Source organism: Paenibacillus sp. JJ-100, assembly GCF_948329825.1.
Classification (GTDB): domain Bacteria; phylum Bacillota; class Bacilli; order Paenibacillales; family Paenibacillaceae; genus Paenibacillus.
The window spans coordinates 57,672-173,014 of sequence record NZ_CAOJCM010000004.1; the positions used below are offsets into that span (position 1 = coordinate 57,672).

The window sequence follows — 115,343 nt, forward strand, 5'->3', positions numbered from 1 at the left end:
TCAGCAAGCAGATGCCGGCGGGCAGGCCGTACAGCTTACGGTGAAACAAATGGCGGCTATTGAAGCTTCCGTCAGTGCAACAGATGAGATGATTCATATGTTGGAGGAGAAGTCCGCTCAGATCGGTCAGATGGTAACTGCCATTCATGAGATTGCTGGGCAAACGAACCTGCTTGCGCTTAATGCTTCCATTGAGGCTGCAAGAGCAGGAGAGCACGGGCGGGGGTTTGCTGTGGTATCTACCGAAGTGCGGAAACTTGCTGAACAAGCTGGGCAATCATCGAACCAGATCGAGGTGCTTGTTCGTGCGATGGAACAGGACATGCTGCATTCTTTGGAAGCGATGACCCAAGTTAAGGATGAAGTGCATGAAGGATTACGACTTACACGTGAAACAGAACAGAGCTTTACCCAGATTCGAGATACGAATCTGCGCATCGCAACGGAGATCGAAGATATGGCGGCTACCAGTGAGGAGATGTCCGCCGGTGTAGAGCAGGTTGTTGCATCGGTGAACGAGATTGCACGTCATGCACAGACAGCAAGCGCTAATTCTCAGCAAGCGGCCGGGTCTGCACAAGAACAATTGAAGTCTGTGGAGCAGATTAAAGAATCCGCTGCAGTGTTGTCAGATGTTTCGGCAGAACTGCAAGCATCTCTTAAGCCTTTTAAAATATAAACGTTGCCTTACATTGTGTTACATACAAAATTAGAAAAGGCCCTGTACCGTTCAAGCGCGGTTCAGGGCTTTCTGCTTTTGCCATTTCACAGTGGCTTTCTTTAATAATGAACACTATTGAACTATTCGTTGATAATCCAACGTATCAAGCGATATTAACCATTGATCATGCAATCCTTAATTTATAATAATAGACATGAGTTGATTAAACGAACGATTTTGCTTATCTGCAAAGCGTCTGATTTAATGACTAGATTATTGCGATAAAGAGGGGAGAAAGAGGTATGTCTTTGATTGTTGAAATCATTATAGCAGTTTGTCTTTTGACTGGATTATATATGGCTTTAAGTCGTTTGTTGGATTCTCAGCGGATTCATGATTATTCAAGACATCTATATGAACAATTTGTAAAGAATCTTGATGGTGATCCATGCAAAGAGAAGAGTCGGTTATGAGAAGTCCTTGGATCAAAGAAGTAACGTAAGCCTTCAAACGTCAATATCAGTACGAAGTTACGTCAATCTGTTTTTTCATACAGGACTTTAGATGTGTTTGTAACCTATTCACTTCAATTAACTACCAGAGTATCCGATATACACCTATGGAAAACAGTAGTTAGATTTTTGAAGAAAGGGTGATAAAATATACAAACCTTAGATAAGAGAACAATCATTCGGGGAACCATATTCTCATTCCTGTTGGCAACCCTATTGTGTGGAACCATGCTTGTGATCGGGTTAATCAACAATAAGGAGGATACAGAAGGATTTGACAATCTGAAGGACCTAGAACCAGCAACGATATCTGCTGGGGATCACGTTGAGGTGGAGTTTGAGCGAATCCATCCCGCTTTTGCAGAGTTCTATATGCAAAGAGAGGGAGATACAACCCAGATGGACAAGCATTATTTTTATATGTATCCGTACAAAGGAAAAGGGCTTGTTGTTAAAGTGCCGTTTTATGATTCAAATAGATACGATACATTAGCACAGATTTCGAATCATGGTGAATCCGTTGTGAGTTCCCCACTGGTCATTAATGGGAAAATTGAGCGTATGGAACCTGAGTTGATTAAATATGCGAATGAATTTATGGATGAATATGTTAGTCCGTCTGATGCGAAAGATCCCATGGGGAAAGAGATTTGGCCATACATGGTTAATCTTAATATACCATCAGGGCTCACTGAAGATCATTCAGAGCTAATCTATACGATTGTTGGTGGAATATACGTAATAATTTTGGCGCTAATTAGCCTGGTTATGGTTGGGCGATTGTTACAGTTGAAGCATCAGCAACGCAAGCTCTAGTCTACGTATTATAGAGAATATTGATATTATAATAGTAAAATAACTACATATAATCGTCCAATGTTTCTGCTGTGCTTACATATAGCATTCTTTTGTACGAAGCACATAACATACTATCATCACAGCATCGTCCCATTAAAAGGACAAGGTTGATATCCAGAAATCACCTACGCATATATAGTTGATGAGAGTGCATAGATAGCTTTTAGTAATGCCTGATCTTGAGTTTGAATAGTTATTTATCATATGATGAGAGAAGAAATGTAACAATTATTAGGAATGCGTGATACTTGTAAACGATGTGACTTTATTCCTTTCATTTGAGCTGTCGCACTCCATATGGAGTGCGTAAATTCAAATCACTAAGTGTATATGGCTGTGAAGTTAGGAGGTACCGTCTTGTTAGAAATCGAGAAAGTAAAGGCACGCCTGAGCCAATTAAACGAATCGGAAGCAAAAAGCCTATTGTTGATCATTTACGGAAGGCTTGACATAGCTATAAATGGAACGGGCGGGGATGAAACCTTCAAGGAAACCGTAGAGGATATTTTTGATATGTTCAACAAGATTCCTTAGGTGGAGATTCATAACGCTTATGTATGATACATGCACAATTAGAATAGGCCCTGTACCGTTTAAGCGGTTCAGGGCCTTCTGCTTTTGTCGGTTAGGTTGTTGTAATTGTGTGCTAACGTTCGGCCTTGCGATCCGTTGGTTTGGGTGGATCTACTGGCTGTGCACGGCGGGTGTGAGCTTCGTTACTTTCTGTGCTCGTTTGTTGGGGTGAGTAGAAATTAATGATGTCGTCAACCGTGGAAAATACAACATGTTCACTAGATTTATAATGGTCTGTTGGAATAATAACCTCTTTTCTATGATGGATATAACTTAAAGGGAGCTGGTATAAACCAATCTCCAAACTTAACTGGGTAGATGTAAAACAAAGAACAAAATAGCTGTCCATTGGCATAAATAAAGGGCTGCCGAAGGCAGCCCTCGTATCAATTTACAGTTTAGTAACGTTCTCCGCTTGTGGTCCACGGTTACCTTGAGTTACTTCAAACTCGACACGTTGTCCTTCGTCCAACGTTTTGTAACCATCACCTTGAATGGCGCTGAAGTGAACGAATACGTCTGTTCCTTCTTCAGTTTCGATGAAGCCAAATCCTTTGTCCGCGTTGAACCATTTTACTGTACCTGTTTGCATGTGATTCCTCCAAAAATAATAAGTTTTGTACGACCATTGGTATGAGCTACATTCAATCCTGATCTATGCTCATTTCGGTGGTTAGACCGCAGACGTAAAGTCCACTAATGTATCGACCTATATGATCATAACACGCGTGCCAATATAAGTCAATTTTTAAATATATTTTCTAAAAAAGCTATAAAGAAAGCGATTACATCAGTCCGGATTTATTGTATATTATGTGGGATATCTATCGGTTATAAAGTGGACTGCCTGTCGAACGAGAAAAAGGGAGGAATCAGAACATGTACCGTGTTCTACTTGTGGACGATGAGGAAGATGTACGTGAGGGATTGGTTGTCGAAGTAGACTGGGAGGCACTGGATCTGCGCATCGTAGGTCTGGCCGAGAATGGCCGTGAGGCACTGGAGATGGCAGAGCGGGTAGAGCCGGATATCGTGATTACGGATATTAGCATGCCGTTTATGGATGGTTTGGAGCTGGCACGAAGATTAAGAGAGCGAAATCCGCTGGTGAAGTTGGTTATTTTAACGGGATATGATGAATTCGATTACGCTCGGCAGGCTGTGTCACTTAGTGTGGATGAATATCTGTTGAAACCTTTCTCGGCAGCGCATCTTACCGAACTGCTTACCCGATTGCGAGCCCAGATGGAGGCAGAAATTACAGAACGTGAGGACGTACAGCAGTTACGTGAACACTATCGTACGAGCCTGCCTTTATTACAGGCTGATCTCATCGCAACGCTGTTGCATCGCCAGAAATCTTCAGCATATATATTAAGCCGGGCAAGCCAGTGTGGACTGGAACTGACCGGTAGACGTTATGGTGTATCGATCCTTACACTGCATGCGTCCGAAGACCCTGAATTAAAGCTATTTGCGGCGCTTAATATTGCAGCAGAAGTCTGGGCGGAGCATAAGGCAGGGCATGCTTTCTTGCATCAGGAAACGGTTGTATTGCTCTATGTGGAACCCTTGGAATCGCTGGAAGGAACACAAGTGGAAGCAGAAAATCTACAGCAGCAGGCACTGGAAAATGTGATTCGTAGCATCCGTCATTACTTGCGTGTGCCGGTAACGATAGGATCGAGTCGTCTTGTTGGGAGCCTTCCCGAGGTGAAGCATGCCTATGAGGATGCTCTACTGGCACTGGATTACCGACTTGTACCGGGAACAGATTCCCTGATCTACATTGCGGATGTGGAGCGACAGGCTGCAGGCAAGCTGCGATTCGATGAGTTGAAACAACAGACGTTAACCCGCTGCTTGAAAGCGGGAACGCAGACAGAGCTGGAGCAGGGGCTACAGATCATTTTCCGGGAAATTACGGTGGAGCATGGGCGAAGTGATATTCAGCTCTACTTGATCGAAGTGTTAACCACGGTGTGGAAAGCGGCACAGGCTTCAGGGGAAGATATGGAGGATATATTCGGTGCAGGATTCCAGCTGTATACGGATCTGTTCCGATTGCCGGGGTTGTCTGAGGCACAGCAGAAGGTGCGTGAAGTCTGCTTGCTTGTACAGCAACGGATATCCAGCGGACGGCAGCATGTATACAAAGATATTGTGGAGCAGGCACTTGCGTTTACGAAGAAACATTATGCCGATCCAGATCTGTCCATTCAGAAAGTATGCGCACATCTACATATCAGCTCCGGTTATTTTTGCAGCATTTTCAAAAAAGAAGTCCAGCTCACCTTCCTGCAGTATCTGATGCAGATTCGAATGGACGAGGCAAGGGAACTGCTTCGCTCCACGGAGTTGAAGTCATTTGAGATTGCTGAGAAGGTGGGCTTTGCCGAGCCGAATTATTTTAGCTTTTGTTTTAAAAAGAATATTGGCGTTTCGCCTAAAGAGTATCGCAAACAGGCCGCTGCGGCTCGGAAAGGTTCCCTACCATGAGCTGGAGAACATTAACCGCACGCATGAAGTCCATCGCAGTTCAACTTGGTTTGTATGTACGTTCGTCCAAGGTCAGCAGCATTCGTTCTATTATTACTTGGTCTTTCTCCATCTTCATTGTGCTGGTACTCACCATTATGGCGGTACTGCTGCATGACAAATTCACCCAGGCTGCTGAGCGCAGTGCGGAACTGTCCACCAGACAGATCGTAGATCAGGTCAGTTATAACCTGGAGGATTACGTACGGAGCATGTCCCATCTGTATCGTGCTATCGAGGAACATATGCTTCGGGACGGCACGTGGGAAGGAGAGCAGGTGGACAAACAGCTGGACACGCTACTCAGCAGCCGGGACGACATTGTCTCTATTACGTTGCTCGACGCGAATGGACAGCTGCTCAAAAACAGGCCGGCTGCCGAATTGAAGCGAAGTGCTCATGTGACCCAGCAAGGGTGGTTTCAATCGGCTTTGCGTGTGCCCAATCATCTGAGCTTCTCCTTGCCTCATATTCAGAACATGTATGCAGGTCCTTATCAATGGGTTGTTTCAATGAGCAAAGGGATCACCATTATACAGCAGGGTCAGGAGAAACAGGCTATTTTGCTGGTCGATATCAATTTCAAGCAAATGGATGAACTCAGCAGGCGGGTTAGCCTGGGGCAGCGAGGTTACGTTTATATTATTGATGAGAGCGCTGGCAATATTGTGTACCATCCGCAGCAGCAGCTCATGTATATGGGGTTGAAAAAGGAAAATATCGAGCAGGCGCTGGTGGCCACAGGCAGTTATGAAGATGAGGCAGATGGGCAGAAAAGGCTGAATACCGTGAAGTCGGTGGCGAATATCGGCTGGAAAATTGTCGGGGTAGCTTATCTGGATGAGATCATGACAACGCGTCAGGAAGTCAATGGATATCTAATCCGTGTGCTTGTCATTGTACTGGTACTGGTTATTGTTGTATCGTTGGTTCTCTCTTCAAGTCTGACACGTCCAATACGGTTAATGGAACGGAAGATGAAGGCGGTAGAACGAGGGGATTTTAACGTGGAGCTGCCGACAAAAGGACCGCTAGAGGTCGAGCGCCTGGCGCGCAGATTTAACCTGATGGTGAACAAAATTCGTAACCTCATGGATGAGATTATTTACGAACAGGAGCAGAAACGCCGTCTTGAGCTGGAGGCACTGCAAGCTCAAATTAATCCCCATTTTCTCTACAATACACTTAATTCGGTTGTACGCATGGTGGGGATGAGCCGCAATGAGGAAGTGATCACGATGATCACCTCGCTCTCCCGATTATTCCGCATCAGCCTCAGTCAGGGCAAAACGATCATTACCGTCCGTGAAGAATTGGAGCATGCTAGGCACTATATGACGATTCAGCAGATGCGATTCAAACACAAATTCACCTTCACCATTCATGCGGATGAGCAGGTACTGGACTGTCTGACACTGAAGCTGATTCTACAGCCACTCATCGAAAATGCCATCGTGCATGGCATCGAGTATCACATGGACGAGGGGAGCATCGAGGTGGATGTGAGGCGTGAAGAACATGTCATTTTGTTCCGCATTACGGATAACGGTGTAGGGATGTCAGAGGAACAGATGGCAGGTTTGCTTAGCGGCCGTCCAGTGGTGAAGAGCGGAGCAGGGTCAGGTGTGGCAGTACGCAACGTACATGATCGCATCCGTCACTATTATGGTGAGGGGTATGGGCTCGAGTTTGCCAGCGAGCTGGAGGAAGGCACAACCGTATGGATTCGGATTCCTGTTCAGGAAGAACAGAAGGAGGACGGGATGAATGAGAGCCAGAAGTGGAATGAGTAGTGAGATGAATAGTGAAATGAATAGTAAAATGAGTAGTTTACGGCCACACAGAGCCTTCTTCCATGCAGCATTAGCCTGTTGCCTGTTAATCTGTTCCGCTTGCGGTATGGCAGGCGCGGATCAACAGGCGTCGCCGCAGCGCATTGCACTCATTACGCCTGCGGGCACTGGAGAGCTCGCCGAAGCGATTCGTCTGGGGGCCGAGGCCGCTGCCAAAGAACGCGGCGCACAGCTCATCACCGTGGAAGCATATCCAGTGGACTCCGCTTCACAACATACTTCTTCTAATGCGGACTATGCGATCAGTCCACCTAGAAACATAGCAGCCCCTGCCGCAAGCCGCGATTTTACTCGCAGCGAGCGTGAGCAAGCCCAAGTTCGGGCAGCAACACTCGCGATGAAACAAGGGGCAACGGCAGTGCTGGTTGATCCGCTAAGTGAGGACGCTCTTAACGGTATCCTTCGAGAGGCGGAGATATCACGAACAGATGGAGGTATCGTGCCGGTTATTGTGCTGAACGATGAGTTCCCGGTTAAAGGCATCACCAGTGTCATCTCGATGGACAATCTAGAGGCAGGACGTCAAGCAGGTCAGGCGATGGCAGAGTTACTACAGGGACGTGGCCAGATAGCCTTGGTGGGTCCCGATCCGCTGAACGCAGGTGTGATGCTCAGGGAACAGGGAATCAGGGATGTACTGCTGAACTATTCGGGCATCGACATTATACCCAAAGCGGTATGCAACAGCAGGGACGCATGCTGGCAGGTGGTCAAGCAATTGCTGGATCAGCATGAGCTGGCCGGGTTAATCGCTCTGCAAGAGTCAGCTTCGCTTGGAGCCGCAGATGAGCTACATCGTCGCAAGGATGGAACGCAGATCAGGATTGTAGGGTTTGGTAGTGAGCAGCAGCAGTTAGAGCAACTGCAGGAAGGTGTTTTTCAACGACTGATTGTACAAAATGGGTATAGCGCGGGATACCTGGGGGTGAATCAGGCACTTGCCAAACTGGAGCGCGAGCATGTTCAAGTCCGAGTCACATTAGAGACCAAGGTGGTTAGTACAGATAATATGTTCTGGATGGATAATCAGAAGCTGCTGTTTCCGTTTGTGCAATAAAAAATAGAATCCTTAAGCTGCATCGTAGTGATCCGCGTAGGCTCAGGCAGTTCAGTTAGATTGACCGAGAATTGATGAGGATTTCGATATAACAGATGAAGATATTGTATTCGAAAACATTGTAAACCCTTTCATAATAAAGACATCGGTAAAGCCGAATGAACTTGGGGGAGGTCATTAAGAATGAAGAAGAAAACATGGATGACTCTGTTGCTTACGGTATGCATGGCTATTGCGGCAGGGTGCAGCAATGGTGGAGACAGTGCTGGTGGGAACGGAAATGCGGGAACAGACAGTGGCACTACGGCAGAAGCGGAAACGAAAACCGATAATCCTAAGATCGGGGTTGCCATCTATAAGTTTGATGATACGTTTATGACCGGAGTGCGGAATGCGATGACCGCAGCAGCTGAGGGTGTGGCAACCATTGATATTGTAGACAGTCAGAATGCACAGCCGACCCAGAATGAGAAGGTGGACCTGTTTGTATCCAAGAAATACAACGCTATGGCGGTGAATCCGGTAGACCGGACTGCGGCTGGTGTCATTATTGATAAGGCCAAAGCAGCCAACATTCCGGTCGTTTTTCTGAACCGTGAGCCTGTAGCCGAGGACATGAATAAGTGGGATAAAGTGTATTATGTCGGTGCCAAAGCGGAAGAATCCGGCACGATCTCAGGTCAACTGATTGTAGACTACTGGAAAGCCCATCCGGAAGCAGATAAAAACGGCGACGGCAAGCTGCAATATGTCATGCTGAAAGGAGAACCAGGTCATCAGGATGCCGAGCTGCGCACCAAATATTCCGTCCAAGCGATCCAAGATGCTGGCATTGAAGTCGAAGCGCTGGCTGAAGATACGGCGATGTGGGATCGAGTGAAGGGACAAGAGAAAATGCAAGCATTCCTTGCTTCTCATGGCGATAAGATCGAAGCAGTGCTGGCGAACAATGATGACATGGCACTCGGTGCAATTGAGGCATTGAAGGCGGCCGGTTACTTCAAGGATGGCAAAACGATGCCTGTCGTAGGTGTCGATGCTACAGCCCCAGCGATTCAGGCGTTGCAGGATGGTACCATGCTGGGCACCGTGCTGAATGATGCCAAGAATCAGGGAGCAGCAACGGTGGCACTGGCTGCGGTTCTGGCTAAAGGTGAGACACCTACCAAAGAAAACACCAAATTTGATATTACGGACGGGAAATATGTCTGGATCGCCTATAAAAAAATTACGAAAGACAACATTGCCGACGCCCAATAAAGAGCTGCAGAGAGGGACGTTTGTCATTAAGGCAACGTCCTTTTTTACTGGTCAGATGAAAGGGGAAGATACAAGATGCAGTCACCGCAGTCACCATATCTGCTGGAGATGAACGGAATTTCCAAGGCATTCCCCGGTGTGCAGGCACTCAGCGAAGTTACACTGAAGGTGAAGCCTGGAACTGTGCATGCGTTGATGGGCGAGAATGGGGCGGGGAAATCAACCTTGATGAAATGTTTGTTCGGGATGTACCGTCCGGATGCAGGTACAATTCGGATCGAGGGAAAGGACGTAGAGATTCCGAATTCCAAGGCCGCACTACAACATGGTATATCGATGATTCACCAGGAATTGAATCCGGTTCCGCATCGTCCGGTAATGGAGAACATATGGCTGGGACGATTCCCGATGAAAGGTCTGTTGGTGGACGAGAAACGGATGTACGCGGATACGCTGGCCCTGTTCCAGGATCTGAATCTGGATATTGATCCCAAAGCACAAGCCAGAACATTGTCCGTATCCAAAATTCAATCGATGGAGATTGCCAAGGCAGTATCCTTCCACTCCAAAGTCATTGTGATGGATGAACCCACCTCATCCTTGACAGGCAAAGAAGTAGAGCAACTGTTTACGATCATTAATGAGCTGCGAAACCGCGGTGTGTCCATCATCTACATCTCTCACAAGATGGAAGAAATTTTGACGATATCGGATGAAGTGACGATTATGCGAGATGGATTTGTGGTAGGCACCTGGGATGCAGCAGATCTGACGACAGATCTGATTATTACGCGTATGGTGGGCCGTGACTTGAGTGAGAGATTCCCCGAGCGGCTGAACGTGCCTGGCGAAGTGATTCTTCAGGCAGAAGGGCTGACGTCGAATCAGCCGAATTCGTTTCGCGATGTTTCATTTCATTTACGCAAAGGCGAAGTACTCGGCATTGGTGGTTTAGTTGGTGCCCAACGAACAGAGCTGATGGAGTCCTTATTCGGTTTACGCGGACTTGCTTCAGGTACGATCTCTATTCATGGGCGCAAAGTGAAGATTAACTCGCCATCTGCAGCCAAACGTCATAATATAGCGCTGCTGACCGAAGAACGACGTGTGACGGGTATATTCCCCGTGTTATCCGTCTATGAGAATACAATTATTGCAAGCCTGGGGCGTTACCGAAATCGTATGGGTCTGCTGGACGAGAAGAAGGGGCGCGAAGAGGCACGGGAGCAGGCTCAGAAGTTCAGAACCAAAACGCCTTCAGTTAACACCTTGATTCGCAACCTTTCTGGGGGGAATCAGCAGAAAGTGTTGCTGTCCCGCTGGCTCTTGACCGATCCGGAAATTCTGCTGTTAGACGAACCGACACGTGGAATTGACGTTGGGGCCAAGTTCGAAATCTATACGATCATCACTGAACTGGCCCGACAAGGCAAAAGCATCATCATGATTAGTTCGGAGATGCCTGAATTGCTTGGCATGTCAGATCGCATTATGGTCATGAGCGAAGGACGTCTCACGGGCATTGTGGACGGGGCCGAGGCTACAGAGCAGCATATTATGAGGCTGGCCGCGCAGCAGCGGATGGCTAGTCCTGGTCAGGAGGAACACCAATGAATACAACCCTTGTTCATCAAGTGAAGCAATATGTAACTCAGCGCGCGATTTTTATCGTATTGATCCTGCTTATTATCGGTATTGCAATTGCTGACCCGAACTTTCTCGCATTTTCCACCCTGCGGGATATTTTGCAACAGTCCTCTACAAGGGCCATTATCGCACTAGGTGCAGCTTTCATTCTGGTAACAGGAGGCGTCGATCTCTCTGCTGGACGCGTTGTGGGTCTGACAGCCGTTGTATCGGCATCAATGTTACAGATTGATACGTATGCGAATCGTTTTTTTCCTGATCTACCTCAGTTGTGGGTAGGACTGCCGATCATCATTGGCATCGTTGCAGGTTTACTCGTGGGCCTAGTGAATGGCATCATTGTCGCCAAGCTACATGTACCCCCTTTTATTGCTACACTGGGTACGATGGTTGCCGTTTATGGATTGAACTCGATCTATTTCGATACCGAACCAAACCAATCACAGCCCATCGGCGGGTTAAGACCCGATTTCACCACGATTGGCTCGGGTTATATTGATCTGGGCGGAGGGTATTCCATCCCCTACATCGTGCTAATTGCTATTGGAGTTGCCCTGATCTGTTGGGTTATTTTCAACAAAACCCGTCTGGGTAAAAATATGTATGCTATCGGCGGAAACATTCAGGCCGCCCATGTATCTGGCATTCACGTCGCACGCAATCTGATTGCGCTGTATGCGATTGCTGGAGCACTCTATGGACTCGGCGGTGTACTGGAAGCCGCTCGTACTGGCGGAGCAACGAACAATTATGGAAACATGTACGAACTGGATGCGATTGCTGCATGTGTCGTTGGCGGTGTATCTACGGCTGGCGGGATCGGAACGGTACCGGGTGTTATGGCGGGCGTACTGATCTTTGGCGTTATCAACTATGGTCTCACCTTTATCGGAGTAAGCCCGTATTGGCAGCTGATTATCAAAGGACTCATCATCGTAGCTGCTGTAGCATTTGATATCCGCAAGTATATGGCTAAAAAATAATAGTATATCTGGATTCCAGAGAACGAAGCCAGCCCTCATCATCCGAGAGCTGGCTTTATTTGATGTTGGAATGAAGATTTATGCACCACCTACAATGATTACAATGACATCATATGTCCTATGGTTTATGAAAATTATACATTCTTGCGAATTTGATAAGCTTCCAATAATCGACAACATCAGCTAATCATAATCGATATAATATTTATGGATATTTGTTCGTGTGATTTTGTCTAAGGGGGCGAGGCTATTTGCTAAGTTACACAATGAAAATGGTAATATTCCCAATCGGTTGTCTGCTTGTCATTGTATCCTCACAAATACTGGGACAAACATCACACCTCATATGGATGATCATTACAGGTGCTTTGCTAATCATCAGCATCTGGGGAGAACGCCGTTATCCATATTTACGACTGATACAGTGGCTTTTCCTTGGTTTATTTCATTATTTTAGTGAATTGAACTGGTGTAACATGCTCTATTATATGCTTATCTTTTCCATGATTCATAACAAACAGAAAATCACTCAGACCTTACCGATTTCAATGCTACTCGTGTTCCAATATACATTGATTCGACTGACCTATGTTTCGATAGATACATACAGTTTGCTGGTATCTCTCTTTGACATGCTTACCGCGATTGTCATTATTTTTCTCTATCATACCTTAATGAGCAGCGAGTCTGAAAAACGGAAACTACGGGAAAAAAATCAGTTTCTTACTCTTCATGATCCACTTACGGGGTTGTTAAATTACGAGGGATATATGGAAGTACTTCACAAGACGGTGGAGGCAGAACAATCTTTCCTTTTAGTTCTGTTGAATGTGAATAATTACAGCGGGTATGAGAAAGGATCGGATGATCCTTGGTGTTCTGTCATCACGGGGACCGGGAAAAGGATCATATCTCAATTTCCCGAGGCGCATGGTGTATCGCGTTATGCCGGTGACCGATTTGCAATTGTGCTACCGCAAATACCAGATATTGATGATCGGATCTCTTCCTTGCTGTCGAATCATCTGCAGGGATTGCAAGTCAGTTACAGTGTATCGTGTTACCCGGGACGATCACAGACCTTACAGCAATTCATGACCACTGCGGAAGATCAGTTGCTTCAGCAGCAACGCAGCCAGTGGATTAAAAATGAAGAGGAAGTATTTCGGTCCGAGAGGCTGCGTGCTGTAGGCGAACTGGCCGCAGGCATGGCGCATGAGATTCGTAATCCACTCACCGCAATTCGAGGTTTTTTGCAGTTGTCCCGTGGACAGGCTTTTAATATAGCACCTTGGTACGAAGTGATCATGAGTGAGGTGACAAGGGTCACTGAACTAACGGGGGAGTTTTTGCAATTTTCCAAACCGCAAGTCAATCATATGAGGCCCGAGAAACTGGCAAAGTGCCTGGATCGAGTCATGTCTTTGACCGAGTCGGATGCTGCTTCACGAGGACATTGGATTACACTTCATATGAGAGATGAGTCTGTTTGTGTGAATATGGACCGAGATAAAATTGTACAAGTCCTAATTAATCTGATTCGGAATGCATTTGAAGCGATGTCAGACCCCGGAGAGGTACATATCGATATGATGCAGGAAGGAAATAACGTATTCGTTTGCATATCAGATACAGGAAGCGGTATTCCTGAGAGTTCGTTATCAACGATTTTTAATCCGTTCTATACTACTAAGGAAGAGGGAACAGGACTTGGTCTTGCACTGTGTCAAAAAATTGTCCAGGACCATAACGGTAAAATAACTGTAGAAAGTGAAGTGGGCACCGGTTCCACCTTTACGATATGTCTGCCAGTGGTGCCAGACGAATCGTAAGTCGTTTACATGCTGGACCCGCTCAAAAGGGGGGATGGATATTGTATGATTTTTTAACCATATGGAATATAAAAGGGCTGCCCCGTTCTCATCGATCATTGATTAAGGTCAATCATCGATGGAATTACGGGCAGCCCTTGTTGCGTCGGTAGTGCTCATTGCCACTTACTTATATGGAAGTATCTTGTGACGTTCTTCTGGATGCTGGAGAGATCGAAAGTTTACGCCATAACCATTCCACTGGACCTAATGGGTATTTGCGCAGCCAGAAGTGGGAGAAAAGCATCAACAACAAACAGATACCAAGCCAAGAGAGCAGAATAAAAAGAGAAGAAGGGTGCCCACCCACGCCAAGTCCCCATCCATAGAATAGAACCGAAGCCATGATATTCTGTAAAATGTAACAGCTTAGCGCCATCTCGCCGATTTCACCAAAACGCTTGAACAACCGGGAGAATCGTCCTATTTCCAATCCATAGGCAATGATTCCGAGGTAACCCAGTGTTAGTACAGGTGCACTGATGTATCGCACCCAAATGTCCATAATCCCGCCAGGAATGAGCAGGAGCAGGTTCAGAGGAATGCCTGCCGCGAGACCGGCAATCATTAATTTTTTGCGTTTGAGGCGTCCAGACTCATCGTTAGAGAACAGACCTGTGCGCATGAGCAGTGCCCCCAGTAGAAAAAGAAAGATGTTAAGCGGAATGATTGCAATGGATTCGGCACGGAAAAAAACGAAGTTGTTCAACCGGAATATAACTTGCTCCCACCATGTACTGCTAGCGTATAGCTGTGTAATGGTATCCATACCGTTCAAAGTTGAACCCGATTCGAATGCGAGCAGGGCTGTAATTCCTGTAACGCCAATCACGTGTATACTCCCGGCAATTCCCATCATGATCAAGATAAAACGCCGGGAACGATGAATAATCATGGAAACAATCATGCCTGTAATGGCATAGCTCATGAGAACATCATATTCCATAACAAAGATGTAATGCAGTAGACCATCCAGCAGCAGGAGTGCGCATGACCAGATATATACACCAGGCCAGCGATAACCATCACGAACTGCTTTTTGATGTTTCAATTCCATGCCAGCTCCAAACAGCAAGGTGAGCATACCGAGGAATTTTCCGTTGACTAATAGAAGCATAACCGTCTGTAGCAAACGATCCCCTGAACTCCACCAAGGCTCCAGAGTATTGCCAAACACCAAATTAAGGTCACCAAGATAGGCGAAAATCCAAATGTTAGTCCCTAAGGTGCCGATAATGGCGAAACCCCGAAGAATGTCGAGCAAAACAATGCGTTTCATGAAACCCTCCTTTTTGATACAAGTGAATTAAAAACAATATAACACAGATGTATTAAAAAGAATAACATTAATTTTATGTCATTCCTTGTTTCGCTATTTGAAGGATATGGTATTATCTAGGTGGTGCAGTTTATTCTCAGAGGCCCCTGATCAACGAATCTATCTTTAGCAGAGGTTACAAAGGAGGCACTTCTATGATCAATAATCAATCATCGAATCTTACGAAAATGAAATGGAAGACGATAATAGCTACGATGCTCGCATTCCTCTTAGTGATGATGTCTGTAACTCCAGCTCTGGCAGCTTCTCCAGGCAAAACGGTGAATGCATCAGCTAAACTGGCTTATAATCTCAAAGGACTCAAGTTTAATCGAGCGGTTCAAAAGGCATATATTGCAGACAAATATGTATATGTGACCCAGCGAGAGGGTTCGACATGCCACCTGTCCAGACTGCTGATTAAAGGCAACAATGCAGAATATGTGGATCATATGACCGTTAAAAACAGCGGTCATTGCCAGACGCTAGATATGTATACGTACAATGGGGCTAACTATTTCTATTTCAGCTCCAAATCAGATCCTTCAACGAAGCAATATTGGTCTCTCCAAGTGGCCCGGCTGCAATACAAGGCTGGAAAAACAGTAGATTATACGGATCTGAATCGGTTCACGTATATGAACTATGCGAACAAAAAAGGCTCCAGACAGGGAACAACATATCGTGTTGATGGCGGTGGTAACAGTAAATACACCTTCTTCCGTATCCAAACAAGGGAAGGGAATACATCCAGCACCGATAAAGTCGTGTGGGCTGTTTATGATACAGCTGCGCTGAACAGACTGCTGGACAACAATAAACAGGTCCGGATGGATAGTCCTGCAGCGATCAAAGCCGCTGTATCCAGTTTCACGCAATCGGGTAGCGGCATTATTAGACCTAATGGATCTTTCCAAGGGGGAGACTTATTGGGTAAAACTGAGTTATTTACATCTGGAGGAGCGGAAGGGCAGACACCGCAGATTGCCAAAATATCTGCCTCTGGTAAATATCAGTCTCTTGTGAAAATAACTAATGTTGGAAAGCACGAAATCGAAGGTGTGCAAACGAAGAATGGAAATGTATATTTTACGATCGTAACGGACCCGGGAAATAAAAAGAATGGGCAGAAAATTTACTACGTTTCAGATCGCTTGTTTTAAAAAAAGTCTGTTGGTCTGTTGGCCTCTAAAAACTGCACTGTGATGTGAATCATACCAATAATCAGATATTGCTGTCGTTCTTGCTCTGAATATTAGAGAGCCGGACGGCAGCATTTTTTTATCCAATATAAAATGGAAGATTTGACCTGATCACAAATGTTATGTTACATTGTTATTAACTATTTGTTAATAACAAAATGTTAATAACAGAATGGAGGCAGCATCATGTCTCATGAAAACAAAGAATACGGTGCTTCACTGCACGTAGAACATCAAGCTGAGCAACCCGCTACGAATGAATATTCTTCAGATACAGAGAGGGAGAACATCCATAGCAGTGAAGAAGAATTTCTAAAAACATATGATGCAGGAGATTATGAGCGTCCTTCTGTCACCGTCGATATGCTGATATTCACAATCCGTAATGAAGAACAGGAAAATTACCGTAAGCTGGCCGAACCGGAGCTGGGACTGTTGCTGATTCGCCGGGGCGGTCATCCTTATCTGGGGCAATGGGCATTACCGGGAGGATTTGTATCCATGCAGGAATCGCTGGATGAAGCTGCAAGGCGAGAACTGCGGACGGAGACAGGACTGGATAACATTTATCTTGAACAGCTCTACACGTGGGGAGATGTAGGACGTGACCCGCGCACACGGGTAATCAGCTGCTCTTATATGGCACTCGTGGACAGCAGTGAGCTGGAGCTTCAAGCAGGCGATGATGCGAGTGAGGCTAGCTGGTTTCGGGTGGAACAGAAACTGATTGAAGAGAAACGTCATATCCACGAACATGGGCGAATCACGGAGCGAAGATTACAGATCCTGCTGAGGAACGAAACCGAACAGTTGTCGGCTATCGTGGAGACCAAAGAGCAGGTGGAAGGGCGAGTGCGGAGCAGCAAGTTAAGTCTAGTGGACGTTCAAGGGATCGCATTTGACCATGCTCAAATTATTCATTACGCACTGGAGCGGCTGCGATCCAAGATTGAATATACGGATATTGCGTTTAATCTCATGCCTGAGAAGTTCACGTTAACCGCCTTACAGAAGGTGTACGAGATTATTAGCGGCAAAAAATTTCTGGCAGCTGCTTTTCGTCGCAAAATGGCAGACTGGGTCATTGAGACCGGTGAATATGCAAGCAGTGCGGGCCATCGGCCTTCCCGATTGTACCGCTTGAATCCGGAGAGGGAGAGTATGTAGTTTGAATAAGTAACAAGTAAGGGGTGATCTGAATGGAAAAGTTTACGTTTTTCTGGCGCACAGCTTCACCGTTTTCTCAGTGGCATCCTGCTGATTTTACGGTGAACGGAATTCAATATACGAGTGCTGAGCAGTACATGATGCATCAGAAAGCGCTGCTCTTTGGCGATCAGAAGATTGCGGACAAAATCATGAATACGAATTCGGCTTCAGTGCAAAAAAGGCTGGGCAGAACCGTCGCAGATTTTGATCAAACGAAATGGGAAACCGAGTGCAAACAGATTGTGTATGAGGGAAATCGGGCCAAATTTACGCAAAACGAGGATCTGATGGCTGCTCTTCTTGCCACTCGGGGCACAACCCTCGTGGAAGCAAGCCCGGATGATCGAATCTGGGGTGTGGGGCTAGCGGAGGAAGATCCGCGCATTCGCAGCCGAAAAACATGGCGAGGAACGAACTGGCTTGGCGAAATTCTTACTCGTCTGAGAGAAGAGATAGGAAGTGATACTAATGAGTCATTTGGAAAAACAAAACAAACTTAACAGCTTGAATAGGAAGAACAATGGGTTCTCTAAGTCCAATGCATCAACAGATCAAGCGGGCGTTAACTCGCGTTCTGGACGTTCGCGTATTGCGCATCAGACGCTCGAGATTTTGGAAGAGGGCGTGTATGTGAATGGATACGACCGTGCCGTTCATATCAAGGAAAATCTGGAGCGGGCAATTCAGAACTCTGTTCTATATCGACCTTCAGAGCTCGCAGGACTAGGGGATAGACTGCGTCATGGAGAGAAGGTCAGCTCGGCGAGGGATCGGCATGCCAGCTCGTCCACTGCTTCTGATGAGAAAACAATGCGGATGGAGGTCACCAGCGAAACGACGCTTGCGGCTGCCGCTCGTCTGACGACAGAGGAAGGAAGAACGGATGTCGTTTGTCTGAACTTTGCATCAGCGAAAAATCCGGGCGGTGGTTTCCTTGGTGGAAGCCAGGCACAGGAAGAAAGCTTGGCACGGGCAACCGGTCTGTACCCATGTATTGTGCAGATGCAAGAGATGTATGAGTACAATCGCAAACAGCGTTCTTGCCTATATTCAGACTATATGATCTATTCACCTGATGTACCCGTCATCCGGGACGACCATGACCGATTGCTTGATCAGTGCTACACAACCTCTTTTATCACTGCATCAGCGGTAAATGCAGGTGTAGTCAAAGAGCGTAACGAAGCGACAGATGAAGAGATCAAGTCCGTCATGAAGCAGCGTATTCGATATGTATTGGAGGTTGCGGCTGCTCATGGTCACCGAACGGTTGTGCTAGGGGCTTTTGGCTGTGGTGTATTCCGGAATGATCCAGCACAGGTGGCATCGTATTTTGCTGATGTATTGGTTGGAGAAGGGTACAGGGACTATTTTGACTGCATCGTCTTTGCCATATATGACCGCAGTGCAGGTCAGCGAACGTTGGAGGTATTCAAGCGAAAGCTCACAGAAGTTTAAATCTGGCATCACATTGAATGGTAGCGAGGGAAAGGAAGAGGTAATATGCAGTTTCACGAACGACAACAGGATTTGTTTGAACTGGAGGATCACTATGTATTGGCACACTGCATATCGGCTGATGCCAGAATGGGCAAAGGGATTGCTGTTCAGTTTAGAGAGCGATTTGATCTACAGGTCCTTCAGGAACAAGCTCAGCAAGAGCCTCTTGAGATTGGGAAGTGTTATCCGGTTGGTCGCACGCTTAACCTTGTAACCAAAGCTAAATTTTCAAATAAACCGACGTATTCGTCTCTCACTAAGGCGGTAGAATCCATGCGTGACGTCTGTAAAGAGAAAGAGATCACCCACCTGGCAATGCCTCGAATCGGTTGTGGGTTAGACAGATTGAAGTGGGAGAAGGTTCGTCTCATTATTCAGAACACGTTTGCAGATATGGACATAGAGATTGTTGTATGCACAGTATGACGGATATATTCAAAATAAAAAAACCTCATCTTGGTACCGGAGACCGCGAGGTATAGGGTTCAATCATACTTTTGATTATTGATCCCTATATCCAGTAAGCTGGAGCATGGTTTATATGCTCGTGCTCTTATAAATGCAGTTCCGATGCCGAAACGAGGTTTTTTGTTGTTTTGGTTGTTTTGTGGCTTTACTGGCTTTTAATTGAGCGCCAAGCTGGATTTATTTTTTGGAGAACATTTCTTTGGCTTCATCCATAGCCATCTTGTTACCGATGGAAGAGTAATCAAGCCAAGGTTGAGCTCCGATCGGGTATACTTGTTCGGCCTTCACGGCTTTCAGTCCTTGCCAGATGGGGTTACTCTGCAACTCCTTGAACATCGTCTGAGCTTCATCATCCGAATTGACCACGACAAAGATTGCATCGGCATCATAGTCTGGCAGTACTTCACGGGATACAACTTGATACGGTTTAGAGGTATCCATCTCTTGAATGCCTTTGGCTGGAGTCAGACCCAGATCATCGTACAAAATGGGGCCCATGGGACGGCGTGTGCTGAATACACGTAATTCCTTGGCTGTCACACGAATCGCCATCACGGTGCCGTCACCGATCTGATCATGAATCAGCGCTTGAACTTCCTTCGTTTCTGCTTCATAGTCCTGAATGTATTGCTCCGCTTCCTGCTCGCGGTTAACCAGCTTACCAATCTCTTTCAGGTGATCCCGCCAAGTGCCATCATCCAGATTAAACACATGTACAGGTGCGATTTTCTCAAATTTGGCAACATCGTCTCCGGAGAATTCTTCATCCAGATAGATGACATCCGGTTTAAGCGCAAGCAGTGCTTCCATATCCGGGTCTTTGACGGGGCCAAGCGGTGTGGTGTCTTTCAGGCGGTCTGCCACATGAGATAAGAACGCTTTTGCTTCACCGCCAATAACCGAGCCAACAGGTGTGATCCCGAGAGAAAGCAAATCATTGGTTAGATGAATGGACATAGACGCAATACGCGGTTCATCTGAAGTAGAATTACTATTCGAATTGTCTGCTGATGTGCTTGTATTTGAATTGTTGTTCGAATCACCTGAGCCCGATGTGGATGTTTGAGCTGTTCCGCAGGCTGCAAGTATAAGAACTAAACTGATGGTTAGCAAAAGCATAAGATTTTTCTTCAACATATCTGTATTCTCCTTGTACATCTCTTTGGATGTCATTCATATTTTCGATGTCATTAGGTATTGCCCAATGAAGCTAGTGAATCATCATTTCGTTCGGACCAGCAGGTATAAAAAATAAGGGGCGCCAATCGCGGCCACAACAACACCTGCTGGAATGGCGTTTGGTGCAAAGATCGTTCGGCCTACCGTATCGGCTATCACCAGAATCACCATGCCGATCAGTCCGGCAGCTGGGATCAAGTGCCGGTGCATCGGCCCGACCAGTCTGCGGGCTAGATGCGGTGCGGCGAGTCCGATGAAGCCGATGCCTCCAGCCACAGATACGCTGACCGCTGACAGCGCGACCGAACAGAGAAGCAGCAGGATACGCCGGGATCGGACAGGTGTACCGATGCTGGTGGCAGCGGCATCACCCAGATGGAAGGCATCCAGCGTTTTGGAACGGCTCCAGATATATGCGATACAGAGCACGACCCAGGGCAGCAAAGCCTGAACATGAATCCAGTCACGTCCCCACACACTGCCCGCGAGCCAGCGTGCAGCGAAGGAGTACGTATCTTCGTCCAAACGGAGTGATAGATAAAGCGTGAGCGCATGGAACCCGGCGGCAATCGCAATGCCGACCAGAATAAGTTTAATGGGTGATACACCGCTGTTTCTGTCATAGGACAGTAGCATGATAATTAGTGCAGCAGCTACACTACCCGCAAAAGCGAACAGTGGAATGAGCAGTGCCACTGAGGAATCCATGCTCAATGACAAGCTGACAAACACGATTAGGCCAAAAGCTGCACCGGCATGCAAGCCCAGAATTCCTGGATCAGCGAGGGCATTGCGTGTAATGCCTTGCAGCGCAGCGCCTGCGATTCCTAATCCAGCCCCGGCAAGAACCGTGACGAGTATACGGGGCAGGCGATAGTCGAACAGAATGATCTGGTCCTGCTCACTTCCTTGTCCCAGTAAGGTCTGCACGACGGCCAGAGGGGATACTCGAACCGTCCCCGTGTTCAAGCTGATCATAATCACCAGCAATGCTACACAGAGCAGTACAATGCTGACGGTAAGTGCCCTCTGTGCACGGGAAGCTGGATTGCTTGGAGAAGGTAATTTCAGGATCGATTTGAACCCCCGTTTCATCACCTACAGAGCCCTCCTTTCCTTACGGGCTAGATAGAGGAAGAATGGTACACCGACAAAAGCAACCATGATACCTACCGCAAGTTCCTGAGGTGGATTCACAATCCGTGCACCCAGATCGGCGAGGATTAGCAGAATCGCGCCAAGCAAGGAAGACATGGGAATGATCAGTCGATAGTCCACACCTACCAGTTTACGGGAGATGTGTGGGATAACGAGCCCGACAAATCCGATTGAACCTACGGCGGAGACTGATATACCAGCGAGTACAACCACAGCGGCGAGGGCGAGGAAACGAGTCCAGCGAAGGTTCATCCCGAGATTGATAGCCACTTCTTCCCCTAGAGACATGAGTGAGACACGCCGGGCGAGCGGCATGGTTAACAGCAGTGTGAGCAACAACAATGGCAGAATCATTCTCAGGTGGCGCCATTCGATACCTCCAAAACCACCTGCATACCAGAAGGCCAGATCTTGGCTAAGATCAAAATAAATGGCGACCCCGGTGCTCAGGGAACCAAGCATGGCGGCAATGACAGCACTCGCAACGGTCAACCTGATCGAACTCAATCCTCCAGGCGCAGCCATACCTAGCAAGAAGATAAGCAATGTGCCGAGCACAGCTCCGATGAAGGACAAAAGCATAATCCAGCCGTAGGATAATCCCGGCCAGAAGGCGAAGCTTAATGCTACGACAAACGTTGCCCCAGCGTTAATGCCCAGAACTCCGGTATCTGCCAGCGGATTCCGGGTAATGCCCTGCATCAACGCACCGGCTACGGCAAAAGCAGCTCCAACGACAGCAGCCGCCAGTACGCGTGGCAGTCTTAATTCATGAATAATCTGATGAGATGTCAGGGAAGGGTTATATTGAAACACGGCAGTCCAGACCGTTTCCAGTGTTAATCCTTTGGCACCTAATGAGATAGCAACAAATATGCAGATCAGCAGGATGGCAATAGCGCATAGAAACATTAGGCCAACCGTTACCGCAGACCTGTGAGTATTGGACGGGCGATGAGGCAATCCCGAATGTTGGATACGGGTCACTCCTTTATAGTCAATAACATGTTTTATTGTTATTGATTATCATTATCAATTAGAGATTATTATAAAATCTTAATCTAAGCCCGTACATGGCATAAATTAAGATTTGGGACATGGACATTTTTTAGATTACAAAAGTGCAGGTTGGTTCGTCAACAGCGAGAGTGCTTCATCAAGCTGGATGTTGATGGAATACGGGGCGTAGACGACCCAACTATTCCAATCGACAAGATGCAAGCGCCCATGACGAACAGCAGGGTGGCTGTTCCATTGTGGATCGTTCATTAATTTTTGGAGCAATGCCGTTCGATTATGCATGTTGTCGATCGCAAGCACCAAGACATCCGCTTCCAGGCCGTCCCACTCTCCGGGTGTAAAAGGCATCCAATTGAAGCCAACGCCAGGAGTTTTCCCTTGCAATTCGGCCTGAATGCGCTGAGGAGCAGCGAGTTGTAACGTGCGATAAAATACATGACCGAAGTTACGATGACTGTACATTCTTGTGCCTTTGGCAGTCAATGTACCGACAGCTACAGTAAGGCCCCCGGCTGCTTCTTTAATTTTCTTGCGCGCTCGCTCAGCCTTACGCTCATGGCGTTCCAACCATTCATTGGCTGCTTTTGTACGATCAACAATGGAAGCAATGCGCTTCAGATGGCCGAACACGTCAGTCTGGTTCCACGGAATGGTAATGATGGGGGCAATATCCCCAATATGTTCCATCGCTTTAACTGCGGCATTATCTTTCGTCAGAATCAGCTCGGGACTCACATCCAGAAAAGCCTGCCGCCCTTGTTCCCAAGGCTCGTACGCATGAAAAGGCAGCTTAAGCGACTGGGGGAGATGGGGCAGTTGGCCCTGTATCTGGGCTGCACATGGTGTGATACCAAGGGTCATCAGATGATCGGTATACGGATACGAAAGGGATACGATGTTACGATGAACCTGCTTGGGATAGGCGGTTGGCGCATATCCCGCATGATTGCGGAAGCGTCTGCTAAAATAGAACTCGTCTCGATACCCAACCTCACGGGCGATATCACGAATGCGCAGATCGGAGGTCAGCAACATTTCTTTAGCCCGGTTCATGCGAAGATGGGTAATATATTCAGTCGGATTTTTCTGCATCCGACTCTTAAACAGCTGTGAGTAATAGGACGGATGCATGCCTGCCAGTTCGGCAAGTGTGTCCAGCTTGATCTCGTGCATATAATGCTGCTGTATATATTGAAGTGTTGATTTCAGCCAGAACTCGGGATCATTCTGTGCTTTTTCTTCGGCAGGCCATGGATTGTCTTCAGGCCATAACATATGTAGCAGGTCGGTTAACAGCAACTGTGCTTTGATTGCACGAGAAGCTGCTTCGTACCCCTGATCAGCCAGCTCAGTCAGCTGGGAGGCGATGCGCTGAATGCCATAAAAAGGTCCCTGAATCCATCCGGTAACAGGTGACCCCAGCTCACGCTCATAGATGCGCCGTAATGCAGTTTTCTCCGTTACTCGAAACAGATCAAATTCCAGGATGTACAGCTCCGTATCTTGATCGGCATCGGACACAAGCTCAAGCTGCGTGCCGGGTGGGTACAGGCAGGCTGCTTTACGCGCGATGCGTGCTTGCTCCCCATCCACCATCTGTGTGCCAGAGAAGCGGTGCATGTAGATGAAGGTATGATGTAAGAGTTCATCGGACTTCCACTGGAATGGACGGTCTGTATTTATAATGTTTATATACTCTGCCTGTCGTAGTTCAATCAAAGTATCGGTTAGAAACTGGTGAAGTTCATCCCGAACCATTAAACGTTCAGAGACAGGCCCTTCATTGGGATTAGAGGCCGGCTGAGCATGTTCGCTCATAAGACTAGGGTTACTTTTTTCTGAAATCGTCTCGATGGGTTGTGATTTATTAAAATCGCCATAAGGGCGCTCAGGTAACTTGTCATCTGAAGGTATGCGGCTAAGGCCTATGTTGCGCTTGGTGATCATGGCGTACCTTCCTTTCATTGGGTCATATCGTTTCTCTAATTCATGTCTTTGTCTCCAAATCATCTTAGCAAATCTAATACGGAAATGAAATCGAATGCACGGTTTCATCCTTTTCTGACGAGAATGCATCTTTTTGGTAAAATAAGAGAGCTAGTATATTGAACTGAACTTGAATCATGGATTAGTCATCATAGCCAAATGCTGAAATAGGGAGGATGTACTTATGGCACAGGTTGTTGGAAGAGACATGGTACGATGGGGCATTATGGGCACAGGATGGATCGCATCGCAGTTTGCGAAAGACTTGGGACATGCTGGGAATGCAGTGAAGGAAGCCGTAGGTTCACGAAGCGCTGAGAGTGCGCAGAAGTTCGCTGCCGATTATGATTTTGAACGCGCTTACGCTTCTTATGATGAATTGTTGCGTGATCCTGAGATTGATATTATCTACGTCGCAACGCCACACACGGTGCATAAGGAAAATGTAATGGCCTGCCTTGAAGCAGGCAAAGCGGTACTCTGCGAAAAACCGTTTACGATGAATACACGTCAATTGGAGCAATTGGTGGAAACGGCACGAGAGCGGAAGCTTTTTATGATGGAAGGGATGTGGACACGTTTCCTGCCACCAATCATTCAGGCACGGGCGTGGATCGAGGAAGGGCGCATTGGTGAAGTGCGGATGGTTCAGGCTGATTTTGGATTTCGAACGGGCTGGGAGCCGGAAGGGCGGCTGCTTAATCCGGATCTGGGCGGTGGTGCATTACTGGATGCCGGGGTGTACCCGATCTCCTTCGCCTCGATGATCTTTGGCGAACAGCCACAGCATGTATGGAGCACCGCTCATATTGGGGAAACGGGTGTGGACGAGCAATTCTCCGTACTGTTGTCCTACTCTGAGGGACGCTCTGCTTCGCTGAATGGTGCAATTCGTTTGAACTTGAACAATGAGGCTGTAATTTACGGTACGGAAGGTCGAATACGACTGCCTTTTTTCCTTGCAGGCAAAGAAGCATACTTACATGTGAACGGACAAGACGAACCGGAGAAAGTTGTGGATGATCGGGAATGTATCGGGTATGCGTTTGAAGCAGAAGAGGCTGGACGTTGCATCCTGCAAGGGCGCACGGAGAGCAGCACCATGAAGCTGGACGAATCCTTGGAGATTATGAAGCTAATGGACACCGTTCGCCGTCAATGGGGCCTACGCTACCGATCCGAGTAAGAGGGAATGACGTGAGAGGAACCGTATTGTTTATGTATGAAAAAAGGAAACATATTCATTCATCTGGGACATCTGGGATGTTCATTTGTAATTTTGAATTTTAGCTGAAGTCAGATGCCTAGAAGATAATCGAACTCTTGTAAAGCCAAGTGTAAATGAATAAATGGAATGAAACGAGTAAATCAAGTAAAAACAACCGGTTGATTGTCACGAAAAAGAAGCAGCTTCATGTCGTCACATAAGGTGGCGGGAGGAGCTGCCTTTTTCATATTCCATAAAGCCAATAAACCTCGATAAACCTCAATAAAGCATAAACTTACAAACCCTGCAAACCTGCAAGCCGTAAACCGTAAACCGTAAACCGTAAACCGTAAACCGTAAACCGTAAACCCGTAAACCAAACAAGACGTTAACCCAATCATATCTGGGGCAGTTACGTTAAAGTTAGATCTTCAACAGGTTCAAGTCGAACTCGGGAACTAATTTTTCACTCATCGCGCGACCAAGCAGTGCAGTAATGGCTGCATAGCCATCTTCACCCAGATTTGCACTGAACTCGTTAACGTATAGATCGATATGTTGAGCAGCTACTTGAGGGTCCATTTCCTGTGCGTGCTGCATTACATATGTTTGCGATTCTTCCGGATGAGCCCATGCATATTCAACGGAGGCGCGTGCCCAGCCGGCCAGAGCGTGAGCGTCCAGATCACGGCGTGCAATGATAGCGCCGAGCGGGATAGGGAGACCTGTGTCACTTTCCCACCAGTTGCCGAGGTCCGTCATCAGTTGCAAGTTATAGTTCTGGTACGTAAAACGTGCTTCATGAATGACCAGCCCAGCATCGATCTGACCATCGCGAACAGCAGGCATAATTTTGTCGAAGGGCATAACTACAATTTCACCGACACCGCCAGGCACATTTTGTGCGGCCCATAGACGGAATAATAGATAGGCTGTAGAGCGTTCGCTAGGTACGGCAACCCGCCGTCCAGACAGGTATGCTGGGTCAGTAGTGCCATTAGCTGTCAAGACTAACGGACCGCAGCCTCTGCCCAAGGCACCTCCAGCAGGTAATAAAGCGTAATTTTCCAGCACATAAGGTAGCGCTGCATAAGAGATTTTCATCACTTCCGGGATGTCGGGTCCAAGTGGGCCCGCAGCGAGACCGTTGGTGATATCGATATCCGCATAGCGGACCTCCAGCTTAGGCGCACCAGGAATTAGTCCATGCACCCAAGCGTGGAAGATAAATGTATCGTTAGGACAAGGGGAAAAAGCAATATTCATGATGTGATAACCTCCCGTAAAATAGAACTTGCAGCCTGGAGCGCATCCAGGGCATCCTTGATGCGCCAAGCGTCGCGGTCGCGTGGACCGACCGCGTTAGATATGCCGCGCAGTTCGAGCACAGGCAAGCCGAACTGCTGCGCAGCTGTTGCCACGCCGAAGCCCTCCATGCCTTCGGCGGCGGCATCCGGCACGCGGCGTAGTAGCTCCGCGGCCGTCTGTGCTGTTCCGGTCGCCGTGGACACGGTGACCGCAGTGCCCCCGCTGACAGCGAGCCCTGCTCGCTGCAGCTCATGGCGAAGGCGCGCGGCTAGCACCGCGTCCGCAGCCACACGGGACGAGCCGAATCCGAGCTCGTCCACAGACAGGAAGCCGTCTGGCGTCTGCGAGCCCAGATCGGCTGCAACCATAGCGTCGGCTACCACGAGGGAGCCGACGTCTGCCCGGCCGGGGAACCCTCCGCCGATGCCGGCACTGATCACCAGCCTGTAGGCTGATGATCCATTGCCGGTCCCGCGAGCGGGCCCCGGCCCTGATGATGCGGCAGATCCCTGTGCCGCATCAAGTTCCTCTGGCGCAGCTGTGCCTTGCGCCAGATCACGTGCACTTGCCGCTACAATAGCAAAAGCAATGGCAGCGGCAGTTCCGGCAGCGGCCGAGGCAGGGCCAACGCCCGCAGCAATAACATCAAAGCATTCTGCGGCTTGGTCACCCAAGCCCCGTATAATGGCATCTTTTTCCGCGTCCACTGCGGTTACGATCAGGACACGTGAGGTGCCACGGAATTCAAGTGGAGATATGTTTTGGGCTGACACTGTGTCATTCCTTGTAGTCATTAGCCATGTACCTCCACGTTAATATTCGGAAGAATGTTACTGCCAACCGATGAGTTCATGGGGTTGATATGATTCATATGGTATATATCATTGCTGTGCTGAGCGAGATGCTTGAATTCAGTCATTTTCCCAATGCTCCTTATTTATATAGATCATCTTAAACAGTATGACCATAGTTGAAATAGTAAAAAAAGTAGTCCAAGTGCTGGCATGAATTAATGTCCATTGTATGAAAACAAAAGCGTCATTTTTGTCTTTCAAAGAGTGGACACGGTTCTCAGAAAGAGCATGTCCCTCCGCTAATCATTGTAACACTATATATAGACAAAAACCCCTTGAGTTATAATTTTAATCAATATGTAGAATGGGGGGTGAAGTGTGTTAGTTTCCAAGACGTGTCCACCTTTTGATAAACAAATATCCAAAATGTACGCGAAAGGTGGACATGGAAGTAGATTATGTACAATGGCAACATGTCAGTTACTCACCGTAGCTGATATCTCAACATACCTCACTGTACCCCACCATAGCTCACTGTACCTCACCATACTCACCTGAGCTCAACATACCTCAGCATATGTCCCACTTTTATGTTCCATATCATACCTCATCCTAACTAATCCTATCTCATCGTAACAATGATAAGAGTAAAACAATCTTTTGCGTATATTTCATATAAAGGGTTTGATGAGCCACATAAATCGATATTCGATTATTTTCTTCGCAAATCACACAAAGCACAGTACCAAACACAAGCGAAGGTTATCGATACCCGCTCAGCAAGCCTTCATCTCCAATCCCATTCGCATGCCTTCACTCAACTTTCGTTAAACAACATTTCGTCCCATCCGGTCTCTAAACCTCAAAGCTTGGTATTTGCTTTCACCTATAAAGTCATATGTCAATTATACCATATTACATCGTAGGGTCGAAATTGTGGCGGCTAATATCTAAGCTAATTTCATAAATCAATTCTAACTTACAAGTTGACAATGTGTATTAACTGTATTAATAATAGTAATACAGATGGTACAGTGTCATACACACACTCACATATTCGCGGTCAATTTATTTCGCCATGCGATCTTCCCGGTATATAGAGTGCAATTGATGCATCGGAGAGGTTTTATCGGGTATAACATCTTCGGATAATGGTATCTGATGTGCGACTGTGTCTCCGGGACATTGCGTCACACATTTCTAACGATGCACCTTTAAGAGATGGATGCACGTTTGGCGCAAAGGTGTAAAATCACTATAGCATTCTGGCAGACTTCAAACACCCTTAGAAAAATAGATGGGTGCATTTTGAATGCTGTGCCATGCATCATGTCTGTCTGCTATGTATGTACGTATGTATGTGTATGTGATGTGTATGTATGCTCTCGTATGGCCTCATGTCGGTCTCCAGACACGTAAGACATCGAGGCCTGAGAGGCTACATGACGCGTATGCATAACAAAACTGCATGACAAAACAACATCACAAAGCAGCATCACAAAACCATATGATACCAACGCATAACACAGCCCAATGATAAGACTTGTTGAGCAGCAGAGAAGAGAAAACTAAGCTCAAGGTATATGTTTGACTTAAACGACCAAGAGCTGAATAAATACTCCAAAAGCTGAAACAAGCACGGCAGACAAAACGATGTAGGTCAATCATGTTAGAGAGGAGGTGCGGGATGTTCGAATTGGATGTACGCAGCCGTAAGGCGATCTATGAGCAGCTGGTGGAAAAAGTCAAGGAAATGATCGTGTATGGTATTCTGAAACCCGATGAGCAGCTTCCTTCCGTTCGGTCATTGTCAACGCAGCTTACGGTGAATCCGAATACGATCCAGAAGGCATACCGCGAGCTTGAGCGCGAAGGTTACATCTATTCCGTGCAGGGTAAAGGGAGTTTCGTATCACCATCTGTGGAACATCCGAAGGACGCTATGAAAGATGAGATCAGAGAATCCTTGGTGAAACTGATTGCCGAAGCTTCGTATTCAGGTTTAACCAAGGCAGAGATGACTCTTTTATTTGAAGAAGCGATGGCCCGTATAGAGAAGGAGGTGCCTCATGATTGAGTTGAATCAAGTCATGAAAACTTTTGAGAGTGAGAAGGCCGTCGATGGCGTAACGATGCACATACATAAGGGGTCAATCTACGGTTTGCTTGGTTCCAACGGCGCCGGCAAAACATCCCTGCTCAAAATAATCGCAGGTATTTATCGTCAAGACAGTGGGACGGTGCGTATTAATGGAACAGAAATCTACGAAAATCTGGACCTGAAAGGCCGCACGATTTTCATGGCGGATTCCCCTTACTTTTTTCCGCAATCGTCAATTCATCACATGGCTGCATTTTACCGTTCCGTCTATCCACGCTGGAGTGAGGAGCGCTTCAAGCAGTTGGCTTCTGTCTTCAAATTAGATGTAAAACGCAAGCTTCATCGCATGTCCAAAGGCATGCGCCGTCAAGCTGCGGTATGGCTGGGACTCAGCTGCATGCCAGAAATACTGCTTATGGATGAGCCCATCGATGGCCTCGATCCGGTTATGCGGCAGCAGATCAAAAACTTGCTGTTCCAGGAAGCAGCAGAGCGTCAGGTGACGATCATCATCTCATCTCACAATTTGCGGGAGATTGAAGATCTCTGTGACCATGTCGGCATTATGCATAAAGGTCAGATTATCGTCCAGAAGGATCTCGATGATCTCAAAGCCGATACCCACAAGATCCAGGTTGCTTTCCGTCATCCGGATCATGCCGCTGTTCTGAAAGAACAGGTTCACATTTTGCATGAAGAAAAAAGGGGAAGTGTCTCCTTATACATTGTTAAAGGTCAACGCGAGCAAGTTACCGAACAATTCCGTCTACATGACCCGTACTTGCTGGATGTATTGCCGTTAACGCTGGAAGAAATATTCATCTACGAAATGGAGGGTGCAGGGTATGACATTCAACCGATTATACTTTAACCGTGGCTTCCTGTACCAAAACTTCAGGCAACATGGATGGCTGGGCATCGTCTATCTACTTCTTTTATTATTTTCACTTCCACTGTATATCGGTACACAGGTACGGGATGTTCCAGGGGAGATTAGCAGTCTATTTAGAGCGAATGGAGAATTTCACTGGCTCTTCGCAGTCACAATCCCGGTTGTGATGGCTCTATTCCTGTTCCGCTACATTCAAGCGGGTGGGCCTGCAGATGTGTATCATAGTTTGCCGTTACATCGTAAACACTTGCTTACGATGAACCTGCTGACCGGATATGTGATGATTTTGGTTCCCATCTGGATCACCGCTGGAGTTACCGGTTGGGTATCAGCAACTCTGGTTGAACCTGCCTTTACCTTTGACGGAACAGTCATCTCCATGTGGGGCTTGACGATGAGCATAATCTCCCTGTTCATGTTTACATTGGCAGTAACGGTAGGGATGTGTATCGGGCAGTCTATTCTACAGGGACTTACCGTATATGGAATCTGCTTGATACCACTTATTTTCTGGGGTGCGTTTGAATTGCATCTGCAGCGTTATTTGTTTGGCTACCCGGAGAAAACTTCTCAATTACAGGCAGAGATGATATCTCCGATCTCACGGATCAGTAGGCTGAGTAGTGCCCCGGGCTGGAGCGAACTTACTATCTATGTAGCGTTGACCGTACTATTAAGCATTCTATCGTATCTTCTGTACCGTAAACGGCATGTAGAATCGGCAACGCAAGCCATTACATTCGGAATTGTAAAACCGATTTTCCGTTTTGGCTTCATGTTCACGGCTGTGTTGCTTAGTGGCGCTTATCTTTCAGCGATTTCACCTGGAAATCCCGAGGTATGGGGCGTTATAGGATACATTCTTGGAGGCATTGCGGGGTACATTGGAGCCGAGATGATCATTCGCAAAACCTGGCTGATCTGGAGCGGGAGTATACTTCCACGGTTTGCACTTTACGGAATTGCAGCAGCGCTGATCCTGTACGTGCCTGTTGCAGACTGGAACGGTTATGCAGCAAAAGTACCTTCCAAAAATAATGTAGAGAAGGTTCGTATTGGCGGCGATCAGTATATTTATGTCGATAATCAGTCTATAAAGCTGGATGATGAACACCTGTACTCTAACTCTACCGAATATATTGATGCTGTACTTGCACTTCATCAGAGCATTGTTGATGCTGGTCAGGATTTGAATATCAGAGGGCAAAATCACTATATCCCTGATGAAGAGCGTGTCCAAATTGACTATATGTTGAAAAACGGAAAGACGTTATCGCGGGAATATATGGTTCAGGAATCCAGTTTTCAACAAGAGTTTAAGAATCTGAAGAACTTCGAAGATTATAAAGTTGTCAGCTATGGAACCTATACACTGGACAATGACGTCCGGAGCATCGGTATCCGTTCAAGTCTTCTAAGCGATCGTGCTGTGTACATTAGTAACCCGCAGCTCATTCGTGAATTTAAAGATCTGCTAAAAGCAGAAATTTTAGATCAAACGTATGATGATCAGGAATCCCATTGGGAGTCTATTGCGTCAGCTGAGGTCTATCAAGATTACCAGGATGAGTTATCATCAAAAAGGATACTGGATAGCCCTAATCTTAGTTCAACATATGAGATTAAACCAACCTATACCCGTTTGATTGCATGGCTCAAAGAAAATAAGCTGTACGATCAGTTGCAGGTATCCACAGATGAAATTGCTTCGGCGCAGTTTATCAAACAGGAGATCGATAGCCCAGGTAAGGTTAGATGGGTCTATCCTGATCCGCAATTTATAGATGAAAATGTGAACGGTTATAAGAAGGTGGCTACCAAGAACAAAAAAATTATTAACGATTTGCTTCAACGCCAGAGATCAGGGGATTACACGGAGAATGGCACCTTCTATCAGATCAAACTTAATTTTATCAAAGGCCAGAACGTCTATATGATGTTAAAAGAGGAAGACCTGACCGAGGATATGAGAGCGATTTTGATCGATCCTTAAGGGCGTGTATTCACTGTTTGTGCATAATATTGAATCTCACGAGGAGTTACGCTGAACTTGACCAATCCATCCTTGTGGAATATATTAGAAAAAGTACAGATTCAAGCGATGCGTTGATTCATTAAAGCTCGAATCTCATAGGGAACGGCTCATGAGGGAAGCACCCGTAAGAGCAGGCATATGCCTGACTTGCGGGTGCCTTTTTGTCGTTAGCCGAGTCATTCTATGGCTAGCTTTGAATCTTGTGCTCGAAGGAAGCCACGCTCAGAGTGAATAGCGGTGGGGAATTTAAACTAATTTGCGAAGAAGGGGTGTAGACGGATATGCATTTAAACGGAGAGAAGAGACTGCTGGTACAGCCTCAAATACGGGGCAGACAATCCGTATTATTCAGATTCATCGTGATGTTTGCTGTAATGTTCAGCTTCGGAATGATTGGGAGTACATCAGCAGTTCATGGTGAGGGGATTGAACTGAATGTAACGGCGCAAAAAGCTTGGAACACGGTGCTGAACAAGGCGGACGCACAGACCAAACGTTCCTTGCAGCAATCGTACGAGAGTGCCGGGAGATGGAAGATTCATAACGAGATGTGGGAACAAAAGATCAAGCAACTGCGTGGGGTCAATTCTACTGAATTGAGACGGATTCGTAAGGCCATTAGTGGTATTGACGGAACAAAACTGGCATCGCTTCAACAGAGTCTGGAACAGACGCAAGCGCGCTATGAACCTTTGTTTACACTCTATAGCTCATTGAATAAGCAATTGTCGGCAGCCAAGGCTTTTCAGAGCAAAGAGTTAAGTTCAGCCATTCGGACTCAGACCGAGGCTTTAAAACCAATGGTACAACTGGCACGAGAAGAGATTCGTCTGAAGAAGATGGACCTTGCCGAGGTACGCAAACGCAAAACGAACGAGATGAAAAGACTGCGAACGATGTTAAATGGAGCGAATACTGTGCAAAAACAGATCCAAACAGCCAAAAAGCAAATCAGCTTATCCCGGAAAAGATATTCGAATGCGTTCCGAACATTAAAGCAAGCGCTGAAAAAGGGCGAACCCGCTCAAGTTCTACGTGATGTGAATTCCTTGGCTTCTTCCGCTGAGAAGTGGGCAGGTGTGAATGAGAATATTCACAGGCTGGAGCAAAATGTATCAGCAATCTACGCTAAAGTTAGCCAAGAGATAAGTGAAAAATCAAAATGATAGGTTAGTTGAACATGGTACGAGGTACAAGCCTAGTGATCGTGAACGATAAGAAGCTGAAAGGCATGTAGAGATCAAGTGTCAGATAAAAAAAGAGGGCGTCCCACAGTTAACCATAAAGATTCATGGCAAGATGCGAGATACCCTATTGTTTACTTATCAACCAATACCAACAATCTGCGCATGGCTTCTTCAACCGTGGCTCGTGGGCAGGCTACGTTAATTCGCATGAATCCGGCACTTTCTTTGCCGAATACAATGCCGTCATTAAAGGCAAGTCCAGCTTCATGAAGCAGTTTATGACTTAATTGAGCATGTGACAAGCCTAGTCCTCTGAAATCGACCCATAACAAGTAGGTTGCTTCAGGCAGATGGACCTTGACACTTGGCATATGCTCTGCAATAAATTGCTGCACGTATTCCATATTACCACGAATGTAAGCAAGACATTGGTCAAGCCAATCTTCTCCTCCATTATATGCAGCCTCGGTGGCAGCAGCTCCTAATGTGCTGACGCTGGACAATCCCATCGTGCGAACACCAAGGGCGAAACGCTCCCTCAATTCGGCATTGGGAATAATGATGTTGGATGTACATAATCCGGGTATATTAAACGTTTTGCTAGGTGCTGTGCAGATGATGCTCCGATCTGAGATCGCTTCTGAGATCAGACTTAATGGTGTATGGGTTCCGCGCTCATATATGAGATCAGCATGAATCTCATCCGATACGATAAGTACATTATACTTCACACATAGTGCCGAAAGCTCTTCCAGCTCTTCACGAGTCCATACTCGGCCAACTGGGTTTTGTGGACTGCAAAGGATGAGCATTTTCACCTTGCCTGTCTTCAGACTTGTCTCAAGCTGATCCAGATCCATGGTATATTGCCCTTGCTTCTCGATCAATGGATTAGTAATGAGTTCCCGGCCTTGGTTCTGTACCACGTCATAGAAGGGAGGATATACCGGGGGCTGAATGACTACAGCATCACCTGGTGAAGTGAATTGTTGCACCGCGATGCTAAGCGCTGGCACAATCCCTGGTGTGAAGACGATCCAGTCCGCATCGATTTTCCAGTTGTGACGGCGTTCCATCCAGTTTGCGACTGCAGCATGATAAGCCTCGGTACGCAGTGTATAGCCAAAGATCCCGTGAGCCATACGGGTTTGTAATGCTTCGATAACAGATGGAGGAGCGGCAAAATCCATGTCGGCCACCCACATGGGAAGTGCATCTGCTACACCGAAGATTTTCTCCAGCCCGTCCCATTTCTCGGATGCTGTAGATAACCGGGGAATCGGTGTGTCGAACGAACTTTGATTTATCATAAAAAAAGAAGCCCTCCTTGGTTCATTGGTTGGGTATATTGATTTTGGTTGTGATGTCCTTCAAACAAAACATTATTATCTAATACTTCTTCTATTTTCGCAACTTCTAAACCGTGTTACTATTTCTTCTGAACTCCAAAATAGCAAAGCCGCTTGCCAGGAATCTAGAGATTCCAGGCAAACGGCTCTTTTTATGTTTATGGTACGGTATTCCTAATTCAATGTTCTAAGTTCGTCAGATCTATAACTAGAACGATGAGGGGGCCTTTCCAAGTAATCACCTTACGTCCCGTTTAGGTGAACGTCACAGGTATTCGCTAAACCACCCAATGATATGCTCTAAACGTCTTACCCTTAGATGAGGATTACCGGAGCGGGATAATTCGTGGTTGGCTCCCGGGAAACGAACAAGCCGTGTTATCTGTTTACGTCGTTTCAATGCAACATACAGTTGTTCTGCTTGTTCTATCGGGCAACGTAGATCTTCTTCACTGTGAAGAATAAGCAGTGGTGTCTTCACGTTATTAACATAAGCAAGCGGCGAATGTTTCCACAATTTTTCTGTGTCTTCCCATGCGTTGCCGCCAATCTGATCCTCTGTAAAGAAGTATCCGATATCACTGACTCCGTAGAAAGATATCCAGTTAGAGATGGAACGCTGAGTAACCGCAGCTTTGAATCGATCGGTATGTCCTACGATCCAATTGGTCATAAAACCACCGTAGCTCCCCCCGGTTACACCCAGCCTGGATGCATCAATGAAAGCATACTGTGACAATGCATAATCGACGCACTCCATCAGGTCGCGATAATCCCCGCCGCCGTAATCCCCGCGACAAGCATTCACGAATTGCTGTCCATAGCCAAGGCTACCACGTGGATTCATATACATCACAGCATAACCTTGAGCGGCAAGCAGTTGGAACTCCTGCATAAATGTGAAACCGTACATCATGTGGGGGCCGCCATGGATCTCAAGAATGGTCGGAACTTTGACACCATCAACCAGGCCGTAAGGTTTCATAATCCAGCCTTGCATCTGCAGTCCATCTGAAGATTCATACCAGAAGGTTTCCGGTGTACTAAGCTGAATGTCGTGCTCCAGCTGCGGATTACTCCGGGTGAGCCGCACAGATTCAATCTCGGAGTTACCCGGTTGTTCATATAGATACAAGTCCCCCGGATGCTGCGTGTCGGCTACAGCGGCCACGATCGACCCTTGTGGCAGCTCGGAAAACTGGTATACCTCGCACTCCTCAGGCAACATATAATCGACATGACTCCCATCTAATGCAAAACGGGCTATGCGTACACTGCCATGTACAGAGGCAAGACAGAGAATCGACGAGCCGTCTTGTGAATATACCGGGCCAGTAGTAACAAGATGAGAGCGCATGTCACCAACAAGGCTATGATTGATCTGTACATCCCAATCTGTACTTAGACAGACAGGTGTCCCGCCCGATATGGGGAGTGTATATAGCTTCACAAGTGTAGCATTGCCATAGGAACGGTCACTCGCAAGAAGGGCTAGTGACTGTGCATCTGGAGCAAAACTAAGCCGATGGAAGGTGTATCCTTCGGATGTGAGTTGTTGTATATCTGACCCATCGGGTCTGGACATGTACACATGATTGGTTAAAGTAAAGTCATTATGATTATTGCCTTCTTCAGGCATCGTGGTAATCCAGGCAATTCGGGTTCCATCGGGTGACCAGACGTAATCACCAATATCGTAGTGGCCGGAGGTTACAGGGATAGCTTCTGAGCACGTTAGCGTGATCATAAAAAGATGATTGCGTCTGCCATTCCACAGTCCACCACTGTCGGATTTCATATGGATTCGGTCTACGATAGTTTCCTGAGGCAGGACACTGCTTGTACGATCTTCATTGGAACTTGCTGTAGCACTTTCGTCTTGTTTTTCATCGACATCTACAGAAGACTTTACAAGCAATGACTTGCCATCCGGCGACCATAAGAAGGAAGTCACACCATGTTGCAGATAACTGATCTGCAGCGCTTCTCCACCGTCCGAAGGAATCAGCCACACTTGAGAATGCCCGCCGACCTTTCGTATAAACGCAATCCGCGTTCCATCTGGTGACCAGGAAGGGGAGTGATCATGTTCTCCAAAAGTAAAAGGCTTGTCCTTTCTGGTCTCAAGATGAATCAGTCTTAGATGAGAGCGATATCCATCGCGTTGGTCATTGATTTGCCGACTGACATATACCAGAAGTCCACCTTGGGGAGATGGAACCGGATCATTAACCCATGTTATCTGATATAGATCTTCCGAAGTTATGCCGCGTTGTCCGTTCATCTTTAGCCCTCCCACTATCATTCAGATTGAATAATTTCCTAAGCTTTCCATTTATATTAACGGAAAGACAAGTACAGGACAATAACTTGCTGAACGGAATCAGGCTAGGAATTTACAGCGAGGGAGTGAACGGAGGCGACGTGTTTAAAAATATGTTGTAATGGTTTAATGTACAATGCAGTTAGTTTATATTTGTTTTGTTCTGCGCATGATTTAGTGGCTAGAAGGAGGAAATTACACTTGAACACATCTTATGAACAGCACGTGGAGTATCCGAGCAGGGGACGAATGGCTTGGTTTGCCGCCGGATCGGCGCTTTTTGTAGGCGCTGGATTATTCTTGATGTTTGATCCGTCAGAAGATGCGGGTTCTTCAATGATTTCGAGGGTGATTGGCCTGTTATCCATTCTCTTTTTTGGATTATGTTTCGTATACTATCTGGTAAAGATGATTAAGAAAGAACCTTCCTTTGTGATTAATGAACGTGGATTTATCGATTCTTCCTCTTATACCTCAGGCGGCGAAGTGAGCTGGGAGGATGTTGAACATATTTTTATGTATGAATTCATGGGACAACAAATGATTGGCGTCAAATTGAAAGATGAACAGGCGTTTCTGGAGCGTCAGAGCGGGATGAAGAGAAAACTGATGACGGCGAGTACTAACATGGTTGATGCGACGATCAGTATCCCTCAGAATAGCATTACGTTGCCCCTTGATCAACTGTGTCTAATGATGATTAATCATTGGCAACGTGTTCAAGATATAGAACAAGTTGATCCGTCTCGACCAGGAGAAATAGCGAAGGACTAAAGAAGTGAGCACACAATAAGGAAAAACCGTTCCGAATAGCGGATAACATATAGAGGAGCAGGTCATGGAGACCTGCTTTTTTTATTTGCGTTCTGACGACATTTCAAAATAGGCTTTACAACACTATACTACTAGTGTACTATTTAACTAGCACACCAATACAGAAGGGAGCGAGAACATTGTGGCTATAGAATTTGATAATAATTTACCGATCTATATGCAGATCATGCAATACATCAAGCGGCAGATTGTAACCGGTGCCCTTAAGGCAGGAGATAAAATTCCATCGGTTCGTGAACTCGCTGCTGAATTGCAGATTAATCCGAATACTATACAGCGAACGTTCCAGGAACTGGAGCGAGAAGAAGTGGTTGAAACGAAGCGGGGCTTGGGCAGATATGTGACAAGTGAGGAGAGAAAAATCATGATGATCAAAAAGGAGATGGCAGGTGAACTGCTAGATCGATTTCTGAAGGGAATGCAGGAGCTCGGAATTGAAGAGAAGGATATCGTGTCGATTGTAACGGATGCTCTGGCAGAAGGAAGTCAGGAGAAGGGAGGACAGACACATGAGTAATTTACTTGAACTCAATCAGGTCAGCAAGGTATACGGCAAGAAGGAGGCATTACACAACGTTTCGCTTCATATTGCTCCTGGCCGGATTGTAGGTCTGCTCGGCAGTAATGGTAGTGGTAAAAGCACACTGATGAAACTGGTCGCGGGTTTGCTACATCCTGCTAGTGGAAGTATTCAGGTTACAGGTAAGCGAATCGGCCTGGAGACGAAGTCACTTGTTTCATTCATGCCTGATCGTCCATTAACGGAGAAGTGGATGAGGGTGCGAGATGCAATAGCGTACTACCGCGATTTTTACGCAGATTTTGATGAAGAAAAGGCACAGGAGATACTGGAGTTCATGAGTCTCGGAAAGGATGATCGTGTTAGTCATCTGTCCAAAGGGATGAATGAGCGACTGCAGTTAACACTAGCTCTTTCCCGTAAGGCAAAACTGTATTTGCTGGATGAACCGATTGGAGGGGTTGATCCGGTAGCCAGAGGTAAAATTCTGGATGCCATCGTCAAGTTCTACGATGAAGACAGCAGTTTGATCATATCCACACATCTGGTGAATGACATTGAACGTATATTTGACGAAGTGATCTTTATTCGGGAAGGCAAGCTGGTCATGCATGAGGAAGTCGAGACCATTCGGCTGAAACATGGAAAAAGTGTGGATGAGATGTTTAAGGAGGTCTTTGCAGAATGATGACATTGTTGAAATATGATTTTCGGAGAAATTGGAATACATTGCTCGCAGGACTCGTTATTCTGATGATTATTCAGCTGGTACAGACGATATTAATGTCTCCCGTTACAGGGAGTCTGCTTGGCATTATGGCTTATATAGGAGCCGGCGTGGCCATTTTCGTGAAAGTGATCAGAACTTATACGGCCAACATCCGCTCTTATAATCGTCGTTTGATCCCGGTGACGGGCCTGTCTCATGTGTTGTCCCCAATCATTTTTGGTTTTCTTTGTGGATTGGGTCTGCTGCTGCTTGGGTTAATTCACGGTTACCTTTATATCACGATGAAGCTGGGAATGAATCTGTCCACTTATCTGGATATACCGAATATTAACATCGCGAATATCATTAGCACACTGCTATTTACAGGCTGGATTGTTCTGTTCATGACCATTATTATCTTTTTCTCCATTAGCGTAGCAGGTACTTTCCGCTGGAAAACAGGTCCATGGATCGGAATTGCGACCTTCTTTATTGTAACCTACCTGCTCAGCTGGTTGGAAAATATGATTTTTGCAGGAAAGTTTAGCCCTAGTGATCTGTTCCAATTCACCGAAGAGAGCACAGGTATTTCTTTTACCTCGAGTGGAGTCATATGGACAGATGGGCGCTGGGTAAGCACTGCGTTTGAAATAGCTATCGCTGTACTTCTCATGTGGGCAATGGTCTATATGAACAATAAAAAAGTAGAGGTGTAATCATTTCGTCAACAATAAAATACTGTACGGATATAACGGGTGGCGGAGCTGCTCGTTTTTTTAAACAGAAAATTACGGAGGATATGCACCCAACTTCAGTTTGAATACGTAAATTGATGTATATAGGATGTCTTATTAAGAAATGAATTCACTTGTTATGCATCGAGAATGACGGCAACGGGAAGGAGAAAGGGATATGCAATTATATTTCAGAGATAATTTCTTTAATGCGGGATCAACGGAAATTATGAATGCCAATCAGGAACGAGCAGGATTCCTGGATCTAAAAAGTATGTTTGGATCATCACTTGAGGTATCAGACGAATACGGTCTGGTGTGCAGTGGCAAATTTCGCATGTTAACGAGTCGCTGGGACGTGACAGCAGCGGACGGTACACATCTGGGAGTGTTGAGAGGAAGGTTCAGCTTTTTCAGCAAAAAATATGAATACGATGCCGGTTCACGCGGTCTATATGATGTATCTGCTCCGGCCTTTTCGCAGGAATATGATGTGACCGACGGAGCTGGCCGGATCGTCGCAAGTTTCCGCCGTACAAGTGGCTGGTTTAGTTCAGGGGCATTTGTACTGGATAACCAATCGGAATATTTGAACACCTATGAATTGGTTGCTGTGGTGATGGGAGTACACGCCATTAACAAAAGACGAAATGCAGCAAACAGTAGCAGTGCTACGTAAATCGAGTTTTTTGCAGCATTCCGTCCCTTATTCGATGGAGTATTCGATTGAGGATGTTAATCTAATCAGCTTGTGCTGTAGTTTCATGTTCCACCTGCGCAGACTCGGACTGTTCATAACGGGCCAAAACTTTGGCCGCAGTCTCGGACATTCGTTCCTGCAAGGCGGTATCGTTAATGATTCGAACACGTTTGCCGAGAAAACGCATTTTGGACAACACATAATCGATCTCATTTCGCGAAACTTTCAGCAGAATCCGATAGATCTGTTGAGTTTCGTTATACTCGACCTGTCTCTCAAAACTGGAGAAAGCATACAGAATGCGAGATAACTCCGTATTAAACTCAGGCAGCACCTCGATGGTAAGCGTCGTTTTACGTTTCTCGGTTAGGAGAGCGATGCTTGCTTTATATCGGGATGCTGCTTCTGGTTTGATGGACCGGGCCTCCAGCTTGGTGATGCTATGCAGTTTGGTGGACATTAATCTCCCGAAATGTGGAGCATACCAGAGGACATACCATTCCTTTTTAACCATGGAATATTCAAGTTTATAAGGGAAACCGAACTGCTCCTGACTTGTGCGCCCGCTGCGGATTCGTCCTGTCATCTGAAACCCTTGACCTTGCAATATGATCTGCCTTAACGGTCTGAGCAGCGGATGCGAAACACTGCGTTCTTCACTTTTGGCTTTTTCGGTCAAATAATCCTGAAGATTCAGGTGTTGCTCACCGTCCAGCATATGGTTCAGTTTTGCCCATGTTTCTGGACTTAACGCCTCTTGTGCAGCTGGATGTTCCATCATCATTCGCAACCAGGCTCGTTCCTGTGAAGTCCACGTGAACACTCCCGTCTCATTCAGCCTCGTCATAATCTGATAGTTGAACATCTTCTCGAACAGGTTCATAGTACGCGGCAATCTCCTTCCATTCCTCAATCATCTCCTGGCGCAGCCTAGGCGGAGCCAGAATCTCACAACTGGAGCCAAAGCTGCGCAGCCAAGGTTTAATCTCTGTTGTGCCATTCACCCGGATTTCATATCGAAAGCTATGATCCGTTTCTGGCGTAATGGTTCCCCATTGTCCTTGCAAGCGGACACGATCCAGAATAAAGTTACGCTGTCCCTCTCCCGGGTGGAAAAAGCGTGCTTGCACCGTCACGGTGCTTCCTGTGTCGACTAGCCAGCTGTATCGGCTTATCTCTGCCCACTCTTTTTTCAATGCGGACATATGCTCTTCTTCAATGGGATGGAGCTCCTCCAGCTGAGTGATGCCCTCCATCCGAAACTTTACATATCTTCGCCGGCTCTGATATCCGATGACATACCAACGCCCATACTGATGATCATAGACGACTTCAATCGGGGTGATCCGGATGGAACTTCCACTACCTTCCCGTTCAAACTTGGGATTGGTGTTTTGCGAGCTGTAGGTGGAAGGTTTTTTCGGCGAAAAATACTGAAACTGCACGCGTTTACGCTGGCGTATGGCACCGAGTAAGGGAAAGAGATGAGCTTCGTCCAGAATGCGCGAAACATAATGGTATTTATAAATATATGGCTCTGTCGCTTCTTCTTGCGGATAATTTGCCGTAATCACTTTTTTCAGACTATCCCGGAGGAGATACCCCTGCACCGATGGAATCTGCGTGTTCGCCATGATATCGACAAAGTCGTACAGCTCCAGCTGCTCCTCTGGCGTAAGTTCCGTCAGTACATCCTGTTGTAAGGCATACCGATAGGGGCGCCCGCCCGGTTCTCTGCGAATGACACCCACTTCCTCCAGGTACTTGAGATCCGTCCGTATCGTTTTTTCATCAGGCAGTGCCCAATCCTCCGGCAGGTCGGCGCAGCACGCATCCAGCAATTCCATCGCGGTTCGTGCGGAATCTTGAAGTGTGTGCAAAATGACGGACAAGCGCTCAACTTCTGATTCTTTCATCGATTTGGCGCGAAAAAGGAAGAGCAGCAGGGGCTCGGCGGACTCGCCGTACTGAAAACGAACAAGATCTGCCATCTCCCGGCCAGAGTCACTGTCATGGTCTTGATTGGTCAAGCTAAGGTGAATATCTCGCAGCTTGCGCTGAGTCTTATCAAAGGTATGTACAGATATGCCAAGTCGTTTGGCGTATTGCTGACGGTTATATGCACCGCTGGTCAGAGACAGCATCCGCAGGAACTGAATCTCTTTGTCAAAGCTTTCTTTGGCCATGTGTCTCACTCCCGTATGGATTGTGATCTCTTTATTGTATCAAGATCAACGTCTGTTTTCATTGCAAAGTTGCTTTTATTCGCGCAGATTCGCTCCAAAGTCCCACTAAAGTCGTCATACTTTCACCATGTTCGGAGTGCAGGATATCTAGCATACTACAAGGAGAAGATTGAACATATGAGAATAAAACATTTTACCGTAGCTTTGTAGACGGTACCGAGATGGAGGAGATCAAGTATGACCGGAGTGGATCAAACGATGAGAGACCATATCGTAAGACAGCTCGCTCAGATCGAGCAGGAGGAGCATGTTCGCATTATCTATGCCTGTGAGTCAGGCAGCCGGGCTTGGGGCTTTCCTTCTCAGGACAGTGACTATGATGTGCGTTTTATTTATGTCAGACCTTTGGAGTGGTATTTGTCGATCGATGATCAGCGAGATGTGATTGAACGTCCGATCAGCGACCAGTTGGATATAAACGGATGGGATATACGCAAAGCACTGAAACTGTTCCGCAAGTCCAACCCGCCATTGCTGGAGTGGCTGCAGTCCCCAATCCAGTATGAGGAGCAATATAGCGTCGCTGAGCAGATCCGTAGTCTGTCACCGCTGACGTTTTCACCAAAATCATGTATGTATCACTACCTGAACATGGCTAAGGGCAACTTCCGTGATTACTTGCAAGGCGAACAGGTGAAGATCAAGAAATACTTCTACGTACTGCGACCGCTGCTGGCCTGCGGCTGGATTGAACATAATGAAAGTATGCCGCCGATGGCGTTTGAGGAGCTTGTTGATGCCTTGGTTCCAGCGGACACTTCCCTGTATACCGAGATTCAGGAACTGCTACGCCGAAAAAAAGCTGGAGACGAAATGGATATGGAGCCGCAGCTTCCTGCCATTCAATCATATATTGTTGATCAAATTGCACATGTGGAGCAGATAGCTGCCGGGATTGAGGGACAAGTAACTGTGGAGACTGAGACATTAAACCGGATATTTCGATCAGCTGTACAGGAAGTTTGGGCATCAACAAAGTAGAGTGATTTCAAGTGTATAACTGGTTTATAAATCAACGAGAGAACGAGAGGAGGAGAAGATATGCATCTGATCTTAAAAGCTAGTGGAGCGAATGCAGGGGTCGTGTCTCATCTGCTCGCCAAAAATCCGAACAACGTGTATGACCGAACGGATAAAGGTGTACGTGTCCGGATGGTCTATACGACAACCTTGGAGCAGGAGACAGAGGTAGAAGTGTTCATTCATGCCGAGCCCGATCCAGTTCAACTGGTCAGAGGTACACCGGATGGATACGATATTACGCAATACATCAATGACAGGGAGTTCGTGACCAGCAGTCTATTCTGCTCCTACATACGTGGTGCACTGGGCACGGCACTGAATGGCAAACCGAAGGAAGACTACGTTCAGTGGGTGGACCATGCCTTCGAATTGGAGCTGAAGTTTGGCCCGGTGGCTTCCGATCTGCCTGACCGTGTGGTGGAGGAGCTATTCTCCCCTCTGGGATATGAAGTAACTATAGAACGGGGAGAGTCAGCCTACTCTTTTGACCTGAAAAATAGAAGCACAGTTCGTCACATTACGATACGTGGTAAGCAAACGATACAGCAATCTTTACGCCAATTGTTTCTGCTGATTCCGGTGCTGGATAACTATAAGCATTATTTTATCAGTGAGGATGAGATGGATAAAATCAACCGATATGGCGAGGGGTGGCTAGACACACATCCGCTTAAGGAGCTTATCGTTAGGCGTACTCTTCGTTTTGCTGAATTGATTCGGACGTATGAACGTCAGTATGGAGCATTAACTGCTGGAACACTGAGATCTGAGCAGGGAGAGGGAGCGACCGGTTACCAGCAGGTAAAAGCGGAACCTGAGTCAGCATTACCTGTGCATGAGGATAAGGATATAAGTGCAGATGCAGCTGTAGACTCGTCCGAAACACCTGTACGCCTGAATGATTTACGCTATCGAGCTATCACAGATATCGTGGCTTCGTTGTCGGATAAACGGCGTATTGTGGATATGGGTGCAGGGGAAGGCAAGTTGTCTGCTCGCCTCGCTTATATCTCTGGCGTGGAATCCATCCTTGCTGTTGAGCCTTCGGGTCAATCACGTCTGCGGGCGATGGAACGATTCGCCAAAATGCAGGATCGGCCTGGAGTTAAAGTTATACCCGAGCCGATGCTAGGTTCATTGTTTTATTTTGATGAGCAGATGCAGCATCAGGATGTCATGATCTTGTGTGAAGTGATTGAACACATTGAGGAATATCGTTTGGATGGCATTCTGGATACCATTCTGAAGGAGTATCAGCCGAAAGTGTTACTGATGACAACACCAAACAAGGAATATAACGAAGTGTATGCGATGGAGCAAGAGCAGCTACGTCACCATGATCATCGTTTTGAATGGACACGGGAGGAATTTAACAGTCGTTGTGCACATTGGGCGGAAAAAAGTAATTATACCTATGAGATCAGCGGAATTGGTATGGACAAAGAAGGCTTCGGACAGCCAACACAACTGGCCATGTTCACACGGAGAAAGGAGGAGCAGGGATGAGAAGAGATAAACAGACAAATACGGGGGATCACAGTCATTCACACACTGAATCGGGTCCGGGAAAGCCAGGTTATAAGGACTATATGCAGGACAGGCAGCTTCATGAAGAACACGACAGACAGCCGGGTAGACAGCGAGAGATTCCGTTGCCGCATGCAGGAATCGTTGTACTGATTGGCCCATCGAATAGTGGTAAAAGCACATTGCTGGCCGAGCTTGTAGCTGAGGATGTTATTCGTGCTACCGAGGTGGTTTCGTCTGATCAGTTTCGTATGCTGGTTGGTGACGAAGAGTATGTGGAATGGAGGCATCGACCTCGCAGTGAAGCAGATGTGTTGTACGCTGAATATCAGCAGGTATCAGCCAAAGCATTTGAAGCGATGGAAGCAATGCTCGCAACCCGTTGTCGTCTGAACAAGCTGACCTGGGTGGATGCGACTCATCTGTATCCCGAGGATCGCGAACGGTTGATTGAGCTGGCGCGTAAAGCCCATGTGCCTATCATCGCGAGCGTTCTGGATGTACCGGAGCATGTATTGCTTGAGCGTGATGAACGGCGCAAACATCCGCGTGGACGTCAGCGGGTAAAACAGCAAGCACAGCAATTCAAACGTACCTTGCGCTCCATCCGTGATGAAGGATTTGATGCGAGCTATGTGCTGAAACACCCTTACCCTGTGACCTTTGTACGTACAACGAATCCGCTGATGTTAGACATGGGCACGGGGATTGATATCATTGGCGATATCCACGGCTGTTACGATGAAATGATGGAGCTCATTTATCGTCTAGGGTACGTGGATGAACGAGGCGATGGCATGATGCGCCATCCCGAAGGGCGAAAGCTCGTTTCTGTCGGGGATGTAAGCAGCCGTGGGCCGGAATCGTTAAAATGTTTGCTTTTCTGGCAGCGGCATTGTGAAGCTGGTCTTGCTTATATGGTCGACAGTAACCACGGATGGAAAATAGCGCGTTATCTGGACGGACGTGACGTTACATTGAATCATGGGGATGAGCTTGTAGAAGCCGAGCTGATGCAACTGGAACAAGTCCAAGGCGCGGATCGGGCACAGCAAGTTCAGGCAGAACTGCGAGATTTTCTGCTTGGAGCACCGTCACATCTGGTGTTCACCCAAAACGGTGTACGGCAGGTCGTTGTTGCCCATGCGGGGATACGAGATCATTTTATCGGTAAGCAGTCCAAGCGCATTCAGGATTACTGCCGGTATGGGGATGTGGATGGAACAGATGAGAGAGGAAGGCCAGTGCGCAAGGATTGGTACGTAGACCATACATCTGGTGAATGCGTTGTCTGGGGACATGATCCAAGACCGTACCCTACCATGGTGAATGACACCGTCAATATTGATCAGGGCGTTGTATTTGGGGGCATGCTCACGGCATGGAGAATGCCGGAACGGGAGATCGTTAGTGTACCGGCGAAGCAAGACTATGCCCAGGACCCGGATAGTCCGTTGAAACGTTGGGAACAACAGCGCTTTGCACCGCCGAACATACGCAAGTTCAAGAACGGTTTTACGGTGCAGACAGGGTCAAGGTTGAATGTCACTGTGCAGGGAGAATTGGCACAGACGGCGCTGGATACTTTCTCACATTTTACGGTACCACTTGAGGAACTGGTCTATATCCCGCCAACCATGAGTCCACCGCCGGGTGAATGTTCTGTGGAAGGGTTTACGGAGCATCCGAGGGATGCGTTCCGTTACTATCGTTCACAGGGAGTAACTCGTATGGTTGCGGAGAAGAAACATATGGGGAGTCGGGCTATTCTAATCCTGTTCCGTGATGAACAGGCTGCCTCCCAGCGTGTAGGAAGACCGATACTGGGCCGGATCGTAACACGCACAGGACGATCCTTTTTTGATCCAACGACAGAGCAGGAGATACTCTCCAGATTACACGCGGACTTGACTGTGGAGGGATATTTCGAACGGTATCAGACCGAATTTGTTTTGTTGGATGCAGAGATTGTACCTTGGAATCTGAAAGCACAGGAGCTGATCGCTTCACAATACGCTCATGTTGCTGAAGCAGCATTGTTGGATCGCAGCGTTGGGGTAGACAAAATCCGTGAGGCTGCGAAAGCAGGCCGTGATGTCGCCGATTGGTTACAGGAAACGGAGGTTAAGCTGGCGAATGCCCGGACTTTCCGGGATGTGTTCCAATACTACTGCTGGGATGTCAAGGACATCGGTGACATCCGTATTGCACCGTTTCATATTCTCGCTCATAGCACGGGAACGTTCTGGGAGCAGACCCATGAGTGGCATATGGAGAAGAGCCGGGAGCTGGCTCAGATCTCGGGGCTCATGATGGAGACGGAATACCGTGTTATTGCAGATGAGACAGATGAGGAAGACATCATTCGCTGGTGGGAGGAGATTACAGCGGAAGGTCATGAGGGGATCGTAATCAAACCCGAGACATTCCGCAGTTGGAACGGGAACAAGATGATTCAGCCTGCACTGAAAGTTAGAGGGCGTGCATATTTGCATATCATCTACGGCATGGATTATCTGGCTCCTGAGCATGTTGCTCGTCTTCGCAAACGCAAGACGTCCAAAAAGGAACGGCATGCGCTACTGGAAAGTGCTTTGGGCATGGAAGGGGTCGAACGTTTTGTGCGCGGCGAATCCATAGAGCGAATTCATGAATGTGTGCTCGCTGCCTTATCTCTTGAATCGGAACGAGTAGATCCGCGTTTATAGGCTTTTCATATAGACACGGAGTGAACGTTAGATGAGTGGAAGTGCCCACTTTTCTGTGAGTACTTGAGTATGAAATTAACCTGAGAAAGATCTGATAAATGATCTGAAAAAGGATCTAAGAAGGAATGTAACTGGATGATTATTCATTCATGTTATGTTCCTTTTTTGTTGTTCACTTTTTACGGTATAAACGGTTTATTCTTCGCTTTATTTCTTTGTTTGAAGAAGTTTGGTGATGGTGTTTCTTTTATAAATAGCAACAATATATGCACCGATAGTAATGGTGAGTTTTTCATCATACTGACTCAGAAAGGAAGCGAAGAATATGTTTAAACGTGTAGAGAATGAATTGGAATTTGCGATGTTCAATGGGGTGTGGACAACCGTCTGGAATGAAAAAGGGTTTGAGTTTGAGTTTTCTGAGGATTTTCTCGAACGATATGTGGTGGTTACGGGGGAAGGATATTATGTAGGTTCAATTGAGATCAAACCTTACGCCAGGGAAAGTTCCATTAACGAAGTCGGGCCATTTCTGGAGCATCCCCTGATTCAGGAAGAGATGGGGAACATTGCGGAGATCGATAAATTAGCTATTTTGTCTACCTTCCGCGGGCAATATATTGCCGAGCTGTTATCTGCCATAGTGCACTACGCAGAAATGAAACAGATCCGTTATTACGCCATGTTACTGGAGCCAGTGCTACTGAGAGCCTTGCGCATCACCTATCATGTGCCGATTCAGAAAGTTGGGGGACGAGTATTTTATAAAGGGGAGGATGTGATTCCGTCCATTGTGAATGCACGGGAGGTATATATGCATAAGGAACGATATGCTTGGCTGGTTGACCCAGGACAATATGTGACAAATAAATACAAATAACTTCATATATCAACGTAAAATATACATTTTTGTTGAAATTAATCTTATAAACTCGAATTGAATATAAACCAGATAGTGTTTGTTAGATATGAGGATGGAGGCCTAAAGAACCTCATTTTCATATCGTGAAGATGGGGTTTTGGAATCATACGAATGAACCATAGGCCTATATCCAATCTGTACATTCTAGGTAATAATTATAAGAAGAAGCATTGGAATCTCACTACGTAAGGATAGGAGGTAACCTGTATGGCGTCAATGATTATACTCGTGAAACAGACTGAAGACGATGAAAAGGTTATTTATCGATTCGGACCGAATGAGCGGAAGATGGGACTCATCGAGATGAACAAAATTAAGGAAAGTGTGAAGGAACTCGAGCCTGTTCAGGTGGACGGCATGAATCCAAGTTTTTACTTCAATCGAGCCGCTCAGCGATTGGTGCGATGTCTGTTTAGAGAAGGCGGTAAGTTCCCAGAGCGGACATCATTTGAATCGTGATAAAAGGGTAACTAAATAGGAACAGATACAAACCCAAGTTCAAGTGCTCTTCATATGAGCACTTTGACTTGGGTTTTATTTATACCTTGGTAGAAACATTTCCTGTGTTATTTTATTTGCTTTTTGGAAGGTGACTTACGTTGACTCCAGGTTTTACGGAATATCTTAAGAATGTCGTTTTCCTGGTTTTTCAGTAGACTGTACGTATAGATTTTATGGCGCTGTCCCGACGATTGAATAGGAATAAGAAAAGCCCACAATTCACCTGATTAGGGATGTGGGCTTATATTAGTTTGTAAGCAGGGGTATACGACCCGTTCAATATCAAAATGTTTTTGCATACGAGATCAGGGCTGTAATGGTAATGATATTGAGCAACGTAGAGATGAGCACCGTTTGGGCTGCAAAATCGGGTTCGTTGTCATACTCTTCTGCCAGAATCGAAGCATTCACCCCAGCAGGCATTCCGGAAGCGATAATAAGTGCCTGAGCTGCAATACCTTGTAACCCTAATAACAGCACAACAGAAATTCCGATCGCCGGCCCAATCAGTAGACGGATAAATGTGCTAATATACACATCAAGACGGTACAGACGGATCGGATATTTTACAATCTGGGCTCCTAGGGTCAACAAGGCTACAGCGACCATACTTTGTTGCGCATAGGTTAGCGGCATGGATAAAAAGGTAGGCAATGGCACTTTCCACATATGGAACAATAACCCGAGCAATAGCGCATAAGGTACAGGCATTTTTAGAAATCCAATAATGACCGCACGGTAGTTTCCTTTGAGCTTCGCCCCTTGAATCGATAATACACCATAGGTGAAGGTGAGTAGAGATTGCAAGGACATAACGAGCGCCTGAATAGAAGAGGCGAGTGGATCACCGCGGAATACCAGTGCATTAATCGGCAGACCGTAGTTGCCTGCATTGTCGAGCATGATACTGTTATTAAAAGCGGCCTTCATACTTTTGTTCATTCGAAATGTACGTGCCACAATGGAACCGATGATATAGAGAATAAAAACATAGATCGCATAAAACAGGGTAACCGTACCGAGTAATTCACCTGACATATCCGAATGGTACATGCTCATAAAGACAGCTGCGGGGGTAATACAATAGAAATTGATTTTCGCGAGGGTGTACAAGTCCAGCTTGAACACCTTTTGCATCCAGGATCCGACAGCGATCAGGAGAAATACGGGCAGGACGACTTCTAACATGATGTCTGCAATCATTGGCTCAGCTTCCTTTTTCATGAAAATTTCAGATATTTACGAAAAACACTTTGATTATTATATCATTTATCCCTAGCTGTAAGGGCATTGCATCCAAAAAGTTCAGGAGGTGTTATATCATGATTCCAGATCATCTAGATATGGGCTTATCGATTTTGTTTATCGGGTTCAATCCGAGCATTACCTCAGGAGAGACAGGTCATCATTATGCGTATAAAGGCAACCGTTTCTGGCGCATTCTGGAGCGTTCCGGGCTGACCCCGCGTCTATATGATACAACGGAGGATGGGGAATTGTTGAAGCTGGGGTATGGGTTCACCAATATCGTTGCGCGTCCAACCAAAGGTATGGAGGATATTACCAAGGAAGAGTACGCAGAAGGACGCAAGATTTTACGCCAAAAACTGGAGAAGTACCGACCGGACATTGCCTGTTTCGTTGGTAAAGGCGTGTACACCCAATACAGTCAACGTTCTAAGGTGGAGTGGGGATTCCAGGACGATCCAATCGTCAAGGAGATTCAGGAGTTTGTTGCGCCTTCGTCTAGTGGACTGGTGCGTATGTCGATGGATGAGATTGTGGCCATCTATACTCAGCTGGCAGAGTTTGTTGCGGAGAAGAACGGTGGAGAATAAGAGAATCATCGTAATTCAACATATCACTCCATGTGTGAGTTCATCCGACTCGGCAATTGCTGGGGAGGATGGATTCTTTTTTTTTGGAATAAAGTGAGAAGTTATGAGAGCGGCTCCCGTCTATATAGTACAGAACCATGCATGGAAGCTGTAGAGAAGGAGGACTACATGACACAACAGGTACCGGAGGAGGAACTGATTCAGCGCATTATAGAAGGGGACAAGCAGCTATTCAGTGTATTCGTGGATCGATATAAAAATAAAATCTACGGCATTATGCGCGGAATGGGCGCTAGTCACCCGGATGCACAGGATCTTGCGCAGGATACGTTTATCCGCATCTATCGATATCTGCCAACGAGAAGGGAAGGCAGCAGTTTTTCGGCTTGGGTGTATACCATAGCGGTGAATGTGATGAGGGATCATATGCGGCGGGTTAAATCAACAACGACCCGTGTGAACGAAGAGTCTTATACGCAGGGAATCGAAGAGTTGACGCCGGAGAAGCAAATATTACAGAAAGAAATGAAACGTGAAATCTACCGTCACTTAGAGCAGTTGCCAGAATCCTACAGACTGGTGCTGCTTCTCAAATATACAAATGAACTGAGTTATGAAGAAATTGGTGAGGTTACTGGTATGAGTGCTGCCCAGATTCGAAATGCATTGTATCGCGGTAAAAAAAGCCTTCAGAAGCAGTTGAAGCAGGCGCGAGGGGAGTGGTCTTATGAAATCTAAACCGACGGAACAGGACATGCAGTGGGAGAAAAAGTTGTTTCAAGAAACGCCTGATTTTAATTTTACGGAAAACGTGATGAAGGAGATTGAACATGTGGAGATGGAGCATGGAGAACAAGCGGCTGTTAACATGGAGCATAAACATAGAAAAAGAATGAGACAGCGGAAAAGACGCCGAATCATCTCGGTAGCTGCGGCTTGCATTGTACTTGGGGGTTCTCTCACGATCTGGAGTCAGCCGGAGCTCAAACGTCAGGTTATGAGTATCGTCTCTCCGCTATGGGAACAGGAGGACGAGATGTTCAAGAATGAGAAGGTAATGTCTGAGTGGACATGGTATGACGACTACTTGCGTTCCAAACCACTCGGATTGATTCAATACCCGAAGCTCAAGGTCGAAGACAAAGGCTACAGCTTCGAAGTAAAGCAAGTACGGTTTGACGGTTCAACGCTGATGATTGCTGTCGTTGAAAAGGGACCTGACGGGAAGCTTCTACAGTCTCCATTAGATGCTACATTGGATGAAGGGAGTATCAAGGTAACAGATCTTCAGGGGAATAAGATCGCCAAGGAAGGCAGGACTGTAATGGACCAGTCTGGCCTATCGCATTATGTATTCCTTTTTGATGGTGACATTCCAGATACAGTTGTCGTGAAAAGTGATACTAGTCAGATCGAGATTAGTACAGAAGACTATAGTCGGGAAAAAGTGGATGTGGATTGGAATTTTGAATTCAAGGTTGACACACGTAGAGGTAAGGAACTCGCAATCTATGAAACGATCCAGGATGCAAAATATACAACGAAGGATGGACTCGAGCTGGATCTGAACAGGTTCATTCGTACCGTAAACGGCATTCGGCTAGATATGGAAATTACACCTAACACTGAGATGATATCGAAGCTTCAGCCGGAATGGTGGTGGAACATCTCACTGTGGTATCACTTCGAGGCAGAAGGTACAGATGGCTCCATTGGACATGTTGGAGATCGAATCAATTATAGTGCGAGAAAGGTTGAGGGAATAAAGTATAACAGCGAACAGCACTCGCTTTGGTTTTCAAATACACCTTATTTCGAAACCCTGCCGCCGGACAAGAAAAAGTTAAAGTTTGTCCTGGATGGTTACAGTGTTCCAGTAAAGGAAGAAGCAGAGGTCAAGGTTCAACTTGAACAGGGAGGGAAAACAAACAAAGCGGAGTTAAAGGATAACGGAGATGAGATCAGCTTTACCAAGTATACGTATGAAAAAGATGAAGAGACCAAGGAGGATGTACTAAGGATGGATATGGAAGGAATAATGATAAACAACCTTGGTTCTCCTGATGATTGGGTCGCTTTGGACCATACGGGAAAAGAATACAAAGTTGATTTTAATGGTGGTGTAGGAACGTATGAAGGTGACGCTAACCTTTATGAACTAACGGGAATGAAGATGCTCGTTAAGGGTTACCCGATCGATGCCAAAGAGATTACTATAAAGCGGAAGGTAGTCAACAAAGTGGTTACCGATGTGGACTGGTCTGTGGACCTGCCTTCCTATACATCCCTTCCGTGGGAAAAAGCTGGTCAATAATAGCTGTCATAAAAAAAGACTTGGGATACTCATTTTTATGAGTGTCTCAAGTCTTTTTTAGTGATTACATGGTTGTGCTAATTTATGAGATAGACTTGCTGGGTGCAAGAATGATCGTGCTGATGTCACAGTGAGATTAGGGTGTTTTTAACCAGTCGGTAATCCGTACTTTTTGTCCGGTACGTGCGCTTTCGAGGGAGGCGAGAACCATAGCCATGCTGAACTGATTGTCACTGCAATCTGTTTCTGGCAGTCGTCCTTCTTCAAGGGCATTGAACATTTCTTCAAGACAGCCGTGATGTCCGGTTTTGTCCATCATGGTTAATTCGGCATCGACTCGTTGACCTCTCTGGAGAAAGGAAGGGCTGCCATCTGACTCCAGCGAAAGTGTATGAACCACTTCAGCATAGATGTTGTCATGACCATCCCAGATGGCCGTTCCTTTTTCACCAGTCACGCGCCAGCTTGCTTCCCAAGAAGTAGGTACACCCTCCGCACACCAGGAACCACGATAGTCGAAGACAGATCCGTCAGACATTTCGAAGATGCATATTGCCATCGCATTCCCTTTGTACCACGACCCTGGAGGATTGAATTCATGGCAGTAGACCGACACCGGATTAGCTCCAAGGATATAACGTGCCTGATCAAAGGTATGGATCGCCATATCTAGCAAAAGCGGACTATCCATGAGGTCACGGAACCCGCCAAAATGTGGTCCAAGGAAGAAGTCTGCCCCTGCATATCCCGGCTGTCCAATGGTTCCACTGGAAATGAGCTGTCGATAGGCACGAATCCTTGGATCAAACCTGCGGTTCTGCATGACCGCCTGAATACGTCCTGAATTACGAGCCGTTTGCACAATGTCCGTGCAGTCTGAGAAGGATTCTGCCAAAGGTTTTTCTCCAAAGACGTGACATCCTGCCTGTAGTGCGGTCATCGCAATCTCATAGTGACTTGACGGGATGGTCACATCAAATACAATGTTGGCATCCACAGATGCAAGGGCATCACGAATGTTGGGAAATGTAGGACAGGTCAGGTTGTGTCGCTTGGCGAAGGCCGTCGCTGTGTCCTCATAGAGGTCCACGAGTCCCACAATCTTGGTATCTGGTCTCTGCCTCGCATAGTCAGCCCAAGTGTTCGCCATGGCTCCACAACCTGCGATAATAACCCGATACGTGTCATTCATATCATTCAACCCCCTCGCATAGATGGTAATGATCCATGGGATCGTTAGTCTGTTTTTATATTTTAGGACACGTGAGTAGGTGAGTCTTCAAGTCGTTACACCGGATTAGGTACAAAGCTACCGCCACGGCAATGTTTTAGATAGTTCAAGGCATGGACTTGCCCGGTCATTTCAAGTTCATCTCGATATACCGGATCATGCCAGCCTTCAATGTCGATGGTGCCTTGATAGCCGTTCTGACGCAAAATAGTAATGATATCTGCCCAGTTACTGTCGCCGAAGCCGGGTGTGCGATGCCAGACAAACTCCTTCGGACCATGCACGCCATGTTCTTTGACAATATCCCATGCGATTGTGGCATCTTTGCCATGAACGTGGAACACTTTCGGAGCCCATCTGCGCAGCTGAGGAATCGGATCAATCAAGCTAACCATCTGGTGGCATGGCTCCCACTCTAGACCGACATTCTCATCAGGTACAGCATTGAACATCATCTCCCAGGCAGTCGGGTTATGCGCAATATTCCAGTCGCCGGTCTGCCACGTCCCACCCATATCACAGTTTTCAAAAGCAATGCGTACACCTCGGTCTGCCGCCCGCCTTGCGAGTTCACCGAATACTTCCTTGAATCGTGGAATAGATTCATCGATCGGCTGGTTGGTCAATCGTCCAGTAAAACCCGAGACGATATCGGCTCCAAACAGCTGTGCATGATCAATGACACGCTCCCAACTTGCCAAGGTGTCCGCGTTATCCCCCGTTCCGGTAAGCGGATTACCGAATACACTTACAGCCGAAATGATGATGCCGTGTTCGTCAACAATGTCGCGAACACGTTTGGCAGTCTCCGTCAGATCAAGGCTGCCCGTCGTTTGCCAGAACGTGAGATTAAAGGATTCAAACCCGTGTTGCAATATCTGCGGAATGACCCGGACGGCATCGTGTCCGCCGACAAGGGTTCCGATACGAATGGATGGATTCATGGTTGTAATTCACTCCAATATTGGCTTATAGTACTTCGTGACACACTCATTATAACGGTGCTTCTACGGGATGGCTCTAAACAATTTTGTGCTTTATTAGTCGGATATTGTGGTGAGGGGGAAGAAAGCCGTGTTGGACTTGAAAGCGCTTCACGAAAATACGCGAATGGATCATCAATCTCATCCGTTTCAGTTGTTTCAAAATCGTTGCTTTGCGAAGAAAACGGAAGAATGTATTTTATATCTGCACTGGCATGAGCACTTTGAATGGGTCATCATGCGTAAGGGAAGAGCGGTGTTCCATATCGACAGTCGGCCTTATGAGGCGGAGGCAGGAGAGGTCATTATTATTCCTGGTGGTGCACTGCATGTTGGATACTCCCTTGAGGAAGGGGATGTGCATTATGATTCAGTTGTGGTGAACCGGGCCTTGTTCCAGGATTTTGCTAGCGACCCTGTGCATGAGCAGTATGTTGCGCCCTACCTGGAAGGCAGTGTGAGGTTTCCTGTGAAGCCAGCTGTAGAGAATGTGGATTGTATCAGCTATTTTTCTTTGTTAAATGAAGCGGTGGAAGAGATGGCGTTGCAGGCTCCTGCGTATCAACTTGTGGTCAAGTCCAAGCTGCATGCGTTGTTTACTCTACTGGCTCGAACATTTACGCCGCATCCGTTGCGAGATCGATCGAGCGGCGTTTATTTTCCGAATCGGGAGCGGTTCAAACAACTGATTGCACAGATTGAAGGCAATCCTCAGGAGAGATTGTCGGTTAGTGAAGCGGCAAGCCAAGTAGGACTGAATGTGTACCATTTCTGCAAAATGTTCAAAAAGCTGACTGGCCGCACCTTTGTGGAATACGTGAACAGGTGCAGAATGAGTGAAGCTGAGCGTTTGCTTCAGGACAGCGGCCTTACGGTCACGGAGATCGCTGCTCAGGTAGGCTGTGACAATGCGAACTATTTTACAAAACTGTTCAAACAATACAAGGGAATGACCCCTTCACAGGCTCGTGCAGGGGTGAGCACGGGTACCCCAATCTAGCCGTGTGGGGCTTGCCGATTGGACTGGGCCCGTGCTGGACCCGTGCTGGACCCGGGTGAGCCATACACTTGATTACTTCATAAATCGGGAGAACAGTCGATTAGCCTTCTTTGAGAGATCTTCCATTTTGAGATTGGCCTGATCGAGCTGATTATACATCCATTTGATCGTTTGCAGCATTCGGGAGGAGACGGGTGTGCCTTTGATTCGTGGATAGATATTGTGATAAGCCCATACGAGATGTTCCCAGCGATGATCGTTGCCCTCCTGAATGTATTCCGAGACGTCGAGGACTTTGCCCCGTCCATTCTGGAGAAGTACATTCTTCAGGTGAATGTCGCGTGGATTCAGTCCAAGGCGACGAACTTCATCCCGCGCTGCGTCTACATCGAGCATGACCTGCTCGGGGACGGGGATTCCTTTTTCCAAACATTCCAGCAAGGTGTCTCCAGGTTCGTAACTGATGACCAGTATGTTTCGGCCGCTGCCGTAATACGTCGGGAAGTAGGGCAGCCCTTTAAGCTGAGTGTAGACCGCTTTTTCATTATTTAATTTATCCAATGCATGATCCGAGTACATTTTGAAGGCGTACTGCGGCAGACCGTCATACGTAAAGACAGCCGCATCTGTTCCGATACCAATGCAGTTCACTCCTGCTACCTCGCCGATGATATTCACCAGCTCATTCCGATCGCTTCCAATGACTTGGATTTGTTGTAATGCTTCTTCCGCCTGGAACCAATCCGGCTGATTCATGGGTGGCGCCTCCTTTTGGATATGCCTGTACATTTTTCGGTAATGTATACTATTTTTCGTGCAATGCAGATGTAACTATATAAACGATACGTATCGTGTTTCAAACGGTTGCGATCATATGAAAATAACGGAAGCCGGGTTGCGACATGAGGGCAGGGGCTTTATACTGTGAGCAATAATAGGATCTTCTCGCCTAATGCGAAACAAGATACAGCACGGGCAACCATAGATCCGGTATACAGAAAGGCAGATTTTTATATGGCACAATACCCGCAGTGGTCTTATTCGCAGTCGCGGGCGAGTATGTTCGATGAGTGCCTGCGCAAATATTATTATCATTACTATGGTGCCCACAATGGCTGGAAAACAGAATCAGCGGACGAGATGCAGGTCAGGCTCTATCGTCTCAAGCAGCTCAGCAATCTGTATCTGGTATTTGGTGATCTGGCACACCGGATGTGTGAGTCGGCCGTGCGAAGCAGGGAGGATGGCAAACCTAAGCCGCGTGAAGCTTTCTTGGAGAAAACGATACGTGATCTGCTGAACCAGGCTTACAAGGAGTCGATGAACCCCGAGCAGTGGCGTCTTCATCCGAAGAATTATACGATGCTATCCGAAATATATTATGGCGATGATACGCTGAACGACCGGATCGCAATCATTAAAGAACGTGCAGGAGCTTGTGTAGGTAATCTCTATCAGACACTCACATGGGAAGATCTGTCCCGTGCGAGTACAACAATTCTGGAAATCGAGAAATGGGATACGATGGTGCTGCATGATACGCGTGTGTATGTGAAGATGGACTTGCTATACAGACGGAGTAACGGCAACATTGTCATTGTGGACTGGAAGACGGGCAAGGAGGATGATTTCTCCGATCAGTTGATCTTGTACGCTGCCTATGTAAGAGAACATTACCAGGTTCCACTGGAGCAGATCGAGATTCGGGTGGAGTACCTGTTAACTGGCAAACACAAAGAGTTTACCGCAACTGAAGAGGACATTCGTAAAGTAGAGGAGAACGTCGGCCGTTACATCGAGGAGATGCGCTCCTGTGTGGCAGATGAGTATTACAACCGTCCTAAGGACATATCCTATTTCACGCCGATGCCTTCGCACCGCGCATGCCGGGATTGCAACTTTCGTGAGGTATGTAGTGAACGGGTGGTCTAGTATGACGTGGTTTAGTGTGTAAAGTGATCGTGGAGATGACCCGAGACAGTAAATTGAGGATGCAAAAAAGCAAAGCAGAAGATGTATGCAAAAAAAAGAAGCGCTGTGCCCGGAGGAATCCTCCGTGGAGCACTGCGCTTCTGTGCGTTCCACAGGCTGGACACGGTGGGTCCAGGTGGAACGGCCGAAAGATTTACTGGACGGCGGCGTTATCTTCCAGCGCCTGTCCCGCAGGTACATAGGCGTGCCCGAGGTCGCGGGCAACCGCCTCGTACGTGATATGTCCATTCAGCGCATTCACTGCGCTGCGAATGGACGAACTGCCGCGAATCGCGGCGGCTGCACCGTGGTTCGCCAGTTGCATCGCATAAGGCATGGTGGCGTTGGTCAGCGCCACCGTGGACGTGCGCGGTACGGCGCCAGGCATGTTCGCCACCGCGTAATGCACGACACCATGTTTCACATAGGTGGGTTCATCGTGGGTGGTGATATGATCAATGGTCTCCACGATCCCGCCCTGATCAATGGCCACATCCACAATGACCGACCCGGGTGTCATGGTCTTCACAACCTGCTCGCTGACAAGCGTTGGCGCTTTGGCGCCCGGGATCAGCACCGCACAGATCAACAAGTCCGCCGTAGCGACAGCGGACGCAATATTGGAAGGGCTGGATGCCAGTGTCTGGATCTGATTGCCGAAAGTATCTTCCAGCTGCCGCAGCCGATTCAGATTCAGATCCAAAATGGTCACATCCGCCCCAAGGCCAAGTGCAATTTTGGCAGCATTGGTACCTACCGTCCCGCCGCCAATAATGACGACCTTGCCGCGGCTTACGCCAGGCACACCGGATAACAGAATGCCTTTGCCGCCCTCTGTTTTCTCCAGAAGCTGCGCACCAATCTGCGCAGCCATCCGTCCGGCAACTTCACTCATCGGAGTGAGCAACGGGAGAGAACCGCCGACTTCGAGGGTTTCATAGGCAAGGGCAGTTACCTGCTTTTCAACCAGTGCTTTAGCAAGTTCCGGTTCTGCGGCGAGGTGCAGATAGGTGAACAGAATCAGGCCAGGGCGAAAATAATCATATTCACTGGCAAGAGGTTCTTTTACTTTAAGAATGAGCTCAGCCTGTTGCCATACCTGAGATGCATTTTCCACAATAGTAGCGCCAGCCTCTTCATATTCCAGGTCCATGAATCCGCTACCCATTCCGGCAGCTTGTTCGATGAAGACTTGATGCCCGGCTTTCACGAAATCAGCCGCCCCCGCAGGCGTCATCGCTACACGATTTTCATTGTTTTTGATCTCTTTCGGAATCCCGATTCTCATCGCCATGCACCTCGTCCATTTAATGGTTGTTAGATTATACTACAAGTTTATGACCCCATACATGGTTTTGCACCATACATGATGTCTATTTTTTAGGATGATAACACAACATTATGTCAAATGATACTATTCAGGACATATGTCCTTAGATTATAATGTAAGAAAAAATGACACTAAGAGGGAATAACTTTGCGAAACGACCGTGTATTTACTGTCAGAGATATTCTGAAACGTCCGGTATTTGGTCAAGCAAGACTTGCCGCAGGGCAAGAAGGGTTAGAGCGTCAGGTGGGGTGGGTTCATGTGCTGGAAATTACCAATGTGTCTCCTTATGTAAGTCCACATGATCTTATTTTATCCACCGGGTTATGGCTTCAGTCGGAAGAAGGGCGCGAAGTTTATCTGATGCAACTGATTGATCGTGAAGCGGCTGGATTATGTGTCGAGTTAGGAACCAGCATTCATGAAATCCCCGAATCGTTGATGGAACTGGCGAACCAGCATCAGTTTCCGCTCATCGTATTCAAAAAACCTGTGCGTTTTGTTGAAATTACGCAAGATATCCACTCTCTACTTATTAACCACCAACACCAGCTCTTGAAGAGCCTGGAGACCTATTCTCGTGAACTTCAGCAGCGTACGCTGCAACGCACAGATATTTCTGCGGTGCTGGAGTTGCTGCATACCTATGCTGCGAAGCCGGTTGTGTATATTTCATCCATGGAGGCAGGCAGTTTTGTGCCTGAACTGGCTCCGGAGATGGAACAGGCCATCTATAGCTGGTATAGCAGAGAAATCGAACAGCTGGATCTGAACGACTCGGATACGGAATTGTGGTTTCACATGGATGAGGAGAAGGCTCTGCTCTGTTATCCTGTCGTTTGTTTTGGGCAAGTGTTCTCGGCGATCGGGATGATTGTGCATCCATCGGCGGCTGTAGAGTATATCAAGCTGCTGCTTGACTACACGGCCAAAGCCGCGGCTGCACTTACGCTTCGATCACAATTCCTGGAAGAGAAGATGGTTCACAACCAGAATGAATTGATTCAGGATCTGATGAACGGTCGCATTCAGCTGGAGGAGCAGGCGCGAACACGTATGGGGCTTCGCTTGTTGGTGAAGGGACAATACTGGTTCGCGGGAGGTCTATTGGAGATTGAGCACCAAATGAAAGGGACGGGCAGGGAACGAATGGAGGCTAACCACCAGGATATTCTGGTGCTGCTTCGTTCACTTTTGAAGAAAAATCATCTAACCAGTCTCATTATGCTGAAAAACAATCTAATCTATCTTTGTTGTGCCAAGGAAGGGACCCAAAGCTCCTTGCAACAGCAACTGATCCAGACACTGGAGGGTGTAACTCAGGATGTGAAACGGTTTGCACGCTCCAATCTGAAACAAGTCGAGATTCATGCTGGCTTCGGCAAACTTCGAAATCAACTACTCCCTCTAAATGACAGTCTTCATGAAGCGTATCAAGTGATTGAAGTCGCGAGATCCGTTAAAGCGATGAAACATGTTCATTTTTACGATCGTATGGGTATATATCAAATGTTAAAAACGATGCCGCCTACTTTCCTGCAATCCTTTGTGCTAGATCATCTTGGAGTCCTTGTCGAGTATGATCGGAACCACCAGTTACGGTTAGTAGAGACACTCGATGCCTATCTTGCGAATTTCGGGTGCAAAAGAGATGCGGCTGCCCAGCTGTTCGTTCATCGGCAGACTTTGTATAACCGCCTAGAGAAACTGGAGGAACTGCTGGGGCCGGATTATATGCAACAGGAGAAACGAGTGTGTTTGGAGATTGCACTGCTTGCGATGGCCATGATTGAAGGCGGGGACGGGCTAAACTCAGGATGGTAACATTTAGAGATATGGATTTTGATTGAGATCAAATCCTGTCCTGGAGAGGCGTCCCCGGTAACATATGGATGGGCGAGAAGAGAAGGCCGGGGAAAGGGAGGCAGGAGCCGCAAGACGATAAGGTGACTCCACACGCTCGTCCCTTCGCTCTCGTTGGTCTGATCGATTCGTAGTTGCTAAACCATTATCGTTTAGCCAATCCTGAAGCTGTTTGGATGATATGCCTAGCTGTCCGCTCAAATGACAGATATCGAGATGTTTTTTCATACAAATCCGCCTTTCCTGATTTATCGGGCTGAAAGTAAGATACGAAAGGGAAGCATGAAACCAAGTTGGTAAACGGTGTACAGACTTGCTCAGGGTGATCGGCGGAGTATTGCAGTATGTGTTATCAACCAGCGACATGGAATCGGTCGGTTAAAATCGGCCGTGATATTATCTATTTCTATAAAATGGCTTTTATCAAAATTCTAACATTTTAGATATGATTGCGCGTCTCAATATAGTCTCATTTTTGTTAAAAGTAATGGATCGTATAAGGACAGTATCGAGTACGGAGGACATATATGGGAAACGGTAGTGAGTCTCGAATGGAGAAGGTTGTTAGGGACGAGAAGCGTTTTGTTGGTCGAGCCAGAGAACGGATGACACTGGAGCAATGGTTTGATCACCACGAAGCTCCCATGACTATATTTTCAATTACCGGTATGGGGGGAATAGGAAAATCATCGTTGCTTTCAGAAATGCTGTCCATCGCTCGGGAACGTGGGGCAATCGCTTTGTGGCTGGACGGGAGATCTTGCGGAACGACACCTTCCGTTTTTATGGAGAATTTTATATCTACGCTGGGGCTTGAACTAGAGGTTCCTGAACGCAGCGAAACCCACCCGCTATCTCTGTTGAAAGTCATGTCTGCTGAGAAGCGCCTGGTTATTGCGGTCGATAATTATGAGGAACTTGCATTACTTGAGAGCTGGTTTATGGAAGTTTTTATTGCGAAACTTCATCAAAGTGGGGTACTCGTCATCCTTGCTTCCCGTTCAGAACTATCGGCGGCATGGCGAACGCACCCGAGATTATATCGGCGGTTAGTGCAGATGCAACTTCAGCATTTTACGGCAGAAGAAATTACAGCGTACATCACAGCAGCTGGACGATTGAAGCCAAGTGTGGCCCGGACCATCACCCGAATGACAGACGGACATCCACTTGGGCTGGCACTTGCAGTGGAAGCAGCTGATCAGGGGCGTAATCTTCCTCATACCAAGTGGGCTGAATTCTCACAGATGATTAGTGTTCGGCTGCTCCTTGAGGTGACTATTCCCCGTCTGCGTCCAATGGTAGAGGTTCTGACCCTGCTGGAGACAGCAAACCAGGAGCTGTTATCTGCTGTACTGGATAGTGCAGTTGAGCAGGAAGAGTATTATATGCTGAGACGAATGTCCTTTATCCGTTCCGCTCCGGACGGCCTGGCCTTGCACGATATAGCCAGACTGCATTTGATGCGAGATTTTCGGCAGCGTGAGCCGTACCGTATGCAGTCCATGCGAATACGAATAGCGGAGCTTCTGAAGCCACTTCATGAACAAGCTAGTGCATATGAGCGGCGTCAAATTGCGAGAAAGATGCTGCTGCTCTGTCACGAATCCATGCTCCAGTACCGCAAGTACGCCGATGTGTCTCGTGATCGTGATTCGTTGTTCTCGCCACTTGAACCGATGAACAGAGCTGATTTGCCCTCCCTGCATAAGCTGCTGGAGCAATGGTGTGAATACAGCGTTGAACCTTGGCAAGCGGTGAACTATGGTCCCTTTTTGGATGAGTTGGCTCTTCGATATCCCGAAGGCATCGTATTAAAGCGGAATCAGCTTGGAGAAGTCGTTGCAATGTTCATTACAGTGCTGGTACACCGAGAGACAAGTGAGTTGCTGGTGAAGTATTTTCCCAATGAAATGAAGGAGTGTTTTTCTGAAGAGGAACTGCAGAATGACCCTGACGAAAGTGACACACACTTCGCTTTGTTAGCGGCGGCAAGAGATGATGTGCCTGAATATACCCGTGAGGAACTTGTTGGATATATGGTACTGGACCGTTTGTCACTGCTGGGAGATGGAGCGAGAGCTATTCTGGTGGCTACTAACCCACATCTGAAGCTGTTTCTGCGGAGTATCGGCTTTCAGATGAGGAGAACTTCCACCCGTGTATGTGATCGGTACGAGGATGAGGCGGATGTGCTGGAGCTGGATCTGCGCAGTGGACAATTCGGGGATTGGGTGATGTCGCTCCTGCATCCAGACCTGCCAGTGAATCCAATACAGCAGGGGACAGTGAGTTCGGGTGAGAAAGTTTGGTCTGAACAAGAAGTGCGCAAAATGCTTGGAAATCTTCGGTCTCCGGGGGAGTTGCAGGAATATGCCGACAGGATTACAGGTGTGAAGGATGGCGTTCAGCTGCAGCTATATGTATTAGATCTGCTGGAAGGCAGAATGCATGGGGTATCGCCTCAAGACCAGAAGTTGTTACATGCGGCTTACTGGACCCATGCTGGCAATCCCACTGCCGCAGCACAGGCATGCTCAATGAGCAGAGCCACCTTTTATCGCCATCTCAGAACAGCGCTGATTCGGCTAGCGAGAATATTGTAACGAGCAGGGTGCTCTGCTACGTAATGTTTTGTGAATGAGTACGAAAGATTCTGGAAACGACCCGAAAGACCGGTGCTTCTTTGGAATATATCCATGCTAAAAACCCGAGTAAACGGCAGATGGCCCGTTACTGCGGGTTTTTCGAGCTTTAGCTTTATATGAGTGGTTAGAGATGGATAGCTGGGAATGATCGGATCTTCAAGGATGTCTAATCGTCCAATCGTCCAAAGTAGAGATTACAAACCAAGACGTTTCATGCGGTTATATAATGTGGCCCTGGAAATACCCAGCTGCTTCGCTAACGTTCGTTTATTACCACCTGCGGCATCCAGGTATCGAAGTAGAAGTCGAGCCTCATAAGCATCAACCTGTTGCTGATAAGAGGAACCAACGCTCTGCATAGGGTCCATATCATGGACTTCCGTCTTTTCGGATGCAAGGTGCTTTGGGGTGTTACTCACCTGTTGAATCTCGGGTTCAGGCGATTCATCGGAACGCGTCAGCGTAAGAGAATCAGGCAAATATTCCGGTTTAATCTCACCATCGACCGTGAGTATGGTCAAGCGTTCAATCACATTGCGCAGCTCGCGGACATTACCGGGCCAGTCGTACTGGAATAATCGTTTGAATACCTCAGGTGGTACGATTTCAACATGACGATTGTAGAGCATCGAGAATTCTTGCAGGAATGTCTGTGTGAGTTCATAGATATCCTCTTTGCGCAGCCGGAGTGGTGGAATAATCAGATTAATCACATTCAGCCGATAATAGAGATCTTCACGGAATTGATTCCGGGTAATCAAGGCAGGGAGATCCTGATTGGTTGCGGCAATGATTCGGCAATTGGCTTGTTTGGTACGGGTGCCTCCAACCGGGAAGTAATTACGTTCTTGCAAAACACGAAGCAGCTTAACTTGCAGTTCAGAGGGCATTTCACCAATCTCATCGAGAAAAAGAGTACCTCCTTCTGCCAGTTCAATTTTCCCCTTTTTCCCCTTGGGATCAGCCCCGGAAAAGGCTCCTTTCTCGTAGCCGAATAATTCACTTTCGAATAATGATGCCGGTATGGCGCCACAGTTAATCGCAATAAAAGGGGCAGTCTCTGGTTCGCGTAGATCGTGGATCGCTTTGGCAAACAGCTCTTTTCCGGTACCGCTTTCACCCATAATAAGTACGGTAGCAGGTGTCGAGCTGATCTTGCGGATCGTATCAAGACATTCCCGGATAATCGGACTGCTGCCTTTGATACGGGCGAATGGATCGGTTTCGGGACGAAGCTGTGCAACTGCCTTTTCCAAATGCTGAACTTTGGAGGACATATGCAGCAGTTCCTGATGCAGCCGAATTTCTGTGGTAATATCCACTTCTGCAGCGACTGCTCCGACAATGTGTCCGTCCAACCTGACAGGTCGGGCATTAATGAGTGCGAACAGATCTGGTCTGGGCTGATGTTGCTTGCGGTAGACTGTTTCGCCGGTATATAACGTTTTGAGTGATTGAAGGCGTTCAGGCGGGAAAAAGTTTTCAGCGGGCTGGCCGATAATGTCGGTTTTGCTAATCGAAAAGATATGTTCTGCGCCAGATGTCCAGTAGGCCACTTTCGCTTCCTCGTTAATGATGGATAGTGCAGAACCAGCGGTCTCAAGGGTGGTTTCCAGATAAGCCTCCATGAGCTGATGGGCTTGTACCAAGGCATGGATCACATCAGAGGCGGATATATAACCGGTCCATTCGTCACGGTCATTTCTAACCATAAGATAAGGTGATTTAGTAAATAGTGGAACAGTTTGTGCGAGTTCAAAGCTATATGGGATTACAGGGACAGGGAGCAAGGAATTAGACGGAAATCTATAGGATGTTACCGACGTTGAAGAATATGTTGAGGATGGGACTTGCTCAGGAAGCAAGCTTGATTGACTAAAGAACGAGTAGAGATAAGCCTCTCCCGCTTTGGAACGTACAAATAAAGGCCGATCTGCCATTACATCGGAATGGGGATAAGGAGACGAAAGAATGTGTTCCCGTAAGAGAAACTCATCGTAAATCTTCATATCTGTTCGCATCAATTCTTTTAGAGTGGGAAGTAAGTGTCTCATCAGGATCACCTCGAATACGTATTAAAGTGATTGGAATTATATTCATTATATCGTTCACCATCGATTGTGTATATATTTTTTGACATCGTTGTCCGTATGAATGTAAGTGACCGTTTATGTGGAAAAAGTAAACGAGATGTATCCCATTTTATGGATCATTCCGGAGTTACAGACGTTATTCATCTTGATCTGTTAACCGAATTATCCTGAGAAAATGGTAGATTAACGAAGAGATAAAAGATAAAATTTGTGAATTTTTCAAGGAATAGTCTAAAATTTTTTACATTCAAGTTTTGGATATTCTAATCTTTTAGACATAGCTAACTCCAGAAACTGATGGGGAACAAAAACGGTAAACCAAATCAAACTAAACCAAATCCAAATCCAAAACCAAAACTAAAAACAAAAAAACCATGCTCTCCAGATGGGATGGATTACATGGCTAGAACTCCATTTTTGTGACATGCATATTAACGAAACATGTTTTTCACAACCATCCAGAGATTAGCGGGTTTCTCTGCGAGACGACGCGTATAATATGGGTACCACATCGTTCCATACGGTACATAACAACGAATGCGATAACCTTCCTGTGCCAAGCGTTCCTGCTCGCTCATGCGAAGACCATATAACATCTGGAATTCAAAGGCTTCGGGGGAGATATCCCGATCCTTGGCGTATTGCTTCGTCCAGTTAATGATATGATCGTCATGAGATGCCACTGCTGTATACACGCCTTGATCCAGATGATGACGAATCATCGTTTTGAACTGGTGAATAACCTCGGCTGAGCTCTGATAAGCAATATTTGCGGGCTCTTTGTAGGCTCCCTTGACAAGGCGTAGCCGAATGCCTTCCCGAATCATATCGCGTGTATCCTCTTCTGTTCGATGAAGATAAGCCTGTAATACTGTACCGGTGTTATCCAGCCCTTCGGAATGTAGCCTTCGCACCATATCCAGCGTTGCTTGTGTGAACGGACTATCCTCCATATCAATGCGTATGAACAATTCACGCTCTTTAGCCCGAACTGCGACGGCGCGAATATTCTGATAACTCTCTTCTGGATCGAGAGCCAGCCCCATTTGTGTAGGTTTAAGTGAGACATTGGAGTCCACACCTTCATCTGCTATACCTTCAACTAGCCTCAGATATTCATCTCTATACAGCGCAGCTTCATGCAGGTGTGTAATACCCTCGCCTAAGTGATCCAATGTCGCCATAATCCCTTTGCTATTTAATGACCGAATTGCCTCCAGTGCCTCTTCTAGCGTACTGCCTGCAATAAATTTGCCGGCCAGCTTTTTACCGTATTTGAGAGATAGATTCTCTACAGCTTTGTTGCCAGCCACGGTTAACAGGGTTTTGCGGTATAGTTCCGTTCCGACACTCATCGTGGTACCTCCCTAAACATTCATGATTGTATACTCATATATCAAGCAAAAACCATGCCAAGAGCGGCCATTTAAACGTGGGACATCCCTAATATTTTTTATATCTGCTGAACGATTCATCGACACAAGCGAGATCATGGAATCTGCCCTTAGCAAAGTAGAGTCAAAAAAACTGAAGATTACACCTACTCTCAGATTATTCTGGCATCGGAGTGGTCGTGAGAATGATCATACATACAACGCATACATCTTTTTCGGAAAAAATATTTCATTTTCAAGCGGAGTTGGCATGCTTCTTGCTTCATATATTTTGGTGAGGCGCAATCGGCGCGAGTTCTGGCGGGGAGCCACCCATAGCTTCATATGGCCAGCCAGTGACCTATATCTTGAAGGAGGAATTACTGATGAATATCCCATTTGTTAACGAGCCATTTACAGCTTTTACGGTGCAAGCGAACCGGGACGCCTTTGAAGAAGCACTCCGCAAAGTTGAATCTGAGCTCGGGCAAGAATATTCAATGATTATCGGTGGGCAAAAAGTAACTAGCAGCCGCACGTTAACCTCCGTAAACCCGGCTGCAAAGGATCAGGTCATTGGAACGATTCATCAAGCGAATCAGGAGCTGGCCGAGAAGGCCATCCAGACCGCAGCTCAGACGTTCGAGACTTGGAAACATACGGACCCGAATGAACGGGCCCGTTATCTGTACAAAGCGGCTGCAATCATGCGTCGCCGCAAGCACGAGTTCTCCGCCTGGATGGTCTATGAGGCGGGCAAAACATGGGCGGAAGCGGATGCAGACACCGCAGAAGCCATTGACTTTATGGAGTTTTATGCAAGAGAAATGCAACGTCTTAGTGAACCGCAACCGCTTGTTCGGATTGCAGGTGAGGATAATGAGCTGACGTACATTCCGCTCGGAGTGGGGGTGGTTATCCCGCCGTGGAATTTTCCGCTGGCAATTATGGTAGGCATGACTTCAGCTGCATTGGTATCGGGCAATACAGTAGTATTAAAACCTGCAAGTACCACTCCGGTTATTGCGGCCAAATTCATGGAACTGCTTCAAGAAGTTGGTTTACCGAACGGTGTGGTTAACTTCTTGCCGGGGCCGGGTAACGAGGTAGGGGATTATCTTGTGGATCATGCACTGACCCGTTTTATTAGCTTCACGGGTTCTCGGGATGTTGGTTTGCGAATCAATGAACGTGCTGCGCGCACCGCTCCGGGACAAAAGTGGATCAAACGTGTGATTGCTGAGATGGGTGGCAAGGATTCCATCGTCGTTGACAATGACAGTGATCTGGAACTGGCAGCTGAATCGATTACGGCCTCCGCTTTTGGCTTCTCCGGGCAAAAATGTTCTGCCTGCTCCCGTGCCATTATTCATAAGGATGTATATGATGAAGTGTTACAAAAGGTAGTGGAACGTACACAGAAACTGACGATGGGCAGCCCGTTAGAGGCAGGAAATTATATGGGGCCTGTCATCGACGATAAGGCATATGCAAAGATCACAGAATATATTGAGATAGGTAAAGAGGAAGGACGTCTTGTTTATGGCGGAGGTACAGGGGATGACGCAGGTTATTTCATTGAACCGACGATTATCGCAGATGTGAACCCTCAGGCTCGAATTGCACAGGAGGAGATCTTCGGCCCGGTACTCGCTTTTATTAAAGCTGATTCATTCCAGGATGCGCTGGAGATTGCTAACAATACAGACTATGGTTTGACAGGTGCCGTTATCTCGCGTAATCGGGCACATCTGGAGCAAGCAAGACGTGAATATTTTGTTGGCAATTTGTATTTTAATCGGAAGTGTACAGGGGCCTTAGTGGGGACGCATCCTTTTGGCGGATTCAATATGTCAGGTACGGATTCAAAAGCAGGAGGCAGAGATTATCTGCTGCTCTTTACTCAAGCCAAGCTCGTATCGGAGAAATATTGAAAAATGCAAGGATGTAGATGAATACTGCTGACAAGCGCTCGCTTATATGATATCATGCCTGCGAATCCCTTTTTATGTAAAAAGAAGTGAGCGGATGACAACTCAAAGTGCATACTGCATTAAATTCATGTCCAGCGTGACATAAGGAGGGCATTGGATGTTAGGTGTTCAGTTAGTGCAAGAACAGCAGTTCCGGCTGTCCATCACGCCGGAGATGAAGCAGTCCTTTCATTTGCTAACCTTGTCCGGTCAGGAGCTATCGCGTTATTTACAAGATGCCGCAGCAGATAATCCGCTGCTTGAACTGGAAGAGCAATCAATACACTTTTCTAAATATGCACGGATGAATAATTTGCGCTGGCTTGATTCCTATGATCCTTTGCTGCAGGCCAAAGGGATGGAGCCTACGCTGGAACAGTTCCTTGCTTCGCAAATTCGCTTGATGAATGTTCCGAACGGACCCGGGAGAGTCGCTTCATACTTGGCTGGATGTGTTGATGAAGATGGATATTTGAGGATAGAACTGTCAGAGGTGCAGTCTGAACTAGGGGTTTCTTCAGACGAACTAAACATAGGGCTCAGCCTGCTGCAGTCGCTTGACCCTCCGGGTGTAGGCGCACGGAGTTTGCAGGAATGTTTGCTGCTGCAGATTCGGCGTGATGCGTCTGCCGCACGTTATGCCGAACACATGGTGCAGGCCGGTCTGGAGGCTTTGGTTCCTTTTCATCCCGGACGGACAGCAGGCAGGTTAGGTATAACCTCACGAGAAGCACAAGCAGCATATGACTATATTACCCGACTGAACCCCAAGCCGTGCCGCTCGATCGGAAGTAATGAACGCTCTTATTATATTGTTCCTGATGCCTATGTAGAGTTCGTTCAAGGGGAGAGGGTGCTCGGATTGCTTGCAGCAGGTAATCCACGCATATCCTTGAATAAGGCTTGTAGCAACTGGGTGAGAGGCTCGGCTCCCAGCCAGCTCTGGCTGAATCAGGCGTCAGAGGCGAGGGCCATTGTGCGTAGTGTGCAGATGAGACGCAGGACGTTACTACGTGTATTGAAGGCGGTTATGGATGAGCAGAAGCAATTTTTGAGTGAGGGACCTGCTGCCATAGTACCCCTTAATCTTACGGATATTGCCGAGAAAATCGATATGCATGAATCGACCGTCAGCCGTGCCGTGAAGAATAAATGTATACACACCCCCTATGGGATCTATGAGCTGAAGCACTTTTTTGATTCTGGCATTTCAACAGTATCTGGACAGCAGACGTCCGCATCGGCTGTAAAAATGCGGCTGAAGGAAATTGTTCGAACGGAGCAGATGAGCAGACCTTATTCAGACAGCCAGTTAGTTGCTATTCTAGCTGATGAAGGAATTGTGATATCCCGAAGAACGATTGCGAAGTATAGGGAGGAACTGCGTATTTTATCGTCTCTGGAACGAAAACGGTGAGCAGAATCGTATGCATATCAGTTGGTATGATAACTGAACGTTGCATTAGATATTTACAAAAATCCCTGTTAATCCGGAGGTCCGGATCAACAGGGATTTTAACATTTTTGGATGATGCTCTATATATATTATAAACGCTCCATGTTACGCAAGAAATGTTCTCCAGCAATACCTGGGGTGGTCATCTGCTCCGGATGTAAAATCTCTTCCAATTCTTCCGGTGTCAGCAAGCCTCGCTCCAGAATGATTTCCTGCAGACTCATGCCTGTCTTTAGCGCTTCTTTTACGATCGTGGCAGCTACGTTGTAGCCAAGGTGAGGATTCAGGGCCGTAACGACACTGAAGCTCTGTTTCATAATTGATTCACAGCGCTCACGATTAGCTTCCATCTCTTCCACCGCATATCTGGTGAAGACATCAATACCGTTATTCATGATCTTCAGTGATTGCAACAGGTTAAAGGCAATGACTGGACCCATAACATTCAGCTCGAATTGACCTGCTTCACAGGCCATACAGATCGTATGGTCGTTCCCCATAACCTGGAAGGATACCTGATTGATCACCTCGGCCATCACCGGATTAACCTTACCCGGCATAATGGAAGAACCAGGCTGGCGAGCTGGCAGAAGCAATTCATTCAATCCAGCACGTGGACCAGAAGCCATCATGCGAATGTCATTACAGATTTTGGACAGGCTGACTGCACATACTTTCAGGGCTGCTGACAGTTCCAAATATGCATCCGTGTTCTGCGTCGCGTCAACCAGATCGTCCGCGGTCTGCAACGGCAGACCCGTCACCTCGGACAGATGCTCAGTAACCTTGACGATGTACTCAGGTTTGGCATTGAGCCCTGTTCCTACAGCTGTGGCACCCATGTTGATCTTGAGCAAGCGTTTGTTAGCATATTCGAGACGTTCAATATCCCGTCCAATGACACGAGCATAAGCACCGAATTCTTGACCTAGACGGATCGGTACGGCATCCTGCAGATGAGTACGTCCCACTTTAACAACGTCGTTGAACTCGATTTCTTTTTTGTGAAAAGCTTCTTGCAACTTCTTCATTGTATCCAGCAGAGTCTCGGATAGGCGATATGCCGCGATGCGCAGGGCTGTTGGCACAACGTCATTCGTAGACTGGGACATGTTCACATGATTGTTAGGATTACAGTGGAAGTAGTCTCCCTTGCTTTTGGTCAACAGTTCAAGTCCGCGATTAGCCAAAATTTCGTTGATATTCATATTCATGGAGGTGCCCGCACCACCCTGAATGGAGTCCACAATAAAATGATCGAGATGATGGCCTTTCATCATTTCATCCGCCGCCATGATAATCACTTCTCCGATTTTGGATGGAAGCATTTTCAGATCCATGTTTGCCATAGCAGCAGCCTTTTTAACAGCGGCCAATGCTGTAATCAGCTCGCGGTGAACCGGAACGCCGGTAATCGGAAAGTTTTCTACAGCCCGCACCGTCTGAATTCCATAGTACGCATAATCCGGGATTTCTTTTTCGCCGATAAAATCTTTTTCCGTCCGTGTGGACATAGTAGACATCTCGTTCGCCTCCATTGGCATCATAAAAATACTTCTGCTCCAGCATTGCTGAAACGCACTCAGTATACCATTTAAGCAAAATAGATGCCAAGCTAAATGATTCTTTTCTTGTAACCGATAATAATTAAAATTAAAAAATCTAAAATTTCCTACAAAAATTAAATTTATAAGGAGGTCTATCCAAGCTTGTCTTATTCATTTGGAGCGAGTTTTGTAGTAATAAAGTCATGCATAAACAGCGAATCATGACGAAAATACAGCGTTTTCAGTGATATTAATCACATGAAATATGGTATGATATTGGTAAAATAGGAAAAAAGGACTACGGGGTGCGAACACATGAAATGGACTTTAGGGGCGAAGAGTGTCGTTGGTTTAGTACTTATCTCAATTATTACGTACGGAACTAGCGGCTTTTTTATTTTTTTTGTGAAGGATTGGGTTTCACTTGATATACCAAATTGGCTGTACATATCGATCGTTCTGCTTATGGGGGTATGTTGGAACGGAATTCTCGGGTGGATGGCTTCTCGCTACCTGACTCGTCCGATTGTTCGGCTGTCTCGTGCTGCGCAGCAGGTATCTTCCGGAGATTTGACTACGGAAATTCCACATCGCCGCGCACAAGATGAGCTTACCGTATTATATGATGCTTTCAACGTTATGGTTTCTAATCTGAGAAGTATTGTGAACGATATTGCGGAAAGTACACGCACAACCTCTCAGAATGCACAGTCGCTTAGTGAGGCGATTACCCAGGCAGCGGAGCAGATTGAGATGATGTCGGAAGCAGTTGATCATATTGCGGTAGGTGTTGAAGAGCAAAAAGTGACTTCCCATCATTCCCTGATTACAGCAGATGAAATGTTGAATGATTTTCAGAAGATGCAACATCAGTCTTTGGGGATGACAGAACTGTCCGGTCAGATGGAACAATCGGTGGATCATACGAAGGAAACATTTTCTTCACTGATGAAAGGCATGGACGAGCTGGCTGAATCACACAATCGTTCTCGTGATATTATGCTGCTATTAGAGAAGGAAGCTTCCGATATCGAAGTGATCACACAGTCGGTCAAAAATATAGCTGAAGAAACAGGGTTGCTTGCCCTGAACGCTTCCATTGAAGCCGCCCGAGCAGGGGAAGAGGGGGCAGGATTTGCAGTTGTTGCTCAGCAGATTCGTAAGCTTGCTGATGAGAGTAAAGATTCGGTACATCGAATTAATGAGCTGATTAGCCGTGTGCAGCAACGAATCCGGGAAACTGTGCAGCTTAGTCAGGAACAGCATGGATTGGTTGTAGATGAGTCAGAACGGACCATTTCCGTGGATCAGACATTACATGAACTAACGGGTACGGTTGAAGTGTTCATGAAAGGTGCACATGAGATCGGCTCCAAGATTGCTGAACAGACGGGACGTGTGGAGCAAACACACGGCAATGTGAAGAAGATACAAGGCAAAGCGAGCTCCTTCTCGGATGAAGCTAAGAAGATCATGGATGCTGCACATGAAGAAACAGCGATTATGGAGGAAATATCCTCATCAGCGGAAGAGTTAAGACGGTTAACAGATCGATTACTCGATAAAACGAAAGCATTTCGGATGCAGCCTTGAGCTGTTTCCGAAATGCTTTTTTATGTCCAAAAAATTAGCTTAAATTGGTTAAAGACGAACGTTTTTTCGTGACAATGGTGATTTGTAAAGATTTTTTAATAAAGATTAACAAAATTGCAACGCGCGGGCGATAAATGAAGATATAATAATATTATTACAACAGAAGAAGGAGCCCAGTATATTGAAAACTTGGACAGGTATCCTGCTGATGATTATTTTGGCGGTTGCTACACTTTCAGTAACTTCGACTGCCAAAACGACAAATGAGTCGCAACAACAGCTTAATATAGATAATTCATCCAGCCAGACCGTAGCGGTCGAGGCTTCCCATATCGATTTGAAGAATGATGAAGTGAACAGCAATAGAGACAAAACACCAATTAAAGCAGATGATGTTTCGATAGCACCAGAGAATAAAAATGTTCGAGTGTACCCAATGAGTGTCGAAGGTTCCGGATATATATATAATGGCCTTGTCGTTGAGGTCAATGGCAAGAAGCGTGAATTCAGTGATTGGCGTGCAGAAGGTGGATCTTATAAACCTGAAGTACATGAGCTTGATTTGAATGAGGACGGTAAAAAAGAGATCGTCGTGTTGTATTCAGAAGGACACGGAACTGGAATTTATCTGGGCCAGGCTCATATTTTGGACCCGATATCACTGGAAGTAATGAAGATGCAATCCTTGGATGACATCGTAAAGGATCATGTAGAATCCAACGTTACGGTGAACTCCGACTATATCGAGATCGGTGTGACCGTGAACGGTGTTCCTGCGGAAACAACCCGTGTGGAGAAAGCAGCCGGTGATGGCGTCTATCATGACAAGTTACAGTTTGGTCGTGTGACCTATTATAGTGTTGAAGATGGCAAGCTTGTTGTGTCAACGTCTGGCGCATATGGCGAAGGTTTGTATGCAGGTGATTTGACATTCGTCTACGCGGATCAGAACGGGGAATGGCAAGCGAGCGAGCTGAAATACAGTATGGAAGTATATGAAGAGGAGTACTACGAATCATTTGATTGAGCATGTCAATCGATGGAGCTACAGCATAAGATCGTCGATATTTCTTTAATTCATATAGGACAAGTTATGACAACGGTGTCCAGCGCAAGGGGCTGAAAAAAAGGAAGTACTCCAGCCTCGTTTTGTGCTGCCTGGAATAAAAAAGATTAGAAAATTCCTCGGAAATAATTGACATTATTGCTTTAGTCATTTAAATGTATAAAGGACAATTCATTTAAATGTCTGGGAGGGAATTAGGATGAAAAAGAAGGTCGTACTCGGTTTAATGGTGGGCACACTGACGCTTGGGATAGGTACAGGTGCGTTGGCGGCTACAGGTTTGGAACAGATCAAAGCATATTTGAATAGTAAGATTACCTTGAAGCTGAATGGTGAGGTAGTAACAGCCAAAGATAGCAATGGAAAGACAGTACTGCCGATTACCTATAATGGAACCACGTATCTGCCGGTACGTGCGGTGGGTACTCTGCTTGGAACAGAAATCACATATGATGCGGCAACTTCATCCGTCCTGATCGGTGGAACAACTGGATCGTCTCCGATAAGCAGTGAAAAATTAACCTTAAGTTCTCTTGGAACATCTGTACTGGGCTCGATCGCATGGCATACGAAAGATCCAGCTGAGACAACATACAACGGTAAAGACTACAAGGATGTGTATCTGCATAATGATCCTAAGAAACAAGGGGACGATATACAGATTAATACGGGCAAAAAGTATTCTTCTCTGCATCTGGAACTGGCAGCGCTTAAAGGAAATCAGGAGATACAGATCGTCGACCAAGACCTTACGGTCCTCAAAAAGCTGAGTATATCACCAGAAAACGGCATGATGAGTCTGGACGTGGATGTAAGTGGAACGGAAGCTGTGTACGTGGAGATTGTATCCGAAGATCCGGGTTCAGCTCTATTTGTGCCTCTCACAACATCATATCTAACTAAATAACACAAAACCCTTATCTCGAGGCTTGGAAATGCCTATAAAAAAACGATGTTTCACTTGTCCTCCCTGAACTAGAATCAGAGCAGAAAGGCTAGGTGAACATCGTTTTTAATTTTTAAAACTCACCTTAATAACTCAGCAGATTTCAGGTGAATTAAACGCAATTCACTGAATTTACTCCATTAACGAATGATGGTATCCAGCGGTTTGAGGTTGGCCTCAATCTCAGCTCGGCGTCCTTCCAAAAATGGAGGCAAAGCAAGCGATTCTCCAAGCGTAGCGAAGTCCTCGTCTGTATCAAATCCCGGACCGTCTGTAGCCAGCTCGAACAAAATACCGTTGGCTTCGCGGAAGTACAGGGAGCGGAAGTAGAAACGGTCTACAAAACCGGAGCTTGGGAATTGGAACTGATGTACCCGGTCAACCCATTGTCTTAATTCTTCCTCATTATCTACACGGAATGCTACGTGGTGCACACTACCACGTCCAGGCCGTTCCTGCGCAAGATCGTTGCGCTCCTCAAGGTGAACTTCAGTACCGCTGCCACCTTCACCAGACTCGAAGACAAGTACATCGGGTTGCCCCGGTGTAAAAGCAGGGTAGCTGCCTTTAGCTCTGAATCCAAGCAGTTCCGTAAGCACAGGAGTCGTAAGTGAAGCATCTTGTACAGTCAGATGAATTGGCCCCAATCCAATAATAGCGAATTGTGCAGGCACAGGACTTCGATCCCAAGGTGTGCCACCAGCTACGCCTGAGTTATGTTCATCTGAAACAAGGATCAGACGCATGCCTTCGAAGTCAGTGAAAGCCAGTGTTGCACGACCGCCGCGTTCTACAATTTCATCGTGCGGTACTTTATATTCATCGAAGCGTTGTACCCAATAGGCAAGGGCTGCATCATTGGGCACACGAAGTGAAGTAGCTGAGATGCTGTTAACACCTTCACGTGTGCGGCCAGCCATTGGAATCTCGAAGAAGGTGAGTTCTGTACCTGGATTTCCTATCTCATCTCCATAGAACAGGTGATAGACAGATACATCATCCTGATTCACGGTTTTTTTGATAAGGCGCAGGCCCATGATGTCAGTATAGAAGCGGTAGTTCTGATCGGCTTGTGCGGTAAGTGCGGATACGTGGTGAAGTCCTTTGATTAGCATCATAATTCCTCCTAAAATTTAAGGGTTGAGTCGGTAACAGATATTTTATGGACAGGATGAAACGCTAAAGATCCATATAAGTAAGATAATAAGAAGTGATAATTTATAAATCATATTTATAGCTACTAACTTTTAGTTTGTTTCTGGTTTTATCTTAACATAAAGATATTCAAAACACAACGCTTAATTCAGATGAGGGTGGACAGCTGTGGAGTTCAGTGGCAAAATAAGAAAAAGTTACTAGTCGTGTCGGTAATAATCCCCCATTAACAGGCGTAAAGGAGAGAGAGAAGGCATGAACTACCCACCTTGGCTTGACCCGTATGATGCAGAGCCTTTTGTGGCATTCTCCACTTCACATATTGTAACTATGATTATTATTGCTGCACTCCTAGTCCTGTTATTTATCTTCAGGCATCAGCTTCGTTCACGATCTGCACGTACACGTCGCAAGATGCGTATCGGATTGGCAGGATTCATGGTTAGTTGTGAGATTGTACTTCAGTGCTGGTATATGTACGGAGAGATCTGGAGCTTGCAAACTTCACTGCCATTAGAGCTGTGCAGCTTGTCTCTACTATTATCTGCCCTGTTATTATTAACGCGCTCGCGGTGGTTATATTCGGCTTTAATATTTTCCGGCATTGCAGGTGCTTTGATGGCCATTGTAACACCGAATTTGGGATATGACTTTGCCCATTTCCGTTTCATTCAATTTTTTGTAGCTCATGCGATGATTATTCTTGCACTGCTCTATATGACATGGATCGAACAGCTTCGTCCAGGATGGCGATCTGTTGCAGGCTCCATGATATTTGTGAACATCGCGGCCCTCTTAGTATATATTGTGGATGTGGCATTAGGGGCCAATTACATGTTTCTAAGACATAAGCCGAGTACGCCCTCTGTCATCGATATGCTTGGGCCATATCCGATTTACATTCTTGGAGAAGAAGTTCTTGCTTTGATATTATTCTCCCTGTTATATGTTTTGTTCTTTGCCATCCCTGAGCGTTTACGACGCATAAGTGGTAAACAGGAGGAGCAACCTCGGATTCAATCCAAAAGCTGATGTCATCCTGTAATCATGTAGATAACCCGCAAACGTCCTGGACATCCAGTGCATTTGCGGGTTCGTTTGATTTTAACGTTATTTGAAAAAGGAGAGGGGAGTTATCCACGCAAAAGGGATTCAGCCCCATCCACATAGATTCGTGTTCCTGTCACATGAGAGGCTTCATCTGAAGCCAGGAACAGTACCAGATTGGCCACTTGCTCTGATGTTCCTGGTTCACCTTTGAGGGGGTGTTCATGTCCTTCAGGGAACTCCACTGGAATTTGAACATTTTTCAGATCATCCGATGGAAACGTATTCTCGTCAATATTCGTATCAATTGCGCCAGGACATACCGCATTAACACGAATTTTGTACCGAGCCAGTTCAAGTGCAGCCATTTTGGTAAATGCAGTTTGAGCGGCCTTGCTGGAAGCGTATGCAGAAAAACCGATCCCTGAGAACACTCGGTTGCCATTAATCGAGCTGGTGATAATGATGCTACCTCCACGATCCTTCAGGTGAGGGATGGCATATTTCACGGTTGCAAACGTGCCGCGCATATTAATCTCCATCGTCTGATCCCAATCCTCGATCTTCATCGTTTCGATCGGAGCCATTGCACCATTGATGCCTGCATTGGCGAAAACAATATCCAGCTTGCCTGCTTCTGCTGCCGCCTGATCTATTGCTTTTTGTACTTCCTCAGGCTTGGAGATATCACATGCAATGACGTAAGCTTCGCCGCCAGCCTTTTCAATAATGTGTTTGGTTTCTTCTGCGTTCTCTGGTGTACGATCCAGCATATATACTTTGGCTCCATGTTCGGCGAAACGAATTGCGGAAGCCTGACCAATGCCCGAGCCACCTCCAGTAACAATCGCCACTTTGCCTTCCAAACGCTGTTCAGCCATCATCGATCCCTCCATGTATAAAGTGTCCTCAACTACTTTACTTCTAAATACCCGACATGAGGGGGCTGAATCATATGTCCGCATATTAAAAAACAGAACCTTGTTAGGGGTTCTGTTCATGAATTGAAGTGTAGTTTAACATCAGCGATATAATGTTAGAGGAGGGAACAACACCGATAGACAGACTTCCAGTCTTTCCTGAGTTACTTGTGTTTCTTCCAATCCATCGAACTATTATTCAGCAAATATTCAAAATCATTATCGCGCCGTTTCTGCTCCGCTTTACGAGCTTCCTCTGCCTGTAGACGTTCCTGTTCCTTGCGCTGTGCTTCCGCAGCTTTGGCTTCGTCAGCCTGTGCCTTTAGTTTCTCAAGCACATCACTACTGAGGAGATCTTTCAGCGTGGTCGGTTTGTCCTGAGTCTGAGCTTTGGGTGCCGGGGTGTGTCTTTTCGATTTTGCCATAGGAAAATCTCCTTTCCAAACATGAACATAATCCATATCGTTATCGTAGTCATAGTATATCAGGTTCATATTGCTCATGCCATAAAGTTACAGAAGTGGTTGCAGGAAAAAGGCGGTGTCATAACGAATGAATAGAGGTATAAAACCATATAATGGTACCGAGACTACGACTATTCCCTGGAGAAAGGAGTCGTTGTTCGTGGAAGCAGACGGAAGTGTGTTGAAGGGGCTTGCATGGGGGATAGCCTTTAGTTTCCCATTATGGATTGCCATCATTGGGTGGCTGCGTTTGTTGGGGTGGATGCTTTAAGTTGTTATCCGTTGCTGAAAAAGATGTTTTACTAGTCATTCATGTAAACGCTATCATTATATAAGCTCTGCTCTGCGCTGAATGCACAGGACAGAGCTTTTGTTTGTTCATATTTTTGTTCATATAGAGGATGGTTTACTTATTATCTTCCGTAATCTTCACAGGTTCTGGATACTCAAGACCGTGGGTATCTACCGTTACTTTTTTCATCACCTGGTCCGTTACCGGTTTGTCGCGCTTACCGATCTGCTGCGCTGCGATACCATCAACTACATCCATACCTTCGGTTACTTTGCCAAAAGTAGCATAAGAGTTATCCAGATAATCGGCCTCGGCCAGCATAATAAAAAATTGAGAACCGGCTGAATCCAGACTATCTGATTTGCGTGCCATAGAGATCACTCCACGGGTGTGCAATAGATGGTTTTTATGACCATTAGAGGTGAACTCACCTTTGATGGTATAGCCTGGTCCGCCTGAACCATCACCGTTGGGGTCGCCGCCTTGGATCATAAAACCTGGAATAACACGGTGAAATATGGTGCCATCATAGAAGCCTTTGTTCGCCAGTGAGATGAAATTGTACACCGTATTTGGTGCAATTTTAGGTTCTAACTCAATGACAATCTTCTGCCCATCCTGCATCTCAATTGTCGCTACAGGATTCGGCCCTTCTGGCGGAGCCGGAACCGGCGTTTGCGAAGCATTGCTTGCAGGGCGTACGCACCCGCTCATAACGATTAACAGCATCGCCAGGACAAGGGATACTGCGGTTGTTTTTTTCCACCGTAAAGACATGAATAGGTTCCTCCTTGGTTCGCTATCATAACGAATTTTCAAGAAATATAGTTTGGATATTTCTGCAACTATCATACCGTTTTTCGATACTGAATGGCAATGTGGGCGGATTTAATGGTGGATTAGGGCTGGTTATGTATAGCACAGGGGCAAATGAACTGAAATGCTTCTGTATCGAGGGATGTAAAGGGAATAAAAATAAGAAGCCCCCTAGCGCGAAGAGGGCTTCAGTATAATGATACAACAGAAAGATACAGTATGTTGAATTCACGTCATGCATGCCCAGATATCTAGCGTGGCGGCAAGATGCTTTTCTGTGGCTTGGCGTCAGCGCCGACTCCGTTTAACAGATCTGTCCCATGTAAGGCATCCGGATCAGGTGCAGCAGGATCAACGGGGCTGCCAGGCTGCACTTGATCCGCATCTGGTACAGATTCCAACGGAGGTTCAGTCAAACGGGATTCCAGTCCTTCATCATACACATCTGTAGAAGCAACAGGTGGCAGATCGGAATCATCCATTTCAATACGACTGCCTGAAACTTCATCCAAGGTATCCATGTCTCCTACAGGGATTTCGGTTTCAGGAGGAATATCACGAGATCTCTGATAGCGGTCGTAATAGCGGTCACTCTCTGCGTTACTAATCGGCTTGTCAGACATAATTAGGCACTTCCTTCCACAAAAGTATATAAATCATGTTTTCATCAGAATCGAGGCATGTTATTATCCCTTTAAATCGAACAAGTTATGTTAGGAATTCCATTAAAATTTCGGAAATACATACTTCACGAGGAAGTAGAGAAAACCAAAAAAGATAATGATGTATGCAGCATATTTAATAAAAGTGGAAGCAACCATACTCGAGTCTGATTTGTGCTGAACATCCTTATGCTCAACTTCTACTGTACGATGAGGCTCATTCATTCTGATCATCTCCTTATATCGTGAGTATTTGCTTTGAAAAACCATTACACCTGATTCACGTGATTGAATCGCGGGAGCTGCTTTTACAACTTTTCCTGTTTTGCCTATGTTATGATGAAGCTTGATAAGGAGGAGTGCTTGTGGACTGGTTCACACTTGGGAATATGATTACCCGTATTCGGGTTGGACAAAAGGCATCCACACCCGGATTTTCTCGCACCGTCATTCGACGTCCAGACGGTTTATTCTGGGTGGGAGGGATATGGTCCGGGCAGGTGGTCCAGTTACGTGATTTCCTTTTCTCTGATATATGGACCATTTACGATGACGAAGAAACGGAGCAGTGGCTCGAATTTCGAACGAAAGTGGAGCAGAAGGAACGTGAAATGATTGAAAATCAGTTTGAGGATTTACGAAACTAACGATACTCATAACAATAAATTGGAAAAAAAACTATAAATCTACTTTTATGTGAAAAATGCATTTATTGAAGAAGGTGACATGATAAGTGATGGCGAATGATATATGAGGAGAACTTAATAAGAGAAAATAAAAACTTTGAGGTGCTGTTGAATGAGGAATGTACCCAAAGCAATCATCATCGTATGGATGACGGTATGGATGATTTTGTGCATGCCACATGGACTTATTCTTGCCGCGCCAGAGGAAATTCAGGAGCCCACATCCATAACCAGATGGGAAGTGAAATGGGGGAAAGCTGGGGATCAAGGTTTCATCAGTGAGGTAATGGGAGAGGACGAGATTTGGGAGAGACAGAGTGCTGACCAAATCATGGACATGACTAAAGAGCCATCCGGTTCATTGTGGACACGCTTAACCATTCCCTCTTTACATGATGGAAGTTCAGCTATTCGTTTCGAAAATATTAAAGGTACTCATATTGTGATCTATCTTGAAGATCGGAAAGTGTACGAGAATTACCACTATAATTACGACAATAATGCTGTTTTTTTACCGCTATCTGCTGATCATTCCGGCAATACTCTCTATGTTTGGGCACAAAATGAGAGAGGATGGGTAGGCATTCAGGGCGATGTTCAGGTAGGGCCCTACGCAATGCTGCAGGAGCAATATATTCATAATGGGCTTATGGATATCATTTTGGGTTCAACTTTCGTATTTACCTCTTTGATTATGTTGAGCTGCACATTTTTCCTGGGGAAGTTTCATAAAGGCTTATGGATATCACTATGCGTTGTGATGGGTTCAATCGGGACGATGGTTATTACATACTCGAAGTTCCTGTACACTTTTTATCAGGTCTATGGCGATTTATATTCAGTTCTATTCGATACGGCTATGCTGCTGGGTATGCCGGCGCTTTGTTATTTTTTTGAACAGATCATTGGTCCCGGAGTCTACGGAATATTCACCAAAGTAAGAAAAATTCAATGGACCTATTCAAGCATTGCATTGTTTTCGTTATTTATATATGTAGTTTCTGGCGGGCAGTGGAATCTGTTATATAGTTTGTTTGTGACGCGTGTAGTTGGCATTGTACTGGTTATTCTATTGATTATCCTGCTGGCTGGTACGATCACAAGAGCATTGCAACGCAACCGTGAAGCTATACTGTTAGCATCCGGTTTTGGTACGTTTTCTCTGATCAGCGTACTTGAATTGTTGTGGTACTTTCAGCGCAATGGGACGTATCATCTCTTTTGGTGGAAATGGTCTATGGTTGCATTTGTAATCTCGTTAATTGCCATTCTTGGAAGCCGTTTCGCGGAGAAACATAATAAAGTGCTGGAGTACTCCAAGGAACTAGAGCTGTTCAACAATGAATTGCAACGATCGGAAAAGATGGAGATTATTAGCGAACTTGCCGCATCGGTTGCACATGAAGTACGTAATCCGCTTCAAGTGACACGAGGATTTCTTCAACTTATGACAGAGCAGGAAGATAATAAGAATAAAGGTTATGTACGAATCGCGCTGGAGGAACTTGACCGAGCTTCTGGTATTATCACTGATTTCTTAACGTTTGCCAAACCGGAATTCGATCATATTATATCGCTGAATATTTCGCATGAATTTGATCATATTGAAGGCATACTTGTACCAATGGCTAACTTGGAAGGTGGGAAAATTACAACAGATATCCCGCCGAATCTATATATTCGTGGAAATTCTTCAAAGTTCAAACAGGCTTTTATCAACATTATTAAAAATAGTATAGAGGCGTTTCAGGGAGGAGAAGGCCAGATTGATATCTGGGCGTACTCACAGGATGGGCAAGTTAAAGTGCATGTTAGAGACAATGGTGAGGGGATGAGTGAGGAAGCCTTGTCTCGATTAGGAGAACCGTATTTCTCCAACAAAATCAAAGGCACTGGACTAGGAATGATGGTGACGTTCCGAATCGTGGAAGCTATGAATGGACAGATCACTTTTACAAGCACAAAAGGGGTAGGAACAGAAGCTGTTGTATCTTTTCCCGAGTTCGATAAATGACTCGGGAAGGATATCCAGTTACATGTTCTACCCCTGTTTTTTTAAATGATGACAAGTTTAAAGCTTAAACTCGGATGGATCTAATCTCTCCATGGGCCGCAATTGACATCATAATTAACTTTTGCAGGATTAGGAGGAATGACAAGAACATAATCATTTTGCTGCTCCTCAACCGTACGAACCTTGATATAATCAGGAATTGTAATGCCGAATGCTTCGCGAAGTGCCTGTTTGGGATTGGAATGAAGTTGTTGCCGGAATTGCTCATCAGTCCAAGCCTTCTCAATAATATCCTCTTGCAACGTTTTCTCTGATACCATCATCGTCAACATTCCCTTCGTATTTAAAATTAAACCGAATCAGCTTGTTCTTCGTCAGATATTTCAGGTTGTGACTCACTGATCCAGTAGTGAAACCCGCCTCGGTAAAGTCTTTGTTTATGCTCTTTAATGTCATGAACAGCTTGTACCAATGTGTTGCACAGATAAGAATTAAGTGAAATAAACTGTGGTAATGATGAGCTTGATGTTGCAAGAATTCGGTTAAAATGATGGGCTATGTCTGCATAACTATTCATGAGGTGAGAGTTAAATACATTTTGATGAACGGAATCTTTCAGCGGATGAGTCAGATATTCTTGCTGGAGTGCTGCGGATATGTGAGAGAGGTAGCTATTGTAGTTGCCGTGAACAGCGTCTTGTTTCGTATCTGTAAAATCATCCGTCATCTGAAGAGTCATGAGTACGATATTCATCGCACTACAGACCGGAACGATTCGATCGGGTTGTTCTAGTAGAAGCAGAGCACCGATGATTCCTATTTGTGACGGTGAAGCTTTCTGGGCAATCAGAAGCGGATTTTGCTGAAAATAATCGAGATGTAATTCCCCGTTCACACTTACGGCCCAGTCCAGAATAACCTTTCTGAAATGAATCCAAAAGACAGAAGAGGATTCAAATAATGCACCATAAGTTTGAAGGGCGTCCACGTAATAAAGGTTGCCCAACGATAACTTGAGCACGGATTCCTCAGTCGGTTCATCCATGATGTCATCCAGATTCAGAAAGTACAACATGTGTAACAGGCAAGCTGTGCTAAGTAAATGAGCTTGTTCTGAAGGGAGTCCCTCGGTGTGTTGCATCCATAGCGGAGTGATGTAACCGATGCAGCTGTGTCCTGATTCTTTTCTGGAGGGGTGAAGTAAACGTAGCTGTTCAAGTGCATGTCCAACCAGTGGCTCAGGGTATCGCTGAAACCTCTCTTCAGCTGAAGAGAACACCGCTTGTACGTCAAGCAGGTACGGATCTAACCATTCTCGCTGCATGATAAGGCAACGTCCTTCCTGATTCGTTATCGTGTGCGGTAGATTCAAGAAGTTACATACAGTATAGCTTGTTTGTTTTGAAAAAAATAGGTTTTTTTGTGATCTTTTGTGAAAAATATCATGATATTTTGGATTTTATAGCATAAAAAGGTGTTGTTTGGGTTCAAAATAGGGAGGCAGAGGATATCGACACACGAAAGGCGGATAAACAATGAGAAAGAATTGGAAATCACGGCTGGCAGTGGGAGTGGCAGTTTTCATTTTCTCCGTGGCACCGGGGTCCACCACTTTTGCCAATCCTACTACTCCTGCGGAGCAACAAGGTGATCAGCATGCTGGCTCAACCGGAGGACATCAAAAGCCTTGTATGCACGCAGGACATAGTCTGTTTATGATCGGTGAAACCGCTGACTTGCTCGGTATTGGACTTCGTGAACTGAAGCAGGAGATGGGACTCGGCAAGACTTTGTCTCAGATCGCCAAGGAACGTAAAGGCCTCAGTGAGGAAAAGTTGTTACAGAAGCTAAAACCTACGCTATCAGCGCGTTTGGATAAAGCAGTAGAAGAAGGTTGTCTTACCAAAGAACAAGCTGCAGCAGCGAAAAACGATATGGATGTGAAACTGAGAAAGGTAGTTAACACACCGCTTGCCGAATTACGACGTGAATTTACACGTCACGGAAAACATTCCATGGTAGATAAGGAAGCCATAGCAAAATTTATCGGAATAACAACCGATCAACTGAAAGCGCAGCTCCGTGCAGGCAAATCGTTGGTTGAAATTGCTCAAGCGAAAGGGATAACTGAAACCCAACTGGTGGATCAACTCAAGGAGCAACTGACGGATGATCTTCAGCGATTTGTTCATCGAAAGTATCCAGGTCACCGCGATCCCATTCGCCCTGGTCAGGTAATTGATCGAAACTGAACCGATGGGAATTAGGAGAGAAAAGAGCGTGTTCCACAAGGAACACGCTCTTTTCTCTGTAACTTAAGCTTCTAAGTTAATCAGGGTTAACGTTTGAAGGAAAAGGCTTCAATCAGTACCCCAAGTACCCTAATGAAAAAAAACCTAGTGTTCGTTTCAGTTATCGGTTTGTCTCTAAAGTTTTGTTCTTGGAAGCGGCTAATCCAACCGTATAACGGGAACCTGGCAACTTGGATAATGTCCAGCTGATACCAAGAGCAGTAACCACCGTGACAACAAACGAGACGATCGTTACGGACAGATGGCATCCGCTGAGTTGCATCGGTCTAGTAACATAGGAGATGGCATAGATCACCAGAGCATGGACGAGATAACCGCCAAAAGAATAACGCCCAATCCAAGTGAGGAGTCGCCCAAACCATAGATTCTGACCCTCATTGCCACGCGACAGCACGAGAAAACTGTATAACATCAATAGCTGAGCTATAATGTGGATGAACGTGCTGGGTTTAAGATAAGTAGAAATACCCAGGTTCATCGTACCTACTGACCCTCGTAACACATCATATCCAAGCCAGATATACATCACGATAAAAACGGTGATGCTGAGAGGCAGAATCTTCACTGTCCAGTTTCTCCAGCTCTCTACTGACCAGGCACATACAGCGCCAAGGAAAAAGTAAAACCAATAAAAAATCCATGAAAACGATCGGTATTCCAGCAGGCTGGACCAAGGTTCTGTCCAACGTTCAGTCCAGCCGGCCATATCATAATAAGACAGTTTCATAAGCCACATATAGAGTATGGCTGACACCAGCAGGATAGACATAATGAGCTGCTTTGAGGTAAAGCGTTTCAAGTTCTCCAGACGTTGGCGAATCGCGTGAGCCAATGACAAAAACAATGGAAACAGAATATAAAACTGGAAGACCATCAACACGAACCAAAGGTGATATCCTGTCTGTGGTACGAATAGCTCGCGAACAAAACTCTCCAGATCCGGCATGCCTGAAGACCAGAATGCAGGGGTAAATACACGCACGGATAACCAATAGATAAGTGTCCAGAGGAAAAACGGGATATAAATATCAGCAAACCGTTTGCCAATGAAGCGGGGATAATCCGGCTTAGCATGACGATGGTGGTAAAATAACATCACACCTGACAGAAATACAAAGGTGGGTGTACCAAACCTTGTTAGATGATAAATCATGGTCAGCATAACGGAATCAGGTTGTTCGATGTCAGGCCGATAAATATATTCAGCAATGCTATGTTGCATGACGATGGCCAGGAAGGCTAGTCCGCGTAGCTTGGTCCATTCAGCTATTTTTGGTCTGTTCATTCACGTTCCTCCCTTATGCAGTCAAGGTCATCAAATAAGACTACCCTCCAAACATTAAGGCTGCATTAAATGTCGAGAAAAGGTAAAAAAAAGACGGCTTAGGCCGTCTTTTGCTGTCGAACCAGTAGTCATTCCGTTGTCATTCCTTGGACTCACCCGATGACGAGCTATGGGAAGTGTCGTGGTCTTCTTCAAATAATTTTTGTATGTAGGCTTGAAGCTTATTCACATTGACACCTAACACCTGAGCGCCTCCAACCCGTTCATTGGTCAGAAGATGGTTCGGCGGAATCTGTTGTTGATGAATCTCTGTAGCACGAATATCAAAGCCAAGAGAAGCGAGCTTTAACATCTGGGTTGGACTGAGATCCGTTTGAACATATGGAGCGATAGCTTCCAAGATCTCAGGGATTTTGAAGAGAGAAGTGGTGCTCTGCATCTTCTTCGCAAGTTCGGTCATAAAGATACGTTGACGCTGTGTCCTTGTGAAATCAGAGGTCGCATCGTGTCGGAAACGAACATATTGGAGTGCAGTTCTGCCATCCATATGCTGCAGGCCTTTTTTTAAATCAATATCATACATGTGTTTATCGGCTTTACTTGTATAGTACATATCTTTTTCTACATCAATATCAATACCGCCCAGGGCATCAACGAGAGCCATGAATCCTGTGAAGTCGGTGTATACGTAGTGCTGGATCGGAATACCGAGCAGATTACTGACCGTTTGTTTCGTTAATTCGGCTCCTCCATAGGAGAAGGCAGCGTTAAGGCGGCTTTTGCCATGGCCTGGAATCTCAACGTACGTGTCACGAAGCACGGAAAAGAGGTGAGCTTTTTTGGAGAGAGGATCAATGGAAGCAACCATGACTGAGTCTGAACGTCCAGCGTCATCCCCTCTGGAGTCACCGCCAATCAGTAAAATATTCACTCTCTCCTGACCTTCCCATTTCGGGATGGTTGTTACGATAGTATCTGAACTTGTTGTTACATCACTGCCCGCTGTGGACGAGGGGGTAGATGCGGTTGAGATGCTATTGGCGAAATGAACGATTGAATATCCGTAATAGACAATGATTCCAGTTACAGAAAGCATCAAGGTTAGGGCAATCCCCCATAGCCATTTTTTAAACATAATCTTCACCTTTCTATGGTTAAACTGATAGATACATACACCCACGTTATTTTAACAAAAAGAAAGGGAAATGTCCTCTTTGTTTTCTAAATTACGGTTTAATTCTTTTATGGTAAACTAATCGTTTGTTTTTTTTGTATATATCGCACGTTATGAATATAGATGATGATTGGTAATAGGTCACAACAATGTTATTTCAGAAGTCACCAATGTTGATATTGCAAGTCTAACAAAAAGATATAATGGTAATTAATGGTGGAAATTACATCCAGTTACCACCATGGAAAGGGGCGAGGCTACTCCAATAACTAGAAGAAATCACCTGGAACCTCAGGAAAAGGAGCTGAACAAGATTGATGAAAGGGCGCTGGTGGAGACGAGTTGCTGTAGTAACGTTATCGGCAGGACTACTGGCAGGGAGCTTTTCTATGAATACAGGATTACGTCAGGCGGATGCGGCCGCTGGAGATCATAACTATGCTGAAGCACTTCAGAAGGCTATTTATTTCTATGAGGCACAGCGATCAGGTCCATTGCCTGACAATAATCGGGTTGAATGGCGGGGCGACTCGGGCATGCAAGACGGAGCCGATGTTGGTGTGGATCTCACCGGTGGCTGGTATGATGCTGGAGATCATGTGAAGTTTGGTTTTCCAATGGCTGCTTCAGCAACGATGCTTGCCTGGTCTGTAGTCGAGTATCGTGATGGCTATGAGCAGGCGGGACAACTGGAGGAGATCAAAGATAATATCAGATGGGCCACGGACTATTTTATGAAAGCGCATACGAAGCCAAACGAATTATGGGGACAAGTCGGAGGGGGCAATATCGATCACGCTTGGTGGGGACCTGCAGAAGTGATGCAGATGAATCGTCCTTCGTTCAAGATCGACGCTTCCTGTCCGGGAAGTGATCTGGCGGCAGAAACAGCTGCTGCACTAGCGGCTGCCTCCATCGTATTTGCAGATGATGATCCGGCCTACTCGGCGAAGATGCTTCAGCATGCGAAAGAACTGTACAACTTTGCAGATACATATCGGGGAAAATACACCGATTGTATTACCGATGCTGCGGCATTCTATAACTCGTGGACGGGATATGAAGACGAGCTGGCATGGGGTGGGGCGTGGCTTTATCTAGCAACAAATGATAACGCTTACTTGTCCAAAGCGATTGCAGCGGCAGATCGGTGGTCTACAAGCGGCGGTTCCGCGAATTGGCCATATACCTGGACCCAGGGATGGGATAGTAAACACTATGGTGCACAGATTTTGCTTGCCCGGATTACATCCAGTCTGAATATGCCGGAGGCAACAAAGTTCATCCAATCAACCGAGCGCAATCTCGATTACTGGACGGTTGGCACGAATGGAGGACGGGTGACATACACGCCAGGCGGATTGGCTTGGCTGGATCAGTGGGGTTCACTCCGATATGCGGCTAACGCAGCCTTTATCTCATTCGTATACTCGGATTGGGTCAGTGACCCTGTGAAAAAATCAAGATATCAAAATTTTGCGACTTCACAGATCAATTACATTTTAGGAGATAATCCCCGTCAGAGCAGTTATGTTGTCGGATACGGGAAAAATCCGCCTCAGCATCCGCATCATCGTACGGCCCATAGTTCATGGATGAACAATGAAGATATCCCAACGAATCACCGCCATATTTTATACGGCGCAATGGTGGGAGGACCCAATGCCTCAGATCAATATACGGATGATATCGGGGATTACGTGAGCAATGAGGTAGCAACAGATTACAATGCCGGCTTCACTGGAGCACTCGCTAAGATGAATCTGCTGTATGGACAGAATGATCAGCCTCTCGCGAATTTCCCTGCTCCTGAAGTCAAAGGTGATGAGTATTTTGTAGAAGCGGCTATTCGCTCATCAGGCGCTAACTATACGGAAATTCGTGCATTGCTTAACAACCGTTCAGGCTGGCCTGCACGTATGGGAGATCAGCTATCCTTCAAATACTTTCTGGATTTAAGTGAGGTGTATGCTGCTGGACGCACCGTATCCGATGTGCAGGTTTCGGTATCTTCTACCGAAGGAGCAACCGTATCTCAGCCTGTCGTGGTAGATGCAGCCAAGCGAATCTATGCGATTACGGCAAACTTCAGCAATACCAAAATCTATCCAGGCGGAGAGGGGAATTACCGCAAAGAAGTTCAGTTCCGGATTACTGGACCACAAGGGGCGTGGAATCCGGCTAACGATCCTTCGTACCAGAACCTGACAACAGGCACTCCGGTCAAAAGTGTAACCATTCCCGTCTATGACGCCGGAGTGAAGGTGTACGGTCAAGAGCCGGGTATTACACCCGTAACGGTACCAGCTGCGCCTTCTGGTGTGCAATCCGCATCTGGCAATCAGCAGATCACGCTGAACTGGACTGCTTCTGCCGGGGCCTTATCGTACACGGTGAAGCGTGCAGAGGTTAGCGGCGGCCCATACACAACTATTGCCACAGGGGTTAACGGGTTGACTTATACCAATACAGGACTGACGAATGGCAAGACGTATTATTTCGTAGTGACTGCTGCCAATGCTGCTGGGGAGTCACCAGCTTCTGTACAGGTGTCGGGTGTGCCGAAGGCAGCTTCAAACGTGCCAGGGGCACCCGTTTTAAGCGGTACAGCTGGAAATAACCAGAATGTGTTGTCATGGACAGCAGCATCAGAAGCGGTGAGCTACAATGTGCAACGCGCTGTTGCAGGCGGAGCATATGCCGATGTGGCCACTGGATTGACGGTATTGACCTATACCGACACCACAGCTCAGAATGATACGTCCTATAGTTATCGGGTGGTTGCTGTGAACGCAAGTGGGCAGACGTTGTCTAACGTCGTTGTACTGACCCCCTCCGAGCCGCCTGTTTCGGGAGGAACACTTGAAGTGCAGTACCGGAGTGGAGGGTCCGGGAATTCAAGTAACGCAGTAACTCCACAGTTTAATGTGAAGAACACGGGCACACAGGCTATTGATCTAAGTACGGTGAAGATCCGGTATTACTTTACCAAAGATGGTACAGAAGATCTGACATTCTGGTGTGATTATGCGCAGTTAGGTACAGCCAATGTACAAGGAAAGTTTGTGGCAGTGAATCCGGCCAAAGGAACAGCAGATACCTATCTGGAGATCAGTTTCACCTCTGGAGCGGGAAGTCTGGCTGCGGGTGCGGAGACAGGTGTGATTCAGGGGCGTTTCTCCAAAAACAATTGGAGTGCCTTTGATCAGAGCAACGATTACTCGTTTGATGCTTCGAAGACTGCTTTTGCCGAGTGGAACAAAGTGACCGCATATCAAGGCAGTACCCAAGTATGGGGACTGGAACCTTGAACGAGGTGAGCTCGGACAGGGTGAAGACGAGGTGAGCTGTAGACGGAAATCCACAATTACTAAAAATTAAAGAGTTAAGGAACAGCATGGGCAGACCGAGCAGTGATATTGAATATCCACTATTCCGGGGAGGTATATATTCATGTTGAAAACAGCTGCAAAAAAGAGTTTAACTGCCATGCTGGCGGGAACCGTCATGTTGACGGGATACACGGGACTGTGGGCCGGACCTCAAACAGCACATGCGGCCGATCAGGCGATTGAGATGCAAGCGGATGGCGTGAATGAAGCACGCTTTCTACAACTATACAGTCAATTGAAAGACCCAGCGAACGGGTACTTCTCTCCAGAAGGTATTCCGTATCACTCGATTGAAACATTGCTGAGTGAAGCGCCGGATTACGGGCATATGTCTACATCGGAAGCATACAGCTACTGGTTGTGGCTGGAGACGATGTATGGTCACTATACGGGAGACTGGTCCAAACTGGAGGCAGCCTGGGATAACATGGAGAAGTATATTATTCCAGTCAATGAAGGCGATGGCAAGGAAGAACAGCCGACGATGAGCAAGTACAATCCGAACAGTCCTGCAACATATGCAGGGGAAAAACCGTTCCCGGACCAGTATCCATCCAACCTTAATGGTCAATATGCAGCAGGAAAAGATCCACTGGATGCTGAGCTTAAGGCAACCTATGGCAACAATCAGACGTATCTGATGCACTGGCTTATCGACGTCGATAATTGGTATGGATACGGAAATCTGCTGAATCCTTCCCATACGTCAACGTATGTGAATACGTTCCAGCGTGGGGAGCAGGAATCGGTGTGGGAAGCCATTCCTCATCCATCTCAGGATGATAAATCCTTTGGTAAAGCAGGCGAAGGTTTTATGAGTCTGTTTACGAAAGAGAATCAGGCTCCGTCCGCCCAATGGCGCTATACGAACGCAACGGATGCGGATGCTCGTGCAGTTCAGGTGCTCTATTGGGCCAAAGAGATGGGCTATAACAATACCGAATATCTGAATAAAGCGAAAAAGATGGGCGATTATCTGCGGTATGGCATGTACGATAAATACTTCCAAAAGGTAGGAAGTGCAAAGAGTGGCACCCCAACCCCGGGGACAGGTAAGGATTCTAATATGTATCTCATGGCTTGGTATACGTCATGGGGAGGCGGACTGGGTCAAGGCGGAGACTGGGCATGGCGTATTGGAGCAAGCCATACCCACCAAGCATACCAAAACCCGGTTGCAGCGTACGCATTGTCTGATCCTGCAGGCGGTTTAATCCCGAACTCACCTACAGCGAAAGCAGACTGGAATGCGACGTTAAAACGTCAGCTTGAATTCTACACTTGGCTGCAATCTCATGAGGGTGCAATCGGGGGCGGGGCAACCAACAGTATTGGTGGTTCTTACGCCGCTTATCCTTCAGGTGTGAGCACGTTCTATGATATGGCCTATCAGGAAGCGCCGGTATATCGTGACCCGGATTCGAACACATGGTTCGGATTCCAAGCATGGCCGCTAGAGCGTGTAGCCGAGATGTATTATATTTTGGCAGAGAACGGGGATCTGACCTCCGAGAATTTCCAAATGGCGAAGAAGGTCATTACGAAGTGGATTGACTGGACGAAGGATTATGTCTTTGTCGGTGAGCGCCCTGTCACAGATGCACAAGGATACTATTTGAATGCGGCTGGTCAGCGGATACTCGGTGGAACGAATGTTGAAGTAGCGACAACGCCTGCGCCAGGTGAATTCTGGATTCCAGGTGGTCAAGAGTGGAAAGGACAGCCGGATAAGTGGAATGGATTCAGTTCATTCACCAACAATCCAAACTTCCGTGCAATTACAAAGGATCCAGTTCAGGATACTGGCGTACTTGGCAGCTATATTAAGGCGCTGACGTTCTTCGCGGCTGGAACGGAAGCTGAGAACGGTACACTTAGTGTGAAAGGTCAGGAAGCCAAAGCATTGGCTGAGCGTCTGCTGGATACGGCTTGGGATTACAATGATGGTGTGGGGATCGTTACGGAAGAGCAGCGTAAAGATTATTTCCGTTACTTCGCCAAAGAGATCTATCTCCCGGCGAACTGGTCCGGTACGTTCGGTCAAGGAAATACGATTCCAGGAACGGCAGGTGTACCGTCAGACCCGGCTAAAGGCGGGAATGGCGTATATATCGGATACGCTGATCTACGTCCGGCAATCAAGCAAGACCCAGCTTGGACTTATCTGGAGAACCTGTACAAAACCTCATACAACCCAACGACGAAGCAGTGGGAAAAAGGTGCACCGACCTTTACGTATCACCGTTTCTGGTCACAAGTTGATATGGCTACCGCTTATGGAGAGTTTGACCGTCTCCTTGGAGACAGCACTACACCAGGAGAGGAAGTACCGGCTGCACCTACCGGCGTAACTGCAACGGGTGGTGATGGGCAGGTTGTGCTGAACTGGAAAGCTGCAGCCGGGGCTACTTCATATACAGTGAAGCGCGCCGAAGCGAACGGTGGCCCCTATACATCCGTAGCGACTGGAGTTACCGGTGCGACCTTTACCGATACGGGATTGACTAATGGAAAAGCGTATTATTATGTAATCACTGCGGTAAACAGTGTAGGAGAATCTGCACCTTCCGCACAGGCTACGGCAACACCGCAGGCTGGAGTAACTGCACCGGGAGTCTTCACGTTAAGTGGAATAGCCGGTGATGCACAGGCTGTATTGAACTGGACAGCTTCAACTGGAGCAGCATCGTATAATGTGCAGCGTTCAACGGGAACGGGTGCATACAGCAATATCGCTACAGGCCTGACTGCACTGACCTATACCGATGCAACAGCTGTCAATGGTACAGCGTATAATTACAGAGTTGTCGCTGTGAATGCAGATGGTCAGACCAATTCAAATGTGATTGTCCTGACACCAGCTGCGGCTCCGATCTCAACGGGAACGTTGGAAGTTCAGTACCGCAACGGAGGAACTGGCGCCTCAGGCAATGCTCTGACGCCGCAATTTAACCTCAAGAATACAGGAAGCACGGACATCGATCTGAGTAAGGTGAAGCTTCGTTACTACTTTACAAAAGACAGTGATGCAGATCTGAGCTTCTGGTGTGACTATGCACAGATTGGCAGTGCGAATGTGCAAGGGGAATTTGTAACGGTTCAGCCGTCAAAAGGCACAGCAGATACCTACCTCGAGATCAGCTTTACCGCAGCTGCTGGCAACTTGGCAGCAGGTGCTGAGACAGGGATCATCCAGACACGTTCTTCCAAGAACAACTGGACCAATTTTGACCAAACGAATGATTATTCCTTCGATGCAACCCAAACGGCATTTGGCGCCTGGACTAAAGTGACAGGTTACCAAGATGGTGTGAAAGTGTGGGGAATGGAGCCATAATCAATACGAGATGAGTATAAAATAGTCTCATTATACGAAGAGCCGGGGAGAAATCCCTGGTTTTTTGTATATTTGGATACCTATATTTTCAATTTATGAGGCGAGATTAAAGATTATAGTGAAATGAAACGTAGTAATGTTTTCCAATTAGTTATAAAGTTTCATTAAAATCTAGTACATAGGGAGCATGTACAAAAAAACATAAACTGATCTCGGTCGAAACGTCACAAGCTAAGGCACATCAATAGTTACAAAAAATTAACCTTTCTATTTACGTGATCCATCCTCTATTTTTTAAGTCCAAGATTGATTTGAATGATCCTTAGTACTCAAACTTGTCTGGACCATGGCAGGACTTTGGGCTGATGAACGATACGGGATGCCCGTTTACAATAAGGCAAGCCGGAAAGATGATTTCTTGGTTAAAATTTTGTAATATCCGGAGGTACACGACATCATGAACTGGAAGAATACCATTGTTACGGCAAGCGTAACGGCAGCTATGCTGATGGGAAGTCTAACAACGACAGCACTCACCGGACAAGTATCCGCAGCAACGACAAATCAATCGACAGCAGAAGTTATCCGAGGGGTAAATTTTCGAACCTCACCAACCACATCCGCCAAAATAATTCGAATGGTTTCCAAGGGAGAGACGGTAACTATATTGCAGAAGTCGGGCTCGGCTTGGTATAAAATCAAAGACTCGGCGAATCGGACAGGCTATATATCGTCTTCATCCAAATATACAAAAATTCTGAAGACTGGCACAACAACGGGGAGTAACACCTCAACTCAGACTTCGACGTCAAAAGGAAGTGCAGCTGTAGAGAAGGTCATTACAGCAGGAATGAAGTATATGGGAACTCCTTATAAGTATGGAGCGAATCGTAACAGTACGGCAGTGTTTGACTGCTCCAGCTTTGTACGTCGCGCCTTTATTGATGCATTAGGAATTACACTCCCGGCAGATTCCCGCCAACAAGGAGACTATGTGAAGAAGAAAGGTGCAGTCACAACGAATTGGAAGAATCTGAAACGTGGTGATTTGATGTACTTTATGTCTTACAAAGGCACCAAGGCGTCAGCCTACAAAGGCGTAAACAAATCGAACGCAAGGATTACGCATACCGGTATTTATCTGGGCAACGGTAAAATACTGCATACATATTCCAACGCTGGCGGCGGTGTAACAGTTAGTAATGTCGCTGGAAAGCATTGGGAATACCGCTTCTTATTTGGCGGAAGTGCGCTGTAAGAACCAACTTTATGGTTTACCGTTAATCTGATTGTTAAGCCAAGTAAAGAGGTATTCAGGTGCAAACGGAATGATTATTTCCTCTATCCAAAAAGTACAGCATCCTCTATGCAGGCTTTATCGCATTGAAAATGAAATTCAAAAGAACCCCTTACCTCTTGCCTTATGATTGGCACATGAAAGGGGTTCTTTTTGCTGTGCTTTGCTGTATTTACAGTGCTGGGATACCATCGTGGTAGAATAATCGGAACAAAATGTCTTGATTATAGTTGCCGAATCCTTCACCATACAAGGTCATACCGCCCACATGCCTGGCATCTTCCTCTACAGAAAGGCGTAATGTCCACTGATTGCGTTCTACCGGGATGTCTGCGAGTGTAATGCTCGACAGATGTTGTCCATCAATAAATGTTCCTTCATGGGTTATACGCAGTACTTTGAGCATGCCGTACTGATTGACGACATCACTCCACCAGTCAGGTGTAAATATGCCGCGGCCATTGCCTGAGTCACCTGGGCTGGTCCACTCACCCAAGCGAATGCCGTTCAGTGTAAACGTAATGTCGGAAGGCCAGTTTGGGTTGACAGATGGCGCCTCCGATCCAATCTCCAGTGACAACTCAATAGCTTCAATCTGCTGTCCGGTCAGTATATAGTTAGGTATTTTGTATTCGACAAATCCACGTCCAAACCACAAGATATGGGCATGCATCCGGTCCGGGTCCAGAAAATAGCGGGGATCATCGTACTGCCCGATGACATGATCGGAGGTCGCTAGACCACATGTAGGATATACATCGAAATGTGTATAGTGACCGACAGGGATGGAAACTTCGTGAAACTTGCGGGTTATCCCGCTCTCCTGAGGCATCGAGATGCCAATCCAGTCCACGGCTAAGCTGTTCATTTTATGTGTGCCGCCGTCCTTGCGAACCATTTTAGACTGAATAATGCCTACATCTTGAAGTTTTCGTACATGCATAGTGACGATGGCACTGCTCAGACCTAGTGAAGCTGCAATGTCTTTCACATTCATAGGGGTTTCGGCAACAAGACGGATAATTTGAAGACGAACTTCGCTGGCAAGTGCTTCATATAGTGGAAGCCATTCGGCGTCGGTGTTTGCTCTGATCACAAGTATTCCTCCAATTGGTTTAATAGAATTAAGTTAAACATAAATTCAATAAAAAGAGTAACAATTTTCGAAGTTTCAGTTGAAATATGTGCTGTTATCGATTTTAATATAAATATGAACGTTGATCCATAGAATATCAATTCATTTTTATATTAATCTTAGGGAGATGAAATCATTCATGGAAAAAGCGAAAATGACAGTAGATAAAGATTTTAAGATTGGTGAAGTCGATAAGCGGTTGTATGGATCATTTATCGAGCACTTGGGGCGTGCTGTGTATGGTGGAATTTACGAGCCCGGTCATGCCTCGGCTAATGAGCAGGGGTTCCGCACAGATGTGTTGGAGATGGTGAAGGAGCTGCAGGTGCCTATTGTGCGTTATCCGGGTGGTAATTTTGTATCCGGTTACAATTGGGAAGATAGTGTTGGACCAGTATCCGAACGCAAACGCAGGCTGGAACTGGCATGGAGAACGATAGAAACGAATGAATTTGGTTTTAACGAATTCGTGGATTGGGCTAAACAGGCGAACTCTGAAGTGATGATGGCTGTTAACCTGGGAACACGCGGGGTGGATGCTGCCCGTAATATCGTGGAATACAGCAACCATCCGGAAGGCTCATATTATAGCGATCTTCGGATCAAGCATGGATACAAGCAGCCGCATGGTATTAAGACATGGTGTCTTGGTAATGAAATGGACGGCCCTTGGCAGATTGGACACAAGACAGCTGAGGAGTATGGGCGAACAGCCGTTGAAGCGGCCAAAGTCATGAAGTGGACTGATCCGACGATTGAACTCGTCGCTTGTGGAAGCTCGAATCTGGGTATGCCATCGTTCCCGGAGTGGGAAGCAACGGTGCTGGATCATACTTATGATCATGTGGAGTATCTGTCTTTGCACCAATATTACGGTAATCCGGAGAATGATACACCAACTTTTCTTGCACGCTCATTAGAGATGGATCGTTTTATCGATACGGTAAAAGCGACTTGTGATTATATTAAAGCGAAAAAACGCAGCAAAAAAACGATGTATCTGTCTTTTGATGAGTGGAATGTATGGTATCACTCGCATGAGAATGATTCCAAGATGGACCCATGGCAGATCGCTCCACCGCAGCTTGAAGACATCTATAATCATGAAGATGCCCTTTTGGTAGGCTGTATGCTAATCAGTATGCTGAAACATGCAGATCGGGTCAAAATGGCGTGTCTTGCTCAACTTGTTAACGTCATCGCTCCAATTATGACGGAGACGGGTGGAGGATCATGGAGACAGACGATTTTCTATCCATTCATGCATGCGTCTGTATATGGCCGGGGTACAGCACTTGTGCCTTTGATTCAATCACCGAAGTATGACACGAAACAAATTACGGATGTTCCTTATCTGGAGGCTATAGCGGTGCATAATGAGGAGCAGAGCGAGGTTACTGTATTTGCGGTAAACCGTCATTTGCAAGAGTCTCTGCCGCTTGAAGTGGATTTGCGTAGTTTTGGCAAATGCAGCTTGATTGAGCATATCGTTCTGGAAGCAGACGACCTCAAAGCGGTCAACAATGCTGCACAACCGAAAAATGTTGTTCCACACCATCGCGGAGGAGCGACTGTATCTGATACGTTGATTACAGCAAGTCTGGCGAAAGCGTCATGGAACGTAATCCGCTTGAGTGTGAAGTGAAGTGAAGTGAAGTGAAGTGAAGTGAAGATTAGGTCGAGATAGCGAAAGAATGCAATGAAGTTGAAACTCGATGTACATGTAAGGTCGATGTACATGTAAGGTTAGCGTATGATAAAAAGCTGGATGCGAGTTTATTCGCATCCAGCTTTTTTTGGAACTCTACACGGGATGATCCTATATCCAGAGGCGGAGTCGAGTCGGACAGAGGGAACTAGTCTGAATCACTCTCCCTTGTGTTCCTCTAATGTCCTTTGTAGAGTATTCAACGTTGTCTGGAGTCCTTTTTTTCCAAGTAAATGGTCGGTGTGAATATGAATGCGTGTGCCGTCCTTCAGATATATGGCGTACATGGGGGAAGCAGCCAGTTGCCATCGACTTCGGGACGGAGCTGCGAGCTCAATCTTGCGAATCTGGTTCCAAGGTACATTTCGGCTACCAGCGTAGAGGTTTTGTTGATCCCAGGATACAAGTACCGTTGAACCTTGAATGGAGCGGTTTAGAAACATGAAAAAAAATGGACCAACCAGCCACATGCCGAGTACGGCGGCCATAGGATAATAGATTTTTTCCACGCTTTGTGTCTGCCCGGTAACAATGACCCATAGGAGCAGTACACATAAGAAAAGGAACAGAAGACAGAGACCACTTTTGCAAATGGCAGTTATACGCTGATAACGAATCTCACCTTGCCGGGTTTGAGTAGTTGAAGATGACATGTTCTATCCCCCTTTAATTTCTGATCTCAATGTAGAGTGCTGCTCCCACTAATAATACTTCCGTGATTGGTATATGGAAGTCTTTATAAGGTTTACGAGTCCGAGCGACATTTAGATGCGTTTGTGCACGAAATTCTAAAAAACACCTCGCAAGGATCGATAAATGAAAAGGTATTTAACCTAGCTTGGTTGTACACGACGGTTTCCCAGCTTCCCGCGCATGCTGGTACAGATCAGCATAAATTCCTTGTGCTGCAACCAGCTCCTGGTGTGTCCCTTCTTCGACAATTGCACCTTGTTCCATGACGAGAATTCGATCGGCGTGCATTACTGTAGACAGGCGATGTGCAATAACAATGGTTGTTCTGCCCTGGGAGACGGTCTCCAGTGCTTGCTGCACAAGTTGTTCGGTGTGTGAGTCCAGGTTAGCCGTAGCTTCATCCAGGATAAGCACTCGGGGCTGGAAGACTACAATTCGGGCAAAAGAAATGAGTTGCCGTTCTCCAGCAGACAATCCGCTGCCGCGTTCTGACAGACGGGTATCATACCCTTGTGGCAAACGGCTAATCATCGGTTGTGCTCCGACGAATCGGCAGGCTTCCATTGCCTGCTCACGCGTTATATCCTGCCTGAACATTCTCACATTATCAATAATGGTGCCAGAGAATAGGAAAGGTTCTTGCTGGATCAGACCAACGATGCGATGAAGCGTATGTTGCGGAATGTGGCGAATATCTGTGCCATCAATCTGAATGCTGCCCTGATTGACGTCATAGAAGCGATTGAGCAGGGAGATTAATGTGCTTTTACCTGCGCCGGTGGTGCCCACGATCCCCACCATCTCTCCCGGATATAAGTGTAGATTCAAAGACTGGAATATGGGGCGGTCCTCTAGATAACCAAAGGATACATGATCGAAATCAATCTGACCCATAACCTGCCGTGGATTTATCGAGGTAACGACATCTGATTTCGGGTCGGCAACTTCAGGTTTTGTGCTTAGAATGTTCCAGATTCGTTCCATGGAGACCGTAGTGGACTGGAAGGTATTCCATTGCATCGTAATCTGGTTGATCGGTTGAAAAAACTGACGTATATAACTGATGAATGCATACAGTACCCCAACTTGCAAAGATTCGCCAAGAACAGCCCGGCCCCCTAACCAAACCATCATAACCAGTGCTGCGTTGCCCAAAATATCAAACGTCCGGTTGAATATGACATTGGAACGAGCTTGGATTATGTTTGCCTGTAGATGAAGAAGGTTCTGTTCCTTGAAGCGCCTCTTTTGTTCTTCCTCTTGATGAAATGCTTGAATCAAAAACATACCGGACAGGTTCTCTGCTGTGAATGCAATAAGGCGGGAGAGCCGGGTTCGTGCATTCTGATAAGCTCTTCGCAGCATACGACGGAATAACGCAGCTACAACAGCGATCACAGGGAGCACGATGAGGGAATAACCGGCGAGCACAGGATCGAGCTGAAACATGAAGAAGATGATAAGTACTAGCATCATTCCGTCCCGGATCAGGCTGAGAAGCACCTGTGTGAAGAAACTGCTAATGGTTTCCGTGTCACTGGATACATTGGTAACGAGGCTGCCGATGTGAAAACGATCGAAGAAGGACATAGACATTCGGGAAATATGGCGGAATAAGTCTTTGCGAATTCGGGAGACAATGCTCTGACCGACATGCTGCAACAGGTTGTTTTGAATATATGTGAAAATAAAACTGACGATAGCCAGGCCAAGAAAAATGGCCGCAAGCTGGACGAGAAAGCCAATGCTGGTTTGATTCACGGCCAAGTGGTCATCAATCGCAATTTTTACGAGATAAGGCTGAAGTAGATCGGCTGATATGCCGAGCAGTGAACAGCAGAAAATACCGACAAATGCCCAGCGGTGCGGCTTGGCGTACCCCATCATAGCTTTGAACGAAGTACGCTTGTTGTAATTCTTGTTATTCTCCTCAAGATGAGTTTTGTTGATATTTTTCCTATCATTCATTGTGTCTTTATGATTCGCATCCGCATCAGACATGATGTAACCCCTCCTCCTGCAAGCGATAAGTTGCTGCATAAAGTCCCTTGGCTGCCATCAATTCAGCATGCGTTCCCTGTTCAACGATCTGTCCTTCATCGAGCACGATGATGTTATCGGCATGACGGACTGCACTGATCCGATGGGAAATGATTAACGTCGTTTTGCCTTTGCCGATCCTGCGCAGGCTGCGCAGGATGCCAGTTTCAGTCACGGCATCCACGGCACTCATACTGTCGTCCAAAATAAGCATCTGTGCCTGCTTAATTAACCCGCGGGCAAGACTGGTACGCTGACGCTGACCACCGGACAGGGTGAGTCCTCGCTCTCCGAGTAATGTATTGAAGCGGTCAGGGAAACGTACAATATTTTCATAGATCATCGCTTGTCTAGCGCTGTTCTCTACATCATCCATGGGTGCCTCGCGATTGCTAAATGCTATATTGTCCCGGATGGTGGTACTGAACAGAAAACCGTCCTGAGGCACATAGGCAATTCGAGATCTCAGACTGTCCAGGGACAGCTCTCGAATGTCCGTGCCATTAATAAACATGCTACCATGCGGCGGTTCATAGGTTCGGAGCAGTAATTTGACCAGTGTACTCTTACCTGAACCGGTTTTGCCGACGATACCCACCGTATGGCCCGCATGAATCTGGAGATGGATATTCTTCAATGCAGGAGCGGAGCTGCCGGGGTAATGGAATGTCAGATTATTAATGGTAACGTCCTGAACGTTGTGAAGCGCCTGTGCTTCAGCAATTTCTTGCACATCGGGCTCTTCACTGAGAAGATCATTCACTCTTTCAAGAGAGGCTCCTGAGCGCTGCATCGTATTAATGACGTTTCCAATCTGCTGAAGCGGTCCCATAATAATTCGCAGATACAAAGTCAGGGCGACAAAGCTACCCAGTGTAATCGAGTTCTGCATCGTCATCATACCGCCAACCAACAGGGATACAACGAGAGACAAAGCGCCCAGCAAAGGAAGAGTAGCTTGAAAAAGAGAAGAGAGACGAACTAAACGAAGCTGTTTGGTTTTGATATTATCAACGGTCACGCCAAATCGCCCTTGGGCAATGTCTTCGATCGCAAATGTTTTGATTACACGAATACCACCCAGTTGCTCCTCGGCAGACTCCGTCATTGTAGCGAGAGCATCCTGTACATCACGAGAGCGCTTTCGAATTCGCGGACCGAAAAAGACGACCAGAAAAGGAGTCGCCAGCAAGGGCACGACGCTGATCATGATCAGTGACAACGGAATCCCGCTAAGGAGCATCATTACGATACAGGACATTAACAGAAAAACAGCGTTCGTCATCATCGTAACGCCGTTGGATATGGCTTCACGGACAGAAGTAACATCATTCATAAAATAGCTGAGTAGCTTGCCATTCCCCTGTTTAGAAAAATAATGCTCACTGAGTTCTGAGAATTTGCGGAAGATCCGCTCGCGCGTTATAAATTCAAACCGCCGACCCAGCTTCATAATCATGAACTGGCCAGTACCAAACAGAAGATTGTATGTAATCGCAATGGAGAGTAGTGATAAGCTGTAACGGATCACGGTCTGCATCTGAAGTGTATTTTGCATGAGTTGATCCGTGAAGCTGCCCAGAATACGGGGGAGAGAAGCCTGACCGACATTGGATGCGATGATTAAAAGAACCGCCAGAAGATAGATGGGCCAGTTGGATAACACATAATCACGTAGCAAACCTTTTTTGGACATAGGTATGGGTTCTCCTTCATTAGGTTAGAACTTAAGTACGCTAGAAACAGAAGTTAGACAAATGAAGTCAAGAAAAGGGCAGACACCTCATGATGAGTTGTGCCATGCCCTCTTACTTTATGCGAACTAGATTATTAATAATCCGTGATGTGTTACTTTTATTTATATTTTCGCGCTAATGGGATCAAATGTCAATGAATCTGCTCGTCCATCATGAGTGTGAGGCAACTACAACAATCGTGAAGCAATGTTATAAGATGTATGTACTCCATGCTACTTGGACTGAAACATTTTCTCGAAATGTCTCGTCTGTAGGGGTAAGAAGTATATAACAAGTTCTATTATATATAATGGAGGTGCATGGAAATGAAGCATAAAAAAGGTTGGGTTGCAACGCTTGCGCTCTGCGTTTCATTAACAGCAGGAGGTGCTTCTGTGTTTGCATTTTCCGACATCAAAGATGAGGGTCAGAAAGCTGTTGTGGATTCATTGCAATCCAAGGGAATCGTGAACGGAGTAACAGCAGATCTGTTCCGACCAGATGTTGCTTTGTCTGAGCCACAGGGAATTCAAATGATTGTCAGCGCATTTGGATTGAAAAATGAGTATAATGAGGCCTCGGCCCAAAATAAAATTAGTCCGAACACCTGGTACGCCGATGCTGTGCAAGTTGCCACTCAAAATGGACTGTCCATTCCAGTAGAAGTGAGTCCGCAAAATAAGTTGACCCGTGAACAATTTGTCATTCTGCTGCATGAAGGGATTAACACAACCGGTACTTATCCGGTAACCATGAAGTATAATGACATTAAGGATGAAAATAAAATAGGTAAGGATGCCAAATCTGCGGTCCAGAACCTGCTGAATATGAACATCATTGAATTGGACAAGGAAGGAAACTTCGGCCCGGATCAGTCGCTTACCCGTATGGAGGCAGCAAGCATGATATTCAACGCACTTGAGTTTGTGGACCGGCATGGAAACGGTGGTTCAAGTGAACCTGCTCCAACTAATCCTGGGGAGGGACAGCAAGCTATCGTTCCTGAAGTGACAACGACAAAGGTAGATGACAAAACAAGCAAAGTTACGCTGACTGCCGAGATGCCGCATCCAGGGTATGGATTGAAGATTGATGATGTCAAACTGGAGAAAGACGGTCGGGCTATCGTGATTTATTCAATCGTACAGCCTGATCCAGATATGATGTATCCGATGGTCATTACTAAAGCGACTGCGGAAACGGAGATTCCTACAGGCTATACGGCTGAGGCACAACCTGCTGGTAAATAAATTAGTATATGTCAGGTAAATCGTCTCACCTAGCGGTTGCTAGGGAGGATTAAGCAACTTGAAGAAAATAAGAAAACCATCTAACCTATCGCATTCTCTATGAAAAGGTGATAGCCAGATAGCAATCAAGGTATCTGGCTAGTATCTAACTATGAGAAAAGGATAGGTAGGTGGTTTTTTTGATGTGAGATGAGGGTGTTTCAAACGCTAACGATCTCCACAGACCTCGGTATTATCCAACCAGCAGGCCAGCCAAATCAAAAACATTATACAGTAGCATTAGAATCCTCATACCAGAATTTGGAGTAATCATTCATGACAGAGGCATGCCCCAACTGACGCAACATGGTGGATATATTGCCCCGGTGATAGGTCCCGTGATTCACCAGATGTAAGACCATTTCTGCGAAACTGGTTTGACGCACGCCTGCAAAGGGATTGTCGAGTAGAATCGTTTGCTCCAAATTCGTCTGTTGACTGAACCAATCAAAGTATTGATTGGATAGCTCTGCATAACGCTCGAAGTAATCTTCAATTGTGGCAAAGGTCTCTCCGTTGCGCGGCATGCAGATTTGTAAAGCTTCAGGCATGCTGGTGCCGGTTAGAACCAGATACCACATCTGATCCACAGCATACATATGGCTGAGCGCATGGGCGAGGCTAGGGAATGAGCTACCGACCTCCTGATGCAGAACGGCAGGTGGCAGTTCTTGAACGCGTTGCATTATGATCTGTGAAGCCCAAACATGATAGTGATACATTTGTTCTGGGTAATTCATAAAACATCGTCTCCTTCATTTTGGCGAATAGTTGAGGTGATGTGCTGCTCTCTTGCTGAAATGAGTATAAAAAAAGAAGTATGACAACAGCGTGTCATACTTCTCCTATCACTTCACTACACTTCACAAAATATTGAATTCACCGAGCAATGCAGTATATACACGTTCAAACCGAGCCCCTCGTAAACCGAACAATTTACCGATTACTATACTTACGCGAACACGCGAACATGTACCTCCAAATTTAGTGGGTCTTTAAACATCCCGTGTGTCGTAACGTTTCAGGGCATTTCGTAGTTGCGTCTCTAGAACATTCCTCAGTGCTACAGGTTCTAAAACCTCTGCACCACTGCCCAGGCTCAGTAATAACGACCATAACCACGGGGCCTGGAGCGGATCATGAATCTGTAAACGCATTGTCATGCTGCCATCTTTATGAAATTGTTTGTCTGCCTGCTGAAAATGATCCAATGCCCCTGAGAGTGCCTCAGGGTATACTCGCAAGACCACATCTGTCACGGTATCCTGCGGGACAGGAAGAGTGGGTGACGGCTCTTCCGAAGGAAGGGCATGTGGTGGAAAATGGCTGTTGGTTAGATGCACGTTTAACATCCGGGACAGTCTGAATTCCCGATAATCCCACCGGCTTCGGCAATATCCATACACATACCAGCTACGATATTTAAACTGCAATCGAACAGGTTCAATTTCTCGAGTTGTGCGCTCATTTTTGGAATTAATGTAGTCAAACTGAACAGCCAGATAGTTCATGATTCCTGCACGAAGATGCGGAAGCGAGTCAGGGTCTGTTCGATACGTGTTCAGATCTACAGTCAAGCTTGGATGGGTATGTTGCTCACTGATCGTCTGCAAACGTTCAATGGTGCCCTGGGCACGCGCATCATTAAAAATAGTAGAGAGACTGTTGAGTACTGTAATCAGCGCATTCACATCATAGGAGCCGAGCAGGCTCTTATCCATTTTATAACCGTCCATGATACCATACCCGCCGTTCATTCCCTGATGCGAAACCACTGGAAATCCTGCTGCACAGATCACATCAATATCCCGATAGATCGTTCTGGGTGATACTTGATATTCTTCTGCAAGGGTAGATGCAGACAACACTTCGTGATTAAGTAACTTGTAAATGATCGAGACTAACCGTTCCAGCTTCAAATGAACCCCACCCGTCATCACATTTCCGAAACAGGCCATAAGTATACCACAGCAATGGAACAGACAAGCGCGTATTGTCCTGATAAGATGGATTCTTCAGCAGAACTCTCCCGCGCTAATCCTCCAGCACGTTATAAAGCACCCGCGCGAGCAGGCCCTGACCATAATTACCGAAGTTTTTACCGAAAATGGTCAAGCCGCGTTTGTTGACAGGTCCATCCGTGACAGCGATGCGGAAGTGAATATCGCTCTTATAATCCAGCCCGATATCATCCAGCGTAACGTCGGAGATGCGGCATCCATCGATATAACTGCCTTCATTCGTAATGCGAATCAGCTTCAACATGCCGTACTGATTCAGGTGCGGCGGCCACCAGTCCGGATTGAATGTACCGCGTGTATCTCCGAAATCCCCCGGACTCGTCCAGAGACCAATTTCTTTTCCATTAATGTAAAAGTAAATATCGGAAGGATAGTTGTCACAGAATCCAGGTGCTTCCGAACCTAGCTCCATGGAAAGCTGGATCTCGTTAAATGTCTGGTTGGGCTTCAGATAGTTGGGAATACGATATTCCAGATATCCTTCGGCCAGCCAGATCATCTCTGCATCAATCCGAAGCGGATCGGCGAAATAACGAGGATCATCAAACTCCCCGATAATACTGTCTTTCGTTGCAATGCCACAGGTGGGGGCGGCTTGATAATCACTGTAATGCCCAACCTGAATCTCGACTTCATACCGATTGTGAATCTCCTTAGAACGCAGGTCCACCATCAATTTTTCCTCGTTAAGATAACATATCTTCTGGATGCCGTGTTTGCCAACGGCAGTGTTAATCTCGATTAATCCACTTTCCTCCAGCTTTTTGATATGCATTGTAATTGCACCGTTACTAAGTCCGAGTTTGGTTGCAAGATCATTGAGATTAAGACTTTGGTTTTTGGCCAGCAGCTCAATAATCTGAATGCGAATTTCGGAACTGAGTGCTTTGAAAATATTCACACCTGACATCAGATCTTTAATATAAATCATAGGTGGATGTCCTTTCCCCGTTCTGAACAAAGCCTATTACGCAGACTTTTGCACATTTGACTGTTTTATTTCAGATAATTATAAATCATTACATGCTGGAAAGAAAGAGTAGAGAAAAGGGAAGTAGAGGCTTGTATATGTAGCAGAAAACGAAGGAACGCCCCAGATTTTATTACGAATTGGTCAAAATAAAAGATTAAATTAATTTATATATATTTGAAATATACCATTGAATTGTAATGTAACCGCTTTTATAATCCTATTATACTTAAATTGATTTAATACTTCATGAACCAAAGTAACCATTTATTAATGAGAGGTGGCGTTCCGTTGTGGAAAAATTCAGTTCATGGAAGAGATTGAAGAGCTTTGAGTGGAAGACGTTGATGAGTTTCAAGGGCATGACATTGTGGAGTTCAAAAAGGATGAAAGATGCGGATGAGCTAGACCATACGAGGGATTCAGGTCATTCGAATGGCGGGGGTTGGATAAGATCGAAGATTTCACCTCGAAAACGGTGGGCTTTACCGGCACTGCTGGTCTTGGTGTTAGTGCTTGCAGGACAGTCGCGGGCTTTAGCCGCCTTTTGGAATCTGTCTGGTGATATTGCGGTTCATGATCCAACGATGATCAAGGAAGGGAACTCCTGGTATACCTTTTCCACGGGTCCAGGGATCCAGGTGTTGAAATCAGATAATGGAACGTCATGGTACCGCGTACCGCAGATCTTTTTGAAAGAACCATCTTGGTGGAATTCGGCTGTTCCTGGACAGAAAGATTTGGATGTGTGGGCGCCAGACGTACAGCGATATAACGGTAAAGTGTGGCTTTATTATTCCATCTCGACCTTTGGTTCCAACAGGTCTGCGATCGGTTTAGCATCGGCAGATAGCGTGGGCGCAGGACAGTGGAAGGATGAAGGGCTTGTATTGCAAACGACAACATCGAATAACTATAACGCCATAGACCCTGAGCTGGTGATTGATGCTTCTGGCAATCCTTGGCTGGCTTTTGGTTCGTTCTGGAGCGGTCTGAAGATTGTGAAACTGGACAAAAATACGATGAAACCGACAGGCAGCATCACTTCGATTGCAGCACGTCCGAATAACGGGGGAGCTATTGAGGCGCCAAGTATCGTATACCGCAACGGGTATTATTATTTGTTTGCTTCTATTGATTCCTGCTGTAAAGGTGTGAACAGTACCTACAAAATGGTCTACGGCCGGTCCAGCAGCATTACCGGGCCTTATGTCGACAAAAACGGAGTCAATATGATGAACGGTGGCGGCACGATTTTGGATACAGGCAACGTAAGGTGGAAGGGGCCAGGCGGGCAGGATGTAGTGAACGGCAACCTGATTGTACGCCACGCCTATGATGCTACGGATAATGGCAATCCGAAATTGCTGATTAACGATCTGCTGTGGGACGCCAACGGCTGGCCAACGTATTAAGGTGTCGTTTATTTTAAATAAATATAAAATGTTTTAATAAAGTATTGACTAAATGGATCTGGATTTGATAAATTTAACAACAGAAATGCTGATTCATCGTATTGAATACGTTTACAAGTCCAGATCAGGAGGGGTTCATATGGTCAAGAGAAAGAGTTGGGTCACTTTTATGCTGCTTATGCTAGTCAGTGCACTGGTACTTGCAGGATGTGGAGGGGAGAGCGGAAGTTCTGGCGGTGATAAAGAACTGACATTTATGTTCCGCGGAGGAACGGATGAGCAGAAGGCGTATCAGGCTGTCGTGAAAAAGTTTGAAGAAGAGCATCCGGGTGTCAAAGTTAAAATTATTGTGACCGCTGCGGATCAATATGCAACTAAACTCCGTGCAGCCATTACAGGAAACAGCATGCCGGATGTATTTTATTTCACCCCGGGTGATATGAAGGCGTATGTGAACAGCAATGTGCTGATGAACCTGACACCGTATATTGAGAAAAACCAAGATATCAATCTGGATAATATTTGGAAATACGGAGTCGACCTGTATCGTTATGATGGCAAAATGGCCGGGCAAGGTGACCTTTACGGTATGCCTAAGGATGTCGGACCGTTTGCACTGGGTTATAACAAGACCCTTTTTGAAAAAGAAGGCATTCCATTCCCAGATAAGGACAAACCGTACACATGGGATGAATTCATTAAGGTGAATCAGCAAGCGACGAAGGATACGAATGGGGATGGTAAGCCTGACGTATTCGGTACAGGTTTTAACGTACAGTGGGCGCTGCAAGCTTTTGTATGGAGCAATGGAGCTGACTGGCTGGATGAGAGCAAAACAAAAGTGACCATTGATGATCCGAAATTCGCGGAAGCGCTGCAATTCTTTGCAGATATGCAGAACAAGTACAACATCACACCTTCCATTGAGGAAGCACAGACACTGGATACGTATCAGCGCTGGATGAAAGGCGAAATGGCCTTCTTCCCTGTAGGTCCGTGGGATATGAGTACATTCGAGAAGCTTCCATTCGATTATGATCTGCTGCCTTTCCCGGCAGGATCAACAGGCAAATCCGCTACATGGATCGGTTCCCTGGGGATTGGTGTATCCGCCAAAACCAAGCATCCAGAAGAAGCTGCTGCATTGGTGAATTACCTCACAGCTTCGGAGGATGGCATGAAACAACTGGTAGACGCGAAGGTGCAGATTCCGAACTTGCTTGACATGGCAGATGAGTGGGCGAAAGATACGTCTACGAAACCGGAAAATAAACAAGAATTCATTGATATCGTCAAAGATTATGGACGTTCGCTACCAGGTAACTACACGTATAACGCGGAGTGGTACGACATGTTCTTCACTGACATTCAGCCCGTACTGGATGGCAAGATGACAGCTGCGGACTATGTGAAGCAGCAACAGCCAAAGATGCAGAAGCTGCTGGACAAAGCGGTTGAGCAGGAAGCGAAATCTCAGAATAAATAGACAGGAAAGAGAGGATGCCAGCAGCCTGAACCGATGCTGCTGGCATCATTTGCTCATTAGAAGATACAAATTGAACTATTTTTTCATGTCATCGGAGTGAACTATGTAAACGTTTAATTTAATTTTTTCGCCAGATTCCATACGAGCATGTGGCATGTATCGACCGGAACGCAACAGAAGCCATGATTCAGAAAGGCCAATCGATGTATGCCACATGCTGATCTTAGAAACAGGGGTGAACACGTGAATACGAAATCGAGTTTGTATCGCAAAGAGATGCTGTATGGATATTTGTTTATTTTGCCCCCTATTCTGGGGTTGCTGATCTTTGTGTTGTTCCCGTTCCTCTATTCCCTCTATGGTTCATTTACCGATTGGGACGGACTGGGGCAGATGAACTTTATCGGACTTGCCAACTTCAAAGACTTGTTAACGGACGACCTCTTTTACAAGGCGATGTTCAATACGTTTTACCTGATGCTGGGTATTCCAATCGGTCTGCTACTTGCGCTGTTGCTGGCGATGGGACTGAATCGTAAAATTCCCGGTACAACAACTTTTCGTGTGATCTATTACATTCCGGTCATTTCTTCCTTGGCGGCTGTATCCATCATGTGGAACTGGGCTTACAACGGAGACTATGGTCTGGTGAATCAGTTCCTGGATCTGTTTGGGATTAAAGGTCCGAACTGGCTAGCCAATAAAGATACAGTAAAACCCGCACTGATCATCATGACCGTCTGGAAAGGTCTGGGCTATACGATGTTGCTATATCTGGCAGCGCTGCAAAGCGTATCCCGTACCTACTACGAGGCCGCGGAACTGGACGGGGCAAACGGGTTTCAAATCTTCCGCAATATCACCTGGCCCATGGTGAAACCGGTAACCTTTTTCCTCGTGGTCACAAATATCATCGGGGGTTCCCAGATTTTCACCGAGATGAACATTATGACACCTACAGGTGGACCGGAGTATGCCTCCGCTTCAATCGTCTTTTATATCTGGCAAAAGGCTTTTAGTAACTTGCAGATGGGTTATGCCTCAGCGATGGCCATGATTCTGGGTATCTTCATCTTTGTGATTACGCTTGTGCAATTCAAACTTAACGAAAGATCAGCCTACGACGGGGATTAATGGGCGGGGAGAGGAGTGGAACGGAAGATGTCTTATAGTCAAAGAAGGAAGGTAACAAACTCTATTATATTTATCGTTCTGTCCATCGGCGCTATTGCGATGATTGCGCCTTTGCTCTGGATGCTGTCCACCTCGCTCAAGGAGAAGCAGGACGTATTTGCACTTCCACCGGTCTGGATTCCGGAAGTGTTTCGGTTCGATAAATATAAGGAGATCTGGGAAGCCGGGCCGTTGCTCAGCGGGATTAAAAACAGTCTCATTGTAGCACTTAGTGTGACGATCGTGGGGACGTTTACGTCGAGTCTCGCTGCGTTTGCTTTTGCCAAGTTAAGATTTCCCCATAAAAATAAATTGTTTCTCGCCCTGCTGGCCTCGATGATGATTCCTTATCCAACAGTCATGATTCCGCAATTTATGATGTTTTCCAAGCTGGGCTGGGTAGACACCTTGCTGCCGCTTATTATTCCGGGGCTGTTCGGTAACGTGATTATGATCTTTTTCCTACGGCAATATCTGCTCAGTGTACCTGATGCAATCATTGAGGCGGCGAAGATTGATGGAAGTTCTTACTTCCGGTTATACTCCAGCATTACGTTTCCACTGATCAAACCTGCCGTGGCTGCTCAGTTAATTCTCTGGTTTATGGGGATCTGGAACGATTATCTGGCACCGATCATCTATCTGAATTCACCTGAAAAACAAACGCTACAGCTCGTAATTGCGAACTTCAACGCGACCTATGCTATTCAAACGGATTATCCGCTCATTATGGCTGCCTCCATTGTCGCGCTGCTACCAGTTCTGATTATTTTCTTGATCTTCCAGAAGCAGATTATCGAATCGGTGGCCATTTCAGGGGTCAAAGGATGATGAGAGCCTGGAGAACATGGACAACACCAGAGGCGCGAGAAGATGGGAAAGAAACGAAGGCACGAAGAGATGGGAACGAACCCCCAAAACGGCACATTGCGAGGAAGGGAGTTGCGGCGTTGATGTTACTGATGCTGATCGGTACGACAGGCTGTGCAGATGGCGAGGCTACGGCAAAACCTCCGGTTTTCCCGGAAGCTCCGCAGGATACGAAGCTATATGATCTTTCGATTCTGGATGATGAATCCAAGTGGACAGTGAATAACGCACATGATCCGGCCATCATCAAAACAGA

At 46.4% G+C, this 115,343-nt stretch carries 96 protein-coding genes (2 of these 96 cut by a window edge); 56 read left to right on the forward strand and 40 right to left on the reverse strand.

The window, feature by feature from the left end; all coding sequences use genetic code 11:
* From PQG66_RS16190 to PQG66_RS16200, 3 genes are all read left to right on the forward strand, one after another.
* Positions 1-679, forward strand: the final stretch of a protein-coding gene (locus tag PQG66_RS16190) for a methyl-accepting chemotaxis protein (protein ID WP_272038790.1). Its footprint begins 1,010 nt before the window's first position; only the last 679 of its 1,689 coding nucleotides appear in the window; its start codon lies off the left edge, out of view; the stop codon is at positions 677-679.
* 698 nt (positions 680-1,377) lie between these two features.
* The gene (locus PQG66_RS16195) at positions 1,378-1,989 is read left to right on the forward strand and encodes a DUF6709 family protein (RefSeq protein ID WP_272038791.1); all 612 of its coding nucleotides are present in this window, start codon (positions 1,378-1,380) and stop codon (positions 1,987-1,989) included.
* 399 nt (positions 1,990-2,388) lie between these two features.
* Entirely contained in the window at positions 2,389-2,565 is a 177-nt protein-coding gene (locus PQG66_RS16200; protein WP_272038792.1) for a hypothetical protein, read from the forward strand.
* A 112-nt stretch (positions 2,566-2,677) separates the two neighbouring features.
* On the opposite strand, the gene PQG66_RS16205 is transcribed toward PQG66_RS16200, so the two are convergent.
* Together PQG66_RS16205 and PQG66_RS16210 are read right to left on the reverse strand one after the other, a co-directional pair.
* Positions 2,678-2,959, reverse strand: a complete 282-nt coding sequence (locus tag PQG66_RS16205; protein WP_272038793.1) for a hypothetical protein — start codon at positions 2,957-2,959, stop codon at positions 2,678-2,680.
* Positions 2,960-2,995: 36 nt separating this feature from the next.
* On the reverse strand, positions 2,996-3,196 hold the full coding sequence (locus tag PQG66_RS16210) for a cold-shock protein (protein ID WP_090917732.1): 201 nt from the start codon (positions 3,194-3,196) through the stop codon (positions 2,996-2,998).
* Positions 3,197-3,483: 287 nt separating this feature from the next.
* Here PQG66_RS16210 and PQG66_RS16215 point away from each other — a divergent pair, with 287 nt between their 5' ends.
* From PQG66_RS16215 to PQG66_RS16245, 7 genes are all read left to right on the forward strand, one after another.
* A complete protein-coding gene (locus PQG66_RS16215; protein WP_272038794.1) occupies positions 3,484-5,103 on the forward strand; it encodes a response regulator in 1,620 nt (539 codons plus the stop codon).
* A gap of 23 nt (positions 5,104-5,126) precedes the next feature.
* Positions 5,127-6,935, forward strand: a complete 1,809-nt coding sequence (locus PQG66_RS16220) for a cache domain-containing sensor histidine kinase (RefSeq protein WP_272039166.1) — start codon at positions 5,127-5,129, stop codon at positions 6,933-6,935.
* Positions 6,910-8,052 carry a substrate-binding domain-containing protein gene (locus PQG66_RS16225; RefSeq protein ID WP_272038795.1) on the forward strand — a complete coding sequence of 381 codons (1,143 nt, stop codon included), beginning with the start codon at positions 6,910-6,912 and terminating at the stop codon, positions 8,050-8,052. Before PQG66_RS16220 ends, PQG66_RS16225 begins: the two co-directional genes overlap by 26 nt.
* A 183-nt stretch (positions 8,053-8,235) precedes the next feature.
* The gene (locus PQG66_RS16230; RefSeq protein WP_272038796.1) at positions 8,236-9,312 is read left to right on the forward strand and encodes a galactose ABC transporter substrate-binding protein; all 1,077 of its coding nucleotides are present in this window, start codon (positions 8,236-8,238) and stop codon (positions 9,310-9,312) included.
* Between the two features lie 75 nt (positions 9,313-9,387).
* Complete coding sequence (locus tag PQG66_RS16235) at positions 9,388-10,926, forward strand: sugar ABC transporter ATP-binding protein (RefSeq protein WP_272038797.1); 1,539 nt, start codon at positions 9,388-9,390, stop codon at positions 10,924-10,926.
* Entirely contained in the window at positions 10,923-11,942 is a 1,020-nt protein-coding gene (gene mglC / locus PQG66_RS16240) for a galactose/methyl galactoside ABC transporter permease MglC (RefSeq protein ID WP_272038798.1), read from the forward strand. The genes PQG66_RS16235 and mglC overlap by 4 nt, the downstream gene beginning before the upstream one ends.
* 266 nt (positions 11,943-12,208) lie before the next feature.
* Positions 12,209-13,774, forward strand: a complete 1,566-nt coding sequence (locus PQG66_RS16245; protein WP_272038799.1) for an ATP-binding protein — start codon at positions 12,209-12,211, stop codon at positions 13,772-13,774.
* 169 nt (positions 13,775-13,943) lie between these two features.
* Here PQG66_RS16245 and PQG66_RS16250 read toward each other — a convergent pair whose 3' ends face one another.
* On the reverse strand, positions 13,944-15,092 hold the full coding sequence (locus PQG66_RS16250; protein WP_272038800.1) for a DUF418 domain-containing protein: 1,149 nt from the start codon (positions 15,090-15,092) through the stop codon (positions 13,944-13,946).
* Between the two features lie 227 nt (positions 15,093-15,319).
* Here PQG66_RS16250 and PQG66_RS16255 point away from each other — a divergent pair, with 227 nt between their 5' ends.
* The 5 genes from PQG66_RS16255 (at position 15,320) to PQG66_RS16275 (ending at position 19,468) form a co-directional block, all read left to right on the forward strand.
* Positions 15,320-16,294 (forward strand): phage baseplate protein, encoded by a 975-nt coding sequence (locus tag PQG66_RS16255; protein ID WP_442955119.1) that lies wholly within the window; start codon positions 15,320-15,322, stop codon positions 16,292-16,294.
* Positions 16,295-16,519: 225 nt separating this feature from the next.
* Entirely contained in the window at positions 16,520-17,500 is a 981-nt protein-coding gene (locus tag PQG66_RS16260) for an NUDIX hydrolase (protein WP_272038802.1), read from the forward strand.
* Between the two features lie 32 nt (positions 17,501-17,532).
* On the forward strand, positions 17,533-18,042 hold the full coding sequence (locus PQG66_RS16265) for an NADAR family protein (RefSeq protein WP_272038803.1): 510 nt from the start codon (positions 17,533-17,535) through the stop codon (positions 18,040-18,042).
* Positions 18,011-19,000, forward strand: coding sequence for a TIGR02452 family protein (locus PQG66_RS16270; RefSeq protein WP_272038804.1), 990 nt, complete (start codon positions 18,011-18,013; stop codon positions 18,998-19,000). Before PQG66_RS16265 ends, PQG66_RS16270 begins: the two co-directional genes overlap by 32 nt.
* Before the next feature lie 45 nt (positions 19,001-19,045).
* Positions 19,046-19,468, forward strand: a complete 423-nt coding sequence (locus PQG66_RS16275) for a macro domain-containing protein (protein WP_272038805.1) — start codon at positions 19,046-19,048, stop codon at positions 19,466-19,468.
* Between the two features lie 219 nt (positions 19,469-19,687).
* On the opposite strand, the gene PQG66_RS16280 is transcribed toward PQG66_RS16275, so the two are convergent.
* From PQG66_RS16280 to PQG66_RS16295, 4 genes are all read right to left on the reverse strand, one after another.
* On the reverse strand, positions 19,688-20,644 hold the full coding sequence (locus PQG66_RS16280; protein WP_272039167.1) for an iron-hydroxamate ABC transporter substrate-binding protein: 957 nt from the start codon (positions 20,642-20,644) through the stop codon (positions 19,688-19,690).
* An 87-nt stretch (positions 20,645-20,731) separates the two neighbouring features.
* Positions 20,732-21,784 carry a FecCD family ABC transporter permease gene (locus PQG66_RS16285; RefSeq protein ID WP_272039169.1) on the reverse strand — a complete coding sequence of 351 codons (1,053 nt, stop codon included), beginning with the start codon at positions 21,782-21,784 and terminating at the stop codon, positions 20,732-20,734.
* A 3-nt stretch (positions 21,785-21,787) separates the two neighbouring features.
* Positions 21,788-22,759 carry a FecCD family ABC transporter permease gene (locus PQG66_RS16290; RefSeq protein WP_272039170.1) on the reverse strand — a complete coding sequence of 324 codons (972 nt, stop codon included), beginning with the start codon at positions 22,757-22,759 and terminating at the stop codon, positions 21,788-21,790.
* Between the two features lie 201 nt (positions 22,760-22,960).
* Positions 22,961-24,814, reverse strand: coding sequence for an AraC family transcriptional regulator (locus PQG66_RS16295; RefSeq protein ID WP_272038806.1), 1,854 nt, complete (start codon positions 24,812-24,814; stop codon positions 22,961-22,963).
* 223 nt (positions 24,815-25,037) lie between these two features.
* Here PQG66_RS16295 and PQG66_RS16300 point away from each other — a divergent pair, with 223 nt between their 5' ends.
* Positions 25,038-26,039: a Gfo/Idh/MocA family protein gene (locus tag PQG66_RS16300; protein ID WP_272038807.1), complete on the forward strand. Its 1,002-nt coding sequence runs from the start codon at positions 25,038-25,040 to the stop codon at positions 26,037-26,039.
* Between the two features lie 444 nt (positions 26,040-26,483).
* On the opposite strand, the gene PQG66_RS16305 is transcribed toward PQG66_RS16300, so the two are convergent.
* From PQG66_RS16305 to PQG66_RS16315, 3 genes are read right to left on the reverse strand one after another with little or no spacing between them, the layout of a single operon-like run.
* Positions 26,484-27,326: a 1,4-dihydroxy-6-naphthoate synthase gene (locus tag PQG66_RS16305; RefSeq protein ID WP_272038808.1), complete on the reverse strand. Its 843-nt coding sequence runs from the start codon at positions 27,324-27,326 to the stop codon at positions 26,484-26,486.
* Entirely contained in the window at positions 27,323-28,162 is an 840-nt protein-coding gene (locus tag PQG66_RS16310; RefSeq protein WP_272038809.1) for a futalosine hydrolase, read from the reverse strand. The genes PQG66_RS16305 and PQG66_RS16310 overlap by 4 nt, the downstream gene beginning before the upstream one ends.
* On the reverse strand, positions 28,162-28,287 hold the full coding sequence (locus PQG66_RS16315) for a hypothetical protein (protein WP_272038810.1): 126 nt from the start codon (positions 28,285-28,287) through the stop codon (positions 28,162-28,164). Before PQG66_RS16315 ends, PQG66_RS16310 begins: the two co-directional genes overlap by 1 nt.
* 1,562 nt (positions 28,288-29,849) lie before the next feature.
* Here PQG66_RS16315 and PQG66_RS16320 point away from each other — a divergent pair.
* The 4 genes from PQG66_RS16320 to PQG66_RS16335 all read left to right on the forward strand — a co-directional run bounded on the left by PQG66_RS16320 (position 29,850) and on the right by PQG66_RS16335 (position 34,356).
* A complete protein-coding gene (locus PQG66_RS16320; protein WP_272038811.1) occupies positions 29,850-30,239 on the forward strand; it encodes a GntR family transcriptional regulator in 390 nt (129 codons plus the stop codon).
* A complete protein-coding gene (locus PQG66_RS16325) occupies positions 30,232-31,134 on the forward strand; it encodes an ABC transporter ATP-binding protein (protein WP_272038812.1) in 903 nt (300 codons plus the stop codon). Before PQG66_RS16320 ends, PQG66_RS16325 begins: the two co-directional genes overlap by 8 nt.
* Positions 31,109-33,148, forward strand: a complete 2,040-nt coding sequence (locus tag PQG66_RS16330) for a hypothetical protein (protein ID WP_272038813.1) — start codon at positions 31,109-31,111, stop codon at positions 33,146-33,148. Before PQG66_RS16325 ends, PQG66_RS16330 begins: the two co-directional genes overlap by 26 nt.
* A gap of 323 nt (positions 33,149-33,471) precedes the next feature.
* Positions 33,472-34,356, forward strand: a complete 885-nt coding sequence (locus PQG66_RS16335; RefSeq protein WP_272038814.1) for a hypothetical protein — start codon at positions 33,472-33,474, stop codon at positions 34,354-34,356.
* 152 nt (positions 34,357-34,508) lie between these two features.
* Here PQG66_RS16335 and PQG66_RS16340 read toward each other — a convergent pair whose 3' ends face one another.
* Together PQG66_RS16340 and PQG66_RS16345 are read right to left on the reverse strand one after the other, a co-directional pair.
* The gene (locus tag PQG66_RS16340) at positions 34,509-35,687 is read right to left on the reverse strand and encodes a MalY/PatB family protein (RefSeq protein ID WP_272038815.1); all 1,179 of its coding nucleotides are present in this window, start codon (positions 35,685-35,687) and stop codon (positions 34,509-34,511) included.
* Between the two features lie 304 nt (positions 35,688-35,991).
* Positions 35,992-38,010 (reverse strand): S9 family peptidase, encoded by a 2,019-nt coding sequence (locus PQG66_RS16345; RefSeq protein ID WP_272038816.1) that lies wholly within the window; start codon positions 38,008-38,010, stop codon positions 35,992-35,994.
* 240 nt (positions 38,011-38,250) lie between these two features.
* Between PQG66_RS16345 and PQG66_RS16350 the strand changes: the two genes are divergently transcribed.
* The 5 genes from PQG66_RS16350 (at position 38,251) to PQG66_RS16370 (ending at position 41,525) form a co-directional block, all read left to right on the forward strand.
* On the forward strand, positions 38,251-38,823 hold the full coding sequence (locus PQG66_RS16350; protein ID WP_272038817.1) for an STM3941 family protein: 573 nt from the start codon (positions 38,251-38,253) through the stop codon (positions 38,821-38,823).
* Between the two features lie 181 nt (positions 38,824-39,004).
* Positions 39,005-39,400: a GntR family transcriptional regulator gene (locus PQG66_RS16355; protein ID WP_272038818.1), complete on the forward strand. Its 396-nt coding sequence runs from the start codon at positions 39,005-39,007 to the stop codon at positions 39,398-39,400.
* Positions 39,393-40,091: an ABC transporter ATP-binding protein gene (locus PQG66_RS16360; RefSeq protein ID WP_272038819.1), complete on the forward strand. Its 699-nt coding sequence runs from the start codon at positions 39,393-39,395 to the stop codon at positions 40,089-40,091. The genes PQG66_RS16355 and PQG66_RS16360 overlap by 8 nt, the downstream gene beginning before the upstream one ends.
* Complete coding sequence (locus PQG66_RS16365) at positions 40,088-40,828, forward strand: hypothetical protein (RefSeq protein WP_272038820.1); 741 nt, start codon at positions 40,088-40,090, stop codon at positions 40,826-40,828. The genes PQG66_RS16360 and PQG66_RS16365 overlap by 4 nt, the downstream gene beginning before the upstream one ends.
* A gap of 196 nt (positions 40,829-41,024) precedes the next feature.
* On the forward strand, positions 41,025-41,525 hold the full coding sequence (locus tag PQG66_RS16370; RefSeq protein WP_272038821.1) for a hypothetical protein: 501 nt from the start codon (positions 41,025-41,027) through the stop codon (positions 41,523-41,525).
* Between the two features lie 61 nt (positions 41,526-41,586).
* On the opposite strand, the gene PQG66_RS16375 is transcribed toward PQG66_RS16370, so the two are convergent.
* Together PQG66_RS16375 and PQG66_RS16380 are read right to left on the reverse strand one after the other, a co-directional pair.
* Entirely contained in the window at positions 41,587-42,411 is an 825-nt protein-coding gene (locus PQG66_RS16375) for a WYL domain-containing protein (protein ID WP_272038822.1), read from the reverse strand.
* On the reverse strand, positions 42,377-43,732 hold the full coding sequence (locus PQG66_RS16380) for a helix-turn-helix transcriptional regulator (protein WP_272038823.1): 1,356 nt from the start codon (positions 43,730-43,732) through the stop codon (positions 42,377-42,379). The genes PQG66_RS16375 and PQG66_RS16380 overlap by 35 nt, the downstream gene beginning before the upstream one ends.
* Positions 43,733-43,969: 237 nt before the next feature.
* Here PQG66_RS16380 and PQG66_RS16385 point away from each other — a divergent pair, with 237 nt between their 5' ends.
* The 5 genes from PQG66_RS16385 to PQG66_RS16405 all read left to right on the forward strand — a co-directional run bounded on the left by PQG66_RS16385 (position 43,970) and on the right by PQG66_RS16405 (position 50,431).
* On the forward strand, positions 43,970-44,773 hold the full coding sequence (locus PQG66_RS16385) for a nucleotidyltransferase domain-containing protein (protein ID WP_272038824.1): 804 nt from the start codon (positions 43,970-43,972) through the stop codon (positions 44,771-44,773).
* 60 nt (positions 44,774-44,833) lie between these two features.
* Complete coding sequence (locus tag PQG66_RS16390; RefSeq protein ID WP_272038825.1) at positions 44,834-46,321, forward strand: 3' terminal RNA ribose 2'-O-methyltransferase Hen1; 1,488 nt, start codon at positions 44,834-44,836, stop codon at positions 46,319-46,321.
* Positions 46,322-46,404: 83 nt separating this feature from the next.
* Positions 46,405-49,050: a polynucleotide kinase-phosphatase gene (locus PQG66_RS16395; protein ID WP_272039172.1), complete on the forward strand. Its 2,646-nt coding sequence runs from the start codon at positions 46,405-46,407 to the stop codon at positions 49,048-49,050.
* Positions 49,051-49,375: 325 nt separating this feature from the next.
* Positions 49,376-49,930: a hypothetical protein gene (locus PQG66_RS16400; protein WP_272038826.1), complete on the forward strand. Its 555-nt coding sequence runs from the start codon at positions 49,376-49,378 to the stop codon at positions 49,928-49,930.
* Between the two features lie 249 nt (positions 49,931-50,179).
* Positions 50,180-50,431: a hypothetical protein gene (locus tag PQG66_RS16405; RefSeq protein WP_272038827.1), complete on the forward strand. Its 252-nt coding sequence runs from the start codon at positions 50,180-50,182 to the stop codon at positions 50,429-50,431.
* A 324-nt stretch (positions 50,432-50,755) separates the two neighbouring features.
* Here PQG66_RS16405 and PQG66_RS16410 read toward each other — a convergent pair whose 3' ends face one another.
* Positions 50,756-51,676: an AEC family transporter gene (locus PQG66_RS16410; RefSeq protein ID WP_272039174.1), complete on the reverse strand. Its 921-nt coding sequence runs from the start codon at positions 51,674-51,676 to the stop codon at positions 50,756-50,758.
* Between the two features lie 119 nt (positions 51,677-51,795).
* Here PQG66_RS16410 and PQG66_RS16415 point away from each other — a divergent pair, with 119 nt between their 5' ends.
* From PQG66_RS16415 to PQG66_RS16425, 3 genes are all read left to right on the forward strand, one after another.
* Entirely contained in the window at positions 51,796-52,311 is a 516-nt protein-coding gene (locus tag PQG66_RS16415; RefSeq protein ID WP_272038828.1) for a mismatch-specific DNA-glycosylase, read from the forward strand.
* Between the two features lie 168 nt (positions 52,312-52,479).
* Entirely contained in the window at positions 52,480-53,049 is a 570-nt protein-coding gene (locus PQG66_RS16420) for an RNA polymerase sigma factor (RefSeq protein ID WP_272038829.1), read from the forward strand.
* Complete coding sequence (locus tag PQG66_RS16425) at positions 53,039-54,625, forward strand: hypothetical protein (RefSeq protein WP_272038830.1); 1,587 nt, start codon at positions 53,039-53,041, stop codon at positions 54,623-54,625. Before PQG66_RS16420 ends, PQG66_RS16425 begins: the two co-directional genes overlap by 11 nt.
* Positions 54,626-54,761: 136 nt before the next feature.
* Here the strand turns inward: PQG66_RS16425 and PQG66_RS16430 are convergent, their stop codons facing one another.
* Together PQG66_RS16430 and PQG66_RS16435 are read right to left on the reverse strand one after the other, a co-directional pair.
* On the reverse strand, positions 54,762-55,817 hold the full coding sequence (locus tag PQG66_RS16430) for a Gfo/Idh/MocA family protein (protein ID WP_272038831.1): 1,056 nt from the start codon (positions 55,815-55,817) through the stop codon (positions 54,762-54,764).
* A 95-nt stretch (positions 55,818-55,912) separates the two neighbouring features.
* On the reverse strand, positions 55,913-56,800 hold the full coding sequence (locus tag PQG66_RS16435; protein ID WP_272038832.1) for a sugar phosphate isomerase/epimerase family protein: 888 nt from the start codon (positions 56,798-56,800) through the stop codon (positions 55,913-55,915).
* A gap of 130 nt (positions 56,801-56,930) precedes the next feature.
* On the opposite strand from PQG66_RS16435, the gene PQG66_RS16440 reads away from it, so the two are divergent.
* The gene (locus tag PQG66_RS16440) at positions 56,931-57,839 is read left to right on the forward strand and encodes a helix-turn-helix transcriptional regulator (RefSeq protein ID WP_272038833.1); all 909 of its coding nucleotides are present in this window, start codon (positions 56,931-56,933) and stop codon (positions 57,837-57,839) included.
* A 72-nt stretch (positions 57,840-57,911) separates the two neighbouring features.
* Here the strand turns inward: PQG66_RS16440 and PQG66_RS16445 are convergent, their stop codons facing one another.
* The gene (locus PQG66_RS16445; protein ID WP_272038834.1) at positions 57,912-58,595 is read right to left on the reverse strand and encodes a serine/threonine protein kinase; all 684 of its coding nucleotides are present in this window, start codon (positions 58,593-58,595) and stop codon (positions 57,912-57,914) included.
* A 258-nt stretch (positions 58,596-58,853) separates the two neighbouring features.
* Between PQG66_RS16445 and PQG66_RS16450 the strand changes: the two genes are divergently transcribed.
* Positions 58,854-59,771 (forward strand): RecB family exonuclease, encoded by a 918-nt coding sequence (locus tag PQG66_RS16450; protein ID WP_334220791.1) that lies wholly within the window; start codon positions 58,854-58,856, stop codon positions 59,769-59,771.
* Positions 59,772-59,964: 193 nt separating this feature from the next.
* Here the strand turns inward: PQG66_RS16450 and ald are convergent, their stop codons facing one another.
* On the reverse strand, positions 59,965-61,098 hold the full coding sequence (gene ald / locus PQG66_RS16455; protein ID WP_272038836.1) for an alanine dehydrogenase: 1,134 nt from the start codon (positions 61,096-61,098) through the stop codon (positions 59,965-59,967).
* A gap of 189 nt (positions 61,099-61,287) precedes the next feature.
* Here ald and PQG66_RS16460 point away from each other — a divergent pair, with 189 nt between their 5' ends.
* Positions 61,288-62,964, forward strand: coding sequence for a PucR family transcriptional regulator (locus PQG66_RS16460; RefSeq protein ID WP_272038837.1), 1,677 nt, complete (start codon positions 61,288-61,290; stop codon positions 62,962-62,964).
* 3 nt (positions 62,965-62,967) lie between these two features.
* On the opposite strand, the gene PQG66_RS16465 is transcribed toward PQG66_RS16460, so the two are convergent.
* Positions 62,968-63,231, reverse strand: coding sequence for a hypothetical protein (locus PQG66_RS16465; protein ID WP_272038838.1), 264 nt, complete (start codon positions 63,229-63,231; stop codon positions 62,968-62,970).
* Positions 63,232-63,530: 299 nt separating this feature from the next.
* Here PQG66_RS16465 and PQG66_RS16470 point away from each other — a divergent pair, with 299 nt between their 5' ends.
* A complete protein-coding gene (locus PQG66_RS16470; RefSeq protein ID WP_272038839.1) occupies positions 63,531-65,609 on the forward strand; it encodes an nSTAND1 domain-containing NTPase in 2,079 nt (692 codons plus the stop codon).
* A 236-nt stretch (positions 65,610-65,845) separates the two neighbouring features.
* Here PQG66_RS16470 and PQG66_RS16475 read toward each other — a convergent pair whose 3' ends face one another.
* Positions 65,846-67,363: a sigma-54 interaction domain-containing protein gene (locus PQG66_RS16475; RefSeq protein ID WP_272038840.1), complete on the reverse strand. Its 1,518-nt coding sequence runs from the start codon at positions 67,361-67,363 to the stop codon at positions 65,846-65,848.
* Between the two features lie 812 nt (positions 67,364-68,175).
* Positions 68,176-69,099 carry a proline dehydrogenase family protein gene (locus PQG66_RS16480; RefSeq protein WP_272038841.1) on the reverse strand — a complete coding sequence of 308 codons (924 nt, stop codon included), beginning with the start codon at positions 69,097-69,099 and terminating at the stop codon, positions 68,176-68,178.
* Positions 69,100-69,503: 404 nt separating this feature from the next.
* Between PQG66_RS16480 and pruA the strand changes: the two genes are divergently transcribed.
* Together pruA and rpoN are read left to right on the forward strand one after the other, a co-directional pair.
* Entirely contained in the window at positions 69,504-71,051 is a 1,548-nt protein-coding gene (gene pruA, locus PQG66_RS16485; RefSeq protein WP_272038842.1) for an L-glutamate gamma-semialdehyde dehydrogenase, read from the forward strand.
* A 157-nt stretch (positions 71,052-71,208) separates the two neighbouring features.
* Positions 71,209-72,507 (forward strand): RNA polymerase factor sigma-54, encoded by a 1,299-nt coding sequence (gene rpoN, locus PQG66_RS16490; protein ID WP_272038843.1) that lies wholly within the window; start codon positions 71,209-71,211, stop codon positions 72,505-72,507.
* Positions 72,508-72,635: 128 nt separating this feature from the next.
* Here the strand turns inward: rpoN and aspA are convergent, their stop codons facing one another.
* A complete protein-coding gene (gene aspA / locus PQG66_RS16495) occupies positions 72,636-74,069 on the reverse strand; it encodes an aspartate ammonia-lyase (protein ID WP_272038844.1) in 1,434 nt (477 codons plus the stop codon).
* 339 nt (positions 74,070-74,408) lie between these two features.
* On the opposite strand from aspA, the gene PQG66_RS16500 reads away from it, so the two are divergent.
* The 3 genes from PQG66_RS16500 to PQG66_RS16510 all read left to right on the forward strand — a co-directional run bounded on the left by PQG66_RS16500 (position 74,409) and on the right by PQG66_RS16510 (position 77,659).
* Positions 74,409-75,686: a methyl-accepting chemotaxis protein gene (locus tag PQG66_RS16500; RefSeq protein ID WP_272038845.1), complete on the forward strand. Its 1,278-nt coding sequence runs from the start codon at positions 74,409-74,411 to the stop codon at positions 75,684-75,686.
* Positions 75,687-75,867: 181 nt separating this feature from the next.
* On the forward strand, positions 75,868-76,713 hold the full coding sequence (locus tag PQG66_RS16505) for a hypothetical protein (protein WP_272038846.1): 846 nt from the start codon (positions 75,868-75,870) through the stop codon (positions 76,711-76,713).
* Positions 76,714-76,951: 238 nt separating this feature from the next.
* A complete protein-coding gene (locus tag PQG66_RS16510) occupies positions 76,952-77,659 on the forward strand; it encodes a stalk domain-containing protein (RefSeq protein WP_272038847.1) in 708 nt (235 codons plus the stop codon).
* Between the two features lie 179 nt (positions 77,660-77,838).
* Here PQG66_RS16510 and PQG66_RS16515 read toward each other — a convergent pair whose 3' ends face one another.
* A complete protein-coding gene (locus PQG66_RS16515; protein WP_272039176.1) occupies positions 77,839-78,813 on the reverse strand; it encodes a ring-cleaving dioxygenase in 975 nt (324 codons plus the stop codon).
* 295 nt (positions 78,814-79,108) lie between these two features.
* On the opposite strand from PQG66_RS16515, the gene PQG66_RS16520 reads away from it, so the two are divergent.
* A complete protein-coding gene (locus tag PQG66_RS16520; protein ID WP_272038848.1) occupies positions 79,109-79,885 on the forward strand; it encodes a YwaF family protein in 777 nt (258 codons plus the stop codon).
* 101 nt (positions 79,886-79,986) lie between these two features.
* Here the strand turns inward: PQG66_RS16520 and PQG66_RS16525 are convergent, their stop codons facing one another.
* The 5 genes from PQG66_RS16525 to PQG66_RS16545 all read right to left on the reverse strand — a co-directional run bounded on the left by PQG66_RS16525 (position 79,987) and on the right by PQG66_RS16545 (position 83,279).
* Positions 79,987-80,781, reverse strand: a complete 795-nt coding sequence (locus PQG66_RS16525; protein WP_272039177.1) for an SDR family oxidoreductase — start codon at positions 80,779-80,781, stop codon at positions 79,987-79,989.
* 203 nt (positions 80,782-80,984) lie between these two features.
* A complete protein-coding gene (locus tag PQG66_RS16530; RefSeq protein WP_272038849.1) occupies positions 80,985-81,245 on the reverse strand; it encodes a YqkE family protein in 261 nt (86 codons plus the stop codon).
* Between the two features lie 445 nt (positions 81,246-81,690).
* Positions 81,691-82,353 (reverse strand): peptidylprolyl isomerase, encoded by a 663-nt coding sequence (locus tag PQG66_RS16535; RefSeq protein ID WP_272038850.1) that lies wholly within the window; start codon positions 82,351-82,353, stop codon positions 81,691-81,693.
* Positions 82,354-82,643: 290 nt separating this feature from the next.
* The gene (locus PQG66_RS16540; RefSeq protein WP_272038851.1) at positions 82,644-83,015 is read right to left on the reverse strand and encodes a hypothetical protein; all 372 of its coding nucleotides are present in this window, start codon (positions 83,013-83,015) and stop codon (positions 82,644-82,646) included.
* A gap of 102 nt (positions 83,016-83,117) precedes the next feature.
* Positions 83,118-83,279 (reverse strand): hypothetical protein, encoded by a 162-nt coding sequence (locus PQG66_RS16545; RefSeq protein WP_017690239.1) that lies wholly within the window; start codon positions 83,277-83,279, stop codon positions 83,118-83,120.
* A gap of 140 nt (positions 83,280-83,419) precedes the next feature.
* On the opposite strand from PQG66_RS16545, the gene PQG66_RS16550 reads away from it, so the two are divergent.
* A complete protein-coding gene (locus PQG66_RS16550) occupies positions 83,420-83,701 on the forward strand; it encodes a hypothetical protein (RefSeq protein ID WP_272038852.1) in 282 nt (93 codons plus the stop codon).
* 151 nt (positions 83,702-83,852) lie between these two features.
* Positions 83,853-85,754 carry a sensor histidine kinase gene (locus PQG66_RS16555; RefSeq protein WP_272038853.1) on the forward strand — a complete coding sequence of 634 codons (1,902 nt, stop codon included), beginning with the start codon at positions 83,853-83,855 and terminating at the stop codon, positions 85,752-85,754.
* Positions 85,755-85,834: 80 nt separating this feature from the next.
* On the opposite strand, the gene PQG66_RS16560 is transcribed toward PQG66_RS16555, so the two are convergent.
* Complete coding sequence (locus PQG66_RS16560) at positions 85,835-86,077, reverse strand: NHLP leader peptide family RiPP precursor (protein ID WP_272038854.1); 243 nt, start codon at positions 86,075-86,077, stop codon at positions 85,835-85,837.
* A 26-nt stretch (positions 86,078-86,103) separates the two neighbouring features.
* Entirely contained in the window at positions 86,104-87,078 is a 975-nt protein-coding gene (locus PQG66_RS16565; RefSeq protein ID WP_272038855.1) for a hypothetical protein, read from the reverse strand.
* Between the two features lie 211 nt (positions 87,079-87,289).
* On the opposite strand from PQG66_RS16565, the gene PQG66_RS16570 reads away from it, so the two are divergent.
* The gene (locus PQG66_RS16570; protein ID WP_272038856.1) at positions 87,290-88,006 is read left to right on the forward strand and encodes a hypothetical protein; all 717 of its coding nucleotides are present in this window, start codon (positions 87,290-87,292) and stop codon (positions 88,004-88,006) included.
* Positions 88,007-88,166: 160 nt separating this feature from the next.
* On the opposite strand, the gene PQG66_RS16575 is transcribed toward PQG66_RS16570, so the two are convergent.
* Together PQG66_RS16575 and PQG66_RS16580 are read right to left on the reverse strand one after the other, a co-directional pair.
* A complete protein-coding gene (locus PQG66_RS16575; RefSeq protein WP_272038857.1) occupies positions 88,167-89,351 on the reverse strand; it encodes an acyltransferase in 1,185 nt (394 codons plus the stop codon).
* 139 nt (positions 89,352-89,490) lie between these two features.
* Positions 89,491-90,486 carry an LCP family protein gene (locus tag PQG66_RS16580; RefSeq protein ID WP_272038858.1) on the reverse strand — a complete coding sequence of 332 codons (996 nt, stop codon included), beginning with the start codon at positions 90,484-90,486 and terminating at the stop codon, positions 89,491-89,493.
* A 356-nt stretch (positions 90,487-90,842) separates the two neighbouring features.
* On the opposite strand from PQG66_RS16580, the gene PQG66_RS16585 reads away from it, so the two are divergent.
* The 3 genes from PQG66_RS16585 (at position 90,843) to PQG66_RS16595 (ending at position 98,512) form a co-directional block, all read left to right on the forward strand.
* A complete protein-coding gene (locus tag PQG66_RS16585) occupies positions 90,843-93,836 on the forward strand; it encodes a glycoside hydrolase family 9 protein (protein WP_442955120.1) in 2,994 nt (997 codons plus the stop codon).
* Positions 93,837-93,978: 142 nt separating this feature from the next.
* Positions 93,979-97,254: a glycoside hydrolase family 48 protein gene (locus tag PQG66_RS16590; protein ID WP_272038859.1), complete on the forward strand. Its 3,276-nt coding sequence runs from the start codon at positions 93,979-93,981 to the stop codon at positions 97,252-97,254.
* Positions 97,255-97,711: 457 nt separating this feature from the next.
* The gene (locus tag PQG66_RS16595; protein ID WP_272038860.1) at positions 97,712-98,512 is read left to right on the forward strand and encodes a C40 family peptidase; all 801 of its coding nucleotides are present in this window, start codon (positions 97,712-97,714) and stop codon (positions 98,510-98,512) included.
* 211 nt (positions 98,513-98,723) lie between these two features.
* On the opposite strand, the gene PQG66_RS16600 is transcribed toward PQG66_RS16595, so the two are convergent.
* On the reverse strand, positions 98,724-99,644 hold the full coding sequence (locus PQG66_RS16600; protein WP_442955121.1) for an ArsR/SmtB family transcription factor: 921 nt from the start codon (positions 99,642-99,644) through the stop codon (positions 98,724-98,726).
* Positions 99,645-99,825: 181 nt separating this feature from the next.
* Here PQG66_RS16600 and arfA point away from each other — a divergent pair, with 181 nt between their 5' ends.
* The gene (gene arfA, locus PQG66_RS16605) at positions 99,826-101,331 is read left to right on the forward strand and encodes an arabinosylfuranosidase ArfA (RefSeq protein WP_272038862.1); all 1,506 of its coding nucleotides are present in this window, start codon (positions 99,826-99,828) and stop codon (positions 101,329-101,331) included.
* Positions 101,332-101,552: 221 nt separating this feature from the next.
* Here arfA and PQG66_RS16610 read toward each other — a convergent pair whose 3' ends face one another.
* From PQG66_RS16610 to PQG66_RS16620, 3 genes are all read right to left on the reverse strand, one after another.
* A complete protein-coding gene (locus PQG66_RS16610; RefSeq protein ID WP_272038863.1) occupies positions 101,553-102,047 on the reverse strand; it encodes a hypothetical protein in 495 nt (164 codons plus the stop codon).
* 175 nt (positions 102,048-102,222) lie between these two features.
* Positions 102,223-103,974 carry an ABC transporter ATP-binding protein gene (locus PQG66_RS16615; RefSeq protein WP_272039179.1) on the reverse strand — a complete coding sequence of 584 codons (1,752 nt, stop codon included), beginning with the start codon at positions 103,972-103,974 and terminating at the stop codon, positions 102,223-102,225.
* Between the two features lie 106 nt (positions 103,975-104,080).
* Positions 104,081-105,823, reverse strand: coding sequence for an ABC transporter ATP-binding protein (locus PQG66_RS16620; RefSeq protein ID WP_272038864.1), 1,743 nt, complete (start codon positions 105,821-105,823; stop codon positions 104,081-104,083).
* A 366-nt stretch (positions 105,824-106,189) separates the two neighbouring features.
* Between PQG66_RS16620 and PQG66_RS16625 the strand changes: the two genes are divergently transcribed.
* A complete protein-coding gene (locus tag PQG66_RS16625) occupies positions 106,190-107,113 on the forward strand; it encodes an S-layer homology domain-containing protein (protein WP_272038865.1) in 924 nt (307 codons plus the stop codon).
* A 266-nt stretch (positions 107,114-107,379) separates the two neighbouring features.
* On the opposite strand, the gene PQG66_RS16630 is transcribed toward PQG66_RS16625, so the two are convergent.
* The 3 genes from PQG66_RS16630 to PQG66_RS16640 all read right to left on the reverse strand — a co-directional run bounded on the left by PQG66_RS16630 (position 107,380) and on the right by PQG66_RS16640 (position 110,104).
* Positions 107,380-107,892: a DinB family protein gene (locus PQG66_RS16630; protein WP_272038866.1), complete on the reverse strand. Its 513-nt coding sequence runs from the start codon at positions 107,890-107,892 to the stop codon at positions 107,380-107,382.
* A 255-nt stretch (positions 107,893-108,147) separates the two neighbouring features.
* A complete protein-coding gene (locus PQG66_RS16635; protein ID WP_272039180.1) occupies positions 108,148-109,071 on the reverse strand; it encodes a helix-turn-helix transcriptional regulator in 924 nt (307 codons plus the stop codon).
* Between the two features lie 115 nt (positions 109,072-109,186).
* Positions 109,187-110,104, reverse strand: coding sequence for an ArsR/SmtB family transcription factor (locus PQG66_RS16640; protein WP_272038867.1), 918 nt, complete (start codon positions 110,102-110,104; stop codon positions 109,187-109,189).
* Between the two features lie 332 nt (positions 110,105-110,436).
* Between PQG66_RS16640 and PQG66_RS16645 the strand changes: the two genes are divergently transcribed.
* The 5 genes from PQG66_RS16645 to PQG66_RS16665 form a co-directional block, all read left to right on the forward strand.
* Positions 110,437-111,558: a glycoside hydrolase family 43 protein gene (locus PQG66_RS16645; RefSeq protein ID WP_272038868.1), complete on the forward strand. Its 1,122-nt coding sequence runs from the start codon at positions 110,437-110,439 to the stop codon at positions 111,556-111,558.
* Between the two features lie 139 nt (positions 111,559-111,697).
* Positions 111,698-113,044 carry an ABC transporter substrate-binding protein gene (locus PQG66_RS16650; protein WP_272038869.1) on the forward strand — a complete coding sequence of 449 codons (1,347 nt, stop codon included), beginning with the start codon at positions 111,698-111,700 and terminating at the stop codon, positions 113,042-113,044.
* Positions 113,045-113,287: 243 nt separating this feature from the next.
* Entirely contained in the window at positions 113,288-114,178 is an 891-nt protein-coding gene (locus PQG66_RS16655) for a carbohydrate ABC transporter permease (RefSeq protein ID WP_272038870.1), read from the forward strand.
* Between the two features lie 27 nt (positions 114,179-114,205).
* On the forward strand, positions 114,206-115,048 hold the full coding sequence (locus PQG66_RS16660) for a carbohydrate ABC transporter permease (protein ID WP_272038871.1): 843 nt from the start codon (positions 114,206-114,208) through the stop codon (positions 115,046-115,048).
* 119 nt (positions 115,049-115,167) lie between these two features.
* A protein-coding gene (locus PQG66_RS16665) for an arabinan endo-1,5-alpha-L-arabinosidase (RefSeq protein ID WP_272039181.1) crosses the window boundary here: on the forward strand, positions 115,168-115,343 show its beginning. The gene runs 1,240 nt beyond the window's last position; only the first 176 of its 1,416 coding nucleotides appear in the window; its start codon is at positions 115,168-115,170; its stop codon lies beyond the right edge, outside the window.

What these genes read in the sequence shown, in the direction of transcription:
- PQG66_RS16205 (WP_272038793.1), bottom strand. Translation starts at nt 2,959, where the DNA reads ATGCCAATGGACAGCTATTTTGTTCTTTGTTTTACATCTACCCAGTTA.
- PQG66_RS16210 (WP_090917732.1), bottom strand. Translation starts at nt 3,196, where the DNA reads ATGCAAACAGGTACAGTAAAATGGTTCAACGCGGACAAAGGATTTGGC.
- PQG66_RS16215 (WP_272038794.1), top strand. Translation starts at nt 3,484, where the DNA reads ATGTACCGTGTTCTACTTGTGGACGATGAGGAAGATGTACGTGAGGGA.
- PQG66_RS16220 (WP_272039166.1), top strand. Translation starts at nt 5,127, where the DNA reads ATGAAGTCCATCGCAGTTCAACTTGGTTTGTATGTACGTTCGTCCAAG.
- PQG66_RS16225 (WP_272038795.1), top strand. Translation starts at nt 6,910, where the DNA reads ATGAGAGCCAGAAGTGGAATGAGTAGTGAGATGAATAGTGAAATGAAT.
- PQG66_RS16230 (WP_272038796.1), top strand. Translation starts at nt 8,236, where the DNA reads ATGAAGAAGAAAACATGGATGACTCTGTTGCTTACGGTATGCATGGCT.
- PQG66_RS16235 (WP_272038797.1), top strand. Translation starts at nt 9,388, where the DNA reads ATGCAGTCACCGCAGTCACCATATCTGCTGGAGATGAACGGAATTTCC.
- mglC (WP_272038798.1), top strand. Translation starts at nt 10,923, where the DNA reads ATGAATACAACCCTTGTTCATCAAGTGAAGCAATATGTAACTCAGCGC.
- PQG66_RS16245 (WP_272038799.1), top strand. Translation starts at nt 12,209, where the DNA reads ATGAAAATGGTAATATTCCCAATCGGTTGTCTGCTTGTCATTGTATCC.
- PQG66_RS16250 (WP_272038800.1), bottom strand. Translation starts at nt 15,092, where the DNA reads ATGAAACGCATTGTTTTGCTCGACATTCTTCGGGGTTTCGCCATTATC.
- PQG66_RS16255 (WP_442955119.1), top strand. Translation starts at nt 15,320, where the DNA reads ATGAAATGGAAGACGATAATAGCTACGATGCTCGCATTCCTCTTAGTG.
- PQG66_RS16260 (WP_272038802.1), top strand. Translation starts at nt 16,520, where the DNA reads ATGTCTCATGAAAACAAAGAATACGGTGCTTCACTGCACGTAGAACAT.
- PQG66_RS16265 (WP_272038803.1), top strand. Translation starts at nt 17,533, where the DNA reads ATGGAAAAGTTTACGTTTTTCTGGCGCACAGCTTCACCGTTTTCTCAG.
- PQG66_RS16270 (WP_272038804.1), top strand. Translation starts at nt 18,011, where the DNA reads ATGAGTCATTTGGAAAAACAAAACAAACTTAACAGCTTGAATAGGAAG.
- PQG66_RS16275 (WP_272038805.1), top strand. Translation starts at nt 19,046, where the DNA reads ATGCAGTTTCACGAACGACAACAGGATTTGTTTGAACTGGAGGATCAC.
- PQG66_RS16285 (WP_272039169.1), bottom strand. Translation starts at nt 21,784, where the DNA reads ATGAAACGGGGGTTCAAATCGATCCTGAAATTACCTTCTCCAAGCAAT.
- PQG66_RS16290 (WP_272039170.1), bottom strand. Translation starts at nt 22,759, where the DNA reads ATGTTTCTATGCGCTATTGCCATCCTGCTGATCTGCATATTTGTTGCT.
- PQG66_RS16295 (WP_272038806.1), bottom strand. Translation starts at nt 24,814, where the DNA reads ATGATCACCAAGCGCAACATAGGCCTTAGCCGCATACCTTCAGATGAC.
- PQG66_RS16300 (WP_272038807.1), top strand. Translation starts at nt 25,038, where the DNA reads ATGGCACAGGTTGTTGGAAGAGACATGGTACGATGGGGCATTATGGGC.
- PQG66_RS16305 (WP_272038808.1), bottom strand. Translation starts at nt 27,326, where the DNA reads ATGAATATTGCTTTTTCCCCTTGTCCTAACGATACATTTATCTTCCAC.
- PQG66_RS16310 (WP_272038809.1), bottom strand. Translation starts at nt 28,162, where the DNA reads ATGACTACAAGGAATGACACAGTGTCAGCCCAAAACATATCTCCACTT.
- PQG66_RS16315 (WP_272038810.1), bottom strand. Translation starts at nt 28,287, where the DNA reads ATGACTGAATTCAAGCATCTCGCTCAGCACAGCAATGATATATACCAT.
- PQG66_RS16320 (WP_272038811.1), top strand. Translation starts at nt 29,850, where the DNA reads ATGTTCGAATTGGATGTACGCAGCCGTAAGGCGATCTATGAGCAGCTG.
- PQG66_RS16325 (WP_272038812.1), top strand. Translation starts at nt 30,232, where the DNA reads ATGATTGAGTTGAATCAAGTCATGAAAACTTTTGAGAGTGAGAAGGCC.
- PQG66_RS16330 (WP_272038813.1), top strand. Translation starts at nt 31,109, where the DNA reads ATGACATTCAACCGATTATACTTTAACCGTGGCTTCCTGTACCAAAAC.
- PQG66_RS16335 (WP_272038814.1), top strand. Translation starts at nt 33,472, where the DNA reads ATGCATTTAAACGGAGAGAAGAGACTGCTGGTACAGCCTCAAATACGG.
- PQG66_RS16340 (WP_272038815.1), bottom strand. Translation starts at nt 35,687, where the DNA reads ATGATAAATCAAAGTTCGTTCGACACACCGATTCCCCGGTTATCTACA.
- PQG66_RS16345 (WP_272038816.1), bottom strand. Translation starts at nt 38,010, where the DNA reads ATGAACGGACAACGCGGCATAACTTCGGAAGATCTATATCAGATAACA.
- PQG66_RS16360 (WP_272038819.1), top strand. Translation starts at nt 39,393, where the DNA reads ATGAGTAATTTACTTGAACTCAATCAGGTCAGCAAGGTATACGGCAAG.
- PQG66_RS16365 (WP_272038820.1), top strand. Translation starts at nt 40,088, where the DNA reads ATGATGACATTGTTGAAATATGATTTTCGGAGAAATTGGAATACATTG.
- PQG66_RS16370 (WP_272038821.1), top strand. Translation starts at nt 41,025, where the DNA reads ATGCAATTATATTTCAGAGATAATTTCTTTAATGCGGGATCAACGGAA.
- PQG66_RS16375 (WP_272038822.1), bottom strand. Translation starts at nt 42,411, where the DNA reads ATGTTCAACTATCAGATTATGACGAGGCTGAATGAGACGGGAGTGTTC.
- PQG66_RS16380 (WP_272038823.1), bottom strand. Translation starts at nt 43,732, where the DNA reads ATGGCCAAAGAAAGCTTTGACAAAGAGATTCAGTTCCTGCGGATGCTG.
- PQG66_RS16385 (WP_272038824.1), top strand. Translation starts at nt 43,970, where the DNA reads ATGACCGGAGTGGATCAAACGATGAGAGACCATATCGTAAGACAGCTC.
- PQG66_RS16390 (WP_272038825.1), top strand. Translation starts at nt 44,834, where the DNA reads ATGCATCTGATCTTAAAAGCTAGTGGAGCGAATGCAGGGGTCGTGTCT.
- PQG66_RS16395 (WP_272039172.1), top strand. Translation starts at nt 46,405, where the DNA reads ATGCAGGACAGGCAGCTTCATGAAGAACACGACAGACAGCCGGGTAGA.
- PQG66_RS16400 (WP_272038826.1), top strand. Translation starts at nt 49,376, where the DNA reads ATGTTTAAACGTGTAGAGAATGAATTGGAATTTGCGATGTTCAATGGG.
- PQG66_RS16405 (WP_272038827.1), top strand. Translation starts at nt 50,180, where the DNA reads ATGGCGTCAATGATTATACTCGTGAAACAGACTGAAGACGATGAAAAG.
- PQG66_RS16410 (WP_272039174.1), bottom strand. Translation starts at nt 51,676, where the DNA reads ATGATTGCAGACATCATGTTAGAAGTCGTCCTGCCCGTATTTCTCCTG.
- PQG66_RS16415 (WP_272038828.1), top strand. Translation starts at nt 51,796, where the DNA reads ATGATTCCAGATCATCTAGATATGGGCTTATCGATTTTGTTTATCGGG.
- PQG66_RS16420 (WP_272038829.1), top strand. Translation starts at nt 52,480, where the DNA reads ATGACACAACAGGTACCGGAGGAGGAACTGATTCAGCGCATTATAGAA.
- PQG66_RS16425 (WP_272038830.1), top strand. Translation starts at nt 53,039, where the DNA reads ATGAAATCTAAACCGACGGAACAGGACATGCAGTGGGAGAAAAAGTTG.
- PQG66_RS16430 (WP_272038831.1), bottom strand. Translation starts at nt 55,817, where the DNA reads ATGAATGACACGTATCGGGTTATTATCGCAGGTTGTGGAGCCATGGCG.
- PQG66_RS16435 (WP_272038832.1), bottom strand. Translation starts at nt 56,800, where the DNA reads ATGAATCCATCCATTCGTATCGGAACCCTTGTCGGCGGACACGATGCC.
- PQG66_RS16445 (WP_272038834.1), bottom strand. Translation starts at nt 58,595, where the DNA reads ATGAATCAGCCGGATTGGTTCCAGGCGGAAGAAGCATTACAACAAATC.
- PQG66_RS16450 (WP_334220791.1), top strand. Translation starts at nt 58,854, where the DNA reads ATGGCACAATACCCGCAGTGGTCTTATTCGCAGTCGCGGGCGAGTATG.
- ald (WP_272038836.1), bottom strand. Translation starts at nt 61,098, where the DNA reads ATGAGAATCGGGATTCCGAAAGAGATCAAAAACAATGAAAATCGTGTA.
- PQG66_RS16465 (WP_272038838.1), bottom strand. Translation starts at nt 63,231, where the DNA reads ATGAAAAAACATCTCGATATCTGTCATTTGAGCGGACAGCTAGGCATA.
- PQG66_RS16470 (WP_272038839.1), top strand. Translation starts at nt 63,531, where the DNA reads ATGGGAAACGGTAGTGAGTCTCGAATGGAGAAGGTTGTTAGGGACGAG.
- PQG66_RS16475 (WP_272038840.1), bottom strand. Translation starts at nt 67,363, where the DNA reads ATGGTTAGAAATGACCGTGACGAATGGACCGGTTATATATCCGCCTCT.
- PQG66_RS16480 (WP_272038841.1), bottom strand. Translation starts at nt 69,099, where the DNA reads ATGAGTGTCGGAACGGAACTATACCGCAAAACCCTGTTAACCGTGGCT.
- pruA (WP_272038842.1), top strand. Translation starts at nt 69,504, where the DNA reads ATGAATATCCCATTTGTTAACGAGCCATTTACAGCTTTTACGGTGCAA.
- rpoN (WP_272038843.1), top strand. Translation starts at nt 71,209, where the DNA reads ATGTTAGGTGTTCAGTTAGTGCAAGAACAGCAGTTCCGGCTGTCCATC.
- aspA (WP_272038844.1), bottom strand. Translation starts at nt 74,069, where the DNA reads ATGTCTACTATGTCCACACGGACGGAAAAAGATTTTATCGGCGAAAAA.
- PQG66_RS16500 (WP_272038845.1), top strand. Translation starts at nt 74,409, where the DNA reads ATGAAATGGACTTTAGGGGCGAAGAGTGTCGTTGGTTTAGTACTTATC.
- PQG66_RS16510 (WP_272038847.1), top strand. Translation starts at nt 76,952, where the DNA reads ATGAAAAAGAAGGTCGTACTCGGTTTAATGGTGGGCACACTGACGCTT.
- PQG66_RS16515 (WP_272039176.1), bottom strand. Translation starts at nt 78,813, where the DNA reads ATGCTAATCAAAGGACTTCACCACGTATCCGCACTTACCGCACAAGCC.
- PQG66_RS16520 (WP_272038848.1), top strand. Translation starts at nt 79,109, where the DNA reads ATGAACTACCCACCTTGGCTTGACCCGTATGATGCAGAGCCTTTTGTG.
- PQG66_RS16525 (WP_272039177.1), bottom strand. Translation starts at nt 80,781, where the DNA reads ATGGCTGAACAGCGTTTGGAAGGCAAAGTGGCGATTGTTACTGGAGGT.
- PQG66_RS16530 (WP_272038849.1), bottom strand. Translation starts at nt 81,245, where the DNA reads ATGGCAAAATCGAAAAGACACACCCCGGCACCCAAAGCTCAGACTCAG.
- PQG66_RS16535 (WP_272038850.1), bottom strand. Translation starts at nt 82,353, where the DNA reads ATGTCTTTACGGTGGAAAAAAACAACCGCAGTATCCCTTGTCCTGGCG.
- PQG66_RS16540 (WP_272038851.1), bottom strand. Translation starts at nt 83,015, where the DNA reads ATGTCTGACAAGCCGATTAGTAACGCAGAGAGTGACCGCTATTACGAC.
- PQG66_RS16545 (WP_017690239.1), bottom strand. Translation starts at nt 83,279, where the DNA reads ATGAATGAGCCTCATCGTACAGTAGAAGTTGAGCATAAGGATGTTCAG.
- PQG66_RS16555 (WP_272038853.1), top strand. Translation starts at nt 83,853, where the DNA reads ATGAGGAATGTACCCAAAGCAATCATCATCGTATGGATGACGGTATGG.
- PQG66_RS16560 (WP_272038854.1), bottom strand. Translation starts at nt 86,077, where the DNA reads ATGATGGTATCAGAGAAAACGTTGCAAGAGGATATTATTGAGAAGGCT.
- PQG66_RS16565 (WP_272038855.1), bottom strand. Translation starts at nt 87,078, where the DNA reads ATGCAGCGAGAATGGTTAGATCCGTACCTGCTTGACGTACAAGCGGTG.
- PQG66_RS16570 (WP_272038856.1), top strand. Translation starts at nt 87,290, where the DNA reads ATGAGAAAGAATTGGAAATCACGGCTGGCAGTGGGAGTGGCAGTTTTC.
- PQG66_RS16575 (WP_272038857.1), bottom strand. Translation starts at nt 89,351, where the DNA reads ATGAACAGACCAAAAATAGCTGAATGGACCAAGCTACGCGGACTAGCC.
- PQG66_RS16580 (WP_272038858.1), bottom strand. Translation starts at nt 90,486, where the DNA reads ATGTTTAAAAAATGGCTATGGGGGATTGCCCTAACCTTGATGCTTTCT.
- PQG66_RS16585 (WP_442955120.1), top strand. Translation starts at nt 90,843, where the DNA reads ATGAAAGGGCGCTGGTGGAGACGAGTTGCTGTAGTAACGTTATCGGCA.
- PQG66_RS16590 (WP_272038859.1), top strand. Translation starts at nt 93,979, where the DNA reads ATGTTGAAAACAGCTGCAAAAAAGAGTTTAACTGCCATGCTGGCGGGA.
- PQG66_RS16595 (WP_272038860.1), top strand. Translation starts at nt 97,712, where the DNA reads ATGAACTGGAAGAATACCATTGTTACGGCAAGCGTAACGGCAGCTATG.
- arfA (WP_272038862.1), top strand. Translation starts at nt 99,826, where the DNA reads ATGGAAAAAGCGAAAATGACAGTAGATAAAGATTTTAAGATTGGTGAA.
- PQG66_RS16610 (WP_272038863.1), bottom strand. Translation starts at nt 102,047, where the DNA reads ATGTCATCTTCAACTACTCAAACCCGGCAAGGTGAGATTCGTTATCAG.
- PQG66_RS16615 (WP_272039179.1), bottom strand. Translation starts at nt 103,974, where the DNA reads ATGATGGGGTACGCCAAGCCGCACCGCTGGGCATTTGTCGGTATTTTC.
- PQG66_RS16620 (WP_272038864.1), bottom strand. Translation starts at nt 105,823, where the DNA reads ATGTCCAAAAAAGGTTTGCTACGTGATTATGTGTTATCCAACTGGCCC.
- PQG66_RS16625 (WP_272038865.1), top strand. Translation starts at nt 106,190, where the DNA reads ATGAAGCATAAAAAAGGTTGGGTTGCAACGCTTGCGCTCTGCGTTTCA.
- PQG66_RS16630 (WP_272038866.1), bottom strand. Translation starts at nt 107,892, where the DNA reads ATGAATTACCCAGAACAAATGTATCACTATCATGTTTGGGCTTCACAG.
- PQG66_RS16640 (WP_272038867.1), bottom strand. Translation starts at nt 110,104, where the DNA reads ATGATTTATATTAAAGATCTGATGTCAGGTGTGAATATTTTCAAAGCA.
- PQG66_RS16650 (WP_272038869.1), top strand. Translation starts at nt 111,698, where the DNA reads ATGGTCAAGAGAAAGAGTTGGGTCACTTTTATGCTGCTTATGCTAGTC.
- PQG66_RS16660 (WP_272038871.1), top strand. Translation starts at nt 114,206, where the DNA reads ATGTCTTATAGTCAAAGAAGGAAGGTAACAAACTCTATTATATTTATC.